Origin of the sequence: Mycobacterium kyogaense (assembly GCF_003254575.1) — a bacterium.
GTDB classification, from domain to species: domain Bacteria; phylum Actinomycetota; class Actinomycetes; order Mycobacteriales; family Mycobacteriaceae; genus Mycobacterium; species Mycobacterium kyogaense.
Genome location: NZ_QJUA01000002.1, coordinates 1 through 113,971 on the forward strand (window position 1 = coordinate 1; position 113,971 = coordinate 113,971).

A 113,971-nucleotide genomic window follows, 5' to 3' on the forward strand; every position below is an offset into this window, starting at 1 on the left:
GGGCAGCCGCCATCCGGATATCCATCGCCGTCACCTTCTGGGCCATGAACCATGCTGGTCCAGCCCTACTCAGGTGTCAGCGATGTCCCGAGACATACAACTGTCAGCGATGTCCCCGAACAGAACACGTCGCTCAGCGACGGCAACCACGCCGAAATCACGCGTAGGTGACCGTCACGGGGCAGTGATCGGACCAGCGCAGCGCATACGCGGCGGGCCGTTCGGTGCGCACCCCGGCCGCGCGCGCCGCCAACCCCGCAGTGGCCAGGTGGTAGTCGATGCGCCAGCCGGCGTCGTTGTCGAACGCCTTACCCCGCCACGACCACCACGCATACGGCCCGGGCTGGTCCGGATGCGCCGCCCGCACCACGTCCACCCATCCCGTGGCCAGCAGCTCGGTCAGCCACTGGCGTTCCTCGGGCAGGAAACCGGCCTTCTTGACGTTGCCCTTCCAGTTCTTGATGTCGTGCTCGGTGTGCGCGATGTTCCAGTCCCCGCACAGCACCGCATCGCGGCCGTCGGCGCGCAGCGCCGACATCCGCTGCGCCACTGCAGCCATGAAGCGTTCCTTCTCCCGCTGCCGCTCGGTGTCGGCCTCACCGGTCGGGAAGTACACGCTGCCCACCGTCACACCGCCGGTGTCCACCTCGATGTAGCGGCCGTGGGCGGCGAACTCGTCGGCGCCGCAGCCGATCCGCACCTCGTCGTGGACGGTCCGGGACACCACCGCGACGCCGTTGCGACCCTTGACGTGCGGCGCGGCCGAGGCCAGGTGCCAGCCGTCGGCGAGCAGCGGCGCCAGCGCCTCGGCCACCTGGTCGTCGTCGGCGCGGGTCTCCTGCAGGCACACCACGTCGGCGTCGGTCTGCGCGAACCACGGCAGCAGGCCGCGGTTGTCGTCCGAGCGCTGCTTGATCGCGGCACGGATGCCGTTGACGTTGACTGTGCTGATCGTGAGGGGACGCGTCACGGCCGTCGACCCTAGCGGCCGTTCTTGCGGTACCGGCGGTATCACCTTAGGGTCGGGCGCTATGAGCAAACGCGCGCCCATCCACCTCGGCTCCGGGGAACCGGTGTTGCTCCTGCACCCGTTCATGATGTCGAACAACGTGTGGAAAGACGTCGCCCCGGCGCTGGCCGACACCGGCCGCTACGAGGTGTACGCGCCGACGATGGCAGGCCACCACGGCGGCAGCCCCAACCGCTCCTGGCTGCTCGACAGCGGCACCCTCGCCGACGACATCGAGCGCCACCTCGACCGCCTCGGGTGGGACAGCGCCCACATCGTCGGCAACTCGCTCGGCGGCTGGGTGGCCTTCGAACTCGAACGCCGCAACCGGGCCCGGTCCCTGGTCGGCATCGCCCCGGCCGGCGGGTGGCACCGCTGGACCCCGGCGAAGTACGAGATCGTGGCAAAGTTCGTGCTGGGCATGCCCGTCTGGGTGGTGGCCAAGCTGCTCGGAGCGCGCGCGGCGCAGGTGCCCGGCGCTCGATTCCTCACCAGCGTCCCGGTCAGTGCCCGCCCCGACGGCATCACCGACGCCGACATCCTCGAGATCATCGACGACGTCCGACACTGCCCGGCCTATTACCAGCTGCTGGTCAAGGCGCTGTTGATGCCGGGGCTGATGGAGCTCGCCGACTCCTCGACGCCCACCTATCTGGTGGTGTGCGAGAAAGACCGGGTGCTCCCCCACCCGCGGTTCACCGCGCACTTCCGCAAACATCTGCCTCGATCCACCCGCTTCACCACACTCGACGGTGTCGGCCACATTCCGATGTTCGAGGCGCCCGAGCGGATCGCCGACGTGATCCGCGAATTCCTCGACGAACAGACCGGCCCGCAGCGCGCCATCAGCTGAACCCGGTGGCACCCGATCCGCCGGGTGCGTTATTCTTCGTCACGGTCATGAGTGCCAGCGTCAAGCCCCGGCTTGCTGGCCGGCAACCCTCCAACCGCGGTGGGGTGCCCCGGGAGACGACCAGGTTGAGTAGCCGAATACGGCTATAAGGCAAGCGCGGGTCCGCTGTGAAACGGGCCCCCCGTTCACGGAGGAGACATCGATGAGCCTCGATGAGTTCGGTGATGCTCAGGAAGACCCCACCAGTCGGTGGGCGTTCGAAACCAAACAGGTCCACGCCGGCCAGGCACCCGACACCGCCACCGGGGCGCGGGCACTGCCGATCTACCAGACCACCAGCTACGCATTCCGCGACACCGACCACGCCGCAGCGCTGTTCGGGCTGGCCGAGCCCGGCAACATCTACACGCGCATCATGAACCCGACCCAGGACGTCGTCGAGCAGCGCATCGCCGCTCTCGAGGGCGGCGTCGCGGCATTGTTCGTGTCCTCCGGGCAGGCCGCGGAGGCGTTCGCGATCCTCAACCTGGCTCAGAACGGCGACCACATCGTCTCGAGCCCGCGGCTCTACGGCGGCACCTACAACCTGTTCCACTACTCGCTGCCCAAGCTCGGCATCGAGGTCAGCTTCGTCGACAACCCCGACGACCCCGAATCGTGGCGAGCGGCGTTGCGCCCCAACACCAAAGCCTTATTCGCCGAGACGATCTCCAATCCGCAGATCGACGTGCTCGACATCCCGATGGTCTCCGCGGTGGCCCACGAAGCCGGGGTGCCGCTGATCGTCGACAACACGATCGCCACGCCGTACCTGATCCAGCCGCTGCGCCACGGCGCCGACATCGTCGTGCATTCGGCCACGAAGTACCTCGGCGGGCACGGCACCGCGATCGCCGGCGTGATCGTCGACGGCGGCACTTTCGACTGGACCAACGGGCGCTTCCCCGGGTTCACCGAACCGGACCCGAGCTACCACGGCGTGGTGTTCGCCGAACTCGGCGCACCGGCGTTCGCGCTCAAGGCCCGCGTGCAACTGCTGCGCGACTTGGGTTCGGCCGCATCGCCGTTCAACGCATTCCTGATCGCCCAGGGCCTGGAGACGTTGAGCCTGCGCATGGAGCGTCACGTCGCCAACGCCCAGCGGGTGGCCGAGTACCTGGCCGGCCACGACGCCGTGATGTCCGTCAACTACGCGGGCCTGCCCAGCTCACCCTGGTACGAGGTGGGAAAGAAGTTGGCGCCCAAGGGGACCGGCGCGGTCCTGGCGTTCGAGCTGGCAGGCGGTGTGCCCGCGGGCAAGGCGTTCGTCGACGCGTTGACGCTGCACAGCCACGTCGCCAACATCGGTGACGTGCGCTCGCTGGTGATCCACCCGGCGTCCACCACCCATCAACAGCTTTCGGCCGACGAGCAGCTCGCCACCGGCGTGACACCCGGGCTGGTGCGACTCGCGGTCGGCATCGAAGGCATCGACGACATCCTGGCCGACCTCGAGAGGGGCTTCGCCGCGGCGCAGCGCGCCGGCGGCACCGCCGATGCGCAGCTGCTCGAGGTGCAGACGTGACCGTCATGGATGTGGTGAACGATCGCGTGGCGCTGCCGCCCGAAGGCGAGATCGGCATCGTCGACATCGGATCGCTCACTCTCGAGAACGGCGCGGTGCTCGACGACGTCTCGATCGCGGTGCAGCGCTGGGGTGAGCTCTCGCCGGAGCGGGACAACGTGGTGGTGGTGCTGCACGCGCTCACCGGCGATTCGCACATCACCGGTCCGGCGGGCCCCGACCACCCGACTGCCGGGTGGTGGGACGGCGTGGCGGGCCCCGGCGCCCCGATCGACACCGATCGCTGGTGCGCGATCTCGACCAACGTGCTGGGCGGCTGCCGCGGCTCGACCGGGCCGAGCACTATCGCACCGGACGGAAAAGCCTGGGGCTCACGGTTTCCGGCGACAACGGTCCGCGACCAGGTGGCCGCCGATGTCGCGGTGCTGGAACGGCTGGGCATCTCCGATGTCGCGGCTGTGATCGGTGGCTCCATGGGTGGCGCCCGCGCCCTCGAGTGGATCGTCAGTCACCCCGACGATGTCCGCGCGGCGCTGGTCCTCGCGGTCGGCGCGCGGGCCACGGCCGACCAGATCGGTACGCAGAGCACGCAGGTCGCCGCGATCACCTCGGATCCGAATTGGTGCAACGGCGACTATCACGACACCGGGCGCTCACCCGATGCCGGCATGGAGATCGCCCGTCGCTTCGCCCACCTGACCTATCGCGGCGAGACCGAGCTCGACGAGCGGTTCGGCAACGATGCGCAACCCGGTGAAGACCCCACCGCGGGTGGCCGGTACTCCGTGCAGAGTTACCTCGAGTACCAGGGCCGAAAGCTGGTGTCGCGCTTCGACGCCGGCACCTACGTGGCGCTGACCGACGCCCTGTCCAGTCACGACGTCGGCCGCGGACGCGGTGGGGTGGCAGCCGCCCTGGCGGGCTGCCCGGTGCCCACCGTCGTGGGTGGCATCACCTCCGACCGGCTGTATCCGCTGCGGCTGCAACAGGAATTGGCGGATCTCCTGCCGGGTTGCGACGGGCTCGACGTCGTCGAGTCGGAGTTCGGGCACGACGGCTTCCTGGTGGAGACCGATGCGGTGGGCGTACTGATCCGACGCACACTGGAGTTGGCCGGCCGGTGAGTGGTTCGGCACAGCGACGGTCGCTGTCCTTCGGCGCCGAGGCCGCCGCCTACGAGCGCGGCCGCCCGTCCTACCCGCCGGAGGCCATCGACTGGCTGCTTCCCCACGGCGCACACACCGTGCTGGATCTCGGCGCGGGCACCGGAAAGCTGACCACGCGCCTGGTCGAGCGTGGCCTCGACGTCGTCGCCGTGGATCCCATTCCGGAGATGCTCGAAGTGCTGCGCGTGTCACTTCCCGACACGCCCGCGCTGCTCGGCACCGCCGAGGAGATCCCTCTGCCGGACAACAGTGTCGACGCCGTGCTGGTCGCCCAAGCCTGGCATTGGTTCGACCCGGCTCGCGCGGTCGAGGAGATCGCCCGGGTGCTACGTCCCGGCGGACGGCTCGGCATGGTGTGGAACAACCGCGACGAAAGATCCGGCTGGGTCAAGGATCTCGGGCAGATCATCGGCCACGAGGTCGACCCGTTCACGCAGACGGTGGAGCTGCCCGCACCGTTCGCCGATGTGTCGCGACACCAGGTCGAATGGACCAGCTACCTGACGCCGCAGGCCTTGATCGACCTGGTGGCCTCCCGCAGCTACTGCATCACCTCGCCCGAGCAGGTGCGTACCCGCACGCTGGACCGGGTGCGCGAACTGCTGTCCACGCACCCGGCTCTGGCGAACTCCACGGGCCTTGCGTTGCCGTACGTCACCGTCTGCGTGCGCGCGACCCTGTCCTGAGGCCTACGCCGCCCGGGCGCGCTCCCGAAGTGCGGTGCGCAGCCCACGCTTCGGCGTTCCCGGGGTGGGTTCGACGCGGCCGAATCGCCGCTCCGAGGCCGTTTCCGGGGCGTCGTCGCTAGGGGCCTTGAGGTACTTGTCCGGCAGCGCGAGCTTGAGGATCGTCCAGAACGACTGCCAGTACTGCCGCAGCAGCGGGCCGGTGGTGTACGGCAGGTCGTACTTCTCGCACAGATCTTTGACTCGCACGCTGATCTCGGCGTACCGGTTGCTCGGCAGATCCGGGAACATGTGGTGCTCGATCTGGTAGCAGAGGTTGCCGCTCATGAATGCCATGACGGGACCGGCGTGGAAGTTCGCCGAGCCCAGCATCTGGCGCAGGTACCATTCGCCGCGGGTCTCGTTCTCGAACTCCTCTTCGGTGAATTTCTCTGCGCCGTCGGGGAAATGACCGCAGAAGATCACCATGTACGCCCAGTAGTTGCGAATGAAGTTGGCCACCGCATTGCACTTGAGCGTGTGCTTCCAGTTGGTTCCGGTCAGCGCCGGGAAGACGATGTAGTCCTTGCCGACCTGCTTGCCGACCTTGCGGCCGATGACCTTGAGGTCTCGCAGCACCTCGCCCCTGGACTTCTCACCCTTGCGGTACTTCGTCACCTCGACGCCGTGCAGGGCCACACCCCATTCGAAGAACGTCCCGAGTAGCAGGTTGTAGATCGGGTTGCCGATCATCCACCGTTCCCAGCGCTGATCACGCGTGAGCCGCATGATGCCGTAGCCGATGTCATCATCGAGCCCAACGACATTCGTGTACTTGTGGTGGATGAAGTTGTGCGACTTCTTCCACTGCACCGACGGTGAGGTGGTGTCCCATTCCCATTCGGTCGAGTGGATTTCCGGATCGTTCATCCAGTCCCACTGGCCGTGAGTGATGTTGTGGCCGAGCTCCATGTTCTCGATGATTTTCGCCGTCGCCAGCATTGCCGTGCCGGCCACCCGGGCGATTCGACTGCTGCTCGCGAACAGTGAGATGCGGCCGCCCGCCGCCAACGCACGCTGCAGCTGGATGGTGCGCCGGATGTACCGGGCGTCGCGCTCACCGCGGGATTCCTCGATGTCGGCGCGTATCTGGTCGAGTTCGGCCGCGAGATTCTCGACGTCCTCTTCGGTGAGGTGCGCGTAGGCCTTGATGTCGGTGATCGCCATGGGTTCTCTCCTCAGATCTTGATGGTGCAGTCACCGGAGGCGGTGGATATGCATGTCTGGATACGGTCGCCCGCACCGTGTTCCTGCCCGGAACGGATGTCCCGGACGTGCCCCTCTTCGAGCGGGAGCACACAGGTCTGGCAGATACCCATCCGGCAGCCGAACGGCATCTGAAGCCCGGCGTCCTCGCCGGCCTGCAAAATGGTTGTCGCACCGTCGATCTCGACGGACTTGTCGGAGATCGCGAAGTGCACGGTGCCGCCTTCTCCGCCTTTGTCGGTGGCCGCGATCGTGAACCGCTCCATGTGCAGCTGGTCGGCCAGGTCGTGTTCTTCCCACACCTCTTCGGCTGCGTCGAGCATCGCCGACGGCCCGCACACCCATGCGGATCGCTTCTGCCAGTCCGACACGATCTGGTCGAGTTCGGTGAGCTCGACCTTGCCGTCCTCCTGGGTGAGCTGCAGGTGCAGGCGGTAGCCGCGCTGCTCGTTCTCCAACTCCCGCAGTTCGTCGTGGAAGATCACCGACTCGGCCGACGGCGCCGAGTGGATGTGCACGATGTCGGGCGCCTGGCCGCGGGCCCGCAGCGACCGCAGCATCGCCATGATCGGCGTGATGCCACTGCCCGCGGTGATGAACAGCAGCGATTCCGGCGGCGGATCGGGCAGCGTGAACTCGCCCTGCGGCGCGGCCAGTCGAATGATCGTGCCCGGCTCGACCCCGTCGACGAGGTGGGTGGACAGGAATCCCTCCGGGGTGGCCTTCACCGTGATCGAGATCTCGTCACGGTCCGGTTCGGGTACCGAGGTCAGCGAGTACGACCGCCAGTGCCACCGGCCGTCGACGCGTAACCCGATTCCGACGTACTGGCCGGGCTGATAATCGCGGGCGAAGCCCCAGCCCGGCCGGATGATCACGGTGGCCGAATCGTCGGTCTCCCGGCGGACCTCGACGATCTCGCCGCGCAGCTCACGCGCCGACCACAGCGGATTGAGCAAAGACAAATAGTCGTCCGGGAGAAGTGGAGTCGTGGCGCGGGCGGCGAGCCCGCGGACCATGTTCACCCACCCCCCGCTCGGTGCTTCGACGTCACGGGCCGGTTTCTTGGACCACCGCGCCACCGTTTTGACCACTCCGGCCATGGATCACCCCTGATGCGCTCCGCAGAAGTCGGTGTGACTGCAGTCACACCGATGAGGACGATGCTGGGGTATCCCTACCCGCCAGTAACGAAACATTTGTTCACCGATTGATTTTTCGGGCCGCCGGAGCCTCGTGGCCTGCGCCATCAGGCCTCGGCGGCGCCGCGGTGAGCCGCGTCGCGGGCGCCGGTTCGTGCCACTTTCCAGGCCGTCCGGCCGACGGCGCGCCGCCTCACGATCACCGGCCGCGCAGCCACCGGAAGTTCCGCCAGCGGCCGGCAATGCTCGAGCACCGGCTGGGGCGCTGGATGCTCGGACGACTGTGGGCCGTCACCGACGCGTGGCTTACATCGGTGCCCGGCGGCATTCCGGCGAGCCGACGGGCGACAGACGGGTCAGCAAACAGGAAACGATCAGCTGGTACCCAGGGGATCGATCGTCCAGGCGATGTAGAGCATGATCGCGCTGACTGCCGCCGTGGTGGCGACGTCGACCGTGCGGCTGCGCACGGCGAGCAAACCGACACGGTCTTCCGGCAAGGTCAGCCGCAGCGCCGACGCCATGCCCACCGCGATCGCCATCACCAACGCACCCCGGCGCCAGTAACCGGCCGCCACCAGCACGAATGCGGCCAGCAGCGACAGCCCCACGATCAGGATCGGCCACTGCCCGGTGAACAGCCTGCGGGTCGCCCTCACGACGCGGCGGCAGCCTCGGCGCGCTCGACGACGTTGGTGAGCAGGAACGCCCGGGTGAGCGGGCCGACGCCGCCGGGGTTGGGTGACACGTGCCCGGCCACGTCCCAGACGTCGGGATGCACGTCGCCGACGAGCTTGCCGGCGGCGTCGCGACTGACACCCACGTCGACGACGGCGGCCCCGGGCCGCACCATCTCGGCGGTCACCATGTGCGGCACGCCCGCTGCGGCGATGATGATGTCGGCCTCACGGGCGATCTCGGGCAGGTGCCGAGTCGCGGTGTGGCACAGCGTCACCGTCGCGTTCTCCGAGCGGCGGGTGAGCAGCAGTCCGAGCGGACGGCCGACCGTGACGCCGCGGCCGATCACCACGACGTGGGCGCCGGCGATCTCCACCTCGTAGCGGCGCAGCAGGTGGACGATGCCCCGCGGGGTGCAGGGCAGCGGCGCCGGCTCGTTGAGCACGAGCCGGCCGAGGTTCATCGGGTGCAGTCCGTCGGCGTCCTTGCCGGGGTCGATCCGTTCCAGCGCCGCGTTCTCGTTGAGGTGCCGCGGCAAGGGCAGCTGCACGATGTATCCGGTGCACTCGGGGTTGGCGTTGAGCTCGTCGAGCGTGGCCATCAGGTCGGCCTGGCTGATGTCGGCGGGCAGATCGCGGCGGATCGAGGTGATGCCGACCTTCGCGCAGTCGGCGTGCTTGCCGCGCACATAGGCCTGGGATCCGGGGTCGTCGCCGACGAGGACGGTGCCCAGCCCCGGGGTGTGGCCGGCCTCGACGAGGCGCGCCGTGCGCGCCGTGAGGTCGACGAAGATCTCGTCGCGCGTGGCCTTACCGTCCAAAGTGATCGCACCCACGGCGATCATTGTGACAGGCTCTTCGACATGACAACTGTCCGCGATGTGTTCACTGGAGCCTCGCTGGGTCCCATCACACTGCGCAACCGCGTGATCAAGGCAGCGACGTTCGAGGCCGCGACGCCGAACGCTCTGGTCACCGAGGACCTGATCACCTATCACCGGCTGCCCGCTGCGGGTGGGGTCGGCATGACGACCGTCGCCTACCTGGCCGTCGCCCCGGGCGGACGCACCGAGGGGAATCAGATCTACTGGCGGCCCGAGGCGATGGCCGGGCTGCGCAAGCTCACCGATGCCGTGCACGCCGAAGGCGCGAAGATCAGCGCGCAGATCGGTCACGCCGGCCCGGTGGCCAACTCCCGGTCCAACGGGACCACCGCCTACGCCCCGGTGCGGTTCTTCAATCCCCTGTCGATGCGCTTCGCCAAACGGGCCACCCGCGACGACATCACCGACATCACCGAGGCGCACGCCCAGGCCGCCCGGATGGCCATCGACGCCGGCTTCGACGCCGTCGAGGTGCACCTCGGCCACAACTACTTCGCGAGCTCGTTCCTGTCACCGCTGATCAACCGGCGCGACGACGAGTTCGGCGGTTCACTGGCCAACCGGGCCAAGGTGGCCCGCGGCACCGTCCTCGCCGTCCGTCGGGCTGTGGAGAAAGCGGGCACGCCGATCGCGGTGACCGCGAAGCTGAACATGAGCGACGGTGTTCGCGGCGGCATCTCGACCGAGGAGGCTTTGCAGACCGCGAAGTGGCTCGAGGAAGACGGCGGCCTGGACGCCATCGAGCTCACGGCGGGCAGCTCGCTGGTCAACCCGATGTACCTGTTCCGCGGCGATGCACCCGTCAAGCAGTTCGCGGGCGCCTTCAAGCCGCCACTGCGCTGGGGCATCCGAATGACGGGCAAAAAGTTCTTCCGCGAGTATCCCTACCGCGAGGCGTACCTTCTGCGCGATGCCCGGCTGTTCCGCGCCGAGCTCTCGATGCCGCTGATCCTGCTGGGCGGCATCACCAATCGCGAGACCATGGACCTGGCGATGGCCGAGGGCTTCGACTTCGTCGCGATGGGGCGGGCCCTGCTCGCCGAACCGGACCTGATCAATCGCATCCGGGCCGAAGGTGCGGCGGTCACATCACTGTGCACGCACTGCAACCAGTGCATGGCGACCATCTACAGCCACACCCACTGCGTCGTGACGGGTTCGCCGTCGCCGGTCAGCTCGGGGCGGTGAGCGCCTGCGCGCAATCGGTGACGATCGCATCGGCACTCGCGGGGATCGCCTGGCGCGCGCCCAGATGACGTCGCACGATCGCGTACGGCACGTCGATCACCGCCGCGCTCACCCGCGCGGAGTCACCCGGGATCTCGCCGAGCACCTTCTTGAGCCTGCGCTGCAAGCGTTTCCGGCGTCCCACGAGATTCTCGGGCCACTCGCCGAGCCCGAGTTGTCCGGGCCCGGTCAGCAGCACCTGGGCCTCGACAGGATGGGCGCGGCACCAGGCGAGCACGGAGAGTGCACCGATGATGCAGCGTTGCGCCGGCTCGTCATCCGTGGCGAGAGCTGCCAGCAGCGCCTCCTGCAGTCGCTCCTCACTGCGCACCCACAGCTCTCCGCACAGCGCTGCGCGGGTCGGGAACCTGTGGTAGACCGAGCCACTCGGCGCGCCCGTGCTGCGCGCCACCGCCGACATGGTGACCGCACCGGGTCCGTCGACGGCCAACAGGTCCGCCGCTGCGTCGAGGAGGACGTCGACGGTGTATCGGGCGGGCCGCGGCATTGCTCCACCCTAAAGTAGAGGTTTACCTCTAAAATGCGGTGCGCGTCCCTGCGTTGATTCAGCGCCCGCTATTGCCGCTATTCACAGGACATTTCAGGTTGCACACGATGGGCGTGTCGCGCGCACGGATAGGGAACAGCGAGATAACAGCCCGGCCACAGATCGCCCACAGGGTCACGCGAGGTACTCGATGAGCGGGGCCTACCGATAGAGTTGCGCGCGATGTCTATTGTCGCCGCCGGAGCGGCTCTGTGACCCGATCTGCACCTCCTGCGCTGACCGTGCGTTATGACGGGTCCACCCGCACTTTCGCAGCCGGCAACGACGTGGTCGTCGGCCGGGACCTGCGCGCCGACGTCCGCATCGCTCATCCGCTGATCTCTCGCGCACACCTCGTGCTGCGTTTCGACCAGGGCCGCTGGCTCGCGATCGACAACGGTTCGCTCAACGGGATGTTCGTCAACAGCCGGCGGGTGCCCGTCGTCGACATCAACGACGGCGCCCAGATCCACATCGGCAATCCCGACGGCCCGCTGCTGACTTTCGAGGTGGGCAAGCATCAGGGCTCGGCGGGCACCCCACCCCCGACCACCGCCGTCCCGGTCGCGAGCCGCCCCAGCGGGCAGTGGCCGAGCCAGACGGCCACCCAACCGGGGCCACCATCCACTCGTCCACCCGGCGGGCGGTCCTACCCGACCACCGGACCACGCACCGGCTACCCCCCGCCACCGCCGTCATCGCGCCCCGTACAGCAGCAGCCGATCTCGTCGCCGGCGATGGAGTCGGTCACCCAGATGGGGCCTGCCGCGGCGCCCCGCTCCGGCGGTGACGGCAACATCGCCACCAGCATGCTCAAGATCCTGCGTCCCGGCCGGGCGCCGGAGGTGCCGCCGGGTTCGGTGAAGATCGGCCGCGCCAGCGACAACGACATCGTCATCCCCGACGTGCTGGCATCCCGTCACCACGCCACCCTGGTCACGACGGGCGCGGGCACCGAGATCCGGGACAACCGCAGCATCAACGGCACGTTCGTCAACGGCTCGCGCGTCGAGACGCAGCTGCTCTCCGACGGCGACACCGTGACCATCGGCAACGTCGACCTGGTCTTCCGGGGCGGCGCACTGGTCCGGCGCACCGAGACCGCCGCCGCCACGGCGACCGGCGGCCTGGAAGTGCACGGCGTGACGTGGACGATCGAGAACAACAAAACGCTGCTGGACAACATCTCGATCTCGGCGCGGCCGGGCACCCTGACCGCGGTGATCGGCCCGTCCGGCGCGGGTAAGTCGACCTTCGCCCGCCTGGTCGCCGGCTACACGCATCCGACGACGGGCCAGGTGTCGTTCGAAGGCCACGACGTGCACGCCGAGTACGCCTCGCTGCGCTCCCGGATCGGGATGGTGCCGCAGGACGACGTCGTGCACGGCCAGCTCACCGTGCGCCAGGCGTTGATGTATGCCGCGGAGCTTCGGCTGCCGCCGGACACCACGAAGGCCGACCGGGAACAGGTCGTCAACGAGGTGCTCGAGGAACTCGAGATGACCAAGCATCTCGACACCCGCGTCGACAAGCTCTCCGGTGGCCAGCGCAAGCGCGCCTCGGTGGCGTTGGAACTGCTGACCGGCCCGTCGCTGCTGATCCTCGACGAGCCGACCTCCGGGCTGGACCCCGCGCTCGACCGGCAGGTCATGACGATGCTGCGTCAGCTCGCCGACGCCGGCCGCGTCGTCCTGGTGGTGACGCACTCCCTCACCTATCTGGACGTGTGCGACCAGGTGCTGCTGCTCGCGCCGGGCGGCAAGACCGCGTTCTACGGACCGCCCAACCAGATCGGCCCGTCGATGGGCACCACGAACTGGGCCGACATCTTCTCCACCGTCGCCGGCGACCCCGACGCGGCCGCGCAGCGCTACCTGGACCAGCACGGTCCACCGCCGCCCCAGCCGCCGGCGCTGACACCGTCGGAGCTCGGCAACCCCACCCGCACCAGCTTGCGCAGGCAGCTCTCCACGATCGCGCGACGGCAGATCCGGCTGGTCGTGTCCGACCGTGGCTACTTCGCGTTCTTGATGCTGCTGCCGTTCATCATGGGCATCCTGTCGCTGTCGGTGCCGGGCGACGTCGGCTTCGGTGTGCCGAAGACGGCGCTCGAGGGCGGTGAAGCCCCCAACGAGCCCGGCCAGATCCTGGTGATGCTCAATGTCGGCGCGATCTTCATGGGCACCGCACTGACGATCCGCGCGCTGATCGGCGAGCGTGCCATCTTCCGGCGCGAACAGGCGGTCGGCCTGTCGACGTCGGCGTATCTGCTGGCCAAGATGGTGGTGTTCACCGCGTTCGCGGTGGTGCAGTCGGCGATCGTGACTGCCATCGCGATCATCGGCAAGGGCTGGGGGCCCGGCGCCGTGGAGGCCGGCAACGTGATCGGCAACCGCAGCTTGGAGTTGTTCGTCGACATCGCGTTCACCACCGTCGCCGCGGCGATGGTCGGCCTGGCCCTGTCGGCGTTGGCCCGCTCCGCCGAGCAGATCATGCCGCTGCTCGTGGTCGCGATCATGAGCCAGCTGGTGTTCTCCGGCGGCATGATCCCGGTGACCGACCGGCTCGTGCTCGACCAGATGTCGTGGGCGACGCCGGCACGCTGGGGCTTCGCCGCGTCCGCGTCGACGGTCGATCTGATCCGGCTGGTGCCCGGACCGCTGACTCCGCAGGACGACCACTGGAAGCACACGTCGGGCGCGTGGCTGTTCGACATGGCGATGCTGATCCTCATCAGCGTGGTGTACGTCGGTTTCGTCAGGTGGAGGATCCGCCTCAAGGCCGCGTGACGACGAGCCTGCGAGGAGTCGCGCGAAAAGTCACCGCTTAGAGGTCGGGCGGCAAAACCTCTGCACTGGCGACCCTTCCGAACGCAATAGACTCGGGGCGGGGCGTGCGAGGGGGGTTGTGTGACGAACAGCGATGCGGCGATCCGCGCCGTGGCACTGGACGCGGCGTTGACGGAGTTGCAGCAGTGGGGTGTGGACCGCTTCAGCATCGAGGGTGTCGCGCACCGCTGCGGTGTGGCCCCCGAACAGATCGGTCAGTTGTGGCACAGCCCGCGCGATCTGGTCGTCGATGCGCTGACCAGCTCGACGTCCAGCGCCATCCGGACGCCCGACACGGGCAGCCTCGCCGAGGACTTGACCGAGCTCGCGGTGTCCGTCGGGCACTACCTCAACGAGCAGGTGGGCCGCCGCATCGCGCGGATGCTCGTCATCGACAGCAAGTCACACACTGTCGACGACGAGACCCGACAGATGTTCCTGGACCGCCACGTGCCGGTCATGGAGACAATCCTCACGCGGGCCGCCGAACGCGGCGAGATCCACCTCGAGTTGCGGGCCATCCATGTGCTGCAGCTGCTGACGGCGCCGCTGCAGACGTTAGCGCTCTACAGCAGCGCGCCGGTGGAGCCCGCGTACTGCCGAACGATCGCCGATCTGGTGACGCGCGCGGTCAGCACCGGGAGCTGATCAGCCGCCGTGGATGTCGAGACCGTGCGCGGCGGCGAAGGCGAGCGCCTGCTCGATGTCGATCTTGGCGCCGCGCAGCGACGCCGTCGTCCAGAACGTCGGATCAGCACGCGCCCCACGCAGATCCGCCTCGTCCAGGCGGGTGCCCTGCACCCGGGCCCCGGTGAGATCGGCGCGGGCCAGCACCGCTCGTCGTAGGTCGGCGCCGACGAGGCTGGTCTCCCGCAGGCGGCAATCCGACAGCTCGACCGTGCGCAGGTCCGCTCCCCCGAGGACCGCGAGTGTGAAATCGCATTCGACGAACGTCACCGGCCGGATTCGGCACTCGAGGAACGTCGAACCCAGAAAACTGCAGTGACGAAAGACGCTGTGCCACAGCGATGTACGACGGAACATACAGTTCCGGAACGCAGAACCGACGTGTTCGGATTCCGACAGGTCGACCCCGGAGAAATCGCAGCCGTCGAAGACGACCCGCTCCGTGCGTAACCGGCTGAAATCCTCGTCGCGGAAATCCGCGTCGGCGAATTCGCTGTCGGTCTGATCGTCCATGGTCAGCCGGCAGGCGCCAGCCGGCTCAGAGCGTACTCGGTCACCGCGATCAGCGCCGCCTTCGTCGACTCACGGCTGCGCGCGTCGACGGTGATCAGCGGGACGTGCTCGGGCAGCGCCAGCGCAGTCCGCACCGCCGCCAGCCGATGACGTGGCGCACCGTCGAACTCGTTGACGGCCACCAGGAACGGCAGATCGCGGGCTTCGAAGAAGTCGACCGCGGCGAAGCTGTCCTCGAGCCGGCGGACGTCGACCAGGATGATCGCGCCGATCGCGCCGCGGATCAGGTCATCCCACATGAACCAGAACCGGCGCTGGCCGGGGGTACCGAACAGGTACAGCACCAGGTCGTCGCTGAGGCTGATGCGACCGAAGTCCATCGCCACCGTCGTCGTGGTCTTGTCCGGCAATCCGGCGAGTTCGTCGACACCTGCGGAGGCGTCGGTCAGCAGCGCTTCGGTGCGCAGCGGCACGATCTCGGACACCGCGCCGACGAACGTGGTCTTGCCCGCGCCGAACCCGCCCGAGACGACGATCTTCGTGGAGGCGGTCCTGGGCTGCTCGGACCTAGAGTGCACGAAGGCCACGCAGCGTCCTTCCGATCAGGTCCCGTCGCTCGTCTGTGGTGGCCGTCGCCGAGAGCGTGTCGTGGACGGTCACATAACCCTGCACCACCAGGTCGCCCACCACCACGCGCGCCACGCCGAGGGGCAGATGGAGATCCGCGGCGATCTCGGCGACCGACGGACGTGCGGCGCAGGCCGCCATGATCTGCGCCCGCACGTCCGCGCTCGGCCAGTCCCACGCCAGCGGCGGCGTCGCCGGCCCGACCGCGGCCTCCCACGGGACGTCGACGCCCGCGTCTGTGCGGCCCGCGGTCAGTGTGTACGGGCGGACGAGGCGGGGCCCCGGGTCGTCTGTCATCGCAGGGTCATGAGCGCAGCGGATCTCGTCGTGGCGAGGCGATCGCGGCACCCACCCGCTCGACGAAGATCGCCATCTCGTAGCCGATCTGGCCGATGTCAGCGCCGCGCGCGGCCAACGTGGCGAGGTTGGAACCGTCCCCCACCCGCATCAACAGCAGGTAGCCGTTCTCCATCTCGACGACGGACTGCAGCACGTACCCACCGTCGAACAGCTGCGCCGCCCCGGCCGACAGGCTGGCCAGCCCTGATGCCACCGCGGCCATCTGGTCGGCCCGCTCCGCCGGCATGTGTTCGCTGGCCGCAGTCAGCAGACCGTCGGCCGAGACGAGGATCGCGTGTGAGACCCCGGGCGTCTCCCGGGCGAACCGTGCCACCAGCCAATCGAGCGACTCAGTCACCTGCCTCCTCCCGTTCGTGGCGGGCGTGCCGTCGTCCGGCGGCCACCCCGCCGAAGTGGCTGGCGATGCCGGCGCGCACCGCCTCGGGGTCGCGGACCGCATCCCGGCCGCCGCGGTCGCCGTCTCCGTCGTCGGTGCGGGGGGCCGCGCCCGGAACCAGTCGTGCTCCGGGACGCCGGATGGGCAGCCCCTCGGGGGTGCGCTCCTGAACAGGTGCAGCCTGCGCGGCGGCCGCGGCCGACCAGCCGTGATCCCAGACGGTCTGCCAGTTCAGGTCGGTGCTGTGGGAGAGCTCGTGCGGGTCGACGAGCCATTCGGAGAGCATCGTCTGGTAGATCGCATCGTCGTCGGAGTCGTCCCTGGCGTGCCGCGCGCGGGCGTGGCCGTTCTGCGCGGGCGCGACGACGACGGGTGCAGGCGCCGGAGTCGGGGCAGGTGCCGGGGCGGGTGCTGGCGCCGGTGCCGGTGTCGGTGGCGGCGCGGCTACAGGTGCGGGTGCGGGTACCGGCGTCGGTACGGGTGCCGCGAGCATCTCGGCCGGTACGTAGACCCCGGCGGTGGTGCCCGACGACGGCCGGCCGGCGACGGTGCTCCGCAACCGCACGACCAAACCGTGCTGGCCGGCGAGCCGGCCAGCGACGAACAACCCCATGTGCCGGGCGGTGTACGGATTGACCTCACCCCCGGACTGCAACCGGCTGTTGGCGACCCGCAGATCGGATTCGCTCATCCCCAAGCCTGCGTCGGCGACCTCGAGCACCAGGCCGCCGTTGCCGGTGCGCGCCGCGGAGACATGCACCGGAGCCGTCGGCGGTGAGTACCGCAGCGCGTTGTCGAGGAGTTCGGCCAGCAGATGCACCAGGTCACCGGCCACCGGGCCGATCACCGCGGTGTCCGGCAGACCCTCGGCGCTGATCCGGTGATAATCCTCGACCTCGGACGCTGCCGCGTGGACGACGGCCACGACGGCGACGGGCTCGGCGTCCTCGCGTGGGATGCGCGCGCCGGCCAGCACCATCAGGTTGGCTCCGTTGCGGCGCATGCGTGCCGCGAGGTGGTCGAGGCGGAACAGGCTCTGCAGTCGGTCGGCATCCTCTTCGTCGCTCTCAAGCCGGTCGATCAGCGCGAGCTGCTGATCCACCAGCGTGCGATTGCGCCGCGACAGCGTCTCGAACATGTCGGTCACCTGCATCTGCAGCCGCGCCTGCTCGGCCGCCAAAAGCACCGCCTGCTCATGCAGTTCGTCGACGGCGTGGGCGACCTGGCCGATCTCCTCCGACGTCGGCACCGACAGCGGCGCGATCGTGGGTGTCTTGCCGTCGAGGCGGGCCTGCTCGACCTCCCGGGCCAGATCCTCGTGGGCCACCTTCAGCGCGCTGTCCCGCAGCGTGCGCAGCGGCCGCACCAGGCTGCGCGCCACCAGCGTGACCAGCAGGAGCGCGATCAGCAGCACCGCGCCGACGACCGCGGCGTCGCGGATCGCGGCGGTCCGGGCGGCTGCGGCCTCGTCGGAGACCGTCGCGGGGATCGACCGGGACGTATCGGCGATGATCCCGTCGGCGATGCCACGGGTGATGCGCTGCGACGCCAACAGATCGGGGTTGTTCGGCAGTGCCACACCCGGGTCGGAGAGCAGCGACATCCGCTTGACCATCTCCGACCGCAGCGACGCCACCGCGTCGGTGGAGCCACCCAGGAACGCACCCATCGCGGCCACCGTCGACGGTTCGGTGCCGGCCAGCGTGATCATCGACGAGCGCAGTTCGGGCTCGGGCAAATCTGCACCACGGTCGACCAGCATCTGCTGCATCGTCATCTGGCCGCGGGCACCGACCGCCCTCGCAAGCGCCTCGCCCGCGTTGCGGACCGTGTCGTCGTCTCCCGCCACCAAGCCGGTGATCGCGGTCTCGGCGGTGATCAGCAGGGGCGCATACGTCATGACCCGGGTGCGCAGATCGTTGCCGCCCGACGTGCTCTTGCCGACGAGATCGCGCCCGAAATCGAGCAGCGTGTTCGTCGCCAGGCGCACCGCATCGTCGACGTCGGTCGAGCTCAACTGGCGCTGCAGATCGGCGGCCCGGGACTCGAAGGCGGAGACGCTGGCGGGTACGTCACCGCCGTCCGTCGCGCTCACCAGCACCGCTTCCACCGCGGCCAGGTACTGCGCGACCTCAGGCACCATCTCCGCTCGCGCTGCCGCGACCCGCAGCGTCTGGGCGGACGAGGTCGCGGCGTGGATGCGCAGGCCGCCGAACACGCCGGCCAGCAGCAGCGGCACGGCCACGATGGCCACCACCTTGACGCGCACCGGCCAGTTGGACAGCGCCCACCGAGGCGGCCGCTTGATCGAGGATCGAGCGTGATTCATGAAGCATCCTGGCTGATGGCGCCCTCGTCGGGCGGGCGTGAAGCGCCTGGCGAATGCGCTGAGTATGCCAGCCCTGTCAGCGGGTCGCCAGAGTTCGCCCCTGGGCTGCAGAACCAGCAAAGCACATGGCACAGAGTCCGTTGCGGGCGTTGCGATTTCGTTTCAGACCCGTTGCGTGTCAGAGGGTGAAAGGCCGCTGATCTGCAGGCACAATCGATGGTGACCCCTTTGGAGGAGTGCAATGACCCACAATGGCGTGGAGATGGCTCTGCTTGCCGATGCGTCCGAAATCGGTGACTCACCCCTGATGCGAGCGATGAGCAGCGAGATGGTCGACGTCGACACTCTCGAAGGCCTGATCTCGATCGCGAGCTACGAGACCTGCCTGGACTGACACCCGTTTACCCTGCCAAGGGTGTTTCGGGTTCTGTTCTATTCGCCGAAAATCGGGCTGCGCACAACGTACCCCGACACGGAAAAGGCGACACCGCCGAAGCGATGCCGCCCTCCGTAAAGCGACTAACGGGTACGACCTACGCGTACTGGATGAGCTTCCAGTTGACGATCACGCCACGGTGAAGCGGCATGTTGTTGTGCTCCGCGATAGGTGCGGTGGTGCTGGGGTAGTCCTGCGACTCCCACACCCCACTCTCGGGGCACCGCGTGTTCGATCGGGCGAGAGTCCCCAGAGGGACGCGCGTCTTCATCTTTATTGGGTTTCCTTCTGTTGTTGTTCAGACCGGCCCGTTTTGAGCGCAATCCGGCAACGCAGAAATGAAACTCTGGTCACATTCACGGCGGATTTACAGTTACACCGTGACTGTTCCTGATAGCTTGGCGTCCTACCCGCAAAGTAGACGGTGAGCCTCAGGACCCAGAGCCCCTCAGGTTTTTGGGCCTGAGGTTTACTGCGTCAGCGGTCATGACTCTACCCCCCGGCACCGACACCGTTAGAGATGTACACGCGTGTTCGCTGATTCTCAGGGGCTTCTTAGCTAAACCTCTGATCATCCTGGAATGTTGCGAATGTTTCCCCACGACACGCCGGTGATTGACGTGGTTGTCAGCTACTATCCCCGCGTTGCGGGATAGTGGCCGGTTAGGACCGGGTGACTGTGTAGACGGTGTGGGCGGTGCGGCGACTTCCCCGGTGCTGGCGGGCCTCCCCGACCACGCTGTACCGCCGGCCCTGCCACTCCACCTGACTCTGGGCGCCCAGGAGGCCCCCCTGCCAGCCGACCAAGCGAAGACGCAGGATCTCGACGCTGTTGAAGCCAACGTCCTGCTTCTCGGTGGAGGTCATGGGCTGGACGACGGCGCGGCACTCGGTGCCCTGCGCAGAGGCCTTGGTGCGCTCGTTCCCGTCGGAGTCCTTCCCGACCACCTCCGGGTAGACGGTGACGGTGTCGGTCCCACGATTGAGTAAGCTCACTGGCCGAACACCGGTACGAACACGAACATCGCTGATGAGGTGCTGACTCCGAGGGTCCGCCACTCTTCATCGGTGATCTCCAGCTTCCCCGAGGCTGCCTCGGGATGGAACCGGTAGGCGTACTCCCCGTCCTGCTCCGATTCATAGCCGTCAGGGTTGCGGATCAGCCGCAGCACGACATCGCTCTCGATGTCGATCAGGTCGGCCCGGTAGTCGGGGTCCGTTGCACGGTCGTCCAGATCGGAGATCCGGCGACGGATCATCCGCTCAGCCTGTGACAGTCGACGCTCCACGAGCGTGCGTTCCGCGTTGGTGAACTCGTGAGCCCATAGCTCCTCAACGTCGTCCACGGTGGCGTAGGTGGGCATCAGCGGCCTGCCCGGTGGTGCCCGAACCTCGCTCGGGCGTGGTTGGTGGAGTGGTCCACCCGCTCAGGGTGGCCGCTTCGTGGGCCGTATCTGCTTGTCTTACTTCGCATCTCATTCCTTCTTTGAGGTGGGGTGGTTACCTTGCTCCGGGGTGCCGTTCCTGTGGGCGCTTGCCTGCGGCCCGAAGCTGACGCTTCCTGTCAGCCGATTCACGCGCCGTCTTCTGCGTGTGGCAGGGGCGACACACAGCCTGGAGGTTGCGATCCTCGTGGTTGTCCCCGCGCTGGATGTGGTCTACGTCGGTCGCGACCTGCGTGCATCGCGGCCCACGGATCTGACAGCTCCCGTCATCACGCCTGAGGATGCGCTTGCGGCGAATGTGCCAGTCGGCAGGTAGGCCTGCCCGCCTGTCTGAGTTTGACCAGCTCAATTGAACCTCCTGAATATTGAAAACCCGTACACGATGGCTGAGGCGCATAACCTCACGGTCAGGAGCCGGGGGTAGGGGGTCACCCCCTGGGGTGTACGGAATACGTTGTAGCACAGTTGAATTGACTCATTGACACCGCAGGGCGGTGCGTGGTTACATCGGGACATGAAGCGCACAATGACACTCGTAATCGCAACTACTGCAATGACTCTCGGTCTAGCATCTCCCGCCAACGCCCAGCCCCTTGAGGGGCAGGACGGATGGTCCTGCGTTGACCACGGAAACCGCATCTGCGGGCCAGGTAACGAGCAGGGGGTGCCGGCGGGCCAGTACGACCAGGGTGGTGTGCTGATCCCGTGGCCCCACGAGGTGGTCCCGGCGTGGTGCCGGGACATCTGCCTCGGGGCCTAACGCCCACCCCGCCTCTGCTCCCGCTTCTGTCGCTGTCGGCTGACTGCACGACCCCTCAACTGGTCAGGGGCGTACTGACTATCGACCGTGGGAAGGTTCTTAGCAGGACTCGAATAGCGTTCTATCGCAACTTCGTTGGGGCCAGGCTCTACCTCGGCGAGGTTCATCGTGTAACCGGGAGGGTACTTGGTGTGGAATACCACGTACTTCGCCTGGCCGGTCTTGACCAGGTGCAGCGCCACCTCTCGGGGAACTAATACAGCTTGGTCGTACTTCGGAGGGCGGGCGATCATCAGTTGGTCGAAATACTGCTCATCGGAGCGCGAATCACGGACCCACGGCGGCGGGCCAGGGTCGAAGGGCCGATCATGCGGCGCGAAGGAGCTCGGGCTCGGTTGGTCACTCACATCGACTCTCCGTGCTTGATCGTTCGCCACTGCTCGTCCGTGATGCCCACGGACTGAGCTGCGTTGTAGACGCGGTTGTCGCTTGCGTAGTAGGCGGTAACAGCATCGCTCAACGCGACGACGGCAAGCCAGTGCTCGGTATCTCGGGTCACCTCGCACACCCGCTGAGCACGGGTCAGCTCAGCATTCACCGCCCGACACAGGACGCCACATTCGGCGTGTCCAGCCTCCCTCACGAGTCGGATGCAGCCCTCGCGGGCACAGACAGGTCTGGACTTGCGACGGTTGCGCTTGCGCTTGGGCAGAGCCCCCGGCTGGTGCCGGGGGACTTCTGCATTACGTGCGACTACCACTCAGGTCAGGAGAACTTGCCCCGGACGACCGTCTCCGGTGCCAGGGAGACAAAGTCGGCCCGGTAGGTGGCCGAGATGAACCACGAGTCGTTCTGCGGGACGTAGGTCTTGCGGACCTCGGTGCCCTGGCGGGTCACCAGGCGGTGCTGTCCGGGCACGACGTACCAGAACTGGGTGCCCGCGTCGGTCAACGGGGTGATGAGCAGCTTCTTCCCGGCGACGACGATCGAGCCATCCTCCTGGAAGTCCAGTAGATAGCCGTTCTGGCTGGTGCCGGTCTTGAGGAGCGAGAGCTTCTCAGCGGTCGCGGGGCTCACAACGAACACGCCGTTATCGCCGGGGACTGTGGCGTTCTGGGCGGCATAGATCGCCTTGACGAAGTTGTCCAGGTTCGCGATCGCAGCGCTGGAAGCCCCGACAGTGATCGCGGTCGACGCATAGGACAGTAGACCTGCGAACTTCTCGGTGGGGTTGGTTCCGATCGCCGTCAGATTGCCCATGACCGCTGCGTCCAGGCTGGCGACGATCTGGTCCGACAGGCTGGCACCGATCTGGTCGGCCACTAGAGCGTTGCTGCCGTCTGCCAGGTCGTCTGCCATCTCGGTAGAGATCTGGGTGGCGCCTGCGAACTTGCGGGGAATGGCGGTCACCGATCCAGTGCCGAGGTTCGACAGCGGCAGGTCGTCAAGCTCATCAATCAGCGCCGTGGTGACAGGCGCAGTCAGTAGCGGGAACTCGTACTTCGGTCGATTGGTCGAGACCGGCGTGGAGATCTGCGCGGCGACGGCCTTCGCCTTAACAACTTGATCGACCAGGTTGCCGATCTCAGGGGCGAGGAGGCTATCGTCGTGGTTGTCGCGCTTGTCGATGGCATAAGCCATGTGTGTGTCCTCCTATGGACAGTAGGGTTCGACCCTGGCTGAGTTGCCAAAGGCCGTAATGGGTTTCAGAACATCAGCCGGTCACAGACCGGCGTCACTTGGTGCCTCTCAGAGGCGAACGTGAGCCGAGGTGCCATCACAGATGGCGGTCGTCAGCTCAAGACTTGAACACAGCTCCCCACGTCGGCTGGGGCGGCTTGGGCGCCCTGCCTCCGAGGCCCTGGGTAGGGTCAAACGCCCCGGTGTGCTTCCCGAGTCGGGGCCGCTCTGTCAGCAGCAGCTTGGCGTCAGCGGACACCTGCGCGGTGTCGACCTCGCCGTCGTCGGTGAGGTAGTCGGCCACGGTGTTCTCCGAGAGCCAGAAGTCACCGGGCACGGCCAGCTCGTCGGCCACCAGGCGCTCGATCTCCGCACGCTGCATCCGTTCGATGCGGGCAGCAGCGGCGGTCAGTTCCTCGCGAGCCGAGTCACGCTCGGTGCGGTATCGGTCGCGAGCCTCCACAAGGCCCTGATTTCCACTCTCAGGCTCAGGGGTACCGGAGGTGTCACCCTCGGGGGTTTCGGGCGTCTCGGTGGAGTTAGGGTCGATTACGGTCATGCTGCTTGGTCTCCTCTGTAGGCGGGCTCCCACTTGCGGTGTTCGCCCCGGATGATGTGTGGATCGGTGTGCAACCCGACCGGAGGCGCCGGTCGCTGGTATCGGCGCATGAACAACTGCCGGCGAGACTCCAGCAGGTCGTTGTGCCAGCCGGTGTCCCTCTCGTCCTCAGCCGACGTCTCGACGTAAGCAGCGAAAGCCGCTTCCCGGTCCTCGGGTGTCCGCTCCTTATGATCGAAGTGCGCCAGATACTCACGGGTGGAACGGATGTCCTGGACACCCCCGTCCTCGTAATCGGGCATCAGGCAGCCGCCTCCTCTTCGGAGTCATCGGTCTGGCTAGCGGCGATGAGGATGGATCGCGCCGTGGGCGTGGTGTACCACTCGTCCTGGTAGCGACCTCCCCAGAAATCGGGGTCATCCACGCTCTCGCTCTCAGCGAGTACCAAGTTGTTCGCCTCCAGGAACAGCTTCACCTGGAGGTACTGCTGGGACTTGGTGCTCAGCTCCGGGCTACGGAACACCCGGACCATGTCGTAATCGCCTACTGCGGTCAGGAACCTGGGAACTACTACCTGTAACGGTCTGTGTGACAATTCTTCTCCTTTTGTGTTGTGCTGCAAGAAGAAAGCCCCCACAGCGGATGCTGTGGAGGCCCTGCACTCTGTGCGCCCGGTTATCGCCGGGTGTACTGGAGCGCGTCCTTGTTGATCTGGTTGTTCTTCACGGCGATTGCCTCGTCCAGCGAGCCGACGTTGAAGATGAACTGCTTTCCGAACTGCAAGCCCTGTTGTAGGGCCTGAGAGATAGCGCCGTCGCCTCCGATACCGAGGTCGCCTGCGAACTGCTTCGCGTTGGCGGTGATGAAGTCCTCCGCGATGCTCAGCGGCTCCTTCGCCTTCGATTCCCAGTCCGTCGAGACCTTGGCTCCGACGTCGACCGGGCCTAGCGCCCCGGCTAGTTCGTCTGCCATGTTCGAGGCACGGTCTAGAACCGACGTGAACCCCTTGCGAAGACCCTCGTCAAGGCCGTGCATCATCGCTTCGCCGGCAGGCTGGAGAACCCGGAGGTCGTATGGCAGAGGGCCTTTAACCGCTGCGATCTTGTCCGCGATGCTGCTGGCGAAGTCCAATACGGACTGAAGGCCGGACTTGATCCCGGACAGCAACCCGTCCATCAGCGCCTTGCCGGCGCCGACCAGGATGCCCCCCATATTGCTCACGGCCCCCGCGATGCGGCCAGGCCATGAGCCGACCTCTGCGAGGATCTGCCCACCTCCGGAGACGACAGCGGAAACCGCGCTGGCGATTGCTCCGGTGACCGTGCTGACGACCGTGTTCCACGCCAACTGTGCGGACGCCACAACACCATCCCAGGCGCCTGCGATCTGGCTCCCGACGCTCGACACCGCTGAGGCAACGGCCCCCATAGCGGAAGCCACGGTGGCCTTTACCGAGTTGAACGCTTCGGAGATGCTGGCGGCGTAGTCGCGCCACGGCGCATCAGCCGACGTGAACGGCGCGGCGAGATCCTGTTTGATCTTCTCCAGGTCGAACGACGGAAGCGAAGTGGTGAACAGCTTGCCGTTGTTCAGCTCGTTCGAGAGCGTGACGATGCTAGAAAGCGTGTCGCCTATGTTCTTCAAAGCGGTGTTGAAGTCCTGGATCTTGCTCGGGTCCTGCATGAACTTCAGACCCTCGGAAGCCATCGAGCCGAGAGCCTCGGCAATGGTCTTGAGCGTTCCGCCCAGACCGTCGAAAGCCTTCGACAGCGTGCCGTCTGCTGTGATCCGTTCTATCCACTCTGAGAACGACTTGCCGGCTCCGTTGAACCAATCCGAGAGGTTGGGGAGCTCGGAGAAGGACTTCGCGAGCGACAGAAGGCCATCGGTGAACGAACCAATACCCGGTGCTGCCTTCGACAGCGCCGCGCCGATATTGCCGATGGTGGCTTCGATCTTGGCCATGCCGCCCGACGACGTGACCGAGTCCACGAACGACTGAGCCAGATCGGCCATACCGCGTGTGACAGTCGGCAACGACCGCGCCAGCGTCGGGAAAACCTCGCCCAGCTTGTCGAACACCGGGGAGAACTGCTCCTCGGTGAACTTGCTCATCGTGGCCTTAAGGCCCTCGAACGGGACAGCCAGCCGTGCGGCGGCTGCCTTGAGCCCATCCAGGCCCAACATCAGCGCTCCTACCGGAGTCGCCACGGCGGCAATCAGTCCCGGTAGAGCCAGCAGCGACGTGGTCAGCAGGCTCATGAGAGGAGCCGTCACCGCGAGGATGCCGGCGAAGATTGCACCGTAGCCAGCCGGGTTGATCCCGGAACCGAACGACGGGGCTTTGATGTTTGACAGAAGATCCTGGAGACGTTGCAGCACACCGCGCTTCACGTTCAGGTCTACATCGGCCTTCAAGCCTGCCGTCTCGGCCTTGACCCGCTGTCGGAACCCCGTGGTGTCCGGAACCACGTCTACATCTGCTTGGAGCGACTTCTCCAACCGGTCAAGATCGCGCTTGAGGTCTCGGCGGAAGTCGCCCGTGTCGGGCGATACCTTGATTGAAATCTTGCCGACTTCGATTCCGGCATCTGCCATGCATTACCCCCTTCCAGGGCATCGGCTCAGGGCTTGTGCCCTGAGCGCATCAAAAAACCCGCTCAGTGAGGCGCTGGCGGGTCGGTAGGTGTTCGGTTGTGGAGTTTTGGTGCGTGCGGCTCCTGCTGGCCGCTACGGGCCTCTCAGGCGGTTTCGGCAACCACCCACGAAAGGGTCATGCCGTCGAACGGATCTCCCGGAGGCCCGAACTGGACATGGGCGTCCTCGGGGACGTCGAACGTCCTCGGTCGATCAGCGCCGTACTCGGCGGCGCGGTAGATCGATTCCTCCAGTGCGTCGCGCGCTCGGCCTGTCTGCATCTGTGTTCTCCTGTCTCGTTCGTGATCAGTCGGCCCACGGGACCGGGTGTAGTTGGATGGCCGTCGCTTGCTTGTCTTCCACGAAGGGGTCCGCATGTGACGGCGGCAACGGCGGGAGTCGGGCATAGGTGCCCGGCTCTAACCGGGCGTTTGTGCCCGGTTGGTCAGGAGAAGTTGAGCAGTGCCGGAAATCATCTAATCCCCGATCCCCGAGAGGATCGGGGTTATCTAAAGAGCTTCTCTTTAGGAGAAGCTCAGGAGAAGTAGGGGGGGCGTCTGCGCCCGGTAGCAGCCGGGCGTTTGTGCCCGATTGGACTGTGTAACCGGGCGTATTCGCCCGGTTAGGCTCCTGATCCTCTACCAGGCATTCGTGCCTGGTTACCTCTCCCTCTAACCGGGCGCCTATGCCCGGTTGGGGGAACAGCAAGCGGTACTCCGAGGCCCGCCCCGAGCGGCCTCGGTGGGTGATCACCAGCCAACCCCTCTCAACGTTGGCTTTGATCTGACGCCGGACGTTGGTGATGTCGAGACCCGTAGCGTCGACAATCGTCGCCTGGGTGACGTACCCCGCAAGGGTGTGGTTGTCCATGTACGTGCGGATCACGTTCACCGCCGCGCGGGGCAACTTGGGATCGCCGTTGCGGTTGTACGCCTGGTCCCAACGGATGATGTTGGGCGTACTCACTTGGAGCGGGACAGCGCGGCGCGCAGCGCAGCCAGTTCAGCCTGTGCGGCGTCGCGCTCACGCCGTGCCTTATTACGGTCCATCCGGTGCTTGGCGCACTCAGCTCTCAGGCGCTCGATGGCCTGTTGAGCTTCTAGCGGCCATGTGTCACAGTCGACGTAAGCCATTCTCGTATCTACCTTCTCGGTGTCGTACGCCTCCTGGGCGCAGTGGTGGGGGGGACTTGCTACGCGACCAAAGCCTCTATGGCTGCCAGGCGGGCAAGTCGCTCGTTGCGGCGTGCTCGATAGCGGGCCTCGTTGTCGCGGGAGCACCGCGAACACTGACCGTTTGACCTGCGGTCGCTCGGTGTGCGGATGGTGTGCTTGCCGCTGCGGCAGCGGCCTGAGTAAATCATTGGCGGACTCTCCTTTCGCGAAAGTTGTTGATTTGCCACCTGATTCAGAATGGGGCCATTGGTCATCGACCGAAAGAGAACCCCCCAGCTCAAGGCTGGGGGGCTCATCTAATGGCTGTGCTCGCACCCCTGCGAGCATTTCGACACCGAGTGTCGGCGGTGTCTTATCCGTTCGAGCATGTCCAGTGCGAACGGCTCTCCGCTGAGTTTCAGCGTCTCAGCGGGAAGTCTGTCCCGGCAGCGAGGAGAAGCACACTGCCGGGGGCGGGCCGACTCAACGTTGTCGGCCTCATGGTGGAGCGGCTCACGACGAGTGGAGAGGAAGGAAGTGGACTCCATCCGTCGCGGCGCGTCAGCACCAAATCAATCGGGAGAGGGGACGAAACCCTCTCACCCTGTAGTAGGTGTTACTTCACAGATTGGGTAAAAACCCTGCTCCGAGGCTTGTGCCGGCGGGTCTTCACCGCTCCCACTGCGTCGCCGTAGCGGTGCCGTCGCCGTCAATGAGCTGTGCGTCCTCGGAGACGGGCCATGTTCTTGGAGGTGCCACTGGGCCGTCTCGATCCGGGTCGTTCATCTGATCGGACATCTCTTGGACCGCGCCTATGAGCGCGTCGGGCTCGCTGGCTTGCCTGGTGACTTCGGCCAGCTCGGCCTCGGGGGTCGGTTCCGTCATGCGGGCCAATTGTGCCAGCACCCTCCCACCCTGTAGTAGGTGTAACTTCGCAGATCGGGTAAAACGGCAGCTCAGATGGGGTCTAGGGTCAGCTCAAACAGGACGTCCCGGCATGTTGGGTCAGTACACCCATCGCCCCAGAAGCCGTCTCGGTGCTGGTCGTCACAGCCGACCTCGGCCATGACTGAGATGAACCCCGCATTCGAGAGCGCATCGACGGAGTCGGCCAGGTCCGATAACTCATGCTCCCCGCGAAGCCCGAGAAGGACTTCGCTCAGAGACCAGATGCGATCTGGCTCTGGCAGGAGGAAGGCACCGACAACCGCGTCGGTGTCGATCATCTGTCGGTCTGCCCTGATTGCGCTCAGCCAGTCGGCCATATCCGCTTTCCTCCCCTTGGTGTGTGACATTCGTAGCACCTAAGCCGCTCCGTGTCACGGGAACACGCACACTCAAAAATGTTGCTAGACAACCTACTTGACATTAAACGAGCGGTTCCGGCACTCCAGCGCTGGCTCGCTCGATGACCGCAGCGGCCTCCCGCCGCGCCATTACTTCGGTCCCGTCGATCCCCGCCATGTCCCATATTTCGGGTGGAACACGGATCGCTGCCTCCAGTTGACGGGCTGCAATCGTGATGCCCGACCTCATGAGCAACTGCCGTCGACCGGCTGCGTCCGCTGTCTCCCAGGCGGACCCGTAGGTGCCGCCTGTCGGCCTGTACTCCCACCGAGCCTCTCTCGCCGGCTGCGAGTCGAGCTCCGAGAGTCGGCGGTCTACCTTCTCGATCTGCATCTGGAGACGCTGCCTGGTCGTCTCCGAAGCAGCGCGGCTCAACACTGCCGCGAGGTCGTCCAGAGCCTCAATTGCCTCCCTGCGGTCGGTTTCTCGTGCATCCCCCGGCACCCATACCCGCTCCCGGATGAGCACGTCTCCGAGCTCATCTAGGAAGGCAGCTTCCACCCGCTGTTCGAGATCGTCCGCCCGAATCATGGGCGTGTGCCCACACGCCGACCTGTAGTAGCGATAGACGTAGATTCGGTTCTCTCGCTTGACCGATGTCCGGTCATGGTGGAGTGGCCCACCACAGTCGAGACAGAACACCACCCCTGACAACGGGCTAGCCTCGGGCCGTGGCCGGCTCTTGGCCTCCTGGACGCGATCCAGCGCCCCTTGGAGTAGCTGCCACTCGTCGCCGGTAATCAGGGCCGGCGCAAGCTCAACGGGGGCGCCGTCAGCGTCCCGCACGGTCTCCCCTTTGTGGTGAGCGAACCCGCGCAGGGCACGGCTCCTGAGCATGTTGCGGAGCGCCGTAGTCTTCCAGGTTCCGCTGCCCTCGCCCTCGGCGCGGATCATCGGGGCTCCGGCCTTGACTGTCGCGTAGTACCTCGACGGGGTCAGGTAGCCCTCGGCAGTCAGTTGCTTGGCGACGGAGGCCAAGCCCTTCCCGTCGATGACCTCACCGACGACTCGACGGACGACAGCAGCGGCCTCCTCGTCCACGACGAGAATCCAGCCGGCGTCACCCTTGACGGCTGAGTAGCCGTAGGGCGGCTTCCCACCGGGCCAGCGGGCCGTCTGGCGGAGCTTGGCCCGAGATGACTTCTGCCGCTCTCGAATGGCCTCCAGCTCCCCCTCTGCGAGGCCGGCGATGACGCTGGCAAGCATCCGGCCTGCCCACGTCGTCAGGTCTATGGACTCTGAGCACGAGACCACCGTTTTGCCGTGGTCCTGCGCCCAGCCAAAGAGCTTGCTGAGCTGGATCGCGTTGCGTCCAAGCCGGTCGAGTTTCCAGGCGACAAGGGCGTCCCACTCGGGCGCCCGGTCTCCGAGCCACGGCCCAAGCTGTGGGGTATCGAACGGGTCGACGGACCCCGACACGTCGATGTCCTCAGCCCACCCGACGACGGTGTGATCGCTGGCATCGGCCCATTGCTGAATGATCTCGCGCTGACGCTCGACCGACGTCGACTCTTCGGTTGCCCTAGAGAGTCGTACCCTTCCGAGAACACGCACGTTGAGAGGTTACCCTGTTGTGTTCAAGGTGATGTTCTATTCGCCGCGTATCGCGCCCAATACCGGCAACGCGATCCGCATGGTGGCAGGCACCGGGTGCGAACTGCATCTGGTCGAACCGTTGGGCTTCGATCTCTCTGAGCCGAAGCTGCGCCGTGCCGGCCTCGACTACCACGACCTGGCGTCGGTGACGGTGCATGCCGACCTGGCCTCAGCCTGGGCCGCGGTGATGCCGGCGAGGGTGTTCGCGTTCACCGCTCACGCCCAGGCGTCGTTCGCCGACATCGCCTACGAACCCGGCGACGTGCTGCTGTTCGGGCCGGAACCGACCGGCCTGGATGCCGAGACGCTCGCCGACCCGCACGTCACCGCACAGGTCCGCATCCCGATGCTGGACGGCCGGCGATCACTGAACCTGTCGAACGCCGCCGCCGTGGCCGTGTACGAGGCGTGGCGTCAGCACGACTTCACGGGCAGTGTTTGATCAAGCAGTGTGTGACCCAGCGGCGGCTGACTACCACGTATCCCAGTGCGTCAACTGCTCGGCAGGCAGCCGCTTGGCCTTCTTAAAGTCGGCGCCCTTGGTATAGGCAATCGGGAAGAGCCCGGCCTGGCTGTAGGAGTCGAACGGGATGCCGAGGAGTTCGGCGGCCTGACGCTCGCCGTCGCCGAGCAGGTGCAGCGTGGTCCAGGCCGAGCCGAGCCCCCGCGAGCGCAGCGCCAACATGAAGCTCCACACGGCGGGCAGCAGCGATCCCCAGTAGCCCGCGCTGGCACCCGACACGGTGTCCTGGGGCTTGCCCTCCAGACACGGGATCAACATGACCGGGGCCTTCTCCAGGTTGTCGTTGAGGTAACGCGCGGAATCCATCACCTTCGGCGCTCGCTCGTCACGCTCGTCGCCGTAGGTGGGCTTCTCGGCATTCAGATACGGCGTGGCATTGGTGCGGTAGATCTCGGCCAGCGCGAGTCTCTTGTCGGGGTCGGTCACGAAGACCCACTGCCAGCCCTGACTGTTGCTGCCCGTCGGCGCCTGCAATGCGATGTCGAGGCATTCCATCAGCACCTCGCGCGGCACCGGCTTGTCGAAATCGAGGCGCTTGCGCACCGAGCGGGTCGTGGTCAGAACGTCATCCGCAGACAAGTTGAGCGTCATTCTGCCGAGGGTACATTCAGCGGAAATCGCGGGATTTGGACGCCACCCGCAGGCTCAGCGGGCCCATCCGATCGGCCACGACCGTCACCGCTCCGGTCGCGTTCTGCACGATTCCGCGCACCACCAGCGCCGCCGCGGTCTGGGCCAACCTGCGGTGCCGTGCCCACACCGCCGGCATGCACAGCACGTTGACCATCCCGGTCTCGTCCTCGAGGTTGACGAACGTGACCCCCTGCGCCGTCGCGGGCCGCTGCCGGTGAGTCACCGCACCAGCGACCAACACGCGGGTGCCGTCAGGCACCGACAGCAGCTGATCGGCCGGCACGACCCCCATGGCGTCGAGGTTCTCGCGCAGGAACTCGGTCGGGTATCGGTCGGGCGACACCCCTGTCGCCCACACATCGGCCGCGGTCAGCTCCAGCTCCGTCATCCCGGGCAGCGACGGGACATGGGACGACGAACCCACCCCGGGTAACCGGTCGGGACGTTCGGCGGCGGCCGCCCCGGCAGCCCACAACCCTTCCCGCCGGGTGATGCCGAAACAGCCCAGCGCACCGGCGGTGGCCAGCGCCTCGGTCTGCGGCACGCTCAGCTGCACGCGCCCGGTCAGGTCGAGCAGCGAGGTGAACGGTCCGTGGGCCCGCTCCTCGACCAGCCGCTGCGCCAGATCGTCGCCGATGTGCCGGACGGCCCCGAGTCCGAGCCGCACCTCGGTCCCCGCGTTCTCCAGCGTGGCGTGGGCGAGGCTGGCATTGGCGTCGGGGCCGTGCACCACCACGCCGTGGCGACGAGCATCGGCGACCAGGGACTGCGGCGAGTAGAACCCCATCGGCTGGGCACGCAGCAGCGCGGCGCAGAACGCCGCCGGATGGTGCAGCTTGAACCACGACGAGTAGAACACCAGCGAGGCGAAGCTCAGCGAATGACTCTCGGGGAAGCCGAAATTCGCGAATGCTTCGAGTTTCTCGTAGATCCGTTGCGCGACGTCCCCGGTGATGCCGTGCAGTTCGGCCATCCCGTCGAAGAACCGACCCCGCAGCCGCCGCATCTTCTCGGTGGAGCGTTTCGAGCCCATGGCGCGGCGCAGCTGATCAGCCTCGGCGGCCGAGAACCCCGCACAGTCCACGGCCAGCTGCATGAGCTGTTCCTGGAACAGGGGCACCCCCAACGTCTTTCGTAGCGCCGACTCCATCGACGGATGGTCGTAGACGACCTCTTCCTCACCGTTGCGCCGCTTGATGTACGGGTGCACGGACCCACCCTGGATCGGGCCGGGACGGATCAACGCCACCTCGACCACCAGGTCGTAGAACACCCGCGGTTTCAGCCGGGGCAGGGTAGCCATTTGGGCCCGCGATTCCACCTGGAACACCCCGACGGAGTCGGCACGCTGCAGCATCTCGTACACCGCGGTCTCGGACAGGTCCAGCGTTGCCAGATCCACGTCGATGCCTTTGTGCTCGGCGACCAGGTCGATGCAATAGTGCAGTGCCGAGAGCATGCCGAGCCCCAGCATGTCGAACTTGACCAATCCGATGGCCGCGCAGTCGTCCTTGTCCCACTGCAGCACGCTGCGGTTCTCCATGCGCGCCCACTCCACCGGACACACATCGGCGATGGGTCGATCGCAGATCACCATGCCGCCGGAGTGAATTCCCATGTGCCGCGGTAGATTCGAGATCTGTCGCGCCAGATCGATGACCTGCTCGGGAATGCCTTCGACGTGGGTGCCGTCAGACAGGTTGCCCCATTGGCTGAGCTGCTTGCTCCACGCATCCTGCTGGCCCTGGGAGAATCCGAGCGCACGCGCCATGTCGCGGACGGCGCTGCGACCACGGTAGGTGATCACGTTGGCGACCTGCGCGGCGTACTCGCGGCCATAGCGTCGATAGACGTACTGGATGGCGTCCTCGCGCAGATCGGATTCGATGTCGATGTCGATGTCGGGTGGGCCGTCGCGGGCCGGCGACAGGAATCGTTCGAACAGCAGATCATTGGCCACCGGATCGACATTGGTGACCTTCAACGCGTAGCAGACCGCCGAGTTGGCCGCCGAACCCCGCCCCTGGGACAGGATGTCGTTCTCCCGGCAGAACCGGGTGATGTCGTGCACCACGAGGAAATACCCCGGGAAGTTGAGCTGTTCAATGACCCGCAGTTCGTGCTCGATCTGCGCGTAGGCCCGCGGAGAACGATCGGGTGGACCGTAGCGCTCCCGCGCGCCCTGCATCACCAGGTGCCGCAGCCAACTGTTCTCGGTGTGGCCGGCCGGAACCTCGAAGGGCGGCAGCTGGGGCGCGATGAGCGCCAGGCCGAACGCACACTGTTCGCCGAGTTCGGCTGCGGCACTGATCACCTCGGGACAGTGGGCGAACATCCGCGTCATCTCCTCCCCCGAACGTAGATGGGCACCACCCAGCGGGGCGAGATATCCCGCGGCCTCGTCCATCGAATGCCTGGCCCGGATCGCGCCCATCGCCATCGCGAGCCGACCGCGGGACGGCTCGGCGACATGCGCACCGGTGGTGGCGATGACACCCGCCCCGAAGCGAGGTGCGAGTGCGGCCAGCGCGGCGTTGCGTTCGTCGTCGTGGGGATGCCCGTGGTGGGTGAGTTCGACGGTGACCCGGTCACGGCCGAACCGGTCGACCAGATCGGCGAGCGCAGCGGCCGCGGCGTCCGGGCCGCCGGTGGACAGCGCGCGGCGGACATGACCTTTTCGGCATCCGGTGAGGATCTGCCAGTGTCCACCTGCGGCGTCGGTCAGCGCGTCGTAGTCATAGCGCAGCACGCCTTTCTCTCCGCCGGCCAGGTGTGCCGCGGCCAGCTGGCGGGACAGCCGCCGGTATCCCTCCGGCCCCCGGGCCAGTACCAGAAGGTGTGGCCCCGGCGGGTCGGGATCGTCGGTGCGGCTCCCTCCCCCGAGGGACAATTCGGCGCCGAACACGGTTGCCATGTCGAGTTCCCTGGCGGCCTCAGCGAACCGCACCACCCCGTACAGGCCGTCGTGATCGGTCAGCGCGATGGCCCGCAGGCCCAGCCGATCCGCTTCCTCGACGAGCTCCTCGGGCGTGCTCGCACCGTCGAGGAAGCTGTAGGCGGAGTGGGTGTGCAGTTCGGCATACGGTGTCGACGAGCGTGGACGGGTGGGCGCATCCGGTGGCTGGTACTCCCCCCGCTTGCGCGACCAGGCGGGGCTGTCACCGCCGTCGCCGGCCTGCTCGTCGATGGGCCAGCCGGCACGGCGCGGCTTGCTGTTGAGGACGCGTTCCATCTCGCCCCAGCCCGGCGGACCGTTGTGCCAACCCACCCGGACAGTCTATCGAACACCCGTTCGATGCGTCAGGCGATGCGTCCATTGCCCGGGCGCGGATCGTCGCCGTCGTCGTCCGGGTCTTCGTCGAGCGTCGGCCGCAGCACGTAGCGGACCTGGTTGCCGCCTGCCATCCTGGCCTGCTCGATGGCCTGGTTGGCGATCGCGATCAGCTTGTCCAGCACATCGTCGGGCGGCTCTGCCGCCAGCGGCGGCAGGGGTGTGCAGACCACGCCGATGCTGGCGGTCAGGCGCTGGGGCGTCACGGATATCGCGCCGCGAATCCGCTCGACCAGCGGGGAGGCGTCGGCGGTGGTGAACGTGTCGGCGACGAGGAAGTCGTGGTCGGACACGTGCGCGACGATCGCGTTGTGCCGCACGACCTCACGCAGCGCCTGCCCGACCGACACCCGGGCGCGGTTGCCGCCGCTGGCCCCGCTCAACCCCAGCAGCAGCGAGAAGCTGTCGATGTTCACCGCGACGACGACCAGGTATCTGTCGTCGCTACGGCTGCGCGAAGCGAGCAGTGTCGCCACGGCCTGATAGAACGCGTCCCGGTGCAACAACCCCGTCAACTGCTCGATGTCGCCGTGGTGGGTGTCGGGCTGTATCAGCACGAGCATCGCCCGGCAGGCGAACGCGACGAACACGTTGAGCAACACGATGATCCCGGCCGCACACACAGCCAGTGCCAGGTCGTCGGCCGCCACGTGGACGATCAGCACACCCAGCGTCACCGCCCCGACCGACCAGACCGCCGTCAGCAGGCGCGGGGTGTGGAAACTCACCACGAACGCCGTCAGCACGGCGTAGTTGGCCGCCCCGGTCAGCCCGACCACGGGATTGGTCTGGATCAGAATCGACACCCCGATGGCCGCCGACGCGACCAGTACGCAGAGCAGTGACTGCGCCCGTGTCGGCCAGTGCGCCCGAAGCCACAGCGTGGCCAACGCGCAACAGCTCAGCGCGATGACCACCGTGGCGATCCGCCCCGTCGACGTCTGAGGGCCCGCCGGGCTGGCAAGAAGGCCGAGGGGAAGCAGACCGAGCGAGGCGATACACAGGGCGACCAGCCGGCACGTCGCGGTCTGCATGCCCCGGGCCGCGAGGATGGCAGTAAACCAGTAGTAGTGGTCGGCACCCCACAGCGCAGCACCGACTGCGCCGAGCCACGAAAAGCGCAAACGTTCACGCATGCGCGCGGCCCCGGCGAGCTCTCCTACGACTCAGGTCATGACCCCCACCCACAGGCGAAGATTACCAGCGCAGCAAATAGTTGCCCACCCTAATGAACACCTGTGGCCTCCTGAGGCCTCAGGCGACGAACTCCGCGTCACCGTCCTCGAGCACCAGCCGCGCGTTCGATCCGTCCGGGGCGGCCGCTTCGGTACGGAACACCGCGCGGCCTTCAGTTGTCCGCCAGATCGACGTCGTCAGCGTCTCACCGGGGAACACCGGAGAGGTGAAACGCGCCGAGATGGCAGTGAGGCGAGTGGCGTCGCCGGCGCCGAGCTCCGCGACGAGTGCGCGGCCCGCAACGCCGTAGGTGCACAGCCCGTGCAGGATCGGCTTCGGGAAACCGGCCAAACCAGCAAACCACGGATCGCTGTGGAGCGGGTTGCGGTCCCCGGAGAGCCGATACAGCAGCGCCTGGTCCTCGCGGGTGGGCAGAGCGACCGTCGCATCGGGTTCACGGTCGGGGATCTCGGGCGCGGCCGGCCGTGAACCGGGCTGTCCACCGAAGCCGCCTGCACCGCGGATCACCAGCGTGGTCACCGTCTCGGCGACCGCTTGGCCGGTGGCCGGATCGCTGCCGGTGGCCTTGAGCATGACGATCGCGTTCTTGCCCTCGCCCTTGTCCTGAATGTCGGCGACCTCGTTGACGACGCTGAGCTCTCCGGCGGCGGGCAGCGGTGCGAACAGGCGGATGCTCTGCGAGCCGTGCAGCAGCTTGGAGAAGTCGAACGATCCGATGACCCCGGCCGCAGCGAACGGCGAACACGCGATCACCGCGTAGGTGGGCAGCACCTGCTGGGCGATGTCGTGGCTGTTCTCGGTGGTGAAGGCGAGATCCGCGATGCCCGCGCCGACGCCGAGCGCGTAGAGCAGGGTGTCCCGATCCTTCCAGCGGAAGGTCTGGGCAGGGGTGGTGACGCCGACGGCGTTGGGATCGATGGGCATGGCTCATTCCCTATGCCATGGCGGTGCGGCTTGGCAAGCCTTGCTGTCCTCGGCGCGCCGCGAAGCGCGCCGTCTGTGACGATGATCCGATGGCCGACGCGGAACCCGACAGCTACCCGCGCGACATGGTCGGCTACGGCCGCACGCCGCCCGACCCGCAGTGGCCCGGGGGCGCCGCGCTCGCAGTCCAGTTCGTCCTCAATTACGAGGAGGGTGCCGAGAATTCGGTGCTGCACGGCGATCCGGCCTCGGAGACCTTCCTGTCGGAGATGACGCCGGCCGAGGCATTCCCCGACCGCCACATGAGCATGGAGTCGCTCTACGAATACGGGTCGCGCGCCGGGCTGTGGCGACTGCTGGACGTGTTCTCGCGCCGTGGAGTCCCCTTGACGGTCTTTGCCGTCGCCCGCGCCCTGCAACGCAACCCCGACGCCGTGGCTGCGTTCACCGAGCTGGGCCACGAGATCGCCTGCCACGGCCTCAGATGGATCTCCTATCAACGAGTTACCGAAGACGTCGAGCGCAGGCACATGGCCGAGGCCGTGCAGATCTTGCGGGAACTGACCGGAGCGGCACCGCGAGGGTGGTACACGGGGCGCGACTCTCCCCATACCCGCGGACTGGTGGTCGAGCACGGCGGATTCGCCTACGACTCGGACTCCTATGCCGACGATCTGCCCTACTGGGTGCGGGTCAGCGGTACGAACCATCTCGTCGTGCCCTACACGCTGGACACCAACGACATGCGATTCGCCTCTCCCGCCGGCTTCTCCAACGGTGAGGAGTTCTTCGCCCATCTGCAGGACGCTTTCGACGTGCTGTACGCAGAGGGGCTCGCCGGACGCCCCAAGATGCTGTCAGTCGGACTGCACTGTCGGCTGGCAGGCAGGCCCGCGCGCAGCCGAGCGGTGGAGAGGTTCCTCGACCACGTGCTGTCTCACGATCACGTGTGGCTGGCCCGGCGCATCGAGATCGCCGAGCACTGGCGCGAGGTCCACCCGCCCGAGCGTTAGCCCTGGCTCACCGGCGCGACGGCAAACCGGGCGGTCCGGGTGGCCAGCAGATAGTAGAGCCCGAAACCGATGCCACACCCGATGAACCAGCTGTACTGCGCGGCGGTGTGCATGCCGACCACCGAGCCGCCCAGCAGGACCGGGATCACCGCGGCCACGGCGGCGACGACCGTCGTGATCACTGCTGCGGGGTTGTATCCCTTGGTATAGTAATAGGTTCCGTTCTCGTCCAGCGTGAACAAGTCGTCGATCACGACGCGCTGCTTGTGCACCAGGTAGTAGTGCGCGATCAGCACCCCGAACAACGGGCCGATGAACGCTCCGAGCGTCTCCAGCGTGTAGTGGATGACCTCCGGGTTGTTGTACAGGTTCCACGGCGTGATGAGGACCGATCCGACCGCAGCGATCATGCCGCCGGCGCGCCAGCTGATCCGCTGCGGGCTGACGTTGGAGAAGTCGAAGGCCGGGGAGATGAAGTTGGCGACGATGTTGATGCCGATGGTCGCGATGGTGAACGTCAACGCGCCCAACACGATCGCGAAGGTCGAGTCGATACGCGCGACGGTGGCGACGGGATCGGTGATCAGCTCGCCGAACACCGGCACCGTCAGCGACGCGGTGACGACCACCAACAGCGAGAACACCAGGAAGTTCACCGGGAGCCCGAGGAAGTTACCACGCTTGACCGCGGCGAATGACTTGCCGTAGCGGGAGAAGTCGCCGAAGTTGAGCATCGGACCGGAGAAGTACGAGACGACCAGCGCGATGGCGCCGAGCATGACCGGCACCGAATCGAGCCCGGTGTAGGTGACGTCGCCGAGGTTGAGGTCGATCGCTCCCCATCCGGCCTTGTAGATCAGGTAGCCGCACAGCAGGAACATCACGACATACACTGCGGGACCGCAGAAGTCGATGAACCGACGGATAGCCTCCATGCCGCGCCAGAAGACGCACGCCTGCAGGATCCACAGCAGGATGAAGCTGCCCCAGCCCAGCAGCGGCAACCCGAGGAAACCGTGCGTGTCGACATCCGCATACGGGGCGAGACCGGGAAAGAGTTTGAGCAACACCACATCCAGCGCTGCCGAGGCCAGGTAGGTCTGAATGCCGTACCAGGCCACCGCGATCAGGCCGCGGATGATCGCGGGTATGTTGGCACCCAGCACGCCGAACACGCTGCGGCAGATCACCGGATACGGCACACCGGTGGCCTGACTGGGTTTGGCGACGAGGTTGCAGAACACGTAGACGATTACGATGCCGATCAGCAGCGCGGCAAGCACCTGCCAGCTGGCGAGCCCGAGCGCGAAGAGACTGCCCGCGGTGACGTAGCCGCCGACGCTGTGCACGTCGGACATCCAGAACGCGAAGATGTTGTACGAGGACCAGGTCTGCTTGCCCAGCGGCGCGAGGTCCTCGTTGGTCAACCGTGGGTCGTACCCCGGTTTGATGACGCCACCCCCGACAGGGTGACCGGACGCTTCGACGATGTCCCCTGCGCCGACGACCGTGCCGGGCGGGAGATCCTTGGCAGCCTGGGGCGTGTCGATCTCGGTCATGCGCGGACCGTAACCACGGTGTGTTGCGCCGGTGTTTCGGCGAAAACACTCCGCTATTGCGGGAAAGATATATCCGCTGCCAGCAAGCCGGCATCGGTCGGCAGCGTCGCGATCAGGGCGTTGAGGCGCTGGGAGTGCGTCTCGGACGCAGTCAGCAACTCCTCCACGTCGCCGGCGAGGAACGCGCGCACCATCTGGCAGTGGTCGGCGTGCAGATCCGCCCGGTCCGCCGCACGCACGTGCACCATCGACTGCACCGGTTCGGTGACATTCCAGGCGGATTCGAGCATGTGCAGCAGGCGGTACATGCGCGAGGGCCGCGTGAGAGCGAGGTGGAACTCGCGGCTCTGCCGGTGGTAGGCAGCCGGATCGTCGGCGCGCAGCGCCTCGTGCAGAACGTCGTTGGCGGTCATGACGGCCGCGCGATCGGCGTCGGTGGCATTGGCGATCGCCGCCGCCAGCGAGGCCGTCTCCAATGTTTCTCGCACGATGTACATTTCGCGCAGTTCCTGGCGGGTCAGCTGTGCCACCGCATATCCGGCGTTGCTCCGGTGCGCCACCAGCCCTTCCCCGATCAGCGTCTTGAGCGCTTCGCGTACCGGAATCTGGCTCACGCCGAACAGATCGGCGACATCGGCCAGCGGGATGGGGCTGCCGGGCGGCACCGCGCAGTAGAGGATCACTCGGCGCAACTCGTCGAGGATCGCGTGCTGGGGCCGGCCCGGCTGGTCGACGACGAGCTTGTCGAGCAGGGCGGACCGCCGACGTGACGCCATGGCGTCACGGTAGGTGGCCAATGTTTCCGCCGTGCTACCCGAGGGGGCCCCGTCGCCGACGTATCATCCGTGGGTGCGCCTTCGGCCCTGGGTGACCCGCGCGGTCAAGGAAGCCGAGGCAGCGGTCGGGCTCGGTCCCGGCGAACCGCCGTCGTGGTTCACCACGGCACTCGACGCGAAACCCGAGCGCTCGAGCATCGATGTCGAGGGATGCACGGTGCGCTACCGCACATGGGGCGACCCCCGGCGCCCGGCGTTGGTGCTGATCCACGGCGGCGGTGCACATTCGGGGTGGTGGGATCACGTCGCACCATTGCTGTCCCGGCAGCACTACGTCATCGCCCCGGACCTCAGCGGCCACGGAGACAGCGGACGTCGACCCGAGTACGCGCTGGAGACGTGGTCTCGAGAGGCGCTCGCGGTGGGAACCGCTCACGACGCCGATGCTCGACCCTTGATCGTCGGCCACAGCATGGGCGGCTGGGTCGCGGCCACCACCGCCGTCCACCACGGGCCCGACATCGAGGGCATCGTGACCATCGACACCCCTCTGCGCGATCGCGCCCCCGAGGGAGGGCGGATGGACAACCGTGGGCGCAAGCCTGCGGGGTACCGCAGCCGCACGGAGATCATCTCGCGATTCCGGCCCATCCCGACGCAGGACGAGGTGCTGCCGTTCGTCGCGGACCACATCGCCGCCGAATCGGTGCGTCGACAGGACGGGCGCTGGTTCTGGAAGTTCGATCCGTGGGTGTTCGCGCTGTCCGACAACTCCTTCGTGTCCACCGACCAGGAGCCGCTGGAGGAGATCTTCGCGGCCATGCGGTGCCGCACCGGCTACATCCTGTGCGAACGGGGCATCGTGCCCGTCGAGATGGCGCAGCTCATCGAGTCGGTGCTGCAACTTCGCGGACCGTTCATCCAGTTGGCGGTGGCCGGCCATCACCCGATGCTCGATCAACCACTGAGCCTCGTGGCGACACTGCGCACGCTGCTCGAGATGTGGTCGATCACCTAGCCGACGAACCCTCACCCCGCGGGACAGGACTCAAATACAAGGCCCCCCAGACTATTTCGGTCAAACTGTGCGCGAGTTCGGCATCGTAGTCGGGAGGGCGGTGCGGCAGATTCTGCTGACAGGTGCGCTCGACCATCCAGCACAGAGCGCTGGCGCTGGTGGCGGCCGGCAGTTCCCCTCGAATCGTGCCGTCCCTCTGACCATCCACGATGACCGTGGTCAGGCGGTCAGCGATCGAGGTGAGCAGGTCGCGGTACGTCGACGACACCAGCGGGTCATACCCGGCCATCTCCTGCAGGGCGACCAGCACCGGTTGATGCCTCCGGTACCCGGCGATGATGCCCGACATGGCGGCGTGGATGTCGCGGGGATCGCGGCGCGAGGCCACACCCCACCAGAGTTCTGCGCTGTCGGCGAGGTCACCGAACACCTGGCCGGCGAGGCGGCGCACCAGCTCGCCTTTGTCCTGGAAATAGACGTAGAAATTGGCCCGGGACATACCCGCCTCGGTGGCCAACCGGTCGACGCTGAGTTCGGTGAAGCTCGCCCCGTCCCGCATCAATCGCTCGGTCGCGTCGAGCAGTCGTCGCTCGATGTCTTCACGACGCTGCTGGCGCGTGGCCTGCGTTCTGCGGGTGACCGACGGCATGTCCGCCAGTATGACAGCTGGGCTGGCCACCATGTCTAGGCACAGTGTCTAGGCAACTTGACTGACGATCTGTCTAGACATACCGTCGGAGCCATTCGTTTGTGACCGGCGTCATATTGATGGAGGTTCCTCCCATGACAGCGACCGCTGCCACCCCCCGTCCCTACGACCCCGTCGATCTGTCGTCCCGCGCGTTCTGGGCGACCACGGCGCGGGAGCGGGAGCAAGCATTCGCTGCGCTTCGCGGCGAGCGACCCGTGAGCTGGCACCCTCCGGTCGAGGATTCGCTGATGGCCGACCCCGACGATCCCGGCTTCTGGGCGGTCACCCGCCGCGACGACATCGTCGCGATCAGCCGGGACAACGACACGTTCCTGTCCGGCAGGGGCGTGCTGTTCGAGAACGTCCCGGAGGAACTGCTGGAAGCGTCGCAGTCGTTCCTGGCGATGGACCCGCCTCGGCACACGTTCCTCCGCAAGCTGGTCAGTGCCGCCTTCACCCCGCGACAGGTCCGCCGCATCGAGGACTCGATCAAAGCCAATGCCACGACGATCGTCGAGGAGCTGCGCGCCGCGGGGAGCGGGGCGGATTTCGTCACGTACTGCGCCAAGGAATTGCCGATCCGCACGCTGTCGGACATGGTCGGCATCCCCGAGGCCGAGCGCCAACAGATCGCCCACTGCGCTGACGCGATGGTGTCCTGGGCCGACCCGGTCTTCCTCGGGGGCCGTCCGCCGCTGGAGGTTCTGTTCGAAGCGCAGATGTACGTCCATCAGGTGGCCAATCGACTCGCCGCAGAACGGCGCGAGAATCCGGGAGACGACCTCTTCAGTGCGTTGGTCAACGCCGAGGTGGACGGAGACCGGTTGTCCGACAACGACGTCGCGGCGTTCTTCGTGCTGCTCGCGGTGGCAGGCAACGACACCACCCGCCAGACCACCAGCCATGCACTGAAGGCGTTGACCGACTTCCCCGACCAGCGCGCCTGGCTGCTGGAGGACTTCGACAACCGGATCGGCACGGCGGTGGAGGAATTCGTCCGATGGGCGTCGCCGGTGATGACGTTCCGCCGGACGGCCGCGAAGGACACCGAGATCGCCGGGCAACCGATCAGCGCCGGCGAGAAGGTCGTGATGTTCTACTCGTCGGGCAATTTCGACACCGAGGTGTTCGACCACCCTGAGCGCCTCGACCTCGGCCGTCACCCCAACCCGCACGTCGGATTCGGCGGTGGCGGCGTGCATTTCTGTCTCGGCGCGAATCTCGCCCGAGCGCAGCTGCGCGCGATCATCGGTGAGTTGCTGCATCAGCTGCCCGACATCTCGGCCGGCGAACCGGAATACCTGGTGGGCAACTTCATCCACGGCATCCGCAGTATGCCCTGCACCTTCTAGGCTTTCCGCCGTCGTCCGCTGCGTCCCGGTGCGGTTGTTGACGTTTGCCCGTCAGCAGGCGAGCATGTCCCGCATGCGCTATGTCGTTACCGGCGGTACCGGGTTCTTGGGACGTCACCTCGTGGACCGGCTCCTGGCCCGTCCGGGCACCGAGGCGGTGCACGTTCTGGTGCGCGGGCAGTCGTTGAACCGGTTCGCACACCTGGCCGAAGGGTGGGACGAGCGGGTGTCACCGCTGGTCGGCGATCTGACAGCACCCGCGCTGGGTCTCGATGACCAGCAGCTCGTCGCACTCGGTCAGGTCGACCACGTCATGCACTGCGCCGCGCTCTACGACATCACCGCACCCGAGGATCAGCAGCGGGCCGCGAATGTGGAGGGCACCCGATCGGTCATCGCGCTGGCCCTCCGCCTGGGCGCCACGCTGCACCACGTGTCGTCCATCGCCGTGGCGGGCACGTTCCGCGGCGAGTTCACAGAGGACGATCTCGACGTCGGTCAGCAGCTGCCGACGCCCTATCACCAGACGAAGTTCGAGGCCGAGCTGTTGGTCCGGTCGACGGCCGGACTGCGCTACCGCATCTACCGACCGGCAGTCGTCGTCGGTGACTCCCGGACCGGCGAGATGGACAAAGTCGACGGGCCCTACTACTTCTTCCCGATCCTGGCCACGCTGGCGGCGTTGCCCCGCTTCACCCCGATGATGCTGCCTGCTGCCGGCCGTACCAACCTCGTGCCCGTCGACTACGTTGTCGACGCGATCACGACGCTCGGCCACCTCGACGGACGCGACGGACAGACGTTCCACCTGACCGCTCCGACGACGACCGGGTTGCGCGGCATCTATCGCGGTGTGGCGCCGGCGGCCGGCCTGCCTCCGCTGGTGGGGTCACTGCCACGGGGCGTGGCCGGCCCGTTCCTGCACGCCCGCGGGCGCGCAAAGGTGTTGCGGGACATGGCCGCGACCCAGTTCGGCCTGCCCGCCGAGATCCTCGACGTCGTCGAGCTGGAGCCGACGTTCACCCGTGCACACACCGATGAGGCGTTGCGGGGCACCGGGATCACGGTGCCCGAGTTCGCCGACTACGCGCCGAAGCTGTGGCGCTACTGGGCGCAGCATCTGGACCCGAACCGGGCGCGACGCGACGACCCTCTGGTCGGTCGGCATGTCATCATCACCGGCGCCTCGAGCGGGATCGGCCGGGCCTCGGCGATCGCGGTGGCCGCTCGGGGGGCATGCGTGTTCGCGTTGGGCCGCAACGCCGACGCGCTCGACGAGGTGGTGGCCGAGATCCGCGCCGCCGGCGGGCAGGCGCACGCGTTCTGCTGCGACGTCACCGATTCGGCGGCGGTCGAGGACACCGTCGCCGCCATCCTCGAGCGATTCGGCCACGTCGACTATCTGGTCAACAATGCCGGGCGGTCGATCCGTCGGTCGGTGATCGCGTCGACGGACAGGTTGCACGATTACGAACGCGTGATGGCGGTCAACTACTTCGGCCCGGTACGGATGGTGCTGGCCCTGCTCCCCCACTGGCGCGAGCGGCAGTTCGGTCATGTCGTCAACGTCTCCAGCGCCGGGGTCCAGGCGGGCAACCCGAAATACAGTGCCTACATCCCCAGCAAGGCTGCCCTGGATGCATTCTCCGAAGTCGTTGGCACCGAGACCCTTTCGGATCACATCACGTTCACCAACATCCACATGCCGCTGGTTGCGACGCCGATGATCGCTCCGTCACGTAGGCTCAACCCGATGCCTCCGATCACCGCCGAACACGCGGCCGCCATGGTCATCCGCGGGCTGGTCGACAAGCCGCCGCGCATCGACACCCCGGTCGGCACACTCTCGGATTTCGGCACCTACTTCACGCCCCGGCTCTCCCGACGTGTGCTGCACCAGCTGTATCTGGGCTACCCCGACTCGCCGGCCGCGCGAGGTGTGGCCGAACAGCGCCCGATTCCGGCGCGCCCGGCCCGGCGGCCGCGGCGGACGGTGCCGGCGGTGCGGGTACCGCGGCCGGTCAAGCAGGCGGTGCGACTGGTGCCCGGCGTGCACTGGTGAGCGCGGCGCGCCTGCCGGTGTTCTGCGATGTCGACACCGGCGTCGACGACGCGATGGCGCTGGTGTACCTGTTCGGCAGCGCGGAGGCCGAGGTGGTGGGGATTGCCTCGACCGCAGGGAACGTCGGTGTGCAACAGGTCTGCGAGAACAACCTCGGCCTGCTCGAACTATGCGGCGTCACAGGGGTTCCGGTGTCCAAGGGTGCGGACGCGCCGCTGGCGATCCCGCTGCGCACCGCCGAGGACACGCACGGGCCGCGGGGGTTGGGGTACGCACAGCTTCCGTCAGCCACCGCGAGCCTCACCGACCACGACGCCGCGCAGGCCTGGGTGCGTGCCGCGCACGCCCGTCCCGGCGAGCTGATCGGGTTGGCCACCGGACCTCTGACCAATCTGGCGTTGGCGGTGCGCGCCGATCCAGAGCTGCCGAAGCTGCTGCGCCGCCTGGTGATCATGGGCGGTTCCTTCGACTATCGCGGCAACACCACCCCGGTCGCGGAGTGGAACACCAGCGTCGATCCGGAATCGGCGGCCGAGGTGTTCGCGGCCTGGAATGGTGCGGAGCACCTGCCGATCGTGTTGGGGCTCAACATCACCGAGAACATCGCGATGACCCCGGAGTTGCTGAGCCGGCTCGCCGAGGCCGCGGGCGCACCCTCGCGGATGATGTCGGTGCACGACCCACGCGGTACGGCCTCGACCGCCGACAACCCCGTGATCCGGGTGCTCGAAGACGCGATGCGGTTCTACTTCGAGTTCCACCACGATCAGGGTGAGGGGTACCTGGCCCACCTGCACGATCCGCTGGCTGCGGCGGTCGCCCTCGACCCTGACCTGGTGACCTGTCGAGCCGCCCCCGTCGACGTCGAGCTGACCGGGACGCTGACGCGTGGCATGACGATCGCCGACTGGAGCGGCCACTGGGGCCGCGAACCCAACGCACTCGTCGGCGTCGACGTCGATGCGGCGGCGTTCTTCGACCACTTCATCGACCGGGTCGCGACGTTCGCCCGCAGTGTCAGTCGTCGGTGACGGTGAGCTTCACGTCGATGTTGCCGCGTGTGGCGTTGGAGTACGGGCACACCTGGTGGGCCTTCTCGGTCACCTCGCGCGCGGTCTCCGCGTCGACGTTGGGCAGGGTGATCTCGAGTTCGACAGCCAGACCGAATCCGCCGTTGTCGAGCTGACCGATCGACACCCGGGCGCCCACAGCCGAATCCGAGACGTCGACCTTGTCCTGGCGCGCTACGAGTCGCAGCGCGGAGTGGAAGCATGCGGCGTACCCGACGGCGAAGAGCTGCTCGGGATTGGTGCCGTTGCCACTGCCGCCCATCTCCTTCGGGATGGCCAGATCGAAGTCCAGGCGACCGTCCGAGGATCGGCCGTGGCCGTCACGGCCTTCGCCGGTGGCCAGGGCTTCTGCGGTGTAGAGCGTCTTCATTCGTCGTCCTTTCAGAGGTGGACCAAGATCTCATCTGAACAATAGGACGCAATTGAGTTGTGCGCAACCAATATGGCTCTGCTCCTGTCTTTCGGACGGCTACTCGTACCGGCCCTCGATGTACCACCGGCGCTGCCGATAGCACAGCAGCAGCGCCTCCTGCCGGTCACCGCCGAGCAGCACCTGTGCGCGCGCGGTGCGACCTCCGCCGGCCGCCGCGGTGTCCCACCACCGTTCGTCGACCGGCCACGGTCCGGTCCACCAGGACAGCCGACCGGACCTGCCCGGCGCGCTGAGCTGGGCAGGATCGGCGGAGAACAATCCCCGCGCGGTGACGCGCACCGGATTCCCCTGCGCGTCGAGCACATCCACCGGATCGTCGAGCAGCACCGACGGGGACGGCTCGGGAAGCTGCCCGGGCCACGGCTGCCCGGGGTCGGCCCGGGGGACGAGTTCGTCACCGAGCGGGGTGAGGGTGATCCGCTCGGCGGGGCCCCGCCCTCCGCTGAGAACCGGCACTTTCACCGCGTCGGGACCGAGCAACCCCTGGACCCGCACGAGCGCCCGCCGCGCACGCAGCCGGTCCTCCTCGCCGATCCCGCCCCACAGCGGGAGCTGCAGAGCCTCGGCCGAGACCACCTCCACCGGCCGCAGCCGCAGCATCGTGATCGGCGCACCCGGGCGCTCGCTCTCATGCCGGCGGTTCAGCCACCCGTCGAGCTGCCAGCGCACCCGGTCGGCGGTGGCGTCTTCGGTGAGAGGCTCGGCGCATCGCCAGACGCGTTCGAGCTCGCCACCGTTCGCGGTCACCGCATGGATGGCCAGTCGGGTACAGCCCACGCCCGCCGCCTCGAGGCTGCGGTGCAGCCGGCCGGCCAGCGCCCGCCCGGCGAAAGCGGCCGCGTCCACCCGCTCGATGGGCGGATCGCAGTCCATCTCGACGTCGAGTTCCTGATCGGGTTCTCGCCCTGAGGGACCCCGACCGGGCTCCCCGCGCGCCAGCTGGTGGGCAGCCACCGCATCGGCGCCGAAGCGGGACGCCACATCACTACGGGACACCTCGGCGAATTGCCCTATTGTCCGAATACCCATGCGCCACAACAGATCTACCAGTTCAGCGCGGGTCCCGGAGGCCAGGCTGGGTTCGGTGGCCAGCGCCTTGACCGACAACTCCGACAGGAACTCGGCATCCGATCCCGGGTCGACGATCCGGCCCGCTCTCGCGGCGAAGACGGCCGTGGGCAATTGGTCGGCGACGCCGACCTGACACTCGGCACCCACTGCGGCCACGGCATCGACCAACCGTTCCGCCGTCACCTGCTCCGAGCCGAAGTACCGGGCAGCCCCGCGTACCGACAGCGCCAGCAGACCCGGACGCAGCACCTCCGCTCTAGGCACGAGCTCGTCAACGGCAACGGTCACCCGTTCGAAGTGCCGGGCGTCGCGTGCCGGGTCGGCGGTGACGACATGCAGGTCCGGGCACCGGGCCTGTGATTCCCGTCGCCGAATCCCGCGCCGCACCCCCGCCGATCGCGCCGCAGCCGAACACGCCACCACCCGGTTGGCGAGTGTCACTGCGACCGGCACCGTGGGCGGGAGGCCGGCCGCCGCCGCAGCGGCCACCGCCGGCCAGTCCATGCACCAGAGCGCCAGCACCCTGCCCGAGGATCGGGAGCCGGCCACCTAGCCGTTCACCACCCGGTTGAGCGGCACCCGCCCCCGGGCCCGCATCGCCAGACGTACCCGACCGATCCGCCCGCAGCCAGGAACAGGCGACCCATCCCCCGGACCGGCGATGTCGAAGCCGCTGACCGCGGCTTCCAACCGAGTGGAAGCACCCTGCCAGATGCCGTCGGTGACGAGCAGCGTGCACCCCCGCTGGCGCGCACGAGCCACCACCGCCCTGGCCCGGGACGGCGGCACCGACCGGCCCCCCAAGCCGAGCACCACCAGATCCATCCCGTCCATCAGCACGGCCGCCACCTCGACCGGGTCGGCCCCCGGCTCCGGGATCACAGCGATCCGGCTCAGATCCGCCCCCATCTCCACCGCCGCGAGCAGACCCACGTCCGGCTGGCCGATGATCGCGACGTGGCCCCCCTCGGCCGTCACGGCGGCGACGATCTTCAACTCCAGCGACCGCGCGCCCGACACCACCGCCACGGTTCCCCGTGGCAGCACCCCCAGATCCGACACCTCCAGCAAACTATTGTCAGGCTGTGCGACCGTTTCCGGGGCTGCCGCCACAGGCGCGGACCGACGGCCGGCCCCTACCTTCCCCGACACCGACGCCATCTGCCGACGAAGCTGTTCCAGCTGGTCAGCACGGGTGACAGGGCATCGATTCACCGCCTTCACCCCTGTCACAACTGCACCGTGCATATCATCCGCCTCACTCGATGTTCGAATGTTTGTTCGATGCCGCCAGTAAACACCCACCCACCGACATCGTCAACCAAACCCAACCTGCCATCGTCGAATAGTGTCATTGACAAATGTCAGCATTGGATGTTGTATCCCTCCAATGCTCATCGGAGAGATCGCCACCGACCTGACCCACCGCGGGTCCCACCGGTCCCGCAGTGCCGCCGCACTCGCCGGACTGACCCTGCGTCAGCTGAGTCTGGTCCTTTCGCCCGATCAACCATGGGGACTGTGGACCTCGCGGCAGATCGTGGCCCGGCTGATGGACACCTTCGGCCCCTCCCTCGCCGGCACCCGGACAGAACCCGTCGACGTCCGCACCCCTGACGGTGGGCGCGTCGTCGGCGAATGGGTCTGGGGCCGAGGCGTTCCCCGCGACACCACCCGAGCGATCTACTTCGTCCACGGCAGCGGTTTCGCGCTCTGCTCGACCCGCACCCACCGGAGGCTGGCGTCCTGGCTCTCCCGACTGACCGGAATCGGGGTCTTCAGCATCGATTACCGGCTGGCGCCGCAGCACCGATTCCCCACTGCCGCCGACGATGTCCGCCGGGGCTGGGAGTGGCTCACCGGTGAGCACGGAATCGCCCCCGAACGCACGGTGATCGCCGGCGATTCAGCCGGCGGCCACCTCACCGTCGATCTGCTGCTGCAGCCAGACGTCCACCACCCTGCGGGCATGGTGTTGTTGTCACCGCTGCTGGACCTCACGTTCGGGTTGGCCCGGACCCGCGAACGCACCCGCCCCGACCCCGCGATCCGCTCTCGCGACGCTGCTCGACTGGTCGAGTTGTATTGCCGGGGAATCGAACACACTCACCCCAGACTGAAACTCGAGGTGGCTCAGGGGCGGACCCTGCCCCCGGCGCTGATCCAGGCCGGCGGCGCCGAGATGCTCGCCGCCGATGCGATCGCGCTCGCCGAAGACCTGCGGGTCGCCGGTGGCGAAGCCCACCTGCAGATCTGGCCCGACCAGGTCCACGTCTTCCAGGCCCTGCCCCGCCTCACCCCCGAAGCGGTGCCCGCGATGCGCGACGTCGCCGGTTTCATCGCCGATGTCCTGGCCCAGCCCATGATCGAGCGGGCCGGCTAGATGATCGTCTTCGGAACCAGACGCAGCCACCGTGCCGATGCGGTGATCACCGGTGCGGGCAGCGGTATCGGCGCTGCGTTCGCCACCGAGCTGGCTCGCCGCGGCGGCCGGGTGCTGTGCAGCGACATCGATCTCGACGCTGCCACGGCCACGGCTGACACGCTCCGCAGCACCGGAATCGACGCCTCGGCTGTCCGCTGCGACGTCACCGACATCGATGACGTGTACCGGCTCGCCGACGCTGCCCACTCGTTCTTCGGCGGTGCGCCCACCGTCGTCGTCAACAACGCCGGCGTCGGCGCCGGTGGCGCTCCGATCGGGGAGATCGAGCTCGCCGACTGGAGGTGGGTGCTCGGGGTCAACCTGTGGGGGCCGATCCACGGCTGCCACGTGTTCGCCCCGATCCTGCGCGCGGCCGGCCGCCCCGCAGGCATCGTCAACGTCGCCTCCGCAGCCGCATTCGGCGCCGCGCCAGGGATGGCGGCCTACAACGTGAGCAAGGCGGGCACGCTGTCCCTGTCGGAGACGTTGTCGGCCGAACTCGCCGGCACCGGCGTCACCGTGACCGCGCTGTGTCCCACGTTCGTCAAGACGAACATCGTCAGCGCAGGCCGAATCTCCGACCGCTCCACCCATCTCGCCGACAACCTGATGCGCTGGATCGGCTTCTCCCCCGACCGGGTGGCCCGCACCTGCCTGGACACCCTCGACCGCGGCGGCCTGTACTGCATGCCGCAGCCCGAAGCCCGGATCGGCTGGGGCATCAAACGTTTCACCCCGACGGTGTACACCCGCGCCGCCGGCCTGATCACTCGCGTCACCACCTAGGAGGAGACACCGATGGCACACGCCACGATGGACATGGACGCCATGCTCGCCAAGATCAAGGACAGGCAGTGGGCACTGGCCGACATCGACTGGAACGCACCGGGCGCCGAGACGATCACCGACGAGATGCGGCCCAAGCTCAAGGCGTTCATGGCCGATCTGTGCTGGATCGAGAACGTCGGAGCCCGCGGGTTCGCCGCGCTGGCCAAGAAGGCCCCCACGCCGACGATCGCCGAGATCTACCGGTACTTTCACGCCGAGGAGCAGCGCCATGCCAATGCCGAACTGGCGCTGATGAAGCGGTGGGGCATGCTCGACGGCGACGAGATGCCGGAACCGAACGTCAACATCCGGCTGGCCATCGACTGGCTCGACGCCTACTCCGACGACATGTCGCTGTCGATTCTCGGCACCGTGATCCCGATGCTCGAGGTGGCCCTCGACGGGGCGCTGCTGAAGTTCCTGCTCGAAGAGGTGCACGACCCCGTCTGCCACCAGGTGTTCGAGAAGATCAACAATGACGAATCCCGGCACATCGCAGTTGATTTCGCGGTGCTCGACATGATCGGCCACAGCGACCTGCGCCGTCTGATCGTGCAGTTCGTCGGCAACATCGCCTCCCCCGCTCTCATCATGGGCATGATCATGTATGTCCCGCTGCTCAACCGGATGCGCAACAACATCATCGACATGGGCCTACAGCCCGAAAAGTTGTACAACGCCATGAAGCGGTTCCAGACCCTGGGTGAGCGCGGCGAAAAGACCTGGCGGGTACCGACGTACCAGCTGCTCAAGTACCACGGACGCGCAGTGATCAACCCCCGCAACCCCTACCACTGGCTCGCCAACCCCATGGTGTGGGCGTCCGACTACTACCCGAAGATGCTGTTGCGGCCCATCCCCTCCTGGTTCAAGGAGCTCACGCACGAGCCGGCGGCCTGACCCATGGCCCAGACACACATCCACGACACCCTGATCGTCGGCGCCGGCTTCACCGGGCTGGGAGCAGCCATCAAGCTGAAGAAGTCAGGGGTCGACGACATCGTCATCGTCGAACGCGCCGACGATGTCGGCGGGACCTGGCGTGACAACACCTACCCCGGGGTGGCCTGCGACATCCCGACGATGCTGTATTCGTTCTCGTTCGCCCGTAACCCGGCCTGGTCGCGGATGTACCCGTCCGGCGGCGAGATCCGAGACCACATCCGAGATCTCACCGATCAGCACGATCTGCGCCGGCTGATCCGATTCGGTACGGAGGTCACCGGCCTGAGCTTCGCCGAGGACACCGGAGTGTGGACGGCAACGACGAACGGCCGCAGGAAGATCTGCGCCCGCACCGTCGTGCTGGCATCGGGCCCGCTGGCCGATCACAGCCTGCCTGACATCCGCGGGATCGAGACGTACAAGGGCACCAAGATCCACAGCGCCTCGTGGGACCACGATTTCGACGTCACCGGCAAGAGGATCGGCGTGATCGGCACCGGCGCCAGCGCCGTGCAACTCGTTCCCGAACTGGTCAAGGACGCCGCCTTCGTCAAGGTGTACCAACGCACCCCCGGCTGGGTGCTGCCCCGTCCCGATGTCGGCATCCCCGATTCGGTCCAGCAGCTGTTCGCCAAAGTCCCTGCCGCACAGGAGCTCACACGTCAGGCATTGTTCTGGGGGCACGAGGCGTGCGCGGCCGCCCTGGTGTGGAACACCCCGCTGACCGGATTGGTGTCGGCGTTGGGTCGCGCGCATCTGCGCCTGCGGATCAAGGACAAGTGGCTGCGTCGCCAGCTCACCCCGGACTTCACTCCCGGATGTAAGCGGATGCTGATCTCCAACGACTACTACACCGCGTTGCAGAAGGAGAACTGCAAACTCATCGACTGGCCGATCGCGACGCTGAGCCCAGCCGGTATCCGCACCAGCGACGGGATCGAACACCATCTCGACGCGATCGTGTTCGCCACCGGTTATGACGTCCACCTGTCCGGCCCACCGTTTCCCGTCACCGGACTGGGGGGCCGCTCGCTCCAACAGGACTGGGCGGCACATGCCGAGGCGCACAAGAGCGCCAGCGTGCACGGCTACCCCAACCTGTTCCTGATGACCGGCCCGAACTCCGGGCCCGGCCACAACTCGCTGCTGGTCTACATCGAGGGGCAGATCGACTACGCGGTCGCCGGTATCACCACGATCCTGGCGCAGAACCTGCGGTACCTCGACGTGCGCGCCGACGTGCAGCGCCGGTACAACGCCGCCATCCAGCAGCGGTTGACCAAGACGACCTGGATGTCGGGCTGCAGCAGTTGGTATCTGACGGCCGACGGCTTCAACGCGTCGATGTACCCGGGACTGGCGACACAGTATCTTCGACAGATGCGCCAATTCCGGTTCGACGACTATGCCGCGGTGGCACACGGGGCGCAGGTGCGCGCCGTGTCGTCCACCGCCTGACCGAAGTTCCCGACCGAGATGTCCCAGCCGAAGTCCAGCGGACCGATCCCGACGATCCTGCGACGTATCCGCCGCGGTTCGCGTGACGTCGTCGAAGCCGCGGTGTCGCAGCTGTTCGACGCTGCGGTGCATCCACACGGTGTCACCGAATCCGGCGAGTACCGGATCGACGAGCTGGCTCGGCTGGGTGGGACGACGACCCGCAATGTGCGCGTCTACCGGGACCGCGGTCTGCTGCACCCGCCGTTGCGGGTGGGCCGGATCGCGCTGTTCAACGACACCCACCTGACCCGGCTGCGTCTGATCACGTCGCTGCTCGACCGCGGCTACAACATCGCCCACGTCAACGAGATGCTCTCGGCGTGGGAGCAGGGCAAGAACATCGGGGACATGCTGGGTCTGGAGTCCGCGATCGCGGGCAGCTGGGCCACCGAGAAGCCGCAGCGGATGGCACTCGCCGAGGCCCGCGACACCGTCGGCGACGACGCCGCGTTCGACCGCATGGTCGCCCTCGACATCATCCGCGTCGACGGCGATCACGCCACGGTGGTGCGGCCTACCCTGGTCGAGGTCCTGGCCGAGATCCACCGATTCGGCGTGGCGTACGACAAGCTCATCGACATCCACGAGCAGGTCAGTCCGCTACTCGATCAGATCAGCGCGATCCTGGTGCGGGCCGGCCTCGAGGAGGTGGTCGACAAGATCAACCCCGGAGCCGCGATGCCGGATGACGTCACCGTCGCCGAACTGATCACCACCTTGGTGCGGTTCCGGACCCAGGCGGTGAGTGCGGTCAGTGCGACACTGGCGTTTTCGATCGAGTCCGCGGTCGAGACGACGGTCGCGACAATGCTCGGGGATCTCATCGAGAAAAGCGAGAAGACCGACACCGACGGCAGTGGCACGGGCGAGTAGGAGTGCTCACTCCCACTCGATCGTGCCGGGCGGCTTGCTTGTGATGTCCATCACAACCCGGTTCACTTCGCGCACCTCATTGGTGATGCGCGTGGAGATTCGCTCCAGCACCTCGTAGGGCACGCGGGTCCAATCCGCGGTCATCGCGTCCTCGCTCGACACCGGCCGCAGAACGATCGGATGCCCGTAGGTGCGGCCGTCGCCCTGCACCCCGACCGATCGCACGTCGGCGAGAAGTACCACCGGGCACTGCCAGATCTGGTGGTCCAGGCCGGCCGAGGTGAGCTCCTCGCGAGCGATGGCATCGGCGCGGCGCAGCGTGTCGAGGCGGTCCGCGGTGACCTCGCCGACGATCCGGATGCCCAGACCGGGACCCGGGAAGGGCTGGCGCGCAACGATGTCCTCGGGCAGCCCGAGTTCGCGTCCGACCGCACGGACCTCGTCCTTGAACAGCAACCGCAGCGGTTCGACGAGCTTGAACTTCAGGTCTCCCGGCAGTCCACCGACATTGTGGTGGCTCTTGATATTCGCCGTGCCGGTGCCGCCACCGGATTCCACGACGTCGGGATACAGCGTGCCCTGCACCAGGAACTCGACGTCCCCTTCGGCCGCCCCCAACGCATCCCGCACGGCGCCTTCGAACGCCCGGATGAATTCGCGGCCGATGATCTTGCGCTTGCCTTCGGGGTTGGTCACCCCGGACAGTGCTTCGAGGAAACGGTCGGCGACGTCGACGGTGACGAGGTTGGCGCCGGTGGCGGCGACGAAGTCGCGCTGGACCTGAGCGCGCTCGCCGGCGCGCAGCAGGCCGTGGTCGACGAACACGCACGTCAGCCGGTCACCGATCGCTCGCTGGACCAGCGCAGCTGCGACCGCGGAGTCCACGCCGCCGGACAGTCCGCAGATGGCCCGGCCGTCACCGATCTGCGTGCGGACCTGCTCGACGAGGGCATCGGCGATGTTGGCCGGCGTCCATGTCGCATCGATGCCGGCGAACTCGTGCAGGAAACGGCTGAGCACCTGCTGGCCGTGCGGGCTGTGCATGACCTCGGGGTGGTACTGCACACCGGCCAGCCCACGCGCCCGATTCTCGAACGCCGCCACCGGCGCACCGGAACTGGTGGCCACGACGTCGAACCCGGCCGGCGCCTCGGTGACCGCGTCACCGTGGCTCATCCACACCGGCTGCCTGTCCGGCAGATCCGAATGCAGTTCTCCGCCCACGACATTCAGCTCGGTGCGGCCGAATTCACTGGTGCCGGTGTGCGCGACGGTGCCGCCCAGCGCCTGGGCCATCGCCTGGAAGCCGTAGCAGATCCCGAACACCGGGATGTCGAGATCGAACAGCGCCGGGTCGAGTTGCGGCGCACCCTCGGAGTACACGCTGGCCGGCCCGCCGGACAGGACGACTGCGCGCGGGTTGCGCGCCTTGATCTCATCGACGGTCGTGGTGTGCGGGATGACTTCGGAGAACACCCGCGCCTCCCGCACCCGCCGTGCGATGAGCTGGGCGTACTGGGCACCGAAATCGACCACCAGCACCGGGCGGGGAGCAGCAGAATCCACCCGGACAGTCTAGTGGGACGGCTCGGACGTCAGGCGCCCTGCGCGTCGGCGGTGGTGGGATCGCGCCGATTGACCGTCTCTGCGCTCACCCCCCAGTCCAGCGCCGCAGGCGCGCCCGCGGGCACCACGGGGCGCGCGGGCTCGATGGGGTCGAGCCGCCGGTAGGGCTGCCCTTGGGCGGGCCGCAGATCCTGCTCGCCCTTGTTCGGCCACAGCGATGCGGCGCGTTCGGCCTGCGCGGTGATCGAAAGTGACGGATTGACGCCGAGATTGGCGGAGATCGCCGCCCCGTCGACCACCGACAGCGTCGGGTAGTTCCACACCCGGTGGTAGGCGTCGATGACGCCGTGCTCGGCGCTGTCACCGATGACCGCGCCGCCGAGGAAGTGTGCGGTGAGCGGAATGTTGAACAGCTCACCCCAGGTGCCGCCCGCCACGCCGTCGATCTTCTTGGCGATGCGGCGGGTGACCTCGTTGCCCACCGGAATCCACGACGGGTTCGGCTCGCCGTGGCCCTGCTTGCTGAGATAGCGGTGGAAGCCGAACCGGGTGCGCTTGGTGAACGTCGTGATCGAGTTGTCCAGGTTCTGCATGACCAGCGCGATCATCGTGCGCTCGCTCCACCGGCGGGGATTGAGCAGCCGCATCGTGCCCCTCGGATCCTCACGGGCGGTGCGCACCAGCTGCTTCCACCGCGGGACATCGGTGCCCTCGGGCCCCGCACCGTCGGTCATCAGCGTCTGCAACAGACCCATCGCATTGGAACCCTTGCCGTACCGGCACGGTTCGACATGCGTATCGGACGTCGGATGGATCGACGACGTGATCGCCACGCCGTGGGTGAGGTTCAGGTCGTCGGCGACACGAAGTCGGCCTGCGCCGACGATCGACTCGGAGTTCGTGCGGGTGAGCATCCCGAGACGATCGGAGAGCTTCGGCAGCCGCCCGGTGTCGCGCATCTTGAACAGCAGCCGCTGGGTGCCGTAGGTGCCGGCCGCGACGATCACCTGGTTCGCGGTGAAGGTGCGGCGGGTGCGCCGCAGCCAGCTGCCGGTGCGCACGGTGCGGACCTGCCATGTGCCGTCGGGGCGCTCACTGAAGTCGGTGACCGTCGTCATCGGCTCGATGTGCGCACCGGCCTTCTCGGCCAGCCCGAGGTAGTTCTTGATCAGGGTGTTCTTGGCGCCGAAGCGGCAGCCCGTCATGCATGATCCGCACTCGATGCAGCCGGTGCGCGCCGGACCGGCACCACCGAAGTACGGATCGGGCAGGAGCTGGCCGGGCCGCTTCTCGCCGTCGGGGCCGAAGAACACTCCGACCGGCGTCGGCACCCAGGTGTCGCGGCAGCCCATGTCCTCGGCGACTTCCTGCATGATGCGGTCGGCGTCGGTGACGGTCGGGTTGGTGACCACGCCGAGCATCCGCTGCGCCTGGTCGTAGTGCGGCAGCAGCTCGGAGCGCCAGTCGGTGATCTCGCGCCACTGCGGATCGTTGAAGAACGGTTCCCGCGGCACGTAGAGCGTGTTGGCGTAGTTCAGCGAGCCGCCGCCCACGCCGGCGCCGGCCAGGATCATCACGTTGTTCAGCAGGTGGATGCGCTGGATGCCGAACATGCCGAACCGCGGCGCCCACAGGAAGCGACGCAGATTCCACGACGTCTTGGCGAAGTCGGGATCCTCGTAGCGTTTACCCGCTTCCAGGACGAGGACCTTGTAGCCCTTCTCGGTGAGTCGTAGGGCGCTCACGCTGCCACCGAACCCCGAACCGATGATCACGACGTCGTAGTCAGGCTTCATGTCGTCCATTATGAACTTACCGTCCAGTAGTTTCTAGACAGGTTGGCCTAATTTGTAAAGTGACAGTCTCGGTCACACGCCGACCGTCAGGCCGACCTTCTGGAATTCCTTGAGATCGCAGTACCCCGCCTTGGCCATGGACCGCCGCAGACCGCCGACCAGGTTCAGCGCGCCGAACGGATCGTCCGACGGACCGTTCAACACCTGCTCCAGCGACGGGCGCTCCTCGGCCGCCACCTGCAGCAGTGCGCCGCGCGGCAGGGACGGGTGGGCGGCTGCAGCCGGCCAGAACCAGCCGCCGCCCAGTGCCTCCGCGGCCGCTGCCAGCGGCGTGCCGAGCACCACGGCGTCGGCGCCGCAGGCGATGGCCTTGGCCAGTTCGCCCGAGGTGTGGATGTCGCCGTCGGCGAGGACGTGCACGTACCGGCCGCCGGTCTCGTCGAGGTACTCCCGGCGTGCGGCCGCGGCGTCGGCGATCGCGGTCGCCATCGGCACGCTGATGCCGAGCACCTCGTCCGACGTCGTCACCCCCATCGTCGAGCCGTAGCCGACGATCACGCCGGCCGCCCCGGTCCGCATCAGATGCAGCGCGGTGCGGTGGTCGAGCACGCCGCCGGCGACCACCGGCACGTCGAGCTCGGAGATGAACGTCTTGAGGTTCAGCGGCTCGCCGTCGGACGCGACGCGCTCAGCGGAGATGATCGTGCCCTGGATGACGAGCAGATCGATGCCGGCAGCCACCAGCGTCGGCGTCAGCGCCTGGGCATTCTGCGGCGAGACACGCACGGCAGTGGTGACGCCGGCCTCCCGGATGCGTGCCACCGCGGCGCCGAGCAGATCGAGATCGATTGGCGCCGAATGCAATTGCTGCAGCAGCCGAACCGACGCCGACGGGTCGGGCTCCTTCGCAGCGATGTCGACGACCTCGGCGATGCGCGCCTCGACATCGGCGTGGCGGCCGAGTAGGCCCTCACCGTTGAGGATGCCCAGACCGCCGAGGCGGCCGAGCTCGATGGCGAACTCCGGAGACACCAGCGCATCGGTCGGATGGGCGAGCACCGGGATCTCGAACCGGTAGGCATCGAGCTGCCAGGCGGTCGAGACGTCCTTGGACGACCGGGTGCGCCGTGACGGCACGATGTTGATGTCGCCGAGCTCGTAGGTACGGCGCGCGGTTCGGCCCATACCGATCTCGACCATGTCTCGCATGTTGTCCACTCCCCTGTAGATCCCGCGACGACCCTAGCGGGTGGTGTAGTTGGGGGCTTCCACCGTCATCGTGATGTCGTGGGGATGGCTTTCCTTGAGCCCCGCAGCGGTGATCTGCACGAACTGCGCCTGCTGCAACTGCTCGATGGTGGCCGAGCCGGTGTAGCCCATGGCTGCACGCAGACCGCCGACGAGCTGATGGATGACCTGAGACAACGGTCCACGGAACGGCACCCGGCCCTCGATACCCTCGGGCACCAGCTTGTCTTCCGAGAGCACATCGTCTTGGAAGTAGCGGTCCTTTGAAAAAGAGCCGCGCAGGTTGCCGCCCGCGCCGCGCCCCTGCATCGCCCCCAGGGAGCCCATGCCGCGGTAGCTCTTGAACTGCTTGCCGTTGACGAAGATCAGATCGCCGGGAGATTCGGCGGTGCCGGCCAGCAGCGAGCCCAGCATCGCCGTCGACGCGCCCGCGGCCAGCGCCTTGGCGATGTCGCCGGAGTACTGCAGTCCGCCGTCGGCGATCACCGGCACACCGTGCGGGGCGCACGCGGCGACCGCTTCGAGGATCGCCGTGATCTGCGGGGCGCCGACGCCGGCGACCACACGCGTGGTGCAGATCGAGCCCGGCCCCACACCGACCTTCACCGCGTCGGCGCCTGCCTCGACGAGCGCGGCCGCAGCGGCACGGGTGGCCACGTTGCCGCCGACGATCTCCACACGGTCGCCGATGGTGACCTTGAGCCGGTGCACCATGTCGAGCACCCCGCGGTTGTGGGCGTGCGCGGTGTCGACGATCAGCACGTCCACTCCGGCATCTGCCAGCGTCATCGCGCGCGCCCACGCGTCCTCGCCGACACCGACGGCCGCGCCGACGAGCAGCCGACCGTCGCTGTCCTTGGTGGCCAGCGGGAACTGCTCGGTCTTGACGAAGTCCTTGACCGTGATCAGCCCGGTCAGCTTGCCGTTCCCGTCGACGATGGGCAGCTTCTCGATCTTGTTGCGGCGCAACAGCCCCAGCGCCGCCTCGGCCGACACACCTTCCTGCGCGGTGATCAACGGCGCCTTGGTCATCACTTCGCGGACGGCCTTGGACTGGTCGACCTCGAACCGCATGTCGCGGTTGGTGATGATGCCGACCAGCTGCCCGGCGTTGTCGACCACCGGTAGACCCGAGATGCGGAACCGCGCGCACATCGCATCGACCTCGGCCAGCGTGTTGTCCGGCGAGCAGGTGACGGGGTCGGTCACCATGCCGGCCTCGGACCGCTTGACGGTTTCCACCGCGGAGGCCTGCTCGGCCACCGGGAGGTTGCGGTGCAGCACGCCCATGCCGCCGGCGCGCGCCATCGCGATAGCCATCCGCGACTCCGTGACGGTGTCCATGGCGGAGCTGACCAGCGGCACCTTCAGCCGGATCTTGCGGGTCAGCTGGCTGGAGGTGTCGGCAGTGGCGGGGATCACATCGGAGGCCGCGGGTAGCAGAAGGACGTCATCGAACGTGAGTCCCAGCATGGCGACCTTGGTCGGATCATCGCCGCCGGTGGGCACCGGCATGGCCAGGGGAATGCTGCTCTCGGCGATCGACATGGGAGCCTCCAGTAACCAGACACGGGACAGGCCCTGCGCACGAGAGACGAACGCGACCTGAAAGCCCATCTTATCGGCATCAAGCTCGGCATTTGTGTCCGCCATGACGTGCCGCGTGAGTGCTGGCGCGATACCCGCGGGGCTGCGTACTCTTGTGGCGTGCGAGACCACCTGCCGCCAGGATTGCCGCCTGACCCGTTCGCCGACGACCCGAGCGATCCGTCGGCTGCGCTTGATGCGCTCGAGCCGGGGCAGCCGCTGGATCCGCAGGAACGCACCGCCGTGGAAGCCGACCTGGCCGACCTGGCTGTCTACGAAGCGCTGTTGGCGCACAAGGGAATTCGCGGCCTGGTCGTCTGCTGCGACGAATGCCAGCAGGATCATTACCACGACTGGGACATGCTGCGCGCCAACCTGTTGCAGCTGCTGGTCGACGGCACCGTCCGGCCGCATGAACCGGCCTACGACCCCGAGCCGGACTCCTACGTCACCTGGGATTACTGCCGCGGTTACGCCGATGCGTCGCTGAACGAGGCGGCCTCGGAGTCCGACGGGTATCGCTGAGAGCGCAATCGCCCGCCCGTCAGCGGGGCGCCCCCGGCACGACAGGTAGCACCGGCACGACCGGCAGGATCGTCGTAGTGGTCGGGGCTGCGGGCTCCACCACCGCCGGAGCGCTCGGAACGGCGACGACCGGCGGTGCCACTGACGTCACCACGGATGTCGGCACCGATGTCGGCACTGCAGTGGTGACCCGAGGTGCCGCGGTGGTCGTCGACTGCTGAACCACCACCGACGTCGTCGTGGTCGGTGCCACGGCGGCTGAGGTCGAGGTCGAAGGCGCCTCCGTGGTCGTGCGAGTGGTCGGCGCGGGCGTGCTCGACGGGGTCGCCTCCAGCGATGACGACGGCGGTGCAGCCGTCGTCGATGCGGGCGTCGTCGTTGCAGGCGGTGTCGCTGCACTCGACGTCGGGGCCTCACCCGACGTCGTGGTCTCGGCCGGTACCGGAGAAGACGTGACCGAGGTCGTCAGCGACGGTGAGGTGACCGACGTGGTGTCCGCCGGGGAGGTCACCGAGGTCGTGTCCGACGGCGAGGTCGGGAGGACGGCATTCGGGTCGACACTCACCACCGGGAACGTGGGTAGCGGCGCCCCCGGAGGCACTGTCGCGGCGGGGTCTTGCGCCTCGACCTTGACGGTCAGCTCCTGCCACTGGGACACCAGCTCGGCCTTGCGCTGATCGTCACCGACCGTCGCGACGGTCGTCGTCACCGCCTGCAGCTTGGCTTGCGCCCCCTGCCAGTCCCCCTGCTCGATCAGCTTCTGCACCTGCTGCATCTCGGTCTGCGCGGCGAGCGCCACCGCGTCGTCGCGCGTCTGCGCCTGCTCGCCGAACAGCACGGTGCGCAGCCCGTAGAGGGCATCGCCCGGGCCGGAGCCGGCGATCACAGCACCGAATCCACCCAGGCAGAGCACCGCAGCCGCCGCCGAACCGACCACGGCCAGCGACACCCGGCGCCGTCGCCCGGGAGATGCCACGCGATCGAGCGCCGCGGCGGCGTCCTGCAGGCTGAGGACATCGTTCATCGGTGTTTCGCGCACATCGTCGCGCCAGCCCGCCAGCAACCGGGCCAGATCCGCTTCACCGCGATCGGTGGCGTACACGGGTTGCTGCCCGGCCAGCGCGTCGAGGAACTGATCGGTGCGGTTGATCTCGTTCAGCGACGGATCACCGCCGCCGTTGTTCCAGCGTCCGAAATCAGGCATGGCCTCGTCCCGTCGCCATGATCTCCGTCTTCAATCGGGACAGCGCGCGATGCTGGGCCACTCGGACCGCACCGGCCGTGCTGCCCACCGCTTCGGCGGTCTCCTCGGCGCTCATGCCGACGACCACCCGAAGGATCAGGATCTCGCGCTGCTTCTCGGGAAGGATCTGCAGGAGGGCGTTCATCCTGGCCGACGACTCGGAGTCGATCGCCATCTGCTCGGGACCGGCCTCACCGGAGAACCGTTCCGGCACCACCTCCATCGGGTCCGCCTTGTTACGTCCGGCGGCCCGATGTGCGTCGGCAACCTTGTGCGCTGCGATGCCGTACACGAAGGCCAGAAACGGTCGTCCCTGATCCTTGTACCGCGGCAGCGCCGTGATGGCAGCCAAGCACACCTCCTGAGCAACGTCATCAGCTGACAGACCGCTGCGTTCCGCTGTTCCCACGCGCGCCCGGCAGTAGCGGACGACGAGGGGGCGGATGGTCTCCAGCACCTCCCGGAGTGCATCCCGGTTGCCGGCGATGGCTTCTGCCACGACAGCATCGAGACGTTCTCCCGAAATTGTCATCGTGAGCAGGCTCTCCAGCGTTACGTCGGGGACACCGGATCGGAGGTGTCAGTTGTGTGGCTCAGCTAAACAATAACGACCACTTGCGGTGCAACCCCGTTAGCGCGAGCGCCACACGCCGCCTCGTCTGATCACGGTTTCGGCGCAACTGTCGCGGATGTCCGTGATCTCCGCCGCCGAGCACTGTGTGCTCCCGATGCCCGCCAGCAGTGAGGCGGCCGCCCACCGCAGCGGAATCAGGCCGTGCTCGCCGGTCTGTGTCAGCACGCGATCACCGTCTGTGCGGGCAGCGTCGAGGTCTCCGGCTGCGCACCGCGCCGCGGCGCGCACGAGCAGCGATTTGACCCGGTGCCGCACCGACGGCGTGTGCGCGGCCAGCTCGACACCCCGCTCGGCGTGTTCGAGGGCGGAGCCGTCACCGCGGGCCATCGCCAGCTCGGCCGACACCCACGCGAGCCGGATCGGTAGCCGCGTTGACTCCGACGCGGAGACGAGACCGGCGGCCCGCGCCAGCGCTCGCTCGGACGCCGCGAACCGACCGACACCCAGCGCGTCGGCGGCTAATCCGATCAATGCGTCGGCAGCGGCCGCACCGGTTCCGCCCGTGAGCGCCCACGCCGCACCGTCGAACGAGCGGGCGCGGTCGTGCCAGCCGAGCTGACGCAGAAAGGAGGCCCGTGTGCTGAGCGCCAGCGAAGCGAGCGGCCCGCGGTCCACGACGCGCAGCAGCCGGTCCAGCTCCGCCTCGGCCGCGGCATAGCGTCCCTGGCCGCCGGCGGCGACGGCCCGCAGCCACAGCCCCTCAGGGGTGCTCGCGGCGGCGAGCGGCCACGCACCAGGATTGCTGCCGAACGCCGCCTCGACCATGTCGAGAGCAGACGCTATCAACTCCGGCGAATCTGTTACGACCGTCAGTTAACAGTTCATGCTCGCCGTGTTACGAACAGGAAAACTGGTCGACGGGTGTCGAGTTCCATTCTCGGAGCGGGACATTAACTGACCGGGAGAAATGACACCGAAATGGGCGGTGACGAGCGAACGTTTATCACCTCCTTCGTTGCGACGAAGTCGCACCGATGAACGCGATGTTAAATCTCGCCTGCGGCGTATGCACTTTCGCACAGGGGAGGCTATTGACGGAAAATCCGAAGCCCTTCTACGTTGTGTGCACGAGTGGTCATCGGCGACTGTGCTCGGATCTTTTCCACGACTGACGCATCCACGGGATTTCACAAATGGGATGTGCAGAGAGGGGTTTCGCAGTGCCACAGCCGCAGCAGCTTCCCGGTCCGAACGCCGACATCTGGGACTGGCAGATGCAAGGTCTTTGCCGGGGTGTCGATTCCGCGATGTTCTTCCATCCCGACGGCGAGCGTGGCCGCGCCCGCGCCCAGCGCGAGATGCGCGCCAAAGAGATGTGCCGTAGTTGCCCCGTGATCACTCAGTGCCGGTCGCACGCGCTTGCTGTGGGCGAGCCCTACGGCATCTGGGGCGGCTTGAGCGAGTCCGAGCGCGAACTCCTGCTCAAGCGAGGCATTCGCCGCTCCGCCTGATCGACCCGAAACCACCCGGGGCTGGGTGAGCCGAAGTTAGGCTCGGACCACCAGGCAACGTTGCCACCCCGGGGGTTTTGAGGGATGAGTACCGCCGCAGAGCGCGCCGCACAACTAGAACTGGTCGCGCGGTTGAGGTCCGCCTACCCCGAGTTGCCCGACGCTCCCCCGCCCGATCTGCTGGATTCAGCGCGAATCAAGGCTTATCTCAAGCCTGTTCACGATGTCGGCGGTGAGCCAGACGCTCCCATGAAGTACGAGAACAAGCAGTACGAACAGTGGGAAGAGCTCACCTACGTCATGTGCGAGGTGCTCGCCGCTCGCGGCATCTGGCTGTCAGAGGAACGTCGCCGCATCGGAAATGTCGACGTGGGCCGCGCCGAGTATCTGGGGTTGCCGTACTACGGTCGCTGGCTGCTCGCGGTGGCCCGGGTGCTCGTCGAGAAACATCACGTCAGCCTGGGTGAACTCAGCGAGCGAATGGCCGAGGTGGCGCAGCGCTACGCGGGTGGCCTGGCCGGCCGGGCGCCAGAGGCCCAGCCGAAATCTCACGGCGACGGCGCCGACGTCACCCGCAACGCGCACCACCGGCATGCCGTCGGCAAGGGCGATCCGCAGGTCTACGCCGGACAGGCCGGTCCGCCGCGCTTCTCCGTCGGCGATCCCGTCGTCGTGCGCGACCTGCCGGTGATCTTCTACACCCGCACCCCCGAGTACGTGCGCGGCGCACCCGGGCGCATCGCCACCGTGGCGTATGAGAGCCCCGCGGCCGAGGACGAGACCTGGGACCGCCCCGACGCCCGCCCCGAATGGTTCTACGTCGTCGAATTCGTCCAGAGCGAACTCTGGGACGGCTACACCGGCACCGACTCCGACACGCTGCGCACCGAACTTCCCGAGCGGTGGCTCGCGCCGCGCTGAATCGCTCTGTCCGAGAAGGGAATCGACCGTGACACATGATCACCCGCACGATCACGACCGCACCGTGAAGCCGATGGTCGACGAGATCACCGATTTCGAGGTGCTCGAGATCGCGCTGCGCGAACTGTGCATCGAGAAAGGCATCTTCACCGCAGAGGACCACCGCCGGTTCACCGAGTTCGCCGAGCAGATCGGTCCGACCCCCGCTGCCCGGCTGGTGGCCCGGGCGTGGCTGGACCCGGATTTCGCACACCTCGCGCTGACCGAGCCGATGGCGGCCAGCGAAGAGGTCGGCGTCGACTGGATGGAACCCACGGGCTTCGGAACACCCAGTGATTTCACCGCTTTCGAGATCCTGGCGGACTCCCCCGGGGTGCACCACGTCATCGTGTGCGCGTTGTGTTCGTGCTACCCCCGGCCGATCCTGGGCAACTCGCCGGAGTGGTATCGCACCCCCAACTATCGCCGCCGGCTGGTGCGTTGGCCTCGACAGGTCCTCGCCGAGTTCGGGCTGTATCTGCCCGACGACGTCGAGGTCCGCGTGCAGGACTCCAACCAGAAGCACCGGTTCATGGTGATGCCGATGCGGCCGGCCGGCACCGATGGCTGGACGGAGGATCAGCTCGCAGAGATCGTCACCCGGGACTGCCTGATCGGTGTGGCCCTGCCCAAGCCCGGCGTGACCACCAACGTCGTCACCGACACCCGGCCCGCACTGCATCCCATCGCGGAGTGACCGTGAACGAATCTGCACTGAGGGACATGATCAACCGCGATCAGGTGTGGCCCCGCATGGCGGCGAAGTACGGGGTCGAGAACCCGGTTCCGCCGTGGAAGACGAGCCTGGACGGTTTGTGCGACGCGCTGGACCGTGCCGATTGCGAGGCAGGGGTGCCGACGGTCAAGGAGCGCCGCGACGACGAGGACGTCCTCGTCGCGACCACCTACGCCGATCTGCCGTACCCCGAGAACCAGCTCGTCGCACTGGCGCACTCGCTGCTGGAGCGCGGGGTGATCTCGGAGGCGGACCTGGCGCAGCGGATGGCCGCCGTGCGGGCCCGCCTCGAGGCCACTTAGTCCGCGGAGCTCAGCGGCGAGCGTCCCGGCAGCTTCAGACTGCGGTTCGTGCGCCGTGCCTGCAGCCGTCGCCGGCGGACCTTCCACGAGCTCCACTCGCCCAGCGTCACGCCTGCTGCGAGCGCGGTTCCGATGGCGAATGCGCCCAGCACCGACGCGAAGCCCACGGCGCTCTGGTCGTTGAGGATGGCGTAGATGCCGTGCAGCAACGCCAGACCCGGCAGGAGCGGCACGATGCCGGCGATCGAGACGACCATCGGCGGCGCCAGGTTGCGACGTTCCATCAACCGGCCGACCAGCCCGATCGGCACGGCCGCCACGAACGACGCCACCACAGCCCCCAGGCCGGCGCCTTGGGCGAGCAGGAACGCGATGGTGCCCGCCGCGCCGCCGAAAGCGGCCGCGATGGCCGCCGAGCGTTCGGCGTAGCAGGCCAGCGCGTAGGCCGCGGCGCTCGCGGCGCCGAATGCGACGCGGGCCGGGAATTCGGCGATGGCAGGCGGCGAGTGCGCGTCGATGGCGACGAACGGTGCGCCGAAGCGGTTGGCCAGGTGCAGCACCAGGGCCACGCCGGCGATCGTCGCTCCCGTCATCATCACCAGCTCGAAGAAGCGCCCGGCGGCGGTGACCGGCGCACCGCTGATCACGTCGCCGACCGACCCCACCAGCGACAGCCCTGCGAGCAGCACGACCAGGCCGGCGGCGATGGCGATGCTCGGCTCGAAGTGCAGACCCAGTCGGGGGCTGAGCCAGTACAGGATGATCGGCGGCGCGGCGGCGATCATTCCGCCGACGGCGTACTGGAAGAAGAACGGTAGGCCGTGCCGGTTGAGGCGCCGGTTCACCCGGTCGATGGTCATGGTGCTCAGGGCACTGACCACGCAGCCGAGCCAGCCCGCGCCGAGCGTGCCGGCGGTCGCGAAGGCCAGCGCACCCCACGCCAGAGTGGCGATCCATCGGCGGTACGGGTGCGGGGCGACGATGATCTGGTCGAGTTCGGCGCGAGCGTCGGTCGGTGAGATCTCACCGGCGCGGATCTTGGTGATCAACCGGTCGACGGCGGCCAGCCGGCTGAAGTCGATGGATCGCGACTGCACGATGTGCAGGGTGCTGACCGGCGACGACGGGCCGCGGTAGGCGGCGATGTGGATCGTGGTGTTGATGACGTCGACCTCGCAGCGTTCGACACCGTAGGCCGAGGTGATCGCCGTGACCTGGTCCATCGTCGCGGTGGCGGGCGTTCCGGACGCCATCAGGATGGCGCCGATGTTACCGGCGAGGTCGAGCACCTCGCCCACGCGCTCGTAGTACGCCTCGTCGATCTCGGCCCGTGACGCCGGGAGCCGCGGCATGGCACCGGTCGGCGGGTCGGTCTCCCGCACGATGCGACTCAGAAGCCCGCGCTGGCTCGGCTGCGCGCCCACGGCTGTGCCCTCCTGGTTGGTTGGATTCGCTCAGCCAATCCGGTCATGAGCAAAACCTATTTTACTCATGGCAGGCGCGTTGACCAGGGTCTGCCAGGGTGAGTGTGGGCACATCGACCTAGGGTGGACGCGTGGCCACGCGTCTGATCCCCTCGACGAGCGGCCGACTGCAGGTCGACGAGGTCGACGGGCTCATCCAGGCGCGCGGGGTGCCCTACGCGAGCGCCGAACGATTCGCACCGCCGGTTCCCGTCACCGCCTCCGCCGATGTCGTCGACGCGACGGCGCGCGGCCCGGCCTGCCCGCAACTGCCGTCGCGGCTGGCGTTCGTCACGGGACCCGTGATCGACGAACTCGAGATGAGCGAGCGGTGCCAGGTCTTGAGCGTGACCGCGCCCGCGGACGCCACCGGCCTGCCGGTGATGGTGTGGTTCCACGGCGGCGCCTACGTGTCGGGGAGCGGTGAGGCCGCCAAGTACGACCCCGACGCCCTCGTGCGCGAGGGCCGCGTGATCGTCGTGCGGGTCAGCTACCGGCTCGGGATTCTTGGTTTCCTCAACCTCGCCGACGCGGGCTGCGACAACCTGGGGCTGCTCGACCAGATCGCCGCGCTGCGGTGGGTGCAGGACAACATCGCCGCGTTCGGCGGTGACCCGGGGCGTGTCACGGTGTTCGGCCAGTCCGCGGGTGGCTATTCGGCGCTGGCGCTGATGATGTGTCCGGAGACGGAAGCCTTGTTCTCCCGGGCCATTCTGCAGAGCGCGCCGATCGGCATCCAGGGCATGGACCGAACGGCCATGGTTGTGGCGATGCGCGAGGCGGCGTTGGCACGGCTGTCGAACGTGGCGCCGGGCGATGCGGACATCGAGTTGCTGCTGCAGGCACAGGTGGCTGCACTGACCGCTGCGGCGCCGTTCGGAGTGATCGGCAAGATGGCGTTGGCACCGACGGTGGGCCAGACGCCGATGGGGACCTCGACGACGTTGGCGGCAGCCTCCCGGGTCGAGATCCTGGTCGGCTACACCAGGGACGACGCACTGCCGTTCGTGATGCTCGACAAGCGGGGCGCTCACCTGCGCCGGCTGGGCGCCGTCGGGGCTGCAGCGTCGCGCGTGGCTGCGCGCGCACTCACGCGACAGGTGTTCGGCGGCCCCGCGCTGGCCCTTGCCTCGTCGTGGCGCGCGGCCGGTGGGCGCGCACACACCTACCGCGTCGACTGGACGCCCGGCCCGCTCGGGGCATGCCACTGCATCGAGATCCCTCTGCTGCTGGGGACTCGCGGAACATGGTCAGACGCACCGATGTTGGGCGTCGACGGCGTCGACGAGGAGTTGGCGGTCCGGGTTCGCGCGCAGTGGAGCGCGTTCGCCCACGGTGAGGTGCGAGAAGATCTGGTTTCACTGGCTATCCCGTGACACGGGTGGGGTCGAGGCCGAAGACCGCGGTGGGTGCCGACTTGCCCTTCAACGCGTGCGATCCGCGGTCGACCAGCCCAGGCGGAAGAAGAGCCAGCGCATCGACCGTCGCTCGAGTGAGAAGGATGGCGTCCCGCGTGGTCTTGGTGAGTTGCTCGACGCGCGCAGCCACGTTCGTCGTGTCTCCGATCAACGTGAACTCGAGATGAGGCCCGGCACCAATGGTGCCGGCGATCACCGAGCCGGTGTTGATGCCGATGCCGATGCGAAGCTCCCCGCCGAATCGCTCGGCGACGAGGCGGTGAATGCGCACAGCGGTGCTCACTGCTGCGTCGGCGTGGTCCGCGAGATCGGTTGGCGCGCCGAACACCGCGAGCGCGCCGTCACCGAGGAACTTGTTGACGTGCCCACCGGCGTCCACGACAGCAGGCACCACGATCGAGAACACGTCGTTGAGCCGCGCGACGGTGTCCTCGGCCGTGTTCGACTCGGCGAACGGGGTGAAATCGCGAATGTCGACGAACATCACCGTCACTTCGCGCCGCTCGCCGGTGAACACGTCGTCGCCCTGCTCGAGCAGCCGAGCGGCAAGAGCGGGGTCGACGTAGGCACCGAAGGCCGCCTGAAGTCGTTGCCGCTCAGCCAATCCCGCCTGCATGCGATTGAACGACGCCGCCAGCACTCCGAGATCGTCGTCCTGGACCACCGGTACGCGCACGCCGTAGTCACCGGCTGCGACCCGCGCGGTTCCCTGCGTGAGATCCCGGATCGGCCGCATCGACGGGGAGAAGCCGACGCCGACAGCCAGCGGAATTCCGAACCCGATTGTCATCGCAGCGCCGATGGCAAGGAACAGAAGTGGCTGCGGGCTGACCCCGACGATCGCGGCCGCCGACATCGCGCCTTCCACAGAGAAGTTGAACGCAGTTCCCAGGACCGTCACGCTCGACCATGCGGCGATCGTCGGGCGAGCGCGGGGCAGGTGGTCCCCGATGCTCGTGCCACCGGCGATGGCGAGCCGTGCCGGCCGAGCGGTTGCCTCCAACATGCTGTGCACACTGATGAGATAGGTAATCGTTCCGATGGCGGCGCCCAGCACCCCGTACTGCGCTAGTCGCGGTCCATTAGCTCCGGCGATCCCACCGACGAGCACCGACATCGTGGCGAACGCGACCGCGCCCAGCCACACCGCCCTTGAGGCCGCACTCCGGGCGAAGCTGTAGGTGGCCTCCAACGCTGTCGCCCGATCGACATCGTGACCCTCGGCCCACTGCTCGACAGGGCGGTAGCGCTTGCCACCGGCGAGACCTGCGAAAACATTGACTCCCACGAGGACAGCGAGTGTGACGGCGGCTGCCTCCACGTAGTGACGAGAACCTTCCAGAGCAACGAGCAAAAGCGACCAGAACAGATAGAGCGGCAGGCCTGCCGGCACGACCACGGCCAGTCCCGCCCAGCGGTGTCTCGCTCCGAATCGGTCCCAGGCCCACTGCCAGATGCGGTCCATGACCGAGACTAAGACCCAGGCGTTCACCCTCGTACGAAAACACCCCCGGCCCATTCGGACCGGGGGTGTCTCGTTGCACTACTCAGTGGTGGTGATGGCCGTGTCCATGGCTGTGGCCATGACCGTCGGCTTCCGGCTCGGCCGGCTTGTCGACCACCGCGGTCTCGGTGGTCAGCACCATGCGCGCCACCGATGCGGCATTGACGACCGCGGAGCGGGTCACCTTGACGGGATCGACGACGCCCTGGGCGATCAAGTCGCCGTACTCCAACGTCGCGGCGTTGAAGCCCTGCCCTGCAGGCAGTTCCGCAACTTTGCTGACGACGACCGCGCCGTCGAGCCCGGCGTTGGTGGCGATCCAGTACAGAGGTGCGGACAGCGCGGCGGCGAACACACCGACGCCCAGCGCCTCGTCACCCTGGAGCTCTCCACGCAGCTTCTCCACGGCGCTGCGAGCCTGCACCAACGCGGCCCCGCCACCGACGACGATGCCCTCTTCGACAGCAGCCTTGGCTGCGGCCACGGCGTCCTCGACGGCTTCCTTGCGCTTCTTCAGATCGGTCTCGGTGGCCGCGCCGACCTTGATGACCGCGACGCCGCCGGCCAGCTTGGCCAGCCGCTCCTCGAGCTTCTCCCGATCCCAGTCGGAATCGGAAGCCTCGATCTCCGAACGCAATTGCGCCTTACGGCCCTCGATCGCGTCCTGGGTGCCGCCGCCGTCGACGATCACCGTGCTGTCCTTGCTGACGACGACACGCCGCGCGGTACCGAGCACCTCGAGGCCGACGTCGCGCAGCACGAGGCCCACGTCGGGGTTGACGACCTGGCCGCCGGTGACGACCGCGAGGTCGTCGAGGAAGGCTTTGCGACGATCACCGAAGAACGGCGCCTTGACGGCGACGGCCTTCAGCGTCTTGCGGATCGCGTTCACGACCAACGTCGAGAGCGCTTCGCCCTCAACGTCTTCGGCGACGATCAGCAGTGGCTTACCGGCCTCGGCGACCTTCTCCAGCAGCGGAAGCAGATCGGGAAGCGAGCTGACCTTCTCGCGGTGCAGCAGCACCAGCGCGTCTTCGAGAACCGCTTCCTGCGAGTCGAAGTCGGTGACGAAGTAGGCCGAGATGAAGCCCTTGTCGAAGCCGACGCCCTCGGTGACCTCGAGCTCGGTGTTCAGCGTCGAGGACTCCTCGACGGTGACGACGCCGTCGGTACCCACCTTGGTCATGGCCTCGCCGACCAGCTCGCCGACCAGCTCGTCGCGCGAGGACACGGTGGCCACCTGTGCGATGGCCGTCTTGTCGGCGACCGGGGTGGCCGCAGCCAGCAGCGCCTCAGACGCAGCGTCTGCAGCCTTGCTGATGCCCGAGCCGAGGGCGATCGGGTTGGCGCCCGCCGCCACGTTGCGCAGACCGGCCTTCACCATGGCCTGGGCCAGCACGGTCGCGGTGGTGGTGCCGTCGCCGGCGACGTCGTTGGTCTTGGTGGCGACCGACTTGACGAGCTGGGCACCGAGATTCTCGAACGGATCCTCGAGGTCGATGTCACGGGCGATGGTCACGCCGTCGTTGGTGACCGTGGGGCCACCGAAAGCTTTGGCGAGCACGACGTGGCGGCCGCGCGGGCCCAGCGTCACCTTCACCGCGTCGGCGAGCTTATCGACGCCCGCCTCCATGGCGCGGCGCGCGGTTTCGTTGAACTCAATTTGCTTGCTCATAAGTTTCTTTCCCTCAAGGCGGGTATGACGCGCACCGCCCCGGACATCACCTCGCGTGTGCGGGTATGTCCGGGGCGGAACACGATTCGCTTACTTGGAGACGACAGCCAGCACGTCGCGGGCCGAGAGGATCAGGTACTCCTCGCCGCCGTACTTGATCTCGGTGCCGCCGTACTTGCTGTAGATGACCACGTCGCCCTCAGACACGTCCAGAGGAATCCGCTTCTCGCCATCCTCATCCCAGCGGCCGGGGCCAACTGCGACGACGGTGCCTTCCTGCGGCTTTTCCTTGGCGGTGTCGGGGATGACCAGACCGGAAGCGGTCGTGGTCTCGGCCTCGTTGGCCTGAACGAGGATCTTGTCCTCGAGTGGCTTGATGTTGACTGCCACGATTGGAGCCCCTTCACTCTTGATGTAGGTGTGCGTACACGGCGGTCGGTGACCGCCCTCGCGCCGTCGTCGCGGGTGCCGACACAGGGTTTGAACCGACTGCCACCTAGCACTCTATACATGAGAGTGCTAGGTGCTCAAGGTTGGGGTTCACGTATACGCCCCGGGCGAACGACGCCGGATTCATCCCCAGGCTCCGAGTTATCCACAGGCTGGGATTTTTGCGCTCCCGTCTGCGCCGGCAATCGGTAGTTTCGTACATGTGTTCGATGTAGCGCGGGTGGCAGACGCGGATCTGGTCGAGGTGATGACCAGCTCCGCGGCCGCGGCTGCGCGCACCGAGGCGATCAAGCTGGCCGCGATCGCGGAGCTGTGGCGGCGGCGCCGCTGCCCGGAGCGGGAGCGCTGGGTGTGCGCGGACTGGGACGCCACCGCCGCCGAGATCGGGTGTGCGTTGGGGATCGGTCCGGGGCGGGCGTCGACGCTGATGGACCTGGCGGTGGCGCTGCGTGACCGCCTCCCCCGCGTGGGGGCCTTGTTGGCCGACGGGCAGGTGACGCTGGACATGGTGAGGACGATCGTGTCCCGCACCGCGCTGGTCCTCGATCCCGCTACTTTGCGGCTGCTCGACGGGCATTTCGTCGACGCTGTGGCGGGGTGGGGAGTGTTGTCGCAGAAAAAGCTCGAGGCCGCGATCGACGTGTGGATCGAGACCTACGACCCGGATGCGGTGCGCCGGGTGCGTGACCGGTCGCGGGATCGGTCGTTCACCATCGGCGACCGCAGCGATGCTGATGGCGTCACCAGCGTGTACGGGCAGTTGGCCGCCTCGGATGCGGCGCTGCTGGCGGCGCGGCTGGCGATGATGATCGCCTCAGTGTGCGAACACGATCCCCGCACGCTGAATCAGAAACGCGCCGACTCGATCGGTGCGATCGCCGTCGGCGCCACCGCACTAACGTGCCGCTGCGGGCGCCCCGACTGCACCGCCGCCCGGGTGGATGACGGGCGCGCCTCCAGCATCACGGTCACCGTGATCGCCGACCACGCCACCCTCGACGCGCAACCCGATCCGCAGCTGCACGGCGAAACACCCCCACCGAACTACACGCCACGAAACACCACACCCGTCGAGACCGACGAGCCCGAGCGCGTCGAGCAGAAGCAGGAGCAGGCGTCGACGCCACCCGCCACCGGACAGCCGCGGCGCGCGGCGCTGATCGTGGGCCCCGGCGGGGGCATCGTGCCGGCACCGCTGCTGGCCGAACTCATCGCCCACGGCGCGACAGTCCGTTTCGTCGGCGCCACCGAGGGCCTGGCCACCGACGGCTACCGACCCTCAGCCGCCCTGGACCGGTTCGTCCGCTCCCGGGATCTGACATGCCGCTTCCCCGGCTGCGACCGCCCCGCCACCCACGCCGACATCGACCACACCGTGCCCTACCCGGCCGGCGCGACCCATCCGGCGAACACCAAATGCTATTGCCGCCAGCATCATTTACTGAAAACCTTTTGGGAGGGCTGGACCGAAAGCCAAACCCCCGACGGGCGCCTGCATCTGATCAGCCCGACCGGCCACGCCTACACCACCGCGCCGCTGTCAGGGCTGCTGTTCCCCTCCTGGAACACCCGCACCGGACCACCACCGACCACCACCACCACCACGCAGCGACCCACACCGGGCCGCCACCTCATGATGCCCACCCGCGGCCGCAGCCGCACCCAGAACCACCTTGCCTACATCCACAGAGAACGCGAACTCAACCACCGCGAACGCGCCGAAATAGCACCGCCACAAAACAACTCGGACACCTACGACGCGCCGCCCACCGGATGCTCCGGCGATGACCCGCCGCCGTTCTAGCGCAGCTGGTCAGGACTCATGAGCAGGTGGTCGGACACGTCGCCGATCATCTCGACGTCGACGGTGCGTTCCGTGAAGAACCAGCCGTGGTCGTCGCGAGCGAAGGTGTCGGCGTACCGGCCCACGACGATCGGCTGCAGCGCAACGGTATTCGTCTGCTGCACGACGCAGAATGTGGACCGCGCGGCCGCAGTGTCGCCGCTGACATCGACGATCGGATTGAGGACGAGATGACGGGTGCGCGGGGTGTTGCCGTGATCGGGAAAACGACGGGTCGTTGCGGCGAACAGGGCCGCGATCGCCTCGCTGCCCGCGACACCCATGAAGTTACCCCTGCCCAACAGCTGGCCGACGCCGTCGAAATCGCCCGCATCGATCAATTCGGCATAGCGGTAGAGCAATTCGGTGATAGCCGAACGATCACTCACGCGACCTGCCCCTGCACCACCGGCAGTCCGGGATCGCTGGCGACATCGAGTGGTGACGGCTCCGCTCCGGCCGCGATCAGGTGCGCCGCGAACGACGCGATCATCGCCCCGTTGTCCGTGCACAACCGCGGACGCGGCACCCGCAACGTCAGACCAGCCGCCGCACAACGCTCCTCGGCCAGCTCGCGCAGACGCGAGTTCGCCGCCACTCCGCCGGCGATCAGCAGCGCCGACACCCCCAGCTCATCGGCTGCGCGCACCGCCTTCGCCGTCAACACATCGGCGACCGCCTCCTGGAAGCCCGCCGCGATATCGGCCTGCGAGGCTTCCGGGTGACTCTCCACATACCGCGCGACCGCGGTCTTGAGACCCGAGAAGCTGAACGCGTAGCGGTCATCCCGGGGCCCCGTCATCCCTCGGGGGAAGGTGATCGCGGCAGGATCCCCCTCGCGCGCGAGCTCGTCGAGGACCCTGCCACCCGGATACCCGAGGCCCAGCAGCCGCGCCACCTTGTCGTAGGCCTCCCCCGCCGCGTCGTCCACCGTCGAACCCAACTCCACGATCGGCTCACCGAGGGATCGCACATGCAGCAGGTTGGTGTGTCCGCCGGACACCAGCAGCCCGATGCTCTCCGGCAGCGGGCCGTGGTCGTAGACATCGGCTGCGAGGTGACCGCCGAGGTGATTGACCGCATAGAACGGCACCTGCCATGCCGCCGCGTACGCCTTCGCCGCCGCCACGCCCACCAGCAGCGCACCCGCCAGGCCCGGCCCGATCGTCGCCGCCACCACGTCCGGCCGATCGATGCCGGCCACCTGCAGGGCGCGCCGCATCGTCGGGCCCAGCGCCTCCAGGTGCGCTCGAGATGCGATCTCGGGCACCACCCCGCCGAATCGGGCGTGTTCGTCGACGCTGGAGGCGACCTCGTCAGCCAACAGCGTCACCGCGCCGTCGTCGCTCAGTTCCGCGATACCGACACCGGTCTCGTCGCACGAACTCTCGATCGCCAAGATGATCATCGCGGCTCCCGCTTCATCGAGTAGGCGTCCGCGCCACTGACGCGGTAGTAGCGCTTGCGCAGGCCGATTCGGGTGAACCCCTCGCTCTCGTACAGCGCGATCGCCGCCTCGTTGTCGGTGCGCACCTCCAGGAAGATCGCACCGCCGTCGGCGTAGTCGAGCAGCCGGCGCAACATCTGTCTGCCGATGCCGTGGCCCTGATACGCCGGGTCGACGGCGATCGTGTGCACCTCGTACTCGAACGGCTTGCTGCGGCCCAGCCGCGCGATACCGGCATACCCCACCAGCTTGTCGTCGGCCCGCGCCGCCACGTACTGGTTGTGCTTGGCCGCGATCTCGGCGAGAAAGGCACGTTCGGGCCATGGATCGTCCCCGTCGAACAGCTGCGCCTCGAGCTCGGCGCACCGCGCGGCGTCCGCGGCCACCAGAGACGAGTAGTCCACGTTCATCGCTTCACCGCCGACGGCTTCGCGTCGGGTCTGCGCAGATACAGCGGCACCAACGGCTCCGGCTCGGCATCCCAATCTGCCACCGCGGCAACCAGACCCGTCACCGACGGCGACACCGGCGCCAGCCGAGGCAGATCGAACAGCGCCGTATGCTCGGGCGATCCGGCCACCGCCGCCGCGCCGGCGGGCACGTCGGTCGCAGCGTTGACCGCCGGCCCGTCCACGCGAACCCCGTCGCAGTACCGCGCCCAGTACACCTCCCGCCGCCGCGCATCGGTGACCACGAGCACCTCACCGGTCGTCCCCGCCGCGATCGCGTCCAGGCTGCACACCCCGTACACGGGAATCCCGAGAGCATGACCGAACGCCGCCGCGGTGGCCATGCCCACCCGCAACCCGGTGAACGGCCCCGGCCCGCACCCGACCACCACAGCGTCCAGTTCGCCCACGTCCACACCGGCGTCCGCCAGCGCCCCGACGATGTTGGGCGTCAACGTTTCCGCATGCGCGCGCGGATCGACCGTCACGCGTTCGGCGAGCATCTCGATTCCCGAGCCGAACCGCACCACTCCGGCCGTCACGGCCGCAGTGGCGGTGTCGAGGGCCAGCACCAGCCTGCTCATGGTCTGCTCCACTGCCACATGGCCGTACGCACATCACTGTTCGCGGTCCGCTCGAGACGAATGTCGAGGTGTCGCTCCGACAGTCGCTCGGCGACCCCCTCGCCCCACTCGACGACGACGACCGCATCATCGAGATCGGTGTCGAGATCCAGGGAGTCGAGTTCGGCGAGCAGATCGACCGAACTCTCGTCCAGAAGGCGGTACAGATCGACGTGCACCATCGCCGGCCCTCCGGACTGTCGCGACCGGTGCACGCGGGCCAGGACGAACGTCGGCGACAGCACCGGCCCCTCCACGTCCATACCCTGCGCGATTCCCTTGGCCAGCACCGTCTTTCCCGCACCCAGCGGGCCGGACAGCACGACCAGGTCACCGGCGCGCAGTTCGCGCCCCAGCTCGGCCCCGAACGCGAGGGTGTCCTCGGCGCTGGCGAGTTGCTGCACGCCCGAGTCAGCCATTGTTGCGCACCCTCTCCCGCACTCGCCGGGTCATCGCCACCAACTTCGACGGCGTCGATCGCTCGACCAGCCGCACCAACGCGTCGTCGATGATCTCGGGCTGCTCCAACTGCACCAGATGTCCTGCGCCGCCGACGATCACCAACTCCGACTTCGGCAGCGCCGCCGCCATCTCGCGCGAATACTCGGCAGGCGTCAGCAGATCACGGTCGCCGCAGGCGATCAGCGTGGGCACCTTGCGCAGCGTGACCAGGCCCGCCGTCTCGTCGTGCACCTCGAGCGCGTGCAGGAAGTCGACCAGCGTGGTGATCGGAGTGTCGTGCATCATGCGCTCGGAGAACGCCACCACGCTCGGGCTGATCTTTTCGTCGCCGAACGACGCCGCCCGCAGGATGGGTCCGATCACCGACCGCGCGGCGCCGCGGAACCGGTGGACCGTCTTGGGTGCATAGCGGGCGGTGAATTGAACTGCTTCCAGCGCAGGGTTTTTCAGGATCTCACCGAGGGGCGACCGGGACACCCCTTCGGCCGCCGACGCGATGATCGCGGCACCGACGATGCGGGTGGGATAGCGCTGTGGGTACTGGCGAGCGTGGGACAGGACCGTCATGCCGCCCATCGAGTGCCCGACGAGCACCACCGGCCCACGCGGCGCCATGACCGCCAGCACGCTCTCGAGGTCTTGGCCCAGCTGTTCCACCGTGTAGGTGTCGGGCGACGCCTCGCCGGACTGTCCGTGGCCGCGCTGGTCGTAGAACACCATGCGGACCTGCGCGCCCCACTGCTCGCTCAGCCGGGCTCGCTGAAAGTGGAAGGAGCCCATGCGAAGAGAGAAGCCGTGGGCGAACACCACCGTGAGCGGCGCGTCCTGCGGGCCGACCTCACGCACCGCCAGCGGTACCCCGTCCGGGGTGGTGACGACCGTGCTGCGGTCGGCGTCGAGCAGTTCGAAATCCTCGTCGCGGTGCGGATCGTCCTCGGTCACGCGGCGCCGCAGCGAGTGCGCCGCGGTGATACCGGCCGCCGAGCCGACGGCAGCGATCCCGGCCGCCCCCGCCAGCCAGCCGGCCCGCGGGCTCATCGCCCGCCCCCGCGGTACGCCCGGGTGATGCGCCCGCGTGGGCTGGTGACGACCTCGTAGTTGATGGTGCCCAGCAAGTCCGCCCAGTCCTGCGCCGTCGGCTCGCCCCGCGTGCCCGGGCCGAACAGGATCGCCTCGTCGCCCTCGGTGACCTCGACCGGACCCGGCCCGAGGTCGACCAGGAACTGGTCCATGCAGATGCGTCCGACGTTGGGATAGCGGCGTCCGTTGATCTGCACCGACAGCCGGTTGCTCAGCGGCCGGAACACGCCGTCGGCGTACCCGGCGGGGATCAACGCGACCGTGGTGTCCTTCTCGGCGACCCAGGTGTGCCCGTACGAGACACCGTCGCCGGCCCGGATCGCGCGCACCATGGCCACCGGGCACGTCAACGTCATCGCCGGCCGCAGCCCCATGTCGCCACGCTCCGGGATCGGCGACTGCCCGTAGACCGCGATGCCGGGCCGGACCATGTCGAACGCCAGATCAGGACGCGTCAGCGCCGCCGGGGAGTTGCTCAGGTGCACCACGTCGAAAGGCACCCCTGCCGCGCGCGCCGCCGACGCCATCTCGGTGAGCCGCTGCGCCTGCACGCTGTTGAACGGATGGTCGGGGGTGTCGCCGTGGGCGAGGTGGGACATCAGCCCGTGGACACGCACGGCGTCGTCGGATACGGCGTCGCGCAGCGCGGTGACGACAGCCGGGAAATCAGCCGGCGCGACACCGTTGCGGCTCAACCCCGTATCGGCCTTGACCGTCACGGTGGCGGTACGGCCGGTCCGCTGAACCGCCGACAGCACCTCCTGCACCTGACGCACCGACGAGACCGCGATCTCGACATCGGCGGTCAGAGCCGGTGCGAAGTCCATGCCGGGCGGGTGCAGCCAGGCCAGCACCGGCGCCGTGATCCCGTCGCTGCGCAGGGCCAGTGCCTCCTCGACGGTCGCGACTCCCAGTGCAGAGGCACCCGCCGCCAGCGCGGCCCGTCCGACAGCGGTGGCGCCGTGGCCGTAGCCGTCGGCCTTGACGACGGCCATCACCGCGGCCGCACCGGCGCGTTCGCGCAGCACGGAGATGTTGTGCGCGATGGCGTCGAGATCGACGATCGCCGTCGGCACATGCTGGGTCGTGTTTCGTGCGTTGATCACCGCCCCCGATTGTCCCAGGCCGCCGACGGAGACAGGTCAGTGGGCGAAGTGAGCTTCGTCGGAGAATCCGCCCACGCCGGTCTTGTCGAGCTTGCCGAGCACCTCGACGATGTCGTCGCGCAGCGCGCGCGCCAGGTTCGCCGAGAAGCCCTCCCTCACCACGATGCGCAGCACCGCGACGTCGGTGGCGTCGTCGGGCATCGTGTAGGCCGGCACCTGCCAGCCGTAGCTGCGCAGCAGTGCCGACACGTCGAACACCGTGTACTTGGTGCCCTCGACCAGCGTGAACGCCACCACGGGGATCGCCGATCCGTCGGAGATCACCTCGAAGACGCTCATACCGGCGAGCTCTCGCGCCAGCCACTGGGCGGTGTCGGAGAGGCAGTGCATCACCGTGGCGTAGCCGTCGCGGCCCAGCCGCAGGAAGTTGTAGTACTGCCCGACGACCTGGTTACCGGGCCGGGAGAAGTTCAGCGTGAACGTCGGCATGTCCCCGCCCAGGTAGTTGACCCGGAACACCAACTCCTCGGGCAGATGCTCGGAGTTGCGCCACACCACGAAGCCGATGCCGGGATAGGTCAGCCCGTACTTGTGCCCGCTGACGTTGATCGACACCACCCGCGGCAGCCGGAAGTCCCAGACCAGGTCCGGGTGCACGAACGGCACCACGAAGCCGCCGCTGGCCGCGTCGACGTGCACCGGGATGTCGAGGCCCTTCTCGGCGGCCAGCGAGTCGAGAGCCGCACAGATGTCGCCGACGGGTTCCAGCTCGCCGGTGAACGTGGTGCCCAGGATCGCCACCACGCCGATCGTGTTCTCGTCGACGGCGTCGAGCACCTGCTCCGGGGTGATCACGTAGCGGCCGTGCTCCATCGGCAGGTAGCGCGCTTCCACGTCGAAGTAGCGGCTGAACTTCTCCCACACCACCTGGACGTTGGAGCCCATCACGAGGTTCGGTGTGCGGCCCTTCCAGTCCTGCCCGGCCGCCTCGAGCTTCTGACGCCACCGCCACTTGAGCGCCAGGCCTGCGAGCATCACCGCCTCACTGGATCCGACCGTCGACACGCCGATCGCGCTGGACGGGTCGTCGTCGCGCAGATCCTCGGCGTGGAACAGATCGGCGACCATGCAGACGCAGCGCTGCTCGATCGCGGCGGTGACCGGGTACTCGTCCTTGTCGATCATGTTCTTGTCGAACGTCTCCGACATCAGCTGTCCCGCTTCGGGATCCATCCATGTGGTGACGAAGGTGGCCAGGTTCAGGCGGGAGCTGCCGTCGAGCATCAGCTCGTCGTGGATGAAGCGGTAGGTCTGGTCGGGCTCCATCGACTCGTCGGGCAGTCGCAGGGCCGGGATCGGCGAGGTGGACAGGCGGCCGCAGTACGCGGGGGTCAGCGAGGAGTGGCGCGAGACGTTGGGCATGTGATCCTTTCTAGAGGATCGAGCCGAGTGCCGTTCGCAGATGAGCGAGGATGCGCGATGACGACGTCGGTACCGGTGCCGGTCCGGGATCACGTGCGGCGAGGTCGGCGGCGCGGGCATGCACGAACGCCCCCGCCGCGGCCGCCTCGACGGGCGGCAGTCCGGCGGCCAGCAGTGCCCCGATGACACCGGAGAGCACGTCGCCGGAGCCCGCGGTCGCCGCCCAGGCCTGACCCGCGACGTTGAGGTACACCGGACCGCCCGGTTCGGCGACGACGGTCACGTTGCCCTTGAGCAGGACGGTGACTCCGAGCCGGTCGGCCAGCTCGCGGGTGGCCGCGACGCGATCGTCTCCCGGCGGTCCGCCGGCCAGTCGGGCGAATTCGCCGGCGTGCGGCGTCAGCACGGTCGGGGCTTGTCGGCCGGCGACCAGGTCGGGATGGGCGGCCAGAATCGTCAGCCCGTCGGCATCGACGAGCACAGGCAGGTCGGTGTCCAGCGCGAAGGCCAGCGCGGCCTCGCCGGCGGCGTCGGTGCCCAGACCGGGGCCGACGACCCACGCCTGCACCCGTCCGGCGGTGGCGAAATCCGATGTCGCGATCACCTCCGGCCAATGCGAAACCACCTCGGCCGCAGCAGTTCCCGCGTAGCGCACCATGCCGGAGTGGGCTGCCACGGCGGCCCCGGTACACAGGATCGCCGCACCCGGATACGTCGCGGAGCCGGCCATCACGCCGGTCACGCCCTGGGTGTACTTGTCGTCGGTGCGGCCGGGCACCGGCCAGCGGGCGGCGATGTCGGCGGCCTCGAAGCCGCGAATGTCCGCCTCGGGGAGGTCGAGGCCGATGTCGACGAGTTCGACACGGCCGCAAGGCCCGAGAGCGTGCACGGGTTTGAAGCCACCGAACGTCACGGTCACCGCGGCCGTGACGTGCGGACCGTCGGCGGTGCCGGTCGCGACGTCGACTCCGCTGGGGATGTCGACGGCCACCACGGGCGCGTCGGTGCCGGCGAACACGTCGGCGGCGGCGGGTCGCAGCGGCCCGCTGGCGCCGATGCCCACCACCCCGTCGATCACGAGATCGGTTGCGGCGGGCACATTTTCGACGATCCGTCCGCCCGCCCGACGGAACGCCGCGAGTGCGGCCGGGTGCGCCCGGTCGGGGTTCAGCAGCACCGCTGACGCGCCGACGCCGCGGCGACGCAGGAACGTGGCGGCCCACAACGCGTCACCCCCGTTGTCCCCGGAGCCGACCACAGCGCAGACGGTCTTTCCAGCGACAGCGCCTGATTCGCGGCCCAGCTCGCGGACGATCGCGGTGGCCAGCCCGAAGGCCGCCCGCCGCATCAACACGCCGTCGGGAAGAGACGCGAGTAGAGGTGCTTCGGCGTCACGGATCTGCTGGGCGGAGTAGTAGTGCCGCATCGACCCAACGGTACGTGGTGAGCTACTCCGGTTTCGTGCCGCTGAGCGCGTCGGGCAACGTCGGGTAGAGGTCGATGATCTCGTCGATGTTCATCATGCGCAGCGGCCGCGCGGTCGCAGGCCCTTCGGCGACCACGCGCAGCGAGATGCCGGCACGCTCGGTGAGCCGATGGGTCTCGACCAGCATGCTGATGCCGGCCGAGGACAGGAACCCCACACCGGTGATGTCGACGATCAACATCTTCGGGGCACCAGACAGGGCGACGTCGAGGTGAGTGCCCAGGGTGGGCGCGGTCAGTACGTCGAGGTCGCCCTCGACGTACAGGATGACCGTCGTGTCGTCGCGGTGCGGGCGGACCACGAAGCGGCCGCGTTGGTGTTCGTGCACGTTCATCCTGTGCCCCCGAGGGTCGGACAGACACCAACGCACAGTCACCGGGACTGTGGGGGTCTGTATCTCATGCGGCAGTGGGCCGCAGTGACGGGAAATTCCGTCGTACACCGGGCGCGTGGCACCGGCGGCCGCTGCTGGCAGAACGGCTGTTACTCGTTTATCGGCCCCGGGGAGGGCGGCGTTAACAGAGCGCCCTTAATTCTTCCTTAAATTGACACGAGAGTCATAATCGCGCAGGTCAGAAGGTTACTCGACGGTAACCGACTTCGCGAGGTTGCGCGGCTTGTCGACGTCGTAGCCGCGCGCCTGGGCCACTCCGGCAGAGAACAGCTGCATCGGGATGGTCGAGAGCAGCGGTTGCATCAGCGTGGACACGGCCGGGATCTCGATCAGATGGTCGGCGTACGGCGCCACGGTGTCGTCGCCCTCCTCGGCGATGACGATCGTGACCGCGCCGCGGGCCTGGATCTCGCGGATGTTCGACAGCAGCTTGGAGTGCAGCGTCGGAGAATTCTTCGGCGACGGCATGACCACGATGACCGGGAGATCGTCTTCGATCAGCGCGATCGGGCCGTGCTTGAGCTCACCGGCGGCGAAGCCCTCGGCATGCATGTAGGCCAGCTCTTTGAGCTTGAGCGCACCTTCGAGCGCCACCGGGTAGCCGACGTGGCGGCCCAGGAACAGCACCGTCTGCGCCGAGGCGAACCGCGTGGCCAGCGCAGAGACCGGCTCACTGGTGGCCAGCACCCGCGAGATCAGCTCGGGCATGGCCTCCAGTTCGCGGTACTCGCGCGCCACCTCGTCGGGGTACTTCGTGCCGCGCGCCTGCGCGAGCGCGAGACCGACGAGGTAGTTCGCCGCGATCTGGGCCAGGAACGTCTTGGTCGAGGCGACCCCGACCTCCGGTCCTGCACGGGTGTAGAGCACCGCGTCGCATTCGCGCGGGATCTGGCTGCCGTTGGTGTTGCACACCGCCAGCACCTTGGCCTTCTGCTCCTTGGCGTGACGTACCGCCTCGAGCGTGTCCGCGGTCTCCCCGGACTGCGAGATCGCCACCACCAGGGTGTGGCTGTCCAGCACAGGATCGCGGTAGCGGAACTCGCTGGCCAGCTCGACCTCGACAGGCAGCCGGGTCCAGTGCTCGATCGCGTACTTGGCCAGCAGCCCGGAGTGATAGGCGGTGCCGCAGGCCACCACGAAGACCTTGTCGACGTCGCGTAGTTCCTGATCGGAGAGGCGCTGTTCGTCGAGCACGATGCGGTTGTCGGCGAAATGGCCCAGCAGCGTGTCGGACACCGCCGCGGGCTGCTCGGCGATCTCCTTGAGCATGAAGTAGTCGTAGCCGCCCTTCTCCGCGGCCGAGGTGTCCCAGTCGATGTGGAAGGCGCGGAAATCCCGGGTGTCGTTGCCGGCGAAATCGGTGATCCGATAGCCGCCGGCAGTCACCACGACGGCCTGGTCCTGCCCGAGCTCGACCGCATCGCGGGTGTGCTCGATGAACGCCGCGACATCGGAGCCGACGAACATCTCGCCATCCCCGACACCGACCACCAGCGGTGTGGACCGCCGGGCCGCCACGATCGTGCCCGGGTCATCGGCGTGGGCGAACACGAGCGTGAAGTGGCCGTCCAGCCGGCGCAGCACCGCCAGCACTGAAGCCGGGAAATCACCGGCGTGCGCGCCCGAGTCGTATTCGCGCGCGACCAGGTGCACGGCCACCTCGGTGTCGGTGTCGCTGGCGAACTCGACCCCGGTGGCTTCCAGTTCGGCGCGCAGGACCGAGAAGTTCTCGATGATGCCGTTGTGCACGACCGCGACCTTGCCGGTGGCGTCGCGATGCGGATGGGCGTTGCGGTCCGTCGGGCGCCCGTGCGTCGCCCAGCGGGTGTGCCCCAGACCCGTCGACCCGACCAGATCCTCGCTGCTCTGCTCGGCCAAGGCGGACTCCAGGTTGGCCAACCGCCCAGCCTTGCGCTGCACCGTCAGCCCGCCGTGACCGTCGAGCAACGCCACTCCCGAGGAGTCGTACCCGCGGTACTCCATCCGCCGCAGCGCGTCGACGACGATCTCGCAGGCGGGGCGCTGCCCGACGTAGCCGACGATTCCACACATAGGCATCCAGGGTACGGCAGACGACACCGTCTGCCGGGTGGGATACGGTCGTCGGGTGGCCAGCACGAAGAAGCTCTTCAACGCGTTGACACGCCGCGGGCCGCACAAGGTTCTCTGCGGTGACCTGGCCTTTGCCGGGCTGCCCGGCATCGTCTACACCCCGGCGAGCGGGAAGAATCTGCCGGGCGTGGTCTTCGGCCACGACTGGATCACATCGGCCGAGCGGTACCGCGGAACGCTGGAGCACCTCGCGTCGTGGGGCATCGTCGCGGCAGCGCCCAACACCGAGACGTCGCTGGCGCCGTCGGTGCTGACGCTCGCCTACGACATGGGCACGGCGCTGGACATCATCGCCGGTGTGCGGCTCGGCGGCGGCGACATCAGCGTGCACCCCGGCAAGCTCGGCCTCGCGGGCCACGGATTCGGCGCCTCTGCAGCCGTGTTCGCCGCGGCAGGCATGCCGAACAAGCCCAGGGCTGTCGTCGCGGCCTACCCGTTGGTCAGCAGCCCGCCTGCCGAGAAGCCGGCCGCAGGACTGACGGTGCCGGGCCTGATCCTCACCGATCCCGGCGACCCGATGACTTTGCGATCCAATGCCGTGGAACTGGCTCGCGCCTGGAAGCCAGCGACGCTGCGGACGACGTCGAAAACCAAGGCCGGCGGGCTGGTCGAGGGCCGGCGTCTCGCGACCGTCGTCGGGCTGCCCGGCGCCGACAAGGGCACCCAGCGGATCGTGCGGGCCCTGATGACGGGTTACTTCCTGCACATGTTGGCCGGCGAGAAGGACAAGGGCACCTATCGCGCCTTCGCCGATCCCGAGGCGGCGCTGCCGAAGACCGAGCTGATGGATCCCTTCGCCGATGATCCGGTCGATCTGGAGAACAAGGTCACCGCTCTTCTCAAACCCTGAGGCTCTTCTCACTTCCTGAGGCGGTAGAACTAGGCCATGCGCACAGGCATCTTTCTCAACTATGCGGGCGGGTTCCTCGAGGCGGTCGAGGAGGTCGTCGAACTCGAGAAGATCGGTGTCGGCATCGCGCTGGTGCCCGAGGCCTACTCCTATGACGCGATCAGCCAGTTGGGCTTCCTCGCCGCACGCACCTCGCGGATCGAGCTCGGCACCGGGGTGGTGCCGATCTACACCCGCACCCCCGCACTGATGGCGATGACCGCCGCCGGCCTGGACTACGTCTCCGACGGCAGATTCCGCCTCGGACTGGGCACTTCGGGCCCCCAGGTGGTCGAGGGTTTCCACGGCGTGCCGTTCGACGCGCCACTGGGCCGCACCCGCGAGGTCGTCGAGATCTGCCGTCAGGTGTGGCGCCGCGAGCGCGTCAGCTACGAGGGCAAGCACTACCAGGTGCCGCTGCCGGCGGACCGTGGCACCGGCTTGGGTAAACCGCTCAAGATCATCAATCAGCCTGTCCGCGAACGTATTCCGATCACCATCGCGGCGCTGGGGCCGAAGAACGTCGAGCTGACCGCGGAGATCGCCGAGGGCTGGCAGCCGGTGTTCTTCTATCCGGAGAAGGCCGACGACGTCTGGGGCGAGGCACTGCGCGCCGGTGCTGCGCGACGAGACCCGGAGTTGGGCCCGCTCGACGTGATGGTCAGCGCGAGCCTGGCGATCGGCGACGACGTCGAAGACCGATTGGCTTGGGCGAAGCCGCAATTGGCGCTCTACATCGGAGGGATGGGCGCGCGCGGGAAGAACTTCTACCACAACCTCGCGACGCGCTACGGCTTCGGCGAGGTGGCCGATCACATCCAGGACCTGTACCTGGCAGGCAAGAAGGCCGAGGCGATCGACGCCGTGCCTGACGAGCTGGTGCGCAACGTGTCCCTGGTGGGGCCTCGCGGCTTCGTCGCCGAGCGGGTCGCGGCGTTCGCCGAGGCCGGCGTGACGACCCTGCTTGTGCATCCGCTCTCCGGTGACCGACGCGAGTCCGTGGCATTCATGGAGGATTTGCAGTCGCTGCTGCCCTGAGGGCCGCCCTCGGGGTGTGACGCGCACCCTTTCACTTCCCCATAGTGATTGACCTCACTCCATCTGCTGTATACAGTTCAAGCTACTGGTACACACGGAGGTCAAATGGCATACCAAAATGCTGCCGGACGCGTCGCGGGGGAGCTGCGCGACGAGATCCTGCACGGTGACATCGCACCCGGTTCCCGGCTTTCACAACTGCGTCTGGCGGAGCGCTTCGGCGTCAGCCGCATCCCCGTCCGGGATGCGCTCCAGTTGTTGGCGGCCGAAGGACTCGTGAATCCGGCGTCCAACGCGACGGCGGTGGTGACCGGAATGTCGGTTCCCGAACTCCAGGAGCTCTACGAACTCCGTGAGGCCGTCGAACCGATGGCCACGCAGATCGCTGTGCCCAACGTCGGTCGCGCAGACATCCTGACCATGCGCCGGCACCTGGCGACGATGGAGCAGAGCAACGATGCCCGCGCGTGGATCGTCGCGAACGCCGAATTCCACGCCGCGGTCTACAAGCGCGCCAGCCGGCCCCGGACGGTCGAGCTGGTCGAGCAGCTGCGCCGCCTCACCGATCGCTATCTCTACGTACATCTCGAGGTGATCGGTCAGACCGATCACCTCCACGCTGAGCACCTCGCGATCATGGCCGCCGTCGAAAGCGGCGACGCGGCACGGGCAGCCCAGCTCACCCGCGAGCACCTCGCCACGTCACACGACTACATCCTCACCTATCTTCTCGAAAACCCAACGGCTACAGGGGCAGACGAGATCATCAGCCTCCACGAGGCAGAGTCCGGACCCGCGTCGCAGGCAACGTCGCCTCGCGCACTAACGAAGGGAACCCACCAGTGAACGGTTTCGCACGACGGCTCTCGGCCCTCCTCGTGGTCGCCACCACAGCGGCGACGCTGTCGGCCTGCGTGTCCCGGCCCAACCAGGCCAGCGGGGACGGCGGAGTCATCAGGTTCACCTTCGCTCCCGATCCCGTCTGGGACTTCATCACAGACAAGGGAATCCTCGACGAGATGGAGGCCGAATCCGGCATCACCATCGAGGCATCCTCGACGTGGGACGAGTTCGGGGTGTTCGCCGGCGGCCATGCGGACATCGTCTCGTCGGCCAGCTACGAGGTCCCTGTGATCGAAGAAGAGACTGGCCGCAACACAGTGGTCATCGGCAAATACAACATGGACCGGAGCGTCATCATCGCGCGCGCCGACAATCCGGCGACCACCCTGGCCGATCTCAAAGGTCAGGACATCTCCGCCTTCACAGCCGTCTCCGCGACGCTCGTCTGGGGTGCCTACGCCAAGAAGATGCACGATGTCGACTTCCGTTCCGGCGGAGGAGATTACAACATCATTGTGGCCGATCCCCAGCAGCAGGCAGACCTGGTGCAGCGTGGCGAGGTCGCCGCCTGCGTCTGTCTACCCGAGTTCGCGACGCCCGGCTTGCGCAGCGGTGAGCTCAAGGTCCTCTACGACGGCAAGGCATCGAAGGACATGTACGCGGAGCTGGTGGTGCCCGGTCACGAGGGCCCGATGATCAACGTCTTCCTCGCCGGCGCGGAATGGGCCCAGGAGAATCCCGAACAGGTCGAGTTCTTCCTCGACGTCTGGCAGCGCGGTCTGCAGGAGTGGGAGGCCAACAAGGCCACCATCATCGAGACCTACCCGCAGCACTTCGCCGTCGGGGCGCCCGAGGATGTCGAATTCGTCCAGCAGTACGTCGACACCAACGACTGGTTCGTCCGTGACATCCGTTTCGACCAGCAATGGGCTGACGGCGAATCGCAGGTCTTCCCGCTCCTCAAGGAAACCGGCTTCATGGATCAGGCCCAGGCACTGCCCAACTTCCGTGTCTCTGCGGGCGGCAACGGTTCATGACGGTCACCGCTGACGAACGCGATACCGCGGCAGCCACACCCCGGGCCTCCGCACCCGCGCTCCCGAGCGCACACCGACGCAGGATCCGTCGCGGCGCGCTCGCTGCGATCGGCTACGCCGCGCTGATCGCCGCCTGGTCGGCCTGCTCCCTACTGCTGTTCACCCCTTACGTCCTGCCCGCCCCGTGGACCGTCGGTGCTGAGATGTGGCACCTCGCGGCCGACGGCACCGCGTTCGTCCAATTCGGCTCCAGCATCGTGAAAATCGCACTCGGCTTTGCCATCGGCACCGTGGTCGGCGTGCCCCTGGGCCTGCTGATGGGACGGTCGAAGTACCTGAACTACTTCTTCCAGCAGCCGCTGCTGGTGCTGGGCAATGTGCCCGGGCTCGCCTTCGCCGTGTTCGCCCTGATCCTGTTCGGCATCGGTGCGATCGGTCCCGTCGTCGTCGTCGCCTTCGTTGCGCTGCCCTACGTTGCGCTCAACGTGGCGCAAGGCGTCGAGGAGGTGGATCGCCGACTCGTCGACATGAGCGCCGTGTACGGACTCGGACGAGGCACCATTGTTCGCTCAGTGTTCCTACCGTCGATCATGCCGTTCCTGTTCGCAGCGCTGCGGTACGGATTCGCGATGGCATGGAAGGTCGAGGCGCTCACCGAGGTGTTCGGCGGCCGCAGCGGCATCGGTTTCATGATCCGGCAGTCCTACCAAGAGTTCTCGGTCGCCGGCGTACTCGCGTGGACAGGCTTCTTCGTCCTGTTCATCCTGCTCATCGAGCGCGTTCTCCTTGCCGGTTTGGAACGGCGCTTCTTCGCATGGAGAGGAGGTCGCTGACATGACCGCAACCACCGCGGAACCCTCGACCACCACCACGGCACGACAGCGTTCATGGCTCACCGGCCCCTTCGGTGCGAGCGTGGCCGCCGCGCTGTTGTTCGCTCTGCTGTGGCAGTGCGTCGGCATGTTCCACGCGCGCATTCCCGGCCCCGCCCCAGTCGTCGCGGCAGCGATCAGAGAACTGGAACGCGGAGAATTCTTCTTCAACTTCCTGATCAGCATGCAGCGCTTCGGGATCGGCATGGCGATCTCGATCGTCGTCGGGGTCGCGATCGGCTTGGCCATCGGTTCATCGCGTCTGTTCGACGACATGTTCGGGGATGTCAACCTCGTCGGGCTCGCCACTCCCGCGGTGATATGGGCGCTTCTGTGCGCGATGTGGTTCGGATTCTCCGACACCGCACCGATCGTCACCGTGGTGCTGTCGGCCATTCCCTTCGTCGTCGTCAACGTTGCCGCCGGGGCACGCTCCATCCCCCCTGCGCTACTGGACATGTCGCAGTCCTACGGCGTCCCGTCGCCCCGCCGCGTGCGCCATGTCGTCCTGCCCGCGGTCACCGGATACACCGTCGCAGGTATCCGGTTCGGGGTGATGTCGGGCTGGAACGGGCTGCTGCTGTCGGAGTGGTTCGGGTCGGCCGACGGCGTGGGACACCGCGCGCGCTATTGGTACGACGCCAACCAGTTACCCGGCTTCGTCGCCTGGATCGCGTTCTTCATCCTGTTCATGGTCATCGCCGACCGGGTGGTCCTCGAGCGGCTGACGCGTCGCGCATTCCGCTGGCGCGATGGCGAACCCGGCGCACCCACCACCATCGCCGCATGACCCACACCCCCGAGAAGGAGTTCCCATGGCTGAAGTAGTCGTCACCAAGCTGGTCAAGGTCTTCAGCACCCCGACCGGCCCGCAAACCGTGATCGACGGGATCGATTTCACGATCGCGGACCAATCCTTCGTCTCGCTCGTCGGCCCTTCCGGCTGCGGCAAGACGACACTGCTGAACATCATCGCCGGCATCGAGTCCGCCTCCGGCGGATCAGTCACCATCGGTTCGTCCCAGCGGCCGGGCAAGCTCGCCTACGTGTTCCAGGAACCACGACTCCTGCCGTGGCGGTCGATCTTCGACAACCTGATGTACGTCCAGCGGGTACGCGACAATGCCGCGAAAGAACGTGTCCACGAGGCACTTCGACGTGTCGGCCTCGGCCACGCCGAAAAGAAGTGGCCCGGCCAATTGTCGGGCGGCCAACAGCAGCGCGTCGGTATCGCCCGAGCCCTGTCGGTCGAGCCCGACGTGCTGTTGATGGACGAACCTTTCAGCCACCTCGACGCCATCACCGCCCGCGGCCTGCGCGAGCACCTCCAGGAATTGTGGGCCGCCACCCGCAAGACGGTCGTCTTCGTCACCCACGATGTCAGCGAAGCCGCCGAACTGTCCGACCGGATTCTGATGCTCGCCCCCGGCGGAACGATTCACGAGGACATCGTCGTAGACCTCGCCCGGCCGCGCAAGGCTTCCGACGAGAAGGTGGCCGTGCTCGAGGCCTCCATCCTCCGCCGGTTCGAAGACCTCGAGGCCACGGCTTCGGCCGTCCGCTCACCAGTCCCCGCCTGACTTCCCGACGACAGAAGAGATCACGTCATGCCAGAACAGTCCACCTCCTCGGCCTCGACACTGCTGGGTACCAACGGCGAATCCGCGCACGCGCTGCTGATCCACGGGGAAAGGCGGGCCGGTCGCGGTGAGCTGCTCGAGATCGTCAACCCGGCTACCGCAAAGGTTTTCGCCCGCTGCCACAGCGCCAGTGCAGACGACACCGACGACGCCGTCACTTCAGCCCGAACCGCATTCGAATCGGGTGTGTGGTCGACGATGCCGATCCATCAGCGTGCCCGGATCCTCAACCGTTTCGGCGACCTCCTCGAGCGCGACATGGACGAGCTGTACCGCTTGGAGACCGTGAACAACGGTAGACCGATCACCGAGACCAAGGCCCAGATCACTCGACTCCCGGAGTGGTACCGGTACAACGCGGCGCTCCTACTCGCCTCGCGCGACGCAGTGGTGCCCATGTCAGGTGAATACCATTCCTACACATCGCGTTTCCCGATCGGCGTCGTCGCGACTCTGTCATCGTTCAACCACCCACTGATGATTGCGTCCAAGAGTGTCGCCCCCGCGCTCGCCACCGGCAACAGCGTGGTGCTCAAGCCATCCGAGCAGACGCCGCTGACGGCCCTGCTGGTGGGGGCTTTGGCATTGGAGGCCGGCCTGCCACCGGGTGTGCTCAACGTGGTGCCGGGCCTCGGACCGGTGACCGGGGCACGACTGGCCGAGCATCCGCAGGTGAACAAAGTGGTGTTCACCGGTGGTACTGAGGTGGGTCGATCGATCTCCGTGGCAACCGCGCACCGCTTCGCGAAATCGACTGTCGAATTGGGTGGCAAGTCACCGGTCCTGGTCTTCGACGACGTCCCTGTCGATGTCGCCGCCCGTGGAACGGCATTCGGAGGGTTCATCGGGGCGGGCCAGACGTGCATCGCCGGTACGCGGATCATCGTCCAGGACACCATTTACGACGAGTTCGTAGCGGCGCTCGTAGATCAGGCCGAGCGCATCCGGATCGGTGATCCGAGTCTTCCCACCACGCAGCTGGGGCCAGTGATATCCGACCGAGCCCGCAGGCGGATCCTCGACTACGTCGACATCGGTCGAACAGAGGGCGCAACCGTGGCCACCGGCGGCTACTCCCCCGAGATCCCTGGACTGGAAGGCTTTTTCGTTGCACCCACGGTCCTCGCGGGGGTACACAACCAGATGCGCGTCGCTCGCGAGGAGATCTTCGGACCAGTGGTCGTCGTGATTCCGTTCCGGGACGAGGCGGATGCGATCGCAATCGCCAACGACTCCGCGTACGGCCTCGGTTCATCGATCTGGACCCGCGACGTAGCCCGCGCGCACCGCGTCGCGGCCAAGCTCGAACAGGGCATCGTCTGGGTGAACGACCACCACCGACTGGATCCCTGCTCGCCATGGGGTGGTGTGCGTGACAGCGGGCACGGCCGCGAAGGAGGAACGGAGTCGTTCGATGACTTCACCCACGTCCGCGCTGTCACAGTACGGACGGCGGACAGCGACGTGGATTGGTATGGCGGCGTAGCACTAGAGAGGCTCAACTGATGACGACCTTCGCAGAACTCCCCGTGGCAGACGGCTTGTCACTCAACCAAGACGGCGACGTGCTGACGGCGCTCATCGACGCCCCGGACGGCAACCTCATCACGATGGACATGTGCGACGCCCTGGCTGCGGTGCTGCGGACGCCGCCCGCGGGTGCACACGTCCTGGTGCTGACCGCCGCCGGTGACCACTTCTGTCTCGGTCGTGAGCGCACCGCGGCGACGCCGGACGACCTCCCACTCGAGGTCGCCCGACTCATGGCCGTCAACGAGGCGCTCGCCGAGACGACTCTGGTCACGGTCGCCAGGGTGCACGGAGACGCCGGCGGATTCGGTGTCGGCTTGGCGGCGCTGTGCGACGTGGCGGTAGCCACCCGGGCCGCCCGTCTGTACTTCCCCGAGGTGCGCATCGACCTGGCGCCCGCGCTCGTCCTCGCGTGGCTTCCGGCCATGATCGGGCGGCGAGAAGCTTTCTGGCTGACAGCTACCGGCGAGGCGGTGTCCGGTGAGAACGCCGTTCGTATCGGCCTGCTGAACGAGGTCGTCGACGACGTCGACCTGCTCGATCAAGTGGTCTCGCAGCGGGTGGAGTCGCTGCGGCGCGCAGCGCCGAGGGTGCACACAGAAATCCGCCGGATGCTGCGATCGGTGGAATCCCTCACCCCGACGCAAGCTTATGAGCTGGCCTCGGATCGGCTGGTTCTCGGATCTCTTCGCCGATCGCATCGAGGGACCTAATCTGGACTTCATGACCGAGTTGACCGAGGACGTCATCGCGTTCCTGTCCGATGGCACCCGCACGGCCAAGCTGGGGTACGTCGCCGCCGACGGCCGGCCGCTCGTCGCCCCCGTGTGGTTCGTCGTCGACGACGGGCAGCTCGTGTTCAACACCGGTAGGGACACGGCCAAGGGTCGAGCGCTGGCCCGCGACCCGCGCGTGGTGCTGTGCTGCGACGACGACCGGCCTCCGTTCTCTTTCGTTCAGGTGCAGGGCACCGCGACGACCAGTGAGGATCTCGACGAAGTACGCGCCTTCGCCACCCGTATCGGCGGGCGGTACATGGGAGCCGAGCGCGCCGAGGAGTTCGGCCGACGCAACGGCGTGCCGGGCGAACTGCTGGTCCGTGTCACCCCGACGAAGGTTCTGAAGGCATTCGACCTGGCGGACTGACTGCGCTCTGGCAGAGTGCCGAGCATGCGGATCGAGCTGACTGACAAGATCGCCGTCGTCACCGGAGCGAGCAAAGGCATCGGGCTCGCGATCAGCCAAGCGTTCGCGGAAGCGGGCGCCTTCGTCGTCGCGGGGGCTCGCACGAACAGTCCCGGGCTCGAAGCGCTCGAGGCGAACGGCTCCGCGATGTTCGTCGCCGCGGATCTGTCGACCGCGGAAGGCCCCAAGGCGCTCGTGGCGGCGGCCGCCGAGCGCGGCGGCGTCGACATCCTGGTCAACAACGCCGGTGCCGTCACCCCACGATTCGCCGGCTCACAGTCGGTCACCGACGACGACTGGACGGCCTCGTGGTCGCTGAATTTCCTGTCGGCGGTCCGCACGACGCGCGAAGCGATCCCCCTTCTGCTGGCGCGTGGCGGCGGCGCGATCGTGATGATCGGTTCGGTCAACGCGACACTGCCCGAGTGGAACATCATCGACTACAGCGCCACCAAGGCCGCGATGGCCAACTACGCGAAGAGTCTGTCGAAAGAGCTCGGCCCGAAGGGCATTCGCGTCAACACCATCAGCCCCGGACCGGTCGCCACCGGTCTGTGGCTCGCCGATGACGGGGTCGCAGCCCAATTCGCCTCCGCCAGTGGCGGTTCACCCGATCAGGTGGTGGACGCCGTCGCCGCCGGCGCAGCCACGGGGCGATTCACCACACCGCAAGAGGTGGCAGATCTGACTCTGTTCCTCGCCGGCGATCGCGCCACCAACATCACCGGCGCCGACGTCCGCATCGACGGCGGTTACGTCACGACGATCTGACTCAGGCCTGGATCCCGCCGGTGACGATCGCGGCGAGTTCGCGGTAGGCCGCCGCATCCTCGAGACCGGTGCGGTCGCGCACCGCGCGTTGTTGGATGCGCACCATCATCGTCGCGACGACCTCGGCGGCGAACGCGGCGTGCACATCGCGGAACTGCCCCGCCGCCACCCCGGCCGCGATCAACTCCTGGACGCGACGCGCCGCGATGCGGGTGTTCTGTTCGTAGATGGCGCGCGCCGGAGCGAACGCATCGAGGTCGGCCATGAACCGATCTGACGCCGGATCGAGCGCCTCGCCCACTGTCTGCAGGTAAGCGGTGACCCGCTCGCGGGCGCCGTCGGACGCCGCGACACGCTCTTCGACCGTCTGCGTCGCCGTGCGGAAGAAATGCTTGGTAGCCGCCGTGACCAGCTGTTCCTTGCTGGCGGCCAACGTGTAGAGCGTGGATTTCGAGCAGCGCAGACGTGCCGCGATCTCGTCGAGCGTCAAATGCGCGAAACCTTCGGCGAGGAACAACGCGACCAGCGCGTCGAAGAGCTCTGTGCGCCGGCGGGTGGCGAAGGCAGGCGTGCTCATTGCCTCGATAGTACTGCAGACAACCCTGTAGTACTGTCCGAAGTATGCCAGTGGATCGCCTTCTGCCCACCGACGAGGCCCACGAACTCATCGAGCTCGCGCGCACCATCGCAGACAAGGTGCTCGACCCCGTCGTCGACCAGCACGAGAAGGACGAGAGCTACCCCGACGGCGTGTTCACCACGCTCGGCGAGGCGGGGCTGCTCAGCCTGCCCTACCCCGAGGAATGGGGCGGTGGCGGTCAGCCCTACGAGGTGTACCTGCAGGTGCTCGAGGAACTCGCGGCACGGTGGGCGGCAGTGGCAGTCGCGGTCAGCGTGCACGGGCTCTCCTGTCACCCGCTGATGACGTTCGGCTCCGACGAACAGCGCTCGCGCTGGCTGCCCGACATGCTCGGCGGATCGACGATCGGCGCCTACAGCCTTTCCGAACCGCAGGCGGGCTCGGATGCCGCTGCGCTCACCTGCCGGGCGTCCGCCGCGGACGGTGGCTACCGCATCACCGGCGAGAAAGCATGGATCACCCACGGCGGTGTCGCCGACTTCTACACGCTGTTCGCCCGCACCGGCGAAGGGTCACAGGGCATCTCGTGCTTCCTGGTGCCGGGAGATCTCGACGGCCTGACATTCGGGCGGCCCGAGGAGAAGATGGGCCTGCATGCCGTACCCACCACCGCCGCCCACTACGACGGGGCGTTCCTCGAGGAGCAGCGGCGGATCGGTGCCGAAGGTCAAGGTCTGCAGATCGCCTTCAGCGCGCTGGACGCCGGACGGCTCGGCATCGCAGCCGTCGCCGTGGGGCTGGCTCAGGCGGCACTCGACGCGGCGGTCGCCTACAGCCAGGAACGAACGACGTTCGGCCGCAAGATCATCGACCACCAGGGTCTGGCATTCCTGCTCGCCGACATGGCCGCCGCAGTCGACTCGGCGCGCGCCACCTACCTCGACGCGGCCCGGCGCCGCGACGCCGGGCTGACCTATTCGCGTCAGGCATCGGTGGCCAAGTTGGTCGCCACCGATGCGGCGATGAAGGTCACCACCGACGCCGTCCAGGTGCTCGGCGGCGCTGGATACACCCGCGACTACCGGGTCGAGCGGTTCATGCGCGAGGCGAAGATCACGCAGATCTTCGAGGGCACCAACCAGATTCAGCGACTCGTCATCAGCCGCCACCTGTCTCGGTAACCGGCGGCGGGCCGACCTGCGGCACCTCGTCGGCGGCGATCTCGCAGGGGGTGCGCTCCTCGGTCGGCGGCGGGGGTAGCGGTTCAGCCGGGGGCGGTAGAGGCGTGGGTTCCGGCGGCACGACGGCCTCTGGTTCGGGCTCCGCCGAAACAGACTCTGCGAAAGGCTCTTCGGTGGCAGGCTCGTCGGTGATCGGCTCTTCGGATTGCTCCTCCGACTCCTCGTCCTCTGATTCCTCCCCGTCTTCGGGCTCCTCGTCATCGGGCTCGTCGTCTTCGGGCTCGTCGGGCTCGGGTGGTTCTAGGTCGGCCGGCGGGTCGAAGGCATCGCCCGCGATGCCGTCTCCCGTTCCGCCGCCCAGCAGCCCGCCCAGCGCATCGGCGAACCGCTGTCCCACCTGCGGGAAAGCCCCGCCGCCACCGAGATCCGACAGGGGCGCGGGCGGCGCTTCGGGCAGAGGCGCAGGCGGTGCGGCGGCAGGTGGTGGCGGGGCCGTCCAGGCCGCCGGCGCTGTCGGCGCGGGCGCGAGCGCGGGCGCAGGAGCGGGCGCGGAGACAGCGACAGGAGATGGCGCAGCAGGAACAGACGACGCGACCGGGGCGCTCGGTGCGCTCGGGCCGAGCGCGCCAGGAATCTCGAACACCGCAGGCGGGCGTCCCATGATCTCGGCGGTGGCGGTGCGGTAGGTCTCGGCCACAGTCGCGCCGGCGGCCTGCATCGCGGTCAGCCACTCCGCACCGATCCGGTTCTGCACGAACGGCTTCACTGCGCCGTCCACCATTTCGGCTGCGGCGGCGCGATCCCCGACCCCGGAGGTCACAGTCGTGGCGGCAGCCAGCCACTGCTCCCGGGCGGCACCGGCCTCGGCCTCGATGGCGACCGTTGTCTCGACCTTGGAATCCACGGCGCGCCAGAGTTGCTCGAGCGCGCGCTGGAGCGCAGCGGCTGCGGCGGTCAGAGCGTCGGCGACCGCCGCAGCTGCCACGCCGTGGCGGTGCAGGAACTGCCGCGCCGCCTGCGCACCCGATCCCTGCCAGGCCTCCGACAACATCCCGGCCTGATCCTCGTGCCCGGTCAGCGCCTCCCGCGTCGCCCGTACCGCTGCGTCTACGGCAGCGCAGTCACGCTGCAGCACAACGAGATCCATACCGTCCTCGGTGCCGTACCAGTCGCGCATCTGACCCGGGTGCAGCGTCAGGTCCGGGTCCGCGAACCCCACCTGGTGAGCTGCCCACACATACGCCGCCATGGTCTCGACCGGCGGGCGACCCTGCCCCAGCCGGCCGGAAACGTCGTATGCCACTACCCCACCCGTCCGGCAGCGCGCTCGTCGGCGTCGATGTACCGGTCGATCGAGACGTCCAGGGCCGACGCGATCTCTCCTGCCGCCCGGGACCACTGCGCCACCGAGGTCGTCAGGTCACGCAGCGCGGTCCGCAGCGCCTCACCGTGCGCGACATACGCCCGTCCGGCCGTCGAACCGCCGAACGCCAACTGCTGCAGATGATCTCGTACCGCACGGTCGACGATCTCGGCGACCCGCTCATACTCCCTCGCGACGGCGCGCAGCGCACCCACGTCGACGCCTGTGCTCCCCATACCTCATTGGACGCACGAGGAGCCGCGTCGGTTCCCGCCGATCGGTGAGGTCAGGACTCCGCGCTGACCGACTGGGCGACACGCGCCGCCATCTGGCGTGCGGTGTCCTCGTCGGCGGCTTCCACCATCACCCGCACCACCTGCTCGGTTCCCGAGGGACGCAACAGGATTCGGCCGGTGTCACCGAGCTCCGCCTCCACCTCGGCGACGGTGTCACGCACCGAGGGAGCATCCGCGACAGTCGCCTTGTCGGCCACCGCGACATTGATCAGCACCTGGGGCAGCGTCTGCATCGGCGCCGCGAGATCGGCCAGGCTACGGCCGGTCTGTGCCATCCGGGCCATCAGCAGCAACCCGGTCACGATCCCGTCGCCGGTGGTGCCGAAGGCCGGCAGCACGACATGCCCGGACTGCTCCCCGCCGAGGGCATAGGCCCCGGCGCGCAGTTCCTCGAGGACGTACCGGTCCCCCACCCCGGTGGTGCGCACCTCGATACCGGCCTCACGCATCGCCAGATGCAGGCCCATGTTGCTCATCACCGTCGCGACCAGCGTGTTGCGGGTCAGCTCCGCGGATTCCTGCATTGCCAGGGCCAGCACCACCATGATCGCGTCACCGTCGATGGTGCGCCCGTGCGCGTCGACGGCCAGACAGCGGTCGGCATCCCCGTCATGAGCGAGCCCCAGATCCGCGCCGTAGGACACCACAGCCGACCGCAGCGATTCCATGTGGGTGGAGCCGCAGCCGTCGTTGATGTTCAACCCGTCCGGCTCGGCGTTGATCGGGATCACGTTGGCGCCGGCGGCCCGATACGCCAGCGGCGCGGCCACCGAGGCGGCGCCGTGCGCGCAGTCCACGACGACGGTCAGCCCGTCGAGTCGGGTCCGCGCCGCCGTCTCGACGTGGCGCACATAGCGCTCGAGAGCGTCGTCGGCGTCGAGCACGCGGCCCACACCGGCGCCCGTCGGCCGCTCGCCGGGACCCTGGCGGACCAGTTCCTCGATGCGGTCCTCGGCGTCGTCGCCCAGCTTGTGCCCGCCGGGTCCGAAGATCTTGATGCCGTTGTCCGGCATCGGGTTGTGGGATGCCGAGATCATGACGCCGAAGTCGGCGTCGTACGCGGCGGTGAGAAAGGCGACCGCAGGGGTGGGCAACACGCCGACGCGTAGCGCGTCGACACCCTCGCTGGTCACACCGGCGATCACCGCGGCCTCCAACATCTCGCCGCTGGCCCGGGGATCGCGCCCCACGACGGCCAGCCGCCGGCCCGTGGTGGCCGCTCTGGTCAACCGCCGCGCCGCCGCCGCACCCAGCGCGAGCGCCAGCTCGGCGGTCAAGTCCTGGTTGGCGACGCCGCGCACTCCGTCGGTGCCGAACAGTCGAGCCATGGTGACAACCTCTCACGGGATTCTGCGAGCACCCTAATGCCCGCAGCACGCTCACAGGGCAAAGACAGGCGCCCGGCCGCTCCGAAGAGCAACCGGGCGCCTGCGTGTGGACTGATCAGCGCTTGCTGTACTGAGGCGCCTTGCGGGCCTTCTTCAGACCGTACTTCTTGCGCTCGATGGCACGCGGGTCACGCGTGAGGAAGCCGGCCTTCTTCAGCGCGGGCCGGTCCTCCGGCTGCACGATGATGAGCGCGCGGGCGATGGCCAGGCGCAGCGCACCGGCCTGACCCGAGGGGCCGCCACCATCGAGGTGGGCGTAGATGTCGAACTGCTCGACCCGGTCCACGGTCACCAGCGGAGCCTTGATCAGCTGCTGGTGCACCTTGTTCGGGAAGTAGTTCTCCAGCGTGCGGCCGTCCAGGTGGAACTGGCCGGTGCCGGGCACCAGGCGGACGCGCACGACGGCCTCCTTGCGGCGGCCGACGGTCTGGATCGGACGGTCGATGACGACGGGCTCACGAGGGGCCTCGTCGGCCTCGGCGTAGGCGCCGGTGTCGGCGGGCTCGACAACCTCGACGCTCTCGGTCGTGTACTCGGGTTCGGTCACTGGGCCACCTGCTTGATCTCGAACGGAATCGGCTGCTGCGCGGCGTGGGGATGGTTCGGGCCGGCGTACACCTTCAGCTTCTTCTGCACCTGACGGCTCAGCTTGGTGTGCGGCAGCATGCCGACGATCGCGTTCTCCACGACCCGGGTCGGGTGCTTGAGCAGCAGTTCGCCGATGGAGCGCTTGCGCAGGCCGCCGGGATACCCCGAGTGGCGGTAGGCGAACTTCTTGGTCAGTTTGTCGCCGCTGATGGCGACCTTGTCGGCGTTGATGACGATGACGAAGTCACCGCCGTCGACATTCGGCGTGAACGTCGGCTTGTGCTTGCCGCGCAGCAGCTTGGCTGCTTCGACGGCGAGCCGGCCGAGTACCACGTCCTGGGCGTCGATGACGTACCACGAGCGTGTGGTGTCACCCGCCTTCGGCGTGTACGTAGACACAGCGCTACCTCTGCTTCTTTCTCGGGTGGATCCCGGGGGTTCCGGGTGCCGGTCAGGCGTACGCTTTCGCATTCACGCTCGCACCTGCCTCGGCGACCGACGGAGACCCGAGGTACACGACAAGCGCAGCGCACGCCAACGAGGCAGCCTACCGGGGCGTGTCCCCGCAGGTCAAAACGCCCTCATCGGTAGTCGATGACCACCCGGCCGTCGATGCGCCCCTGCTCCATGCGGGCGAAGACGTCGTTGATCTCGTCGAGCGTCGCGGTGTGCACGGTCGGGTGGATCAGACCACGGGCGAAGAAGTCGATGGCCTCGACCATGTCCTGGCGCGTTCCGACGATGGAACCCCGAATCGTGAGGCCCTTGAGCACGATGTCGAAGATCGACGCCGGGAAGTCCCCGGGCGGCAGGCCGACGAACACGATCGTGCCGCCCCGGCGCGCCAAGCCGATGGCCTGACCGAACGCCTCCGGGTGCACCGCGGTGACCAGGACGCCGTGCGCGCCGCCGGTGGCCTTCTGCACCTCGGCGACGACGTCGGCGGTGCGGGCGTTGACGACGACCTCCGCGCCGAGCCGGGTGGCCAGGTCGAGTTTGGCGTCGTCGACGTCGATCGCGACGACTCGCAGCCCCATCGCGATCGCGTACTGCACGGCGACGTGGCCGAGCCCGCCGATGCCGGAGATCGCCACCCACTGCCCCGGCCGGGTGTCGGTGACCTTCAGGCCCTTGTAGACGGTGACGCCGGCGCACAGGATCGGCGCCACCTCGACCGGGTCGACACCGTCGGGAATGCGCGCTGCGTACGCCGCGTCGACCAGCATGTAGGACCCGAAGCTGCCGTCGACGGTGTAGCCGCCGTTGCGCTGGTGTTCACACAGCGTCTCCCACCCGGTGCGGCAGTACTCACAGCGACCGCACGCCGACCACAGCCACGCGTTGCCGACCTTGTCCCCCACCTTCAGGTCGTCCACGCCGTTCCCGACCGCCACCACGGTGCCGTACCCCTCATGGCCCGGAACGAAGGGCGGCGTCGGCTTCACCGGCCAATCACCCTGTGCGGCATGCAGATCGGTGTGGCAGACCCCGGACGTCTCGAGCTTCACCAGAGCCTGCCCGTCGTCGGGCTTGGGCAGTTCGAGTTCGTCGATCGTGAGCGGCGAACCCAGCTGATGGACAACGGCAGCGCGCATCGTGTTCTCGGGCATGACTCCATCCCACTGTGGGAAGGGATTGCGCGACAGGGACTTAGGGCCTCACCCCAGCGACGTCGGACCCCTCTCAGAACACCCGGTCGGCCTGATCGGGCACGAGGCTGCCGTCCGCCCGACGCAGCGGCCCGTCGCCGCCGCCGGGCTCGACGTAGCCTTCGGTCGCGCAGGCGTAGGGCTCGGCCTGGCCCTCGGGCTCGATGAACATCGGGTTCACGATCCAGCGACCGTCGGCGTCGTCGTAGGCCCGGCACATCAGCTCGGTCTTGTTGCGGTTGATCGCCAGGCGCAGAGCGGTCGCGTCGGAGAGGAAGCTGACGTCGGTGTCGGAGTCCCCCGCGCCGAACGCGGCCCGGCGCGGCGGGGTGGCCACGTCGTACGCGGCCGGACCCGAAATGCCGAAGACTTCCTCGTTGACGCGGCAGCGCTTGCCCTCGATGTAGGGGATGGAGACAGATCCGCCGCACGGCACCAACCGGGAGGTCACGACGTCACCGTCTCGCTCGGTGCGCACACCCATCACCTTGTCGGCCGGGATGCCGAGATCGGCCGCCCACACCCGGACGACGGGTTCAGCCGAGGCGGAGATGATGCGCACGTCGAAACCGTTGGCCTGCAACGCCCCGATGAGATCGCGCATCTGCGGGTAGTAGCGCACCCAGCCGGTCTGCTCGGTGCTGCCGACCCTCTGCTCAGTGCCCTCGGGTGCCGCCAGGTTCTCCTGCCGTGCCTGCTCGGCGAACCCGGCGAGCTCCGGCTCCGGCCACCCCGCCAGCAGCTGCGCGGCCCAGGCATACGCGGGTTCCATCCGGCGCGCGTCGAAGCCGGCGAAGGCAGGCTCTTTCGAGGTGGTCTCGGCGTCCCCGTACACCGAGACCAGCTCGTCTGCACAGGCCACGTCGGTGTCGGTGGGCAGCGGCTGACCAGGGTTGCCGGCCGCACACGCCCGCGACAACGCCCCGACGGCGGCCGGGGTGAGGTAGGAGCTGGTGGTGGCCCAGTCCGCGGGGGCGCGCAGCTTGCCGTGACGCACCATCCAGAAGAAGGTGGCGTCGCCGATGTCGTTCTTGACCATGGTGTTGTCCCAGTCGAACAGCGCCAGCGGAGCCCCGGTTGCCACCTCACCCGCCCCGCCACACGTGCCCAGCTCGGCCATCATCGCGTCGATGCGCTCCCGGTTGTCGCCGTACCAGCCGGGGTCGGCAGCCAGCATCCGGCAGGCCGGTGCCGCGGAGGCCTGCGGGATCTCCGAGGCGCCGGACGCGAGGACCGCCAGCGCGGCCAGCACGGGCGCGAACACCCTGCGGACATGGGTTCCGAACACGAGATCTCCTGTCAGATCAATTCAGTGGTGTCGGGCACGCCGAGCGCCCGGGAGGTGTCCTTCAGATCGACGCCCGAGCGTCCCAGCGCCACCGCACCGTCGACCAGGCTCGCCGCGATGCGCGCGGCGTCGGCGTATCCCAACCCGCCGGGCGGGTGGATGTTGGAGACGCAATTGCGGTCGGCGTCGGTGCGCCCGACGCGCGGCAGATGCGTCAGATAGATGCCGAGGCTGTCCACGACGCTCAGGCCGGGGCGTTCCCCGATGATGACCAGCACCGTGCGGACTCCGGCGGCGACGGCGATGTGGTCGCCGAGCGCCACGCGGGCCTGCGTCGCGATGACGGGCGGCGCCAGCGAGTGGCGTGGCGCGAGCTGCGCGACCAGCGCCGCCAGCAGTGCCGGACCGTGCAGACCCAGCGCCGTGGGCGAGAGTCCGTCGGCGAGAACGACACCGATGTCGGCGCCGGTCTCCGGTACGTGCGCGAGGTCGGCAGGGAGCCGGCCCAGGTCGGGCCGGCGCAGATACTCCGCGCGGGAGGTGGCTCTGCTCGACACCACCACCGGCTCGCCGACGCCGACGTCGCGCACCTCGGCGACGATCGCGTCGACGTCGAGCGGATGGTGCACCGCATCGCGGGCCGCGGCATGCGCCGCGGCGAGCTCGAGGACGTCACGGCTGGGCAGCGCGTTGCCGGCGCGACCCAATCCGATGCGGGCCTGCGTCGTGCTGCGCAGCTCGTTCCAGAATGCTTGTGCAGCAACCTGATCGGATGTCACGAGGCGGCCAATGCGCGTAGCGGCGAGCGGGTGACGTCGAGCGGGATCACCCGGCCGGCGTCGTCCATCATGCCGACCGACTGCAACCACTGCTCGAACTCCGGCGCCGGGCGCAGCCCCATCGTGCGACGGGTGACCAGCACGTCGTGGAACGACAGGCTCTGATAGCCCAGCATCACGTCGTCGGCGCCCGGCACGGTGATGACGAACGCGACCCCGGCCGCGGCGAGCAGCGTGAGCAGCGTGTCCATGTCGTTCTGGTCGGCCTCGGCATGGTTGGTGTAGCAGACGTCGACACCCATCGGCAGGCCGAGCAGCTTGCCGCAGAAGTGATCTTCCAGGCCGGCGCGCACGATCTGCTTTCCGTCGTACAGATACTCGGGGCCGATGAATCCCACCACGGTGTTGACGAGCAGCGGCTGCAGGTCCCGCGCCACCGCGTACGCCCGCGTCTCGAGGGTCTGCTGATCGACCGGCCGGCCGCCGGTGCCCAGATGAGTGCCCGAGCTCAGCGCGGACCCCTGACCGGTCTCCAGGTACATCACGTTGGTGCCGACGGTGCCGCGCCCCAGTGAGCGGGCCGCCTCGTTGCCCTCGCGCAGCACGGCGAGGTTCACGCCGAACGCCGTGTTGGCGCCTTCGGTGCCCGCGATGGACTGGAACACCAGGTCGACAGGCACGCCCTGCTCGATCAACCCGATCGTCGTCGTCACGTGCGAGAGCACGCAGGACTGCACCGGGATGTCGTAGCGGGCGCGGATCGAGTCGAGCAGGTGCAGCAGATCGGCGGTGGCGTGCGGTGAATCGGTGGCCGGGTTGATACCGATCACGGCGTCGCCGCAGCCGAGCAACAGCCCGTCCAGCACGGCGGCCGCGATGCCGCGCGGATCGTCGGTCGGGTGGTTGGGCTGCAGCCGGGTGGCCAGCGTGCCAGGGGTGCCGACGGTGGTGCGGAACGCAGCGCTGACCTCTGTCGCGGCCGCGACGGCGATCAGGTCCTGATTCCGCATGATCTTGCTGACCGCCGCGGCCATCTCCGGCGTCAGACCCGGCGTGATCGCGGCGATCCGTGCCGCGCCGTCGTCGCGCGCCGCGGCGTCGAGCAGCCAATCCCGCAACCCGCCCACCGTCAGGTGGGAGATCGCCGAAAACGCTTGGCGGTCATGGCTGTCGATGATCAGCCGGGTGACTTCGTCGGTCTCGTAGGGCACGACGAGCTCGGTGAGGAACGTGTTCAGCGAGAGGTCGGCCAATGCCCATGCCGCAGCGGCACGTTCGGCGTCACTGTCGGCGGCGCACCCGGCCAGTTGGTCACCCGAACGCAGCGGGGTGGCCTTGGCCATCAGGTCGACCAGCCCGTCGAAGCTGTAGGTCGTCCCCGAAACCTGTTGGTGGAATTTCACGTCAGCCCCTTCTCGGCCTGAGCGAGCATCGCGAACTCTTCGTCGGGTGAATTGGTGACCAGCCGGTGCCGGCTGACGAGCGCGAAATACACCAGGAACAGGGCGAACACGCCGAGACAGCACAGCGCGGCAATGGTGTCGACGAGGAAGGTCGCGATCACCGCCAGCGACGCGATCACCAACGCGAATCCTGTGGTCGCGATCCCGCCGGGGGTGCGGTAGGGCCGCGGCATGGTCGGCTCGCGCCGGCGCAACACGATGTGGCTGACCATCATCAGCACGTAGCTGACCGCGGCGCCGAACACCGCCATGTTGAGCAGCAGATCACCCTTGCCCGTCAACGACAGCGCGAAGCCGATCAGGCCGGGCACGATCAGCGCCAGCGTCGGCGCCTTCCGCGAGTTCGTCACCGACAGTGCCGTCGGCAGGTACCCGGCCCGCGACAACGCGAACAGCTGGCGGGAGTAGGCGTAGATGATCGAGAAGAAGCTGGCGATCAGTCCGGCCAATCCGATGTAGTTGACGACGGTGGCCGCGGTGCTGCTGCCCAGCGCCTCGACGAGCGGGTTGCCGGACTCCGACATCGCGGCGGCGCCGCCGGCGCCGGTCGCCAGCACGAGCACCGACACGCACGTCACCAGCAGCACACCCATCGCCGCGATGATGCCGCGCGGCACGTTGCGCTCCGGGTTCGCCGTCTCCTCCGCGGCCAGCGGCACGCCCTCGATGGCGAGGAAGAACCAGATCGCGAACGGGATGGCCGCCCAGATGCCGAGGTAGCCGTAGGGCAGCAGCGATGACGCGCCCGCCGCGTCGGTGGGTGCGATGTCGGTGAGGTTGGCGACCTCGAAACTGCCGGCCGCGGCGATCGCGAACACCAGCAGGCCGACCAGCGCGACCGCGGTGATCACGAACATCACCTTGAGCGCCTCACCGACGCCCGAGAGGTGGATGCCGATGAAGATCGCGTAGGCGACCAGGTACACCCACCAGCCGTTCTGAATGCCGAAGAGCCCCAACGACTCCACGTAGGCGCCGATGAAAGTCGCGATGGCGGCCGGGGCGATCGAGTATTCGATGAGGATGGCGGTGCCGGTGGCGAAACCGCCCCACGGCCCGAGTGCGCGCCGGGCGAAGGTGTAGCCGCCGCCCGCTGCGGGCAGCGCCGAGGACAACTCCGCCATGCCGAGCACCAGGGCCAGGTACATCGCGGCGATGATGACCGCGGCGATCGCCAGACCGCCGAAGCCGCCGTGACCGAGGCCGAAGTTCCAGCCGGAGTAATCTCCCGAGACGACGTAGCTGACGCCGAGCCCCGCAAGCAGTAGCCAGCCGGCGCTCCCCTGCTTCAGCTGGCGGCGGGCGAGGTACTCCTCGGATTGCTTGTGTTCTGCGACGGGGCGCGGGGTACTAGGCATAGACATTCATCTCTATCGGGGTGGTGTTTCGGGATCTTTAAAGGTCGGTTATCCGACCATAAAAGATGGCCGGAAAAACCCCGGCTCGGATCGCTCCGCGCCGGGGTCTTCTGGCGGCAGGGGCTACTCGATCAGAAGAAGCCGAGCGCCTTGTCGCTGTAGCTGACCAGCAGGTTCTTGGTCTGCTGGTAGTGGTCGAGCATCATCTTGTGGTTCTCGCGGCCGATGCCGGACTGCTTGTAGCCGCCGAATGCCGCGTGCGCCGGGTACTGGTGGTAGCAGTTCGTCCACACGCGGCCGGCCTTGATGTCACGGCCCGCGCGGTAGGCGGTGTTCCCGTCGCGGCTCCACACGCCGGCACCCAGGCCGTACAGCGTGTCGTTGGCGATGCTGATCGCCTCGTCGTAGTCGCTGAACGAGGTCACCGCGACGACGGGCCCGAAGATCTCCTCCTGGAACAGCCGCATCTTGTTGTGGCCAGTGAAGATCGTCGGCGCCACGTAGTAGCCGCCGTTGAGGTCGCCACCGAGTTCGGCCCGCTCACCGCCGGTGACCAGCTGGGCGCCTTCGCTCTTGCCGATCTCGATGTAGGACAGGATCTTCTCGAGCTGATCGTTGGACGCCTGCGCGCCGATCATCGTCTCGGTGTCGAGCGGATCGCCCTGGCGCACGGCCTTGGTGCGGATCGCGGCCAGCGCCAGGAACTCGTCGTAGATGTCGGCCTGGATCAGCGAGCGCGACGGGCAGGTGCACACCTCGCCCTGGTTGAGGGCGAACATCGTGAAGCCCTCGAGCGCCTTGTCCTGATAGTTGTCGGCCTCGGCCATCACGTCGTTGAAGAAGATGTTCGGGCTCTTGCCGCCGAGCTCGAGCGTGACGGGGATCAGGTTCTGCGACGCGTACTGCATGATCAGCCGGCCGGTGGTGGTCTCGCCGGTGAACGCGATCTTGGAGATGCGGTTGCTCGACGCCAGCGGCTTGCCCGCCTCGACACCGAAACCGTTGACGATGTTGACCACACCGGCGGGCAGCAGATCGCCGATGACCTCGAACAGGTAGAGGATCGACGCGGGGGTCTGCTCGGCGGGCTTGAGCACGATCGCATTGCCCGCCGCCAGCGCCGGGGCCAGCTTCCAGACGGCCATCAGGATCGGGAAGTTCCACGGGATGATCTGCCCGACGACGCCGAGCGGCTCGTGGAAGTGGTAGGCGACGGTGTCGTCGTCGACCTCCGACAGCGAACCTTCCTGGGCACGAATGCATCCGGCGAAGTAGCGGAAGTGGTCGATGGCCAGCGGGATGTCGGCGTTGAGCGTCTCGCGAATCGGCTTGCCGTTGTCCCAGGACTCGGCCAGCGCGATGGATTCGAGGTTCTCCTCGATGCGATCGGCGATCTTGTTCAGGATCACCGCCCGCTCAGCGGCCGACGACTTGCCCCACGCGGGCGCGGCGGCGTGGGCGGCGTCGAGCGCGGCCTCGATGTCGGACTCGTCCGAGCGCGGGATCTCGGTGAACGTCTGGCCGGTGACCGGCGTGGGGTTCTCGAAGTAGCGACCCGCTTTCGGCGGCACCCACTGGCCGCCGATGAAGTTCTCGTAGCGGGGCTTGAACGACATCAGGGAGCCATCGGTCCCCGGTCGGGCATACACAGTCATGGTGGTGGTACTCCTGCTCGTGTGGTGTGCATCACTGAACCTGTTCGCAACCTACGCGCGTCACCGTTGCAGCACGGTTGCATGGAGCGCCGGAGCGTCAGCCGAGTTCGTAGTCGATCCCGGCGAGATGGCCCCGCGCCTGCGCCCGCACCACCGCGTTCAGCCCGGAGCAGTCCCGCAGCGCCTGCCAGCCGTCGCGGTCGTCACGGCCCTCGGGCAGGTCCAGCCAGCGCCGCAGCAGGTCGGCGCGGCCCCGCCGGCTTTCGGCGAGCACCGCCTCACGCAGCGTGGTCGACAATGCGGTACGCAGCCGGGCCACCGCCGGGGACACCGACTGGCGCAGCAGCGGCCCCGAGTACCGGTCCAGTGCGGCCTCGACGTCACCGGCGTCCAACGCGTCGAACACCTCGCCGATGTCGCTGGTGATCGGCGCCAGCAGCCGGTACGGCCGCGAGCCGAGGTTCTCCGCGCCGATCACTTTGCGCAGCCGCGACATCTCCGCACGCACAGTGACGACGTCGAGATCCTTGTCGTCGAGCAGCACAGCGAGGTGGTCCGCGGACAACCCCTCGGGATGCCGGCTCAGCAGCACGAGGATGTCTGCGTGCCGGCCCGTCAGATAGGTGGCCTGAAGGTGCCCGTAGGCATCGGAGGTCACCCAGCGGGGCCGATCACCGCCGAGCACCACCAGGTGCGGTTTGCGCGTGGCGGGTTCGGTGCCGATTCCGGCGACCCGCAGCAGCGCCAGATGGTTCTCGACGGCGACCGCGGTGGCCCGCACCAGGGCCAGCGTCTGCGACGACGCCACCTGCGCATCGCCCGTCAGGTCGATCGCGCCGAGCAGCGCCCCGGTGGTCGGGTCGTGCACCGGGGCGGCCGTGCAACTCCACGGCTGCACGATGCGAGAGAAATGCTCCGAACCGTGGATCTGCAATTCTCGGTCCAGGGCGAGCGCGGTGCCGGGGGCGTTGGTGCCCGCGCCGCGTTCGCTCCAGTCGGCGCCGGGCACGAAGTTCATCGCCTCGGCGCGCCGGCACGCGTTCGGATCGCCCTCGACCCACAGCAGGGTGCCGTCGGCCGCGCTGACGGCCACCACCACGCCGGAGTCGATCGCGTCGTTGACCAGGAGCCGGCGGATGACCGGTAACGCCGGTGCCAACGGGTGCGTGTCACGCAGCCGCGCGGCCGCGGCCAGCGCTTCCGCGGGCCGGGCGCCGTTCAAGTCGGGGTCGACACCGACCGCGCGGCTCCGCTCCCAGCTCTGCGCGACGACCGGCCGGACCGACGAGCTCAGGTCGTCGGCATCGACTTCGCCGGCGAGGAACAGTTCATGGACAGTGCGCAGCGTCGACGAGGACAGGCGCGAGCCCGCCCGTCCGTTCGTCGTCTTCGCAGTTGCCACGCGGCGATCCTTTGTGTCCGCCATCACACCGGCCACCACCTTATCCCACCAGGCACGACGTAAGGGTCGAGAAGAACTGTGCGACCCCCGGTCGGCTCCCCTCCTCGCGGGGGTCGCACAGCGTCTGGTGGGGCGTCAGGCACCCCAGGCGTGGGCGGCGCTGCGATCGGTCGCCGCGACGTCGTCGGCGCCGTCGCGCACCGCGTCACCCAGGCGGAACAGGATGTCGTTGAGTGCGGCCGCGGACTGCTCCCACCTGGCCTGCTCGACCTGGTACGCCTCGGCGGCGTCGCGGGTCCAGACCTGCTGCAGCGGCGCGATCTGAGTCCGCAGATCGTCGAGCGCGGCATTGAAGCGGGCAGACGTCGCGTGGATCTGCTGGCGGATCGTGTGCTCGATCGCGGCGAAATCGTAGGACAGCATCGGGTCCATGTCGGTCTCCTCTACAGGTGGGCGGTCGCAGAACCGATGGCGTGGGCATGGCTGTCGGTGGCCAGGCGCAGGGTGCGCTCGTTGTCGCGGATGGTCTCGGCGATGCGTTGCAGCGCCGCGTGCAGCCGCAGCGACTCCGCGTTCCACCGGTCGACCACGTCGCGGAACCTGGCGGCCGCGACGCCACCCCACACCGAGGCGGGCACGCTGCTCATCTGGCCGATGAACGAGGCCAGCATCGCGCGGATCTCCTCGTTGCGGGCGTCGGTCTTGCCTGCCACCGCGGCCATGAGGTCGAAGTCGGTGGCGAGCGCTCCGCCGGCGGCTCCTGACGGGATCGGCATCGGGAGATCCTTCCTGTGTTGTTGGCATTACACAGAATTGGACGCACCGGCAGCAGGATCGGTTCCATCTGGTCGTCAACCGACTGCACGGGCGCTGGCTACCGCGTGCGCACACACCGCCGCGACCGCCTCGGCGTGGCCGGGTGCGCTCTGACATCCGATGGCGATCCGCACGCCCTCGTCGCCCACCACTGCCCACTGGGTGTGGCTGCCGTCCCGCACCTCGCGGTAGGTCACCGCGGCCCGGGCACCCACCACGCCGTCGGGACGGAAGTCGACGAACACCCCCGAGGGCGCGGAAGCGATTGCCCGGCGCAGGGATTCGGCGATGTCCGGGAGAGACGCGGGCCCGAGGGACTGCGTGAGGTGCAGTGCGGGCAGACCATCGGTTCCGGCGATCCTCACCCTCGCCGAACCGAGTCCCGACGTGATGCGCTGCGCCGTCCAGTCGGTCGGCACCTCGATCGCGACCCGACCCTCGGTGAGCACTCTCCACTGCGCCGGCGCCGGATGACGCGGCAGCCAGGGCACGAGGAGCGCCATCAGCGCCGTGGAGGCGGCTAAGGCGATCACGGGCCGGCGGATTCTGGATCGCGCCGGCGCGAGCGTCGCTGCCACCGCGGCCTCGACGTCGTCGCGCCCGCTGAGGCGGCCGGTGCCGGAGGGCGGCGCGGCGACCCCGGGCGGAACGTCGACCAGCACTGAGCCCAGCCTCGGCAGGGCGTCACGGTCGAGCACGCGGAGAGGCTGCCCGGGCTCGGTGATCGCGACGAGGTCAGCCGAGACCTCCGCGACTGCCCCGCTCTGGGCTGCGCTCAGCAGTGGTCCCCGCCGGAACACCCGAACGTCGCCGGCGACCGCGCCTGCGGCGTCGGTCACGGCCGCCGTCCAGCGGCTGGGCCACCAGCTCGGCACCACCACCGCGAGTGATCGCTTGCGCCCGCCCGCTGCCGTCGAGAGCACCTCGCGCAGGAGGTCGGCCACCTCGACGACGCGGTCGTCCACCACCGCGAGCCGGTCCCCCACGCCCGCGACGGCCGCCTCCGCCCAGGCTTCCGGCGGGGTGCCCGGTCCCCGTACCGTCACCGGCCCGACCTCGACGACGACCGGCGTCACGGCGGGTCGAGCCACCCCACCTGGACCAGTTCGTCGGCGCGGCCACGCACCGACAGCACCCCGCGCCCACGTGGCAGCGGCGCAGGCCGAGTACTGCCCAGCAGCGTCCCTTCCTCCGGCGAGGCGCTCATCATGAATCCGGAGCAGCCCATCTCCCGCAGCCGGGTGAGCACCGGGTCGAACATCGCCCGGGCGGCCCCGCCGGACCGGCGGGCGACGACGACGTGCAGGCCGAGGTCCTTGGCGTGGGGCAGGAAGTCGGCGAGCAGGGTGAGCGGGTTGCCGGTGGCGCCGGCCACCAGGTCGTAATCGTCGACGACGACGTAGATCTCCGGCCCGGTCCACCACGAGCGGTCCCGCAGCGCCCGCTGGGTGACGTGTTCGTCGGGCATGCGGTCCGTCAGCCGGGCGGTCAGCGCACTCAGGCGAGACTCGAGCGCCACCGGTGATGCGGAATATCCGGCGAGATGGTCGCTTTCGACGACGCCGAGCAGCGTCCGGCGGTAGTCGACCAGTTCCAGGGCGACCTCCTGCGGGGTGTGCGTGCGCACCAGATCAGTGCACAGCGTGCGCAGCAGAGCCGTCTTGCCGGATTCTCCGTCGCCAAGGATCAGCAGGTGTGGGTGATCGATGACGTCGAGCACGGCAGCGCCCAGATCACGCTCCCGTAGACCGAGGAGTAGGCCGCCCGGCAGACGCGACGCAGCGCTGATCGTGTCGAAATGCACGGTGGTGGGCAGCAATTCGACTCGCGGTGCACGTGAGCCACCGGCTTGTGCAGGGATGTGCGAGGTACCGGGCAGGGCGATCGCCATCAGGTGGCCGTCGCGGGTCAGGCCGCGCCCGGCCGGTGCGGTGCTCAGCTCCCGGGCTCGTCGCCGATCCATCTCGGACTCCGCGGGCTCCCCCAGTCTCAGTTCGATCCGCGTGCCGAGCTGATCCTTCAGCGCCGGTCGCAGATCGGCCCACCGGGAGGCCGTCAGCACCACGTGGACGCCGTAGGAGAGCCCGCGTGCCGCGAGCGCGGTGATCGCAGACTCGAGGACGTCGAATTCGCTGCGCACGGTCGACCATCCGTCGACGACGAGGAACACGTCCGGGTCGGTGTCGGCGCGGGAGTTCTCCTCGCGGTCGCGCAGCACGCCGTCGAGGTGGGCGACGGTGCGGCGACACAGTTCGGCCTCGTGCCGACCCGCCACGCACCCGACGTGCGGGAGGTCGCGAAGCGCAGCCAATGCTCCGCCGCCGAAGTCCAGGCAGTAGAACTGCACCGTCGCGGCATCGTGGCGCGCAGCCAGCGCAGCGACCAACGTCCGCAGCGCCGTCGACTTGCCGGACTGCGGCGCGCCCACGATCGCGGCATTGCCCGCTGCGCCCGACATGTCGACCACATACGGCTCGTACCGCTGCTCGGCCGGGCGGTCGATCAGGCCGATCGGCACGTGTAGCGGGCTCGATGCAACGGTGCCGAGCAGGTCCTCGAGAATCGGCGAACGCCGCAGCGGCGGTAGCCACACGCGGTGCGCCTCACCGCCGTGGCCCTGCAGCTGGTTCAGCATCGTCGTCAGGAGCGGACGCGACGGGGCCTCCTGCGCAACGGGTTGCGCCGCGGCCGACGTGAACGCTTGTGGCACAACGCATGTGCCGTCCGACACCGTGGACGCACCGGGAATGTGGCCGGAGACGAAGGCCGCCTGGAAACGGGTCAGCTGTCCGGCAGAGGTCTTGAGATAGGCGGCCCCGG

General features: G+C 67.9%; 112 protein-coding genes, 1 pseudogene and 1 riboswitch (1 of these 114 cut by a window edge). Of the genes and pseudogenes, 38 read left to right on the top strand and 75 right to left on the bottom strand.

The window, feature by feature from the left end:
• Positions 1-157 precede the first annotated feature (157 nt).
• Positions 158-970: an exodeoxyribonuclease III gene (locus DMB80_RS01985; protein WP_111508350.1), complete on the bottom strand. Its 813-nt coding sequence runs from the start codon at positions 968-970 to the stop codon at positions 158-160.
• Positions 971-1,031: 61 nt separating this feature from the next.
• Here DMB80_RS01985 and DMB80_RS01990 point away from each other — a divergent pair, with 61 nt between their 5' ends.
• The 4 genes from DMB80_RS01990 to DMB80_RS02005 all read left to right on the top strand — a co-directional run bounded on the left by DMB80_RS01990 (position 1,032) and on the right by DMB80_RS02005 (position 5,278).
• The gene (locus DMB80_RS01990; RefSeq protein WP_111508351.1) at positions 1,032-1,862 is read left to right on the top strand and encodes an alpha/beta fold hydrolase; all 831 of its coding nucleotides are present in this window, start codon (positions 1,032-1,034) and stop codon (positions 1,860-1,862) included.
• 43 nt (positions 1,863-1,905) lie between these two features.
• A riboswitch (SAM riboswitch) is annotated at positions 1,906-2,025 on the top strand.
• Between the two features lie 39 nt (positions 2,026-2,064).
• A complete protein-coding gene (locus DMB80_RS01995) occupies positions 2,065-3,426 on the top strand; it encodes a bifunctional o-acetylhomoserine/o-acetylserine sulfhydrylase (protein WP_111508352.1) in 1,362 nt (453 codons plus the stop codon).
• 5 nt (positions 3,427-3,431) lie between these two features.
• Positions 3,432-4,550 (top strand): homoserine O-acetyltransferase MetX, encoded by a 1,119-nt coding sequence (metX, locus tag DMB80_RS02000; protein WP_205538502.1) that lies wholly within the window; start codon positions 3,432-3,434, stop codon positions 4,548-4,550.
• Positions 4,547-5,278, top strand: coding sequence for a class I SAM-dependent methyltransferase (locus tag DMB80_RS02005; RefSeq protein WP_111508354.1), 732 nt, complete (start codon positions 4,547-4,549; stop codon positions 5,276-5,278). Before metX ends, DMB80_RS02005 begins: the two co-directional genes overlap by 4 nt.
• A 3-nt stretch (positions 5,279-5,281) precedes the next feature.
• Here the strand turns inward: DMB80_RS02005 and DMB80_RS02010 are convergent, their stop codons facing one another.
• The 4 genes from DMB80_RS02010 to DMB80_RS02025 all read right to left on the bottom strand — a co-directional run bounded on the left by DMB80_RS02010 (position 5,282) and on the right by DMB80_RS02025 (position 9,178).
• Positions 5,282-6,484, bottom strand: a complete 1,203-nt coding sequence (locus DMB80_RS02010) for a fatty acid desaturase family protein (protein WP_046361715.1) — start codon at positions 6,482-6,484, stop codon at positions 5,282-5,284.
• 11 nt (positions 6,485-6,495) lie between these two features.
• Entirely contained in the window at positions 6,496-7,626 is a 1,131-nt protein-coding gene (locus DMB80_RS02015) for a ferredoxin reductase (protein ID WP_111508355.1), read from the bottom strand.
• 413 nt (positions 7,627-8,039) lie between these two features.
• Complete coding sequence (locus tag DMB80_RS02020) at positions 8,040-8,324, bottom strand: DUF3017 domain-containing protein (protein WP_046361717.1); 285 nt, start codon at positions 8,322-8,324, stop codon at positions 8,040-8,042.
• Entirely contained in the window at positions 8,321-9,178 is an 858-nt protein-coding gene (locus DMB80_RS02025) for a bifunctional methylenetetrahydrofolate dehydrogenase/methenyltetrahydrofolate cyclohydrolase (RefSeq protein WP_205538481.1), read from the bottom strand. The genes DMB80_RS02020 and DMB80_RS02025 overlap by 4 nt, the downstream gene beginning before the upstream one ends.
• 27 nt (positions 9,179-9,205) lie before the next feature.
• Between DMB80_RS02025 and DMB80_RS02030 the strand changes: the two genes are divergently transcribed.
• Positions 9,206-10,414: an NADH:flavin oxidoreductase gene (locus DMB80_RS02030; RefSeq protein WP_111508357.1), complete on the top strand. Its 1,209-nt coding sequence runs from the start codon at positions 9,206-9,208 to the stop codon at positions 10,412-10,414.
• Here the strand turns inward: DMB80_RS02030 and DMB80_RS02035 are convergent.
• On the bottom strand, positions 10,398-10,961 hold the full coding sequence (locus tag DMB80_RS02035; RefSeq protein WP_111508358.1) for a TetR/AcrR family transcriptional regulator: 564 nt from the start codon (positions 10,959-10,961) through the stop codon (positions 10,398-10,400). The genes DMB80_RS02030 and DMB80_RS02035 overlap by 17 nt on opposite strands.
• A 251-nt stretch (positions 10,962-11,212) precedes the next feature.
• On the opposite strand from DMB80_RS02035, the gene DMB80_RS02040 reads away from it, so the two are divergent.
• Together DMB80_RS02040 and DMB80_RS02045 are read left to right on the top strand one after the other, a co-directional pair.
• Positions 11,213-13,789, top strand: a complete 2,577-nt coding sequence (locus tag DMB80_RS02040) for an FHA domain-containing protein (RefSeq protein WP_111508359.1) — start codon at positions 11,213-11,215, stop codon at positions 13,787-13,789.
• A gap of 120 nt (positions 13,790-13,909) precedes the next feature.
• Positions 13,910-14,476, top strand: coding sequence for a TetR-like C-terminal domain-containing protein (locus DMB80_RS02045; RefSeq protein WP_111508360.1), 567 nt, complete (start codon positions 13,910-13,912; stop codon positions 14,474-14,476).
• On the opposite strand, the gene DMB80_RS02050 is transcribed toward DMB80_RS02045, so the two are convergent.
• From DMB80_RS02050 to DMB80_RS02070, 5 genes are read right to left on the bottom strand one after another with little or no spacing between them, the layout of a single operon-like run.
• On the bottom strand, positions 14,477-15,028 hold the full coding sequence (locus tag DMB80_RS02050; protein ID WP_111508361.1) for a pentapeptide repeat-containing protein: 552 nt from the start codon (positions 15,026-15,028) through the stop codon (positions 14,477-14,479).
• Between the two features lie 2 nt (positions 15,029-15,030).
• Positions 15,031-15,606 (bottom strand): GTP-binding protein, encoded by a 576-nt coding sequence (locus DMB80_RS02055; RefSeq protein ID WP_046361752.1) that lies wholly within the window; start codon positions 15,604-15,606, stop codon positions 15,031-15,033.
• A complete protein-coding gene (locus tag DMB80_RS02060; RefSeq protein WP_046361724.1) occupies positions 15,596-15,952 on the bottom strand; it encodes a DUF742 domain-containing protein in 357 nt (118 codons plus the stop codon). The genes DMB80_RS02055 and DMB80_RS02060 overlap by 11 nt, the downstream gene beginning before the upstream one ends.
• Before the next feature lie 7 nt (positions 15,953-15,959).
• Positions 15,960-16,352 (bottom strand): roadblock/LC7 domain-containing protein, encoded by a 393-nt coding sequence (locus tag DMB80_RS02065; RefSeq protein WP_240430967.1) that lies wholly within the window; start codon positions 16,350-16,352, stop codon positions 15,960-15,962.
• Positions 16,345-18,720, bottom strand: coding sequence for a sensor histidine kinase (locus DMB80_RS02070; protein WP_111508363.1), 2,376 nt, complete (start codon positions 18,718-18,720; stop codon positions 16,345-16,347). Before DMB80_RS02070 ends, DMB80_RS02065 begins: the two co-directional genes overlap by 8 nt.
• Positions 18,721-18,961: 241 nt before the next feature.
• On the opposite strand from DMB80_RS02070, the gene DMB80_RS27970 reads away from it, so the two are divergent.
• Entirely contained in the window at positions 18,962-19,114 is a 153-nt protein-coding gene (locus DMB80_RS27970) for a hypothetical protein (protein WP_162938380.1), read from the top strand.
• A gap of 139 nt (positions 19,115-19,253) precedes the next feature.
• On the opposite strand, the gene DMB80_RS27975 is transcribed toward DMB80_RS27970, so the two are convergent.
• The 15 genes from DMB80_RS27975 to DMB80_RS02130 all read right to left on the bottom strand — a co-directional run bounded on the left by DMB80_RS27975 (position 19,254) and on the right by DMB80_RS02130 (position 30,292).
• Positions 19,254-19,427, bottom strand: a complete 174-nt coding sequence (locus DMB80_RS27975) for a hypothetical protein (RefSeq protein WP_162938381.1) — start codon at positions 19,425-19,427, stop codon at positions 19,254-19,256.
• Positions 19,428-19,819: 392 nt separating this feature from the next.
• Positions 19,820-20,152 carry a phage head completion protein gene (locus DMB80_RS02075; RefSeq protein ID WP_111508364.1) on the bottom strand — a complete coding sequence of 111 codons (333 nt, stop codon included), beginning with the start codon at positions 20,150-20,152 and terminating at the stop codon, positions 19,820-19,822.
• Positions 20,149-20,520 carry a Gp19/Gp15/Gp42 family protein gene (locus DMB80_RS02080; RefSeq protein ID WP_111508365.1) on the bottom strand — a complete coding sequence of 124 codons (372 nt, stop codon included), beginning with the start codon at positions 20,518-20,520 and terminating at the stop codon, positions 20,149-20,151. Before DMB80_RS02080 ends, DMB80_RS02075 begins: the two co-directional genes overlap by 4 nt.
• Positions 20,521-20,656: 136 nt before the next feature.
• Positions 20,657-20,998, bottom strand: a complete 342-nt coding sequence (locus tag DMB80_RS02085) for an HNH endonuclease (protein WP_205538483.1) — start codon at positions 20,996-20,998, stop codon at positions 20,657-20,659.
• A 766-nt stretch (positions 20,999-21,764) separates the two neighbouring features.
• Positions 21,765-21,920 (bottom strand): hypothetical protein, encoded by a 156-nt coding sequence (locus DMB80_RS27980; RefSeq protein ID WP_162938382.1) that lies wholly within the window; start codon positions 21,918-21,920, stop codon positions 21,765-21,767.
• A 206-nt stretch (positions 21,921-22,126) separates the two neighbouring features.
• Positions 22,127-23,002 carry a phage major capsid protein gene (locus tag DMB80_RS02095; protein WP_111508367.1) on the bottom strand — a complete coding sequence of 292 codons (876 nt, stop codon included), beginning with the start codon at positions 23,000-23,002 and terminating at the stop codon, positions 22,127-22,129.
• A 157-nt stretch (positions 23,003-23,159) separates the two neighbouring features.
• Positions 23,160-23,600, bottom strand: a complete 441-nt coding sequence (locus DMB80_RS02100; RefSeq protein WP_111508368.1) for a hypothetical protein — start codon at positions 23,598-23,600, stop codon at positions 23,160-23,162.
• Positions 23,597-23,902 (bottom strand): hypothetical protein, encoded by a 306-nt coding sequence (locus tag DMB80_RS02105; protein WP_111508369.1) that lies wholly within the window; start codon positions 23,900-23,902, stop codon positions 23,597-23,599. Before DMB80_RS02105 ends, DMB80_RS02100 begins: the two co-directional genes overlap by 4 nt.
• On the bottom strand, positions 23,902-24,132 hold the full coding sequence (locus tag DMB80_RS02110; protein ID WP_111508370.1) for a hypothetical protein: 231 nt from the start codon (positions 24,130-24,132) through the stop codon (positions 23,902-23,904). Before DMB80_RS02110 ends, DMB80_RS02105 begins: the two co-directional genes overlap by 1 nt.
• A gap of 143 nt (positions 24,133-24,275) precedes the next feature.
• Entirely contained in the window at positions 24,276-26,198 is a 1,923-nt protein-coding gene (locus DMB80_RS02115) for a phage tail protein (protein ID WP_111508371.1), read from the bottom strand.
• Between the two features lie 143 nt (positions 26,199-26,341).
• The gene (locus DMB80_RS27985) at positions 26,342-26,518 is read right to left on the bottom strand and encodes a hypothetical protein (protein ID WP_162938383.1); all 177 of its coding nucleotides are present in this window, start codon (positions 26,516-26,518) and stop codon (positions 26,342-26,344) included.
• Between the two features lie 681 nt (positions 26,519-27,199).
• Positions 27,200-27,370: a hypothetical protein gene (locus DMB80_RS27990; RefSeq protein ID WP_162938384.1), complete on the bottom strand. Its 171-nt coding sequence runs from the start codon at positions 27,368-27,370 to the stop codon at positions 27,200-27,202.
• A 690-nt stretch (positions 27,371-28,060) separates the two neighbouring features.
• The gene (locus DMB80_RS02120; RefSeq protein ID WP_162938385.1) at positions 28,061-28,276 is read right to left on the bottom strand and encodes a hypothetical protein; all 216 of its coding nucleotides are present in this window, start codon (positions 28,274-28,276) and stop codon (positions 28,061-28,063) included.
• 71 nt (positions 28,277-28,347) lie between these two features.
• On the bottom strand, positions 28,348-28,656 hold the full coding sequence (locus DMB80_RS02125) for a hypothetical protein (RefSeq protein ID WP_162938386.1): 309 nt from the start codon (positions 28,654-28,656) through the stop codon (positions 28,348-28,350).
• A 103-nt stretch (positions 28,657-28,759) separates the two neighbouring features.
• Positions 28,760-30,292 carry a recombinase family protein gene (locus DMB80_RS02130; protein WP_240430968.1) on the bottom strand — a complete coding sequence of 511 codons (1,533 nt, stop codon included), beginning with the start codon at positions 30,290-30,292 and terminating at the stop codon, positions 28,760-28,762.
• 31 nt (positions 30,293-30,323) lie between these two features.
• Here DMB80_RS02130 and DMB80_RS02135 point away from each other — a divergent pair, with 31 nt between their 5' ends.
• Positions 30,324-30,776 carry a tRNA (cytidine(34)-2'-O)-methyltransferase gene (locus DMB80_RS02135; protein WP_420812114.1) on the top strand — a complete coding sequence of 151 codons (453 nt, stop codon included), beginning with the start codon at positions 30,324-30,326 and terminating at the stop codon, positions 30,774-30,776.
• Positions 30,777-30,806: 30 nt separating this feature from the next.
• Here DMB80_RS02135 and DMB80_RS02140 read toward each other — a convergent pair whose 3' ends face one another.
• The 4 genes from DMB80_RS02140 to DMB80_RS02155 all read right to left on the bottom strand — a co-directional run bounded on the left by DMB80_RS02140 (position 30,807) and on the right by DMB80_RS02155 (position 36,942).
• Positions 30,807-31,448, bottom strand: coding sequence for a nitroreductase family protein (locus tag DMB80_RS02140; protein ID WP_111508375.1), 642 nt, complete (start codon positions 31,446-31,448; stop codon positions 30,807-30,809).
• A 16-nt stretch (positions 31,449-31,464) separates the two neighbouring features.
• On the bottom strand, positions 31,465-34,758 hold the full coding sequence (locus DMB80_RS02145; protein ID WP_111508376.1) for an error-prone DNA polymerase: 3,294 nt from the start codon (positions 34,756-34,758) through the stop codon (positions 31,465-31,467).
• 32 nt (positions 34,759-34,790) lie between these two features.
• Positions 34,791-35,957 (bottom strand): diguanylate cyclase domain-containing protein, encoded by a 1,167-nt coding sequence (locus DMB80_RS02150; protein WP_111508377.1) that lies wholly within the window; start codon positions 35,955-35,957, stop codon positions 34,791-34,793.
• Positions 35,958-36,075: 118 nt separating this feature from the next.
• Positions 36,076-36,942, bottom strand: coding sequence for a MaoC/PaaZ C-terminal domain-containing protein (locus tag DMB80_RS02155; RefSeq protein WP_111508378.1), 867 nt, complete (start codon positions 36,940-36,942; stop codon positions 36,076-36,078).
• A gap of 89 nt (positions 36,943-37,031) precedes the next feature.
• Between DMB80_RS02155 and puuE the strand changes: the two genes are divergently transcribed.
• The gene (gene puuE / locus DMB80_RS02160) at positions 37,032-37,955 is read left to right on the top strand and encodes an allantoinase PuuE (RefSeq protein ID WP_111508379.1); all 924 of its coding nucleotides are present in this window, start codon (positions 37,032-37,034) and stop codon (positions 37,953-37,955) included.
• Here the strand turns inward: puuE and DMB80_RS02165 are convergent.
• Both DMB80_RS02165 and DMB80_RS02170 read right to left on the bottom strand, forming a co-directional pair.
• The gene (locus DMB80_RS02165; RefSeq protein ID WP_111508380.1) at positions 37,952-39,514 is read right to left on the bottom strand and encodes an NCS1 family nucleobase:cation symporter-1; all 1,563 of its coding nucleotides are present in this window, start codon (positions 39,512-39,514) and stop codon (positions 37,952-37,954) included. The two genes, puuE and DMB80_RS02165, sit on opposite strands and share 4 nt — an antisense overlap.
• Positions 39,515-39,567: 53 nt before the next feature.
• Positions 39,568-40,290, bottom strand: coding sequence for a GntR family transcriptional regulator (locus tag DMB80_RS02170; protein ID WP_111508381.1), 723 nt, complete (start codon positions 40,288-40,290; stop codon positions 39,568-39,570).
• Positions 40,291-40,363: 73 nt separating this feature from the next.
• Between DMB80_RS02170 and DMB80_RS02175 the strand changes: the two genes are divergently transcribed.
• On the top strand, positions 40,364-41,308 hold the full coding sequence (locus DMB80_RS02175) for an alpha/beta fold hydrolase (RefSeq protein ID WP_338043847.1): 945 nt from the start codon (positions 40,364-40,366) through the stop codon (positions 41,306-41,308).
• On the opposite strand, the gene DMB80_RS02180 is transcribed toward DMB80_RS02175, so the two are convergent.
• Positions 41,301-41,957: a TetR/AcrR family transcriptional regulator gene (locus tag DMB80_RS02180; RefSeq protein WP_111508522.1), complete on the bottom strand. Its 657-nt coding sequence runs from the start codon at positions 41,955-41,957 to the stop codon at positions 41,301-41,303. The genes DMB80_RS02175 and DMB80_RS02180 overlap by 8 nt on opposite strands.
• A gap of 134 nt (positions 41,958-42,091) precedes the next feature.
• On the opposite strand from DMB80_RS02180, the gene DMB80_RS02185 reads away from it, so the two are divergent.
• The 3 genes from DMB80_RS02185 to DMB80_RS02195 all read left to right on the top strand — a co-directional run bounded on the left by DMB80_RS02185 (position 42,092) and on the right by DMB80_RS02195 (position 46,444).
• Positions 42,092-43,351: a cytochrome P450 gene (locus DMB80_RS02185; RefSeq protein ID WP_111508383.1), complete on the top strand. Its 1,260-nt coding sequence runs from the start codon at positions 42,092-42,094 to the stop codon at positions 43,349-43,351.
• Between the two features lie 73 nt (positions 43,352-43,424).
• Positions 43,425-45,413 carry an SDR family oxidoreductase gene (locus tag DMB80_RS02190; protein ID WP_205538485.1) on the top strand — a complete coding sequence of 663 codons (1,989 nt, stop codon included), beginning with the start codon at positions 43,425-43,427 and terminating at the stop codon, positions 45,411-45,413.
• Positions 45,410-46,444 (top strand): nucleoside hydrolase, encoded by a 1,035-nt coding sequence (locus DMB80_RS02195; RefSeq protein ID WP_276131511.1) that lies wholly within the window; start codon positions 45,410-45,412, stop codon positions 46,442-46,444. The genes DMB80_RS02190 and DMB80_RS02195 overlap by 4 nt, the downstream gene beginning before the upstream one ends.
• Here the strand turns inward: DMB80_RS02195 and DMB80_RS02200 are convergent.
• From DMB80_RS02200 to DMB80_RS02210, 3 genes are all read right to left on the bottom strand, one after another.
• A complete protein-coding gene (locus DMB80_RS02200; RefSeq protein ID WP_046361738.1) occupies positions 46,431-46,853 on the bottom strand; it encodes an organic hydroperoxide resistance protein in 423 nt (140 codons plus the stop codon). The two genes, DMB80_RS02195 and DMB80_RS02200, sit on opposite strands and share 14 nt — an antisense overlap.
• A gap of 99 nt (positions 46,854-46,952) precedes the next feature.
• Positions 46,953-48,491 carry a DNA polymerase Y family protein gene (locus tag DMB80_RS02205; protein ID WP_111508385.1) on the bottom strand — a complete coding sequence of 513 codons (1,539 nt, stop codon included), beginning with the start codon at positions 48,489-48,491 and terminating at the stop codon, positions 46,953-46,955.
• Between the two features lie 45 nt (positions 48,492-48,536).
• Complete coding sequence (locus DMB80_RS02210; RefSeq protein WP_111508386.1) at positions 48,537-49,220, bottom strand: hypothetical protein; 684 nt, start codon at positions 49,218-49,220, stop codon at positions 48,537-48,539.
• A gap of 157 nt (positions 49,221-49,377) precedes the next feature.
• Here DMB80_RS02210 and DMB80_RS02215 point away from each other — a divergent pair, with 157 nt between their 5' ends.
• The 5 genes from DMB80_RS02215 to DMB80_RS02235 are packed head-to-tail and all read left to right on the top strand — an operon-like array spanning position 49,378 to position 54,558.
• Complete coding sequence (locus tag DMB80_RS02215) at positions 49,378-50,370, top strand: alpha/beta hydrolase (RefSeq protein ID WP_111508387.1); 993 nt, start codon at positions 49,378-49,380, stop codon at positions 50,368-50,370.
• On the top strand, positions 50,371-51,198 hold the full coding sequence (locus DMB80_RS02220) for an SDR family NAD(P)-dependent oxidoreductase (RefSeq protein WP_111508388.1): 828 nt from the start codon (positions 50,371-50,373) through the stop codon (positions 51,196-51,198).
• A gap of 12 nt (positions 51,199-51,210) precedes the next feature.
• Positions 51,211-52,140, top strand: a complete 930-nt coding sequence (locus DMB80_RS02225) for a hypothetical protein (RefSeq protein ID WP_048424649.1) — start codon at positions 51,211-51,213, stop codon at positions 52,138-52,140.
• A gap of 3 nt (positions 52,141-52,143) precedes the next feature.
• Positions 52,144-53,643: a flavin-containing monooxygenase gene (locus DMB80_RS02230; RefSeq protein WP_111508389.1), complete on the top strand. Its 1,500-nt coding sequence runs from the start codon at positions 52,144-52,146 to the stop codon at positions 53,641-53,643.
• An 18-nt stretch (positions 53,644-53,661) separates the two neighbouring features.
• On the top strand, positions 53,662-54,558 hold the full coding sequence (locus tag DMB80_RS02235) for a MerR family transcriptional regulator (RefSeq protein ID WP_111508390.1): 897 nt from the start codon (positions 53,662-53,664) through the stop codon (positions 54,556-54,558).
• A 6-nt stretch (positions 54,559-54,564) separates the two neighbouring features.
• Here DMB80_RS02235 and guaA read toward each other — a convergent pair whose 3' ends face one another.
• The 4 genes from guaA to guaB form a co-directional block, all read right to left on the bottom strand.
• Positions 54,565-56,124 carry a glutamine-hydrolyzing GMP synthase gene (gene guaA / locus DMB80_RS02240; protein ID WP_111508391.1) on the bottom strand — a complete coding sequence of 520 codons (1,560 nt, stop codon included), beginning with the start codon at positions 56,122-56,124 and terminating at the stop codon, positions 54,565-54,567.
• Between the two features lie 29 nt (positions 56,125-56,153).
• Positions 56,154-57,920, bottom strand: a complete 1,767-nt coding sequence (locus DMB80_RS02245; protein WP_111508524.1) for a GMC family oxidoreductase — start codon at positions 57,918-57,920, stop codon at positions 56,154-56,156.
• A 72-nt stretch (positions 57,921-57,992) separates the two neighbouring features.
• Positions 57,993-59,120 (bottom strand): GuaB3 family IMP dehydrogenase-related protein, encoded by a 1,128-nt coding sequence (locus DMB80_RS02250; RefSeq protein WP_205538487.1) that lies wholly within the window; start codon positions 59,118-59,120, stop codon positions 57,993-57,995.
• Between the two features lie 42 nt (positions 59,121-59,162).
• Positions 59,163-60,716: an IMP dehydrogenase gene (guaB, locus tag DMB80_RS02255; protein WP_048425031.1), complete on the bottom strand. Its 1,554-nt coding sequence runs from the start codon at positions 60,714-60,716 to the stop codon at positions 59,163-59,165.
• Positions 60,717-60,875: 159 nt separating this feature from the next.
• Here guaB and DMB80_RS02260 point away from each other — a divergent pair, with 159 nt between their 5' ends.
• Positions 60,876-61,280: a DUF5319 domain-containing protein gene (locus DMB80_RS02260; RefSeq protein WP_043406106.1), complete on the top strand. Its 405-nt coding sequence runs from the start codon at positions 60,876-60,878 to the stop codon at positions 61,278-61,280.
• Positions 61,281-61,299: 19 nt separating this feature from the next.
• Here the strand turns inward: DMB80_RS02260 and DMB80_RS02265 are convergent, their stop codons facing one another.
• The 3 genes from DMB80_RS02265 to DMB80_RS02275 form a co-directional block, all read right to left on the bottom strand.
• The gene (locus DMB80_RS02265) at positions 61,300-62,484 is read right to left on the bottom strand and encodes an anti-sigma-D factor RsdA (RefSeq protein ID WP_111508392.1); all 1,185 of its coding nucleotides are present in this window, start codon (positions 62,482-62,484) and stop codon (positions 61,300-61,302) included.
• Complete coding sequence (locus tag DMB80_RS02270; RefSeq protein WP_111508393.1) at positions 62,477-63,055, bottom strand: sigma-70 family RNA polymerase sigma factor; 579 nt, start codon at positions 63,053-63,055, stop codon at positions 62,477-62,479. Before DMB80_RS02270 ends, DMB80_RS02265 begins: the two co-directional genes overlap by 8 nt.
• Before the next feature lie 99 nt (positions 63,056-63,154).
• On the bottom strand, positions 63,155-63,922 hold the full coding sequence (locus DMB80_RS02275; protein WP_111508394.1) for a hypothetical protein: 768 nt from the start codon (positions 63,920-63,922) through the stop codon (positions 63,155-63,157).
• Positions 63,923-64,317: 395 nt separating this feature from the next.
• Between DMB80_RS02275 and DMB80_RS02280 the strand changes: the two genes are divergently transcribed.
• From DMB80_RS02280 to DMB80_RS02295, 4 genes are all read left to right on the top strand, one after another.
• The gene (locus DMB80_RS02280; protein WP_046365189.1) at positions 64,318-64,608 is read left to right on the top strand and encodes a WhiB family transcriptional regulator; all 291 of its coding nucleotides are present in this window, start codon (positions 64,318-64,320) and stop codon (positions 64,606-64,608) included.
• 84 nt (positions 64,609-64,692) lie between these two features.
• Entirely contained in the window at positions 64,693-65,529 is an 837-nt protein-coding gene (locus DMB80_RS02285) for an SH3-like domain-containing protein (RefSeq protein ID WP_111508395.1), read from the top strand.
• Positions 65,530-65,602: 73 nt separating this feature from the next.
• Positions 65,603-66,265 carry a thiocyanate hydrolase subunit gamma gene (gene scnC, locus DMB80_RS02290; RefSeq protein WP_111508526.1) on the top strand — a complete coding sequence of 221 codons (663 nt, stop codon included), beginning with the start codon at positions 65,603-65,605 and terminating at the stop codon, positions 66,263-66,265.
• 26 nt (positions 66,266-66,291) lie between these two features.
• On the top strand, positions 66,292-66,606 hold the full coding sequence (locus DMB80_RS02295) for an SH3-like domain-containing protein (protein ID WP_111508527.1): 315 nt from the start codon (positions 66,292-66,294) through the stop codon (positions 66,604-66,606).
• Here the strand turns inward: DMB80_RS02295 and DMB80_RS02300 are convergent.
• Positions 66,603-68,030 carry a threonine/serine exporter family protein gene (locus DMB80_RS02300; RefSeq protein ID WP_240430969.1) on the bottom strand — a complete coding sequence of 476 codons (1,428 nt, stop codon included), beginning with the start codon at positions 68,028-68,030 and terminating at the stop codon, positions 66,603-66,605. The two genes, DMB80_RS02295 and DMB80_RS02300, sit on opposite strands and share 4 nt — an antisense overlap.
• 131 nt (positions 68,031-68,161) lie before the next feature.
• Here DMB80_RS02300 and DMB80_RS02305 point away from each other — a divergent pair, with 131 nt between their 5' ends.
• The gene (locus tag DMB80_RS02305; RefSeq protein WP_162938389.1) at positions 68,162-69,445 is read left to right on the top strand and encodes a carboxylesterase family protein; all 1,284 of its coding nucleotides are present in this window, start codon (positions 68,162-68,164) and stop codon (positions 69,443-69,445) included.
• Here the strand turns inward: DMB80_RS02305 and DMB80_RS02310 are convergent.
• The 3 genes from DMB80_RS02310 to groES form a co-directional block, all read right to left on the bottom strand.
• A complete protein-coding gene (locus DMB80_RS02310) occupies positions 69,435-70,952 on the bottom strand; it encodes an adenylate/guanylate cyclase domain-containing protein (RefSeq protein WP_111508396.1) in 1,518 nt (505 codons plus the stop codon). The two genes, DMB80_RS02305 and DMB80_RS02310, sit on opposite strands and share 11 nt — an antisense overlap.
• A gap of 82 nt (positions 70,953-71,034) precedes the next feature.
• Positions 71,035-72,666 (bottom strand): chaperonin GroEL, encoded by a 1,632-nt coding sequence (gene groL, locus DMB80_RS02315; protein WP_111508397.1) that lies wholly within the window; start codon positions 72,664-72,666, stop codon positions 71,035-71,037.
• Between the two features lie 90 nt (positions 72,667-72,756).
• Positions 72,757-73,059: a co-chaperone GroES gene (groES, locus tag DMB80_RS02320; RefSeq protein ID WP_046365188.1), complete on the bottom strand. Its 303-nt coding sequence runs from the start codon at positions 73,057-73,059 to the stop codon at positions 72,757-72,759.
• A 259-nt stretch (positions 73,060-73,318) separates the two neighbouring features.
• Between groES and DMB80_RS02325 the strand changes: the two genes are divergently transcribed.
• Positions 73,319-74,920 carry an HNH endonuclease signature motif containing protein gene (locus DMB80_RS02325; RefSeq protein WP_162938390.1) on the top strand — a complete coding sequence of 534 codons (1,602 nt, stop codon included), beginning with the start codon at positions 73,319-73,321 and terminating at the stop codon, positions 74,918-74,920.
• On the opposite strand, the gene DMB80_RS02330 is transcribed toward DMB80_RS02325, so the two are convergent.
• The 11 genes from DMB80_RS02330 to glmS all read right to left on the bottom strand — a co-directional run bounded on the left by DMB80_RS02330 (position 74,917) and on the right by glmS (position 85,480).
• A complete protein-coding gene (locus DMB80_RS02330) occupies positions 74,917-75,348 on the bottom strand; it encodes a nuclear transport factor 2 family protein (RefSeq protein WP_111508399.1) in 432 nt (143 codons plus the stop codon). The genes DMB80_RS02325 and DMB80_RS02330 overlap by 4 nt on opposite strands.
• Positions 75,345-76,367, bottom strand: coding sequence for a tRNA (adenosine(37)-N6)-threonylcarbamoyltransferase complex transferase subunit TsaD (tsaD, locus tag DMB80_RS02335; RefSeq protein ID WP_111508400.1), 1,023 nt, complete (start codon positions 76,365-76,367; stop codon positions 75,345-75,347). Before tsaD ends, DMB80_RS02330 begins: the two co-directional genes overlap by 4 nt.
• On the bottom strand, positions 76,364-76,816 hold the full coding sequence (gene rimI / locus DMB80_RS02340) for a ribosomal protein S18-alanine N-acetyltransferase (protein ID WP_111508401.1): 453 nt from the start codon (positions 76,814-76,816) through the stop codon (positions 76,364-76,366). The genes tsaD and rimI overlap by 4 nt, the downstream gene beginning before the upstream one ends.
• Entirely contained in the window at positions 76,813-77,439 is a 627-nt protein-coding gene (gene tsaB / locus DMB80_RS02345) for a tRNA (adenosine(37)-N6)-threonylcarbamoyltransferase complex dimerization subunit type 1 TsaB (protein WP_111508530.1), read from the bottom strand. The genes rimI and tsaB overlap by 4 nt, the downstream gene beginning before the upstream one ends.
• A complete protein-coding gene (tsaE, locus tag DMB80_RS02350; RefSeq protein ID WP_111508402.1) occupies positions 77,436-77,897 on the bottom strand; it encodes a tRNA (adenosine(37)-N6)-threonylcarbamoyltransferase complex ATPase subunit type 1 TsaE in 462 nt (153 codons plus the stop codon). The genes tsaB and tsaE overlap by 4 nt, the downstream gene beginning before the upstream one ends.
• Positions 77,890-78,978 (bottom strand): alpha/beta fold hydrolase, encoded by a 1,089-nt coding sequence (locus DMB80_RS02355; RefSeq protein WP_111508403.1) that lies wholly within the window; start codon positions 78,976-78,978, stop codon positions 77,890-77,892. The genes tsaE and DMB80_RS02355 overlap by 8 nt, the downstream gene beginning before the upstream one ends.
• A complete protein-coding gene (gene alr / locus DMB80_RS02360; protein ID WP_111508404.1) occupies positions 78,975-80,126 on the bottom strand; it encodes an alanine racemase in 1,152 nt (383 codons plus the stop codon). Before alr ends, DMB80_RS02355 begins: the two co-directional genes overlap by 4 nt.
• Before the next feature lie 36 nt (positions 80,127-80,162).
• On the bottom strand, positions 80,163-81,548 hold the full coding sequence (gad, locus tag DMB80_RS02365; protein ID WP_111508405.1) for a glutamate decarboxylase: 1,386 nt from the start codon (positions 81,546-81,548) through the stop codon (positions 80,163-80,165).
• A gap of 10 nt (positions 81,549-81,558) precedes the next feature.
• Positions 81,559-82,974 carry an NAD(P)H-hydrate dehydratase gene (locus DMB80_RS02370; RefSeq protein ID WP_111508406.1) on the bottom strand — a complete coding sequence of 472 codons (1,416 nt, stop codon included), beginning with the start codon at positions 82,972-82,974 and terminating at the stop codon, positions 81,559-81,561.
• A 22-nt stretch (positions 82,975-82,996) separates the two neighbouring features.
• Positions 82,997-83,368 (bottom strand): STAS domain-containing protein, encoded by a 372-nt coding sequence (locus DMB80_RS02375; RefSeq protein WP_111508407.1) that lies wholly within the window; start codon positions 83,366-83,368, stop codon positions 82,997-82,999.
• Positions 83,369-83,614: 246 nt separating this feature from the next.
• Positions 83,615-85,480 carry a glutamine--fructose-6-phosphate transaminase (isomerizing) gene (glmS, locus tag DMB80_RS02380; protein ID WP_111508408.1) on the bottom strand — a complete coding sequence of 622 codons (1,866 nt, stop codon included), beginning with the start codon at positions 85,478-85,480 and terminating at the stop codon, positions 83,615-83,617.
• Between the two features lie 55 nt (positions 85,481-85,535).
• Between glmS and DMB80_RS02385 the strand changes: the two genes are divergently transcribed.
• The 11 genes from DMB80_RS02385 (at position 85,536) to DMB80_RS02435 (ending at position 95,345) form a co-directional block, all read left to right on the top strand.
• Positions 85,536-86,390, top strand: a complete 855-nt coding sequence (locus DMB80_RS02385; RefSeq protein WP_111508409.1) for a dienelactone hydrolase family protein — start codon at positions 85,536-85,538, stop codon at positions 86,388-86,390.
• 36 nt (positions 86,391-86,426) lie between these two features.
• Positions 86,427-87,467 carry an LLM class F420-dependent oxidoreductase gene (locus tag DMB80_RS02390; RefSeq protein ID WP_111508410.1) on the top strand — a complete coding sequence of 347 codons (1,041 nt, stop codon included), beginning with the start codon at positions 86,427-86,429 and terminating at the stop codon, positions 87,465-87,467.
• 105 nt (positions 87,468-87,572) lie between these two features.
• Positions 87,573-88,313 carry a GntR family transcriptional regulator gene (locus DMB80_RS02395; protein WP_111508411.1) on the top strand — a complete coding sequence of 247 codons (741 nt, stop codon included), beginning with the start codon at positions 87,573-87,575 and terminating at the stop codon, positions 88,311-88,313.
• A complete protein-coding gene (locus DMB80_RS02400; RefSeq protein WP_111508412.1) occupies positions 88,310-89,347 on the top strand; it encodes an ABC transporter substrate-binding protein in 1,038 nt (345 codons plus the stop codon). Before DMB80_RS02395 ends, DMB80_RS02400 begins: the two co-directional genes overlap by 4 nt.
• On the top strand, positions 89,344-90,180 hold the full coding sequence (locus tag DMB80_RS02405) for an ABC transporter permease (protein ID WP_111508413.1): 837 nt from the start codon (positions 89,344-89,346) through the stop codon (positions 90,178-90,180). Before DMB80_RS02400 ends, DMB80_RS02405 begins: the two co-directional genes overlap by 4 nt.
• A gap of 1 nt (position 90,181) precedes the next feature.
• Entirely contained in the window at positions 90,182-91,009 is an 828-nt protein-coding gene (locus tag DMB80_RS02410; protein WP_111508414.1) for an ABC transporter permease, read from the top strand.
• 25 nt (positions 91,010-91,034) lie between these two features.
• Positions 91,035-91,799 (top strand): ABC transporter ATP-binding protein, encoded by a 765-nt coding sequence (locus tag DMB80_RS02415; protein ID WP_111508415.1) that lies wholly within the window; start codon positions 91,035-91,037, stop codon positions 91,797-91,799.
• A gap of 27 nt (positions 91,800-91,826) precedes the next feature.
• Positions 91,827-93,365, top strand: a complete 1,539-nt coding sequence (locus tag DMB80_RS02420) for an aldehyde dehydrogenase (protein ID WP_111508416.1) — start codon at positions 91,827-91,829, stop codon at positions 93,363-93,365.
• Entirely contained in the window at positions 93,365-94,102 is a 738-nt protein-coding gene (locus DMB80_RS02425) for an enoyl-CoA hydratase/isomerase family protein (protein WP_111508417.1), read from the top strand. The genes DMB80_RS02420 and DMB80_RS02425 overlap by 1 nt, the downstream gene beginning before the upstream one ends.
• 10 nt (positions 94,103-94,112) lie before the next feature.
• Positions 94,113-94,535 carry a PPOX class F420-dependent oxidoreductase gene (locus DMB80_RS02430; protein ID WP_111508418.1) on the top strand — a complete coding sequence of 141 codons (423 nt, stop codon included), beginning with the start codon at positions 94,113-94,115 and terminating at the stop codon, positions 94,533-94,535.
• A 24-nt stretch (positions 94,536-94,559) separates the two neighbouring features.
• A complete protein-coding gene (locus tag DMB80_RS02435; protein WP_111508531.1) occupies positions 94,560-95,345 on the top strand; it encodes an oxidoreductase in 786 nt (261 codons plus the stop codon).
• A gap of 1 nt (position 95,346) precedes the next feature.
• Here the strand turns inward: DMB80_RS02435 and DMB80_RS02440 are convergent, their stop codons facing one another.
• On the bottom strand, positions 95,347-95,922 hold the full coding sequence (locus DMB80_RS02440; RefSeq protein ID WP_111508419.1) for a TetR/AcrR family transcriptional regulator: 576 nt from the start codon (positions 95,920-95,922) through the stop codon (positions 95,347-95,349).
• A 44-nt stretch (positions 95,923-95,966) separates the two neighbouring features.
• Here DMB80_RS02440 and DMB80_RS02445 point away from each other — a divergent pair, with 44 nt between their 5' ends.
• Positions 95,967-97,106: an acyl-CoA dehydrogenase family protein gene (locus DMB80_RS02445; protein WP_046363970.1), complete on the top strand. Its 1,140-nt coding sequence runs from the start codon at positions 95,967-95,969 to the stop codon at positions 97,104-97,106.
• Here the strand turns inward: DMB80_RS02445 and DMB80_RS02450 are convergent.
• The 16 genes and pseudogenes from DMB80_RS02450 to eccCa form a co-directional block, all read right to left on the bottom strand.
• Entirely contained in the window at positions 97,084-98,409 is a 1,326-nt protein-coding gene (locus tag DMB80_RS02450) for a hypothetical protein (RefSeq protein ID WP_240430970.1), read from the bottom strand. The genes DMB80_RS02445 and DMB80_RS02450 overlap by 23 nt on opposite strands.
• Complete coding sequence (locus DMB80_RS02455) at positions 98,409-98,705, bottom strand: DUF7162 family protein (RefSeq protein ID WP_111508420.1); 297 nt, start codon at positions 98,703-98,705, stop codon at positions 98,409-98,411. Before DMB80_RS02455 ends, DMB80_RS02450 begins: the two co-directional genes overlap by 1 nt.
• A gap of 50 nt (positions 98,706-98,755) precedes the next feature.
• Positions 98,756-100,093: a phosphoglucosamine mutase gene (gene glmM, locus DMB80_RS02460; protein ID WP_111508421.1), complete on the bottom strand. Its 1,338-nt coding sequence runs from the start codon at positions 100,091-100,093 to the stop codon at positions 98,756-98,758.
• A 115-nt stretch (positions 100,094-100,208) separates the two neighbouring features.
• A pseudogene (gene rpsI, locus DMB80_RS02465) lies at positions 100,209-100,663 on the bottom strand (30S ribosomal protein S9).
• A gap of 33 nt (positions 100,664-100,696) precedes the next feature.
• Positions 100,697-101,140, bottom strand: coding sequence for a 50S ribosomal protein L13 (gene rplM, locus DMB80_RS02470; protein WP_046363974.1), 444 nt, complete (start codon positions 101,138-101,140; stop codon positions 100,697-100,699).
• A gap of 182 nt (positions 101,141-101,322) precedes the next feature.
• A complete protein-coding gene (gene adhP / locus DMB80_RS02475) occupies positions 101,323-102,351 on the bottom strand; it encodes an alcohol dehydrogenase AdhP (protein WP_205538491.1) in 1,029 nt (342 codons plus the stop codon).
• Positions 102,352-102,424: 73 nt separating this feature from the next.
• On the bottom strand, positions 102,425-103,567 hold the full coding sequence (locus DMB80_RS02480) for a haloacid dehalogenase-like hydrolase (protein ID WP_111508534.1): 1,143 nt from the start codon (positions 103,565-103,567) through the stop codon (positions 102,425-102,427).
• A gap of 122 nt (positions 103,568-103,689) precedes the next feature.
• A complete protein-coding gene (eutC, locus tag DMB80_RS02485) occupies positions 103,690-104,457 on the bottom strand; it encodes an ethanolamine ammonia-lyase subunit EutC (RefSeq protein ID WP_162938391.1) in 768 nt (255 codons plus the stop codon).
• Positions 104,454-105,860, bottom strand: coding sequence for an ethanolamine ammonia-lyase subunit EutB (locus tag DMB80_RS02490; RefSeq protein WP_111508423.1), 1,407 nt, complete (start codon positions 105,858-105,860; stop codon positions 104,454-104,456). Before DMB80_RS02490 ends, eutC begins: the two co-directional genes overlap by 4 nt.
• Positions 105,857-107,278 (bottom strand): ethanolamine permease, encoded by a 1,422-nt coding sequence (eat, locus tag DMB80_RS02495; protein ID WP_111508424.1) that lies wholly within the window; start codon positions 107,276-107,278, stop codon positions 105,857-105,859. The genes DMB80_RS02490 and eat overlap by 4 nt, the downstream gene beginning before the upstream one ends.
• A gap of 131 nt (positions 107,279-107,409) precedes the next feature.
• The gene (gene adh, locus DMB80_RS02500; protein WP_111508425.1) at positions 107,410-108,933 is read right to left on the bottom strand and encodes an aldehyde dehydrogenase; all 1,524 of its coding nucleotides are present in this window, start codon (positions 108,931-108,933) and stop codon (positions 107,410-107,412) included.
• Positions 108,934-109,030: 97 nt separating this feature from the next.
• The gene (locus tag DMB80_RS02505) at positions 109,031-110,335 is read right to left on the bottom strand and encodes a helix-turn-helix domain-containing protein (protein ID WP_420812110.1); all 1,305 of its coding nucleotides are present in this window, start codon (positions 110,333-110,335) and stop codon (positions 109,031-109,033) included.
• 135 nt (positions 110,336-110,470) lie between these two features.
• The gene (locus DMB80_RS02510) at positions 110,471-110,767 is read right to left on the bottom strand and encodes a WXG100 family type VII secretion target (RefSeq protein ID WP_046363979.1); all 297 of its coding nucleotides are present in this window, start codon (positions 110,765-110,767) and stop codon (positions 110,471-110,473) included.
• A gap of 11 nt (positions 110,768-110,778) precedes the next feature.
• Positions 110,779-111,111 (bottom strand): WXG100 family type VII secretion target, encoded by a 333-nt coding sequence (locus tag DMB80_RS02515; protein WP_046363980.1) that lies wholly within the window; start codon positions 111,109-111,111, stop codon positions 110,779-110,781.
• 75 nt (positions 111,112-111,186) lie between these two features.
• Positions 111,187-112,242: a type VII secretion-associated protein gene (locus tag DMB80_RS02520; protein WP_240430971.1), complete on the bottom strand. Its 1,056-nt coding sequence runs from the start codon at positions 112,240-112,242 to the stop codon at positions 111,187-111,189.
• Positions 112,224-113,971: the 3' portion of a type VII secretion protein EccCa gene (eccCa, locus tag DMB80_RS02525; RefSeq protein ID WP_111508426.1), read on the bottom strand. Its footprint extends 1,756 nt past the window's final position; only the last 1,748 of its 3,504 coding nucleotides appear in the window; its start codon lies beyond the right edge, outside the window — the gene reads right to left on this strand; the stop codon is at positions 112,224-112,226. The genes DMB80_RS02520 and eccCa overlap by 19 nt, the downstream gene beginning before the upstream one ends.

Bases quoted from the DNA above. Each gene is read 5' to 3' on its own strand.
- DMB80_RS01990 (WP_111508351.1), top strand. From the start codon at position 1,032: ATGAGCAAACGCGCGCCCATCCACCTCGGCTCCGGGGAACCGGTGTTG.
- DMB80_RS01995 (WP_111508352.1), top strand. From the start codon at position 2,065: ATGAGCCTCGATGAGTTCGGTGATGCTCAGGAAGACCCCACCAGTCGG.
- metX (WP_205538502.1), top strand. From the start codon at position 3,432: ATGGATGTGGTGAACGATCGCGTGGCGCTGCCGCCCGAAGGCGAGATC.
- DMB80_RS02010 (WP_046361715.1), bottom strand. From the start codon at position 6,484: ATGGCGATCACCGACATCAAGGCCTACGCGCACCTCACCGAAGAGGAC.
- DMB80_RS02015 (WP_111508355.1), bottom strand. From the start codon at position 7,626: ATGGCCGGAGTGGTCAAAACGGTGGCGCGGTGGTCCAAGAAACCGGCC.
- DMB80_RS02030 (WP_111508357.1), top strand. From the start codon at position 9,206: ATGACAACTGTCCGCGATGTGTTCACTGGAGCCTCGCTGGGTCCCATC.
- DMB80_RS02035 (WP_111508358.1), bottom strand. From the start codon at position 10,961: ATGCCGCGGCCCGCCCGATACACCGTCGACGTCCTCCTCGACGCAGCG.
- DMB80_RS02050 (WP_111508361.1), bottom strand. From the start codon at position 15,028: ATGGACGATCAGACCGACAGCGAATTCGCCGACGCGGATTTCCGCGAC.
- DMB80_RS02060 (WP_046361724.1), bottom strand. From the start codon at position 15,952: ATGACAGACGACCCGGGGCCCCGCCTCGTCCGCCCGTACACACTGACC.
- DMB80_RS02070 (WP_111508363.1), bottom strand. From the start codon at position 18,720: ATGAATCACGCTCGATCCTCGATCAAGCGGCCGCCTCGGTGGGCGCTG.
- DMB80_RS27970 (WP_162938380.1), top strand. From the start codon at position 18,962: ATGACCCACAATGGCGTGGAGATGGCTCTGCTTGCCGATGCGTCCGAA.
- DMB80_RS27975 (WP_162938381.1), bottom strand. From the start codon at position 19,427: ATGAAGACGCGCGTCCCTCTGGGGACTCTCGCCCGATCGAACACGCGG.
- DMB80_RS02080 (WP_111508365.1), bottom strand. From the start codon at position 20,520: ATGCCCACCTACGCCACCGTGGACGACGTTGAGGAGCTATGGGCTCAC.
- DMB80_RS02085 (WP_205538483.1), bottom strand. From the start codon at position 20,998: ATGCGCCTCAGCCATCGTGTACGGGTTTTCAATATTCAGGAGGTTCAA.
- DMB80_RS02095 (WP_111508367.1), bottom strand. From the start codon at position 23,002: ATGGCTTATGCCATCGACAAGCGCGACAACCACGACGATAGCCTCCTC.
- DMB80_RS02100 (WP_111508368.1), bottom strand. From the start codon at position 23,600: ATGACCGTAATCGACCCTAACTCCACCGAGACGCCCGAAACCCCCGAG.
- DMB80_RS02105 (WP_111508369.1), bottom strand. From the start codon at position 23,902: ATGCCCGATTACGAGGACGGGGGTGTCCAGGACATCCGTTCCACCCGT.
- DMB80_RS02110 (WP_111508370.1), bottom strand. From the start codon at position 24,132: ATGGTCCGGGTGTTCCGTAGCCCGGAGCTGAGCACCAAGTCCCAGCAG.
- DMB80_RS02115 (WP_111508371.1), bottom strand. From the start codon at position 26,198: ATGGCAGATGCCGGAATCGAAGTCGGCAAGATTTCAATCAAGGTATCG.
- DMB80_RS27985 (WP_162938383.1), bottom strand. From the start codon at position 26,518: ATGCAGACAGGCCGAGCGCGCGACGCACTGGAGGAATCGATCTACCGC.
- DMB80_RS27990 (WP_162938384.1), bottom strand. From the start codon at position 27,370: ATGGCTTACGTCGACTGTGACACATGGCCGCTAGAAGCTCAACAGGCC.
- DMB80_RS02120 (WP_162938385.1), bottom strand. From the start codon at position 28,276: ATGACGGAACCGACCCCCGAGGCCGAGCTGGCCGAAGTCACCAGGCAA.
- DMB80_RS02125 (WP_162938386.1), bottom strand. From the start codon at position 28,656: ATGGCCGACTGGCTGAGCGCAATCAGGGCAGACCGACAGATGATCGAC.
- DMB80_RS02135 (WP_420812114.1), top strand. From the start codon at position 30,324: ATGTTCTATTCGCCGCGTATCGCGCCCAATACCGGCAACGCGATCCGC.
- DMB80_RS02140 (WP_111508375.1), bottom strand. From the start codon at position 31,448: ATGACGCTCAACTTGTCTGCGGATGACGTTCTGACCACGACCCGCTCG.
- DMB80_RS02150 (WP_111508377.1), bottom strand. From the start codon at position 35,957: ATGCGTGAACGTTTGCGCTTTTCGTGGCTCGGCGCAGTCGGTGCTGCG.
- DMB80_RS02155 (WP_111508378.1), bottom strand. From the start codon at position 36,942: ATGCCCATCGATCCCAACGCCGTCGGCGTCACCACCCCTGCCCAGACC.
- puuE (WP_111508379.1), top strand. From the start codon at position 37,032: ATGGCCGACGCGGAACCCGACAGCTACCCGCGCGACATGGTCGGCTAC.
- DMB80_RS02165 (WP_111508380.1), bottom strand. From the start codon at position 39,514: ATGACCGAGATCGACACGCCCCAGGCTGCCAAGGATCTCCCGCCCGGC.
- DMB80_RS02170 (WP_111508381.1), bottom strand. From the start codon at position 40,290: ATGGCGTCACGTCGGCGGTCCGCCCTGCTCGACAAGCTCGTCGTCGAC.
- DMB80_RS02180 (WP_111508522.1), bottom strand. From the start codon at position 41,957: ATGCCGTCGGTCACCCGCAGAACGCAGGCCACGCGCCAGCAGCGTCGT.
- DMB80_RS02185 (WP_111508383.1), top strand. From the start codon at position 42,092: ATGACAGCGACCGCTGCCACCCCCCGTCCCTACGACCCCGTCGATCTG.
- DMB80_RS02190 (WP_205538485.1), top strand. From the start codon at position 43,425: ATGCGCTATGTCGTTACCGGCGGTACCGGGTTCTTGGGACGTCACCTC.
- DMB80_RS02200 (WP_046361738.1), bottom strand. From the start codon at position 46,853: ATGAAGACGCTCTACACCGCAGAAGCCCTGGCCACCGGCGAAGGCCGT.
- DMB80_RS02205 (WP_111508385.1), bottom strand. From the start codon at position 48,491: ATGGACTGGCCGGCGGTGGCCGCTGCGGCGGCGGCCGGCCTCCCGCCC.
- DMB80_RS02215 (WP_111508387.1), top strand. From the start codon at position 49,378: ATGCTCATCGGAGAGATCGCCACCGACCTGACCCACCGCGGGTCCCAC.
- DMB80_RS02220 (WP_111508388.1), top strand. From the start codon at position 50,371: ATGATCGTCTTCGGAACCAGACGCAGCCACCGTGCCGATGCGGTGATC.
- DMB80_RS02225 (WP_048424649.1), top strand. From the start codon at position 51,211: ATGGCACACGCCACGATGGACATGGACGCCATGCTCGCCAAGATCAAG.
- DMB80_RS02230 (WP_111508389.1), top strand. From the start codon at position 52,144: ATGGCCCAGACACACATCCACGACACCCTGATCGTCGGCGCCGGCTTC.
- DMB80_RS02235 (WP_111508390.1), top strand. From the start codon at position 53,662: ATGTCCCAGCCGAAGTCCAGCGGACCGATCCCGACGATCCTGCGACGT.
- DMB80_RS02245 (WP_111508524.1), bottom strand. From the start codon at position 57,920: ATGAAGCCTGACTACGACGTCGTGATCATCGGTTCGGGGTTCGGTGGC.
- DMB80_RS02250 (WP_205538487.1), bottom strand. From the start codon at position 59,120: ATGGTCGAGATCGGTATGGGCCGAACCGCGCGCCGTACCTACGAGCTC.
- guaB (WP_048425031.1), bottom strand. From the start codon at position 60,716: ATGTCGATCGCCGAGAGCAGCATTCCCCTGGCCATGCCGGTGCCCACC.
- DMB80_RS02265 (WP_111508392.1), bottom strand. From the start codon at position 62,484: ATGCCTGATTTCGGACGCTGGAACAACGGCGGCGGTGATCCGTCGCTG.
- DMB80_RS02270 (WP_111508393.1), bottom strand. From the start codon at position 63,055: ATGACAATTTCGGGAGAACGTCTCGATGCTGTCGTGGCAGAAGCCATC.
- DMB80_RS02275 (WP_111508394.1), bottom strand. From the start codon at position 63,922: ATGGTCGAGGCGGCGTTCGGCAGCAATCCTGGTGCGTGGCCGCTCGCC.
- DMB80_RS02285 (WP_111508395.1), top strand. From the start codon at position 64,693: ATGAGTACCGCCGCAGAGCGCGCCGCACAACTAGAACTGGTCGCGCGG.
- scnC (WP_111508526.1), top strand. From the start codon at position 65,603: ATGGTCGACGAGATCACCGATTTCGAGGTGCTCGAGATCGCGCTGCGC.
- DMB80_RS02295 (WP_111508527.1), top strand. From the start codon at position 66,292: ATGATCAACCGCGATCAGGTGTGGCCCCGCATGGCGGCGAAGTACGGG.
- DMB80_RS02310 (WP_111508396.1), bottom strand. From the start codon at position 70,952: ATGGACCGCATCTGGCAGTGGGCCTGGGACCGATTCGGAGCGAGACAC.
- groL (WP_111508397.1), bottom strand. From the start codon at position 72,666: ATGAGCAAGCAAATTGAGTTCAACGAAACCGCGCGCCGCGCCATGGAG.
- tsaD (WP_111508400.1), bottom strand. From the start codon at position 76,367: ATGATCATCTTGGCGATCGAGAGTTCGTGCGACGAGACCGGTGTCGGT.
- rimI (WP_111508401.1), bottom strand. From the start codon at position 76,816: ATGAACGTGGACTACTCGTCTCTGGTGGCCGCGGACGCCGCGCGGTGC.
- tsaB (WP_111508530.1), bottom strand. From the start codon at position 77,439: ATGAGCAGGCTGGTGCTGGCCCTCGACACCGCCACTGCGGCCGTGACG.
- tsaE (WP_111508402.1), bottom strand. From the start codon at position 77,897: ATGGCTGACTCGGGCGTGCAGCAACTCGCCAGCGCCGAGGACACCCTC.
- DMB80_RS02355 (WP_111508403.1), bottom strand. From the start codon at position 78,978: ATGAGCCCGCGGGCCGGCTGGCTGGCGGGGGCGGCCGGGATCGCTGCC.
- gad (WP_111508405.1), bottom strand. From the start codon at position 81,548: ATGCCCAACGTCTCGCGCCACTCCTCGCTGACCCCCGCGTACTGCGGC.
- DMB80_RS02370 (WP_111508406.1), bottom strand. From the start codon at position 82,974: ATGCGGCACTACTACTCCGCCCAGCAGATCCGTGACGCCGAAGCACCT.
- DMB80_RS02375 (WP_111508407.1), bottom strand. From the start codon at position 83,368: ATGAACGTGCACGAACACCAACGCGGCCGCTTCGTGGTCCGCCCGCAC.
- glmS (WP_111508408.1), bottom strand. From the start codon at position 85,480: ATGTGTGGAATCGTCGGCTACGTCGGGCAGCGCCCCGCCTGCGAGATC.
- DMB80_RS02390 (WP_111508410.1), top strand. From the start codon at position 86,427: ATGCGCACAGGCATCTTTCTCAACTATGCGGGCGGGTTCCTCGAGGCG.
- DMB80_RS02395 (WP_111508411.1), top strand. From the start codon at position 87,573: ATGGCATACCAAAATGCTGCCGGACGCGTCGCGGGGGAGCTGCGCGAC.
- DMB80_RS02405 (WP_111508413.1), top strand. From the start codon at position 89,344: ATGACGGTCACCGCTGACGAACGCGATACCGCGGCAGCCACACCCCGG.
- DMB80_RS02410 (WP_111508414.1), top strand. From the start codon at position 90,182: ATGACCGCAACCACCGCGGAACCCTCGACCACCACCACGGCACGACAG.
- DMB80_RS02415 (WP_111508415.1), top strand. From the start codon at position 91,035: ATGGCTGAAGTAGTCGTCACCAAGCTGGTCAAGGTCTTCAGCACCCCG.
- DMB80_RS02420 (WP_111508416.1), top strand. From the start codon at position 91,827: ATGCCAGAACAGTCCACCTCCTCGGCCTCGACACTGCTGGGTACCAAC.
- DMB80_RS02425 (WP_111508417.1), top strand. From the start codon at position 93,365: ATGACGACCTTCGCAGAACTCCCCGTGGCAGACGGCTTGTCACTCAAC.
- DMB80_RS02430 (WP_111508418.1), top strand. From the start codon at position 94,113: ATGACCGAGTTGACCGAGGACGTCATCGCGTTCCTGTCCGATGGCACC.
- DMB80_RS02435 (WP_111508531.1), top strand. From the start codon at position 94,560: ATGCGGATCGAGCTGACTGACAAGATCGCCGTCGTCACCGGAGCGAGC.
- DMB80_RS02440 (WP_111508419.1), bottom strand. From the start codon at position 95,922: ATGAGCACGCCTGCCTTCGCCACCCGCCGGCGCACAGAGCTCTTCGAC.
- DMB80_RS02445 (WP_046363970.1), top strand. From the start codon at position 95,967: ATGCCAGTGGATCGCCTTCTGCCCACCGACGAGGCCCACGAACTCATC.
- DMB80_RS02455 (WP_111508420.1), bottom strand. From the start codon at position 98,705: ATGGGGAGCACAGGCGTCGACGTGGGTGCGCTGCGCGCCGTCGCGAGG.
- glmM (WP_111508421.1), bottom strand. From the start codon at position 100,093: ATGGCTCGACTGTTCGGCACCGACGGAGTGCGCGGCGTCGCCAACCAG.
- adhP (WP_205538491.1), bottom strand. From the start codon at position 102,351: ATGCCCGAGAACACGATGCGCGCTGCCGTTGTCCATCAGCTGGGTTCG.
- DMB80_RS02480 (WP_111508534.1), bottom strand. From the start codon at position 103,567: ATGCTGGCTGCCGACCCCGGCTGGTACGGCGACAACCGGGAGCGCATC.
- eat (WP_111508424.1), bottom strand. From the start codon at position 107,278: ATGCCTAGTACCCCGCGCCCCGTCGCAGAACACAAGCAATCCGAGGAG.
- adh (WP_111508425.1), bottom strand. From the start codon at position 108,933: ATGACTGTGTATGCCCGACCGGGGACCGATGGCTCCCTGATGTCGTTC.
- DMB80_RS02510 (WP_046363979.1), bottom strand. From the start codon at position 110,767: ATGGACCCGATGCTGTCCTACGATTTCGCCGCGATCGAGCACACGATC.
- DMB80_RS02515 (WP_046363980.1), bottom strand. From the start codon at position 111,111: ATGCCGATCCCGTCAGGAGCCGCCGGCGGAGCGCTCGCCACCGACTTC.